93 protein-coding genes and 1 tRNA gene (2 of these 94 only partly in view) are annotated in these 115,343 nt (G+C 42.6%); 59 read left to right on the top strand and 35 right to left on the bottom strand.

Translation table 11 applies throughout. The features are described from left to right. Positions 1–40 carry the final stretch of a riboflavin synthase gene (locus V7S74_RS04170; RefSeq protein ID WP_406777504.1) on the top strand. It extends 545 nt beyond the left edge of the window, so the window shows 40 of its 585 coding nt (coding positions 546–585); its start codon lies beyond the left edge, outside the window; the stop codon is at positions 38–40. Here the strand turns inward: V7S74_RS04170 and argH are convergent. Genes argH through V7S74_RS04145 form a run of 5 tightly spaced genes read right to left on the bottom strand, consistent with a single transcriptional unit; the run spans position 18 to position 4,793 of the window. Further along, the gene (argH, locus tag V7S74_RS04165; RefSeq protein ID WP_406777503.1) at positions 18–1,358 is read right to left on the bottom strand and encodes an argininosuccinate lyase; all 1,341 of its coding nucleotides are present in this window, start codon (positions 1,356–1,358) and stop codon (positions 18–20) included. The genes V7S74_RS04170 and argH overlap by 23 nt on opposite strands. A gap of 4 nt (positions 1,359–1,362) precedes the next feature. Next, the gene (locus tag V7S74_RS04160; protein ID WP_406777502.1) at positions 1,363–2,433 is read right to left on the bottom strand and encodes a M20 family metallo-hydrolase; all 1,071 of its coding nucleotides are present in this window, start codon (positions 2,431–2,433) and stop codon (positions 1,363–1,365) included. A gap of 1 nt (position 2,434) precedes the next feature. Continuing rightward, positions 2,435–3,217, bottom strand: a complete 783-nt coding sequence (argB, locus tag V7S74_RS04155; RefSeq protein ID WP_406777501.1) for an acetylglutamate kinase — start codon at positions 3,215–3,217, stop codon at positions 2,435–2,437. 1 nt (position 3,218) lies between these two features. Then, the gene (locus tag V7S74_RS04150; protein WP_406777500.1) at positions 3,219–4,193 is read right to left on the bottom strand and encodes a Rossmann-fold NAD(P)-binding domain-containing protein; all 975 of its coding nucleotides are present in this window, start codon (positions 4,191–4,193) and stop codon (positions 3,219–3,221) included. A gap of 48 nt (positions 4,194–4,241) precedes the next feature. Beyond that, positions 4,242–4,793, bottom strand: a complete 552-nt coding sequence (locus V7S74_RS04145) for a GNAT family N-acetyltransferase (protein WP_406777499.1) — start codon at positions 4,791–4,793, stop codon at positions 4,242–4,244. 99 nt (positions 4,794–4,892) lie between these two features. Here V7S74_RS04145 and V7S74_RS04140 point away from each other — a divergent pair, with 99 nt between their 5' ends. After that, positions 4,893–7,493 carry a TonB-dependent receptor domain-containing protein gene (locus tag V7S74_RS04140; protein WP_406777498.1) on the top strand — a complete coding sequence of 867 codons (2,601 nt, stop codon included), beginning with the start codon at positions 4,893–4,895 and terminating at the stop codon, positions 7,491–7,493. Positions 7,494–7,541: 48 nt separating this feature from the next. Here the strand turns inward: V7S74_RS04140 and V7S74_RS04135 are convergent, their stop codons facing one another. Further along, positions 7,542–8,516, bottom strand: coding sequence for a polyprenyl synthetase family protein (locus tag V7S74_RS04135; RefSeq protein WP_406777497.1), 975 nt, complete (start codon positions 8,514–8,516; stop codon positions 7,542–7,544). A gap of 61 nt (positions 8,517–8,577) precedes the next feature. Here V7S74_RS04135 and V7S74_RS04130 point away from each other — a divergent pair, with 61 nt between their 5' ends. Continuing rightward, positions 8,578–9,438 carry a patatin-like phospholipase family protein gene (locus tag V7S74_RS04130; RefSeq protein ID WP_406777496.1) on the top strand — a complete coding sequence of 287 codons (861 nt, stop codon included), beginning with the start codon at positions 8,578–8,580 and terminating at the stop codon, positions 9,436–9,438. 30 nt (positions 9,439–9,468) lie between these two features. Here the strand turns inward: V7S74_RS04130 and frr are convergent, their stop codons facing one another. From frr to V7S74_RS04115, 3 genes are read right to left on the bottom strand one after another with little or no spacing between them, the layout of a single operon-like run. Further along, a complete protein-coding gene (gene frr, locus V7S74_RS04125) occupies positions 9,469–10,029 on the bottom strand; it encodes a ribosome recycling factor (protein WP_406777495.1) in 561 nt (186 codons plus the stop codon). A gap of 7 nt (positions 10,030–10,036) precedes the next feature. Beyond that, a complete protein-coding gene (pyrH, locus tag V7S74_RS04120) occupies positions 10,037–10,747 on the bottom strand; it encodes a UMP kinase (protein ID WP_223130215.1) in 711 nt (236 codons plus the stop codon). A gap of 54 nt (positions 10,748–10,801) precedes the next feature. Then, positions 10,802–11,497, bottom strand: a complete 696-nt coding sequence (locus V7S74_RS04115; protein WP_406777494.1) for a fatty acid desaturase — start codon at positions 11,495–11,497, stop codon at positions 10,802–10,804. A 42-nt stretch (positions 11,498–11,539) separates the two neighbouring features. Here V7S74_RS04115 and V7S74_RS04110 point away from each other — a divergent pair, with 42 nt between their 5' ends. Then, positions 11,540–13,294, top strand: a complete 1,755-nt coding sequence (locus tag V7S74_RS04110) for a family 43 glycosylhydrolase (RefSeq protein WP_406777493.1) — start codon at positions 11,540–11,542, stop codon at positions 13,292–13,294. On the opposite strand, the gene V7S74_RS04105 is transcribed toward V7S74_RS04110, so the two are convergent. Together V7S74_RS04105 and dusB are read right to left on the bottom strand one after the other, a co-directional pair. Continuing rightward, on the bottom strand, positions 13,283–14,158 hold the full coding sequence (locus V7S74_RS04105; RefSeq protein WP_406777492.1) for a DMT family transporter: 876 nt from the start codon (positions 14,156–14,158) through the stop codon (positions 13,283–13,285). The genes V7S74_RS04110 and V7S74_RS04105 overlap by 12 nt on opposite strands. Beyond that, a complete protein-coding gene (gene dusB, locus V7S74_RS04100; protein WP_406777491.1) occupies positions 14,158–15,153 on the bottom strand; it encodes a tRNA dihydrouridine synthase DusB in 996 nt (331 codons plus the stop codon). The genes V7S74_RS04105 and dusB overlap by 1 nt, the downstream gene beginning before the upstream one ends. 33 nt (positions 15,154–15,186) lie before the next feature. On the opposite strand from dusB, the gene V7S74_RS04095 reads away from it, so the two are divergent. The 3 genes from V7S74_RS04095 to V7S74_RS04085 are packed head-to-tail and all read left to right on the top strand — an operon-like array spanning position 15,187 to position 17,754. Continuing rightward, positions 15,187–16,137 carry a CPBP family intramembrane glutamic endopeptidase gene (locus V7S74_RS04095; RefSeq protein ID WP_406777490.1) on the top strand — a complete coding sequence of 317 codons (951 nt, stop codon included), beginning with the start codon at positions 15,187–15,189 and terminating at the stop codon, positions 16,135–16,137. 4 nt (positions 16,138–16,141) lie between these two features. Further along, positions 16,142–16,981, top strand: coding sequence for a phosphatidate cytidylyltransferase (locus tag V7S74_RS04090; RefSeq protein WP_406777489.1), 840 nt, complete (start codon positions 16,142–16,144; stop codon positions 16,979–16,981). 56 nt (positions 16,982–17,037) lie between these two features. Beyond that, on the top strand, positions 17,038–17,754 hold the full coding sequence (locus V7S74_RS04085) for a peptidase associated/transthyretin-like domain-containing protein (RefSeq protein WP_406777488.1): 717 nt from the start codon (positions 17,038–17,040) through the stop codon (positions 17,752–17,754). On the opposite strand, the gene pgeF is transcribed toward V7S74_RS04085, so the two are convergent. The 3 genes from pgeF to V7S74_RS04070 are packed head-to-tail and all read right to left on the bottom strand — an operon-like array spanning position 17,731 to position 20,846. Continuing rightward, a complete protein-coding gene (gene pgeF / locus V7S74_RS04080) occupies positions 17,731–18,474 on the bottom strand; it encodes a peptidoglycan editing factor PgeF (RefSeq protein WP_406777487.1) in 744 nt (247 codons plus the stop codon). The two genes, V7S74_RS04085 and pgeF, sit on opposite strands and share 24 nt — an antisense overlap. Continuing rightward, positions 18,464–19,087, bottom strand: a complete 624-nt coding sequence (locus tag V7S74_RS04075; protein ID WP_406777486.1) for a gluconate 2-dehydrogenase subunit 3 family protein — start codon at positions 19,085–19,087, stop codon at positions 18,464–18,466. The genes pgeF and V7S74_RS04075 overlap by 11 nt, the downstream gene beginning before the upstream one ends. A gap of 1 nt (position 19,088) precedes the next feature. Beyond that, the gene (locus V7S74_RS04070) at positions 19,089–20,846 is read right to left on the bottom strand and encodes a GMC family oxidoreductase (protein WP_406777485.1); all 1,758 of its coding nucleotides are present in this window, start codon (positions 20,844–20,846) and stop codon (positions 19,089–19,091) included. 58 nt (positions 20,847–20,904) lie between these two features. Between V7S74_RS04070 and mutS the strand changes: the two genes are divergently transcribed. Beyond that, positions 20,905–23,550: a DNA mismatch repair protein MutS gene (gene mutS / locus V7S74_RS04065; RefSeq protein WP_406777699.1), complete on the top strand. Its 2,646-nt coding sequence runs from the start codon at positions 20,905–20,907 to the stop codon at positions 23,548–23,550. Between the two features lie 129 nt (positions 23,551–23,679). Here mutS and V7S74_RS04060 read toward each other — a convergent pair whose 3' ends face one another. From V7S74_RS04060 to V7S74_RS04050, 3 genes are read right to left on the bottom strand one after another with little or no spacing between them, the layout of a single operon-like run. Further along, positions 23,680–24,561: an NAD kinase gene (locus V7S74_RS04060; protein ID WP_406777484.1), complete on the bottom strand. Its 882-nt coding sequence runs from the start codon at positions 24,559–24,561 to the stop codon at positions 23,680–23,682. Then, positions 24,561–25,205 (bottom strand): CBS domain-containing protein, encoded by a 645-nt coding sequence (locus V7S74_RS04055; RefSeq protein WP_406777483.1) that lies wholly within the window; start codon positions 25,203–25,205, stop codon positions 24,561–24,563. Before V7S74_RS04055 ends, V7S74_RS04060 begins: the two co-directional genes overlap by 1 nt. 1 nt (position 25,206) lies before the next feature. Next, the gene (locus tag V7S74_RS04050) at positions 25,207–25,968 is read right to left on the bottom strand and encodes an alpha/beta fold hydrolase (RefSeq protein ID WP_406777482.1); all 762 of its coding nucleotides are present in this window, start codon (positions 25,966–25,968) and stop codon (positions 25,207–25,209) included. Positions 25,969–26,058: 90 nt separating this feature from the next. On the opposite strand from V7S74_RS04050, the gene V7S74_RS04045 reads away from it, so the two are divergent. From V7S74_RS04045 to V7S74_RS03985, 13 genes are all read left to right on the top strand, one after another. Then, positions 26,059–27,222: an NAD(P)/FAD-dependent oxidoreductase gene (locus tag V7S74_RS04045; RefSeq protein WP_406777481.1), complete on the top strand. Its 1,164-nt coding sequence runs from the start codon at positions 26,059–26,061 to the stop codon at positions 27,220–27,222. A 61-nt stretch (positions 27,223–27,283) separates the two neighbouring features. Further along, positions 27,284–28,597: a vanadium-dependent haloperoxidase gene (locus tag V7S74_RS04040; protein ID WP_406777480.1), complete on the top strand. Its 1,314-nt coding sequence runs from the start codon at positions 27,284–27,286 to the stop codon at positions 28,595–28,597. Then, the gene (locus V7S74_RS04035) at positions 28,597–28,986 is read left to right on the top strand and encodes a group III truncated hemoglobin (protein WP_406777479.1); all 390 of its coding nucleotides are present in this window, start codon (positions 28,597–28,599) and stop codon (positions 28,984–28,986) included. The genes V7S74_RS04040 and V7S74_RS04035 overlap by 1 nt, the downstream gene beginning before the upstream one ends. A 1-nt stretch (position 28,987) precedes the next feature. Then, a complete protein-coding gene (locus V7S74_RS04030) occupies positions 28,988–30,043 on the top strand; it encodes a mevalonate kinase family protein (protein ID WP_406777478.1) in 1,056 nt (351 codons plus the stop codon). Next, the gene (locus tag V7S74_RS04025; RefSeq protein ID WP_406777477.1) at positions 30,040–30,909 is read left to right on the top strand and encodes a sugar phosphate nucleotidyltransferase; all 870 of its coding nucleotides are present in this window, start codon (positions 30,040–30,042) and stop codon (positions 30,907–30,909) included. Before V7S74_RS04030 ends, V7S74_RS04025 begins: the two co-directional genes overlap by 4 nt. 40 nt (positions 30,910–30,949) lie before the next feature. Next, positions 30,950–32,251, top strand: coding sequence for a gluconate:H+ symporter (locus V7S74_RS04020; protein WP_406777476.1), 1,302 nt, complete (start codon positions 30,950–30,952; stop codon positions 32,249–32,251). Positions 32,252–32,483: 232 nt separating this feature from the next. Then, complete coding sequence (locus tag V7S74_RS04015; protein ID WP_406777475.1) at positions 32,484–35,663, top strand: SusC/RagA family TonB-linked outer membrane protein; 3,180 nt, start codon at positions 32,484–32,486, stop codon at positions 35,661–35,663. 40 nt (positions 35,664–35,703) lie between these two features. Continuing rightward, a complete protein-coding gene (locus V7S74_RS04010; RefSeq protein WP_406777474.1) occupies positions 35,704–37,335 on the top strand; it encodes a RagB/SusD family nutrient uptake outer membrane protein in 1,632 nt (543 codons plus the stop codon). Positions 37,336–37,474: 139 nt separating this feature from the next. Continuing rightward, positions 37,475–40,681 (top strand): SusC/RagA family TonB-linked outer membrane protein, encoded by a 3,207-nt coding sequence (locus V7S74_RS04005; protein ID WP_406777473.1) that lies wholly within the window; start codon positions 37,475–37,477, stop codon positions 40,679–40,681. A 20-nt stretch (positions 40,682–40,701) separates the two neighbouring features. Beyond that, positions 40,702–42,132 carry a SusD/RagB family nutrient-binding outer membrane lipoprotein gene (locus V7S74_RS04000; RefSeq protein ID WP_406777472.1) on the top strand — a complete coding sequence of 477 codons (1,431 nt, stop codon included), beginning with the start codon at positions 40,702–40,704 and terminating at the stop codon, positions 42,130–42,132. A 191-nt stretch (positions 42,133–42,323) separates the two neighbouring features. Beyond that, positions 42,324–45,476 carry a SusC/RagA family TonB-linked outer membrane protein gene (locus V7S74_RS03995; protein WP_406777471.1) on the top strand — a complete coding sequence of 1,051 codons (3,153 nt, stop codon included), beginning with the start codon at positions 42,324–42,326 and terminating at the stop codon, positions 45,474–45,476. A 9-nt stretch (positions 45,477–45,485) separates the two neighbouring features. Beyond that, positions 45,486–46,967, top strand: coding sequence for a RagB/SusD family nutrient uptake outer membrane protein (locus V7S74_RS03990; protein WP_406777470.1), 1,482 nt, complete (start codon positions 45,486–45,488; stop codon positions 46,965–46,967). Between the two features lie 62 nt (positions 46,968–47,029). Then, positions 47,030–49,432 carry an alpha/beta hydrolase family protein gene (locus tag V7S74_RS03985; protein ID WP_406777469.1) on the top strand — a complete coding sequence of 801 codons (2,403 nt, stop codon included), beginning with the start codon at positions 47,030–47,032 and terminating at the stop codon, positions 49,430–49,432. Positions 49,433–49,588: 156 nt separating this feature from the next. On the opposite strand, the gene V7S74_RS03980 is transcribed toward V7S74_RS03985, so the two are convergent. Continuing rightward, a complete protein-coding gene (locus V7S74_RS03980) occupies positions 49,589–51,619 on the bottom strand; it encodes a M13 family metallopeptidase (protein WP_406777468.1) in 2,031 nt (676 codons plus the stop codon). Positions 51,620–51,676: 57 nt separating this feature from the next. On the opposite strand from V7S74_RS03980, the gene V7S74_RS03975 reads away from it, so the two are divergent. Then, a complete protein-coding gene (locus V7S74_RS03975; protein ID WP_406777467.1) occupies positions 51,677–53,710 on the top strand; it encodes a S9 family peptidase in 2,034 nt (677 codons plus the stop codon). 144 nt (positions 53,711–53,854) lie between these two features. Here the strand turns inward: V7S74_RS03975 and V7S74_RS03970 are convergent, their stop codons facing one another. Further along, positions 53,855–54,925, bottom strand: a complete 1,071-nt coding sequence (locus V7S74_RS03970; RefSeq protein ID WP_406777466.1) for a Gfo/Idh/MocA family protein — start codon at positions 54,923–54,925, stop codon at positions 53,855–53,857. Between the two features lie 68 nt (positions 54,926–54,993). Between V7S74_RS03970 and V7S74_RS03965 the strand changes: the two genes are divergently transcribed. Next, positions 54,994–56,868 carry an alpha/beta fold hydrolase gene (locus V7S74_RS03965; RefSeq protein ID WP_406777465.1) on the top strand — a complete coding sequence of 625 codons (1,875 nt, stop codon included), beginning with the start codon at positions 54,994–54,996 and terminating at the stop codon, positions 56,866–56,868. A 56-nt stretch (positions 56,869–56,924) separates the two neighbouring features. Continuing rightward, positions 56,925–57,815, top strand: a complete 891-nt coding sequence (locus V7S74_RS03960) for a sugar phosphate isomerase/epimerase family protein (protein ID WP_406777464.1) — start codon at positions 56,925–56,927, stop codon at positions 57,813–57,815. 76 nt (positions 57,816–57,891) lie between these two features. Here the strand turns inward: V7S74_RS03960 and V7S74_RS03955 are convergent, their stop codons facing one another. From V7S74_RS03955 to V7S74_RS03940, 4 genes are all read right to left on the bottom strand, one after another. Continuing rightward, positions 57,892–59,808, bottom strand: coding sequence for an alpha-amylase family glycosyl hydrolase (locus V7S74_RS03955; RefSeq protein ID WP_406777463.1), 1,917 nt, complete (start codon positions 59,806–59,808; stop codon positions 57,892–57,894). Between the two features lie 6 nt (positions 59,809–59,814). After that, a complete protein-coding gene (locus V7S74_RS03950) occupies positions 59,815–60,756 on the bottom strand; it encodes a carbohydrate kinase family protein (RefSeq protein ID WP_406777462.1) in 942 nt (313 codons plus the stop codon). After that, positions 60,753–62,063: an MFS transporter gene (locus V7S74_RS03945; RefSeq protein ID WP_406777461.1), complete on the bottom strand. Its 1,311-nt coding sequence runs from the start codon at positions 62,061–62,063 to the stop codon at positions 60,753–60,755. Before V7S74_RS03945 ends, V7S74_RS03950 begins: the two co-directional genes overlap by 4 nt. Before the next feature lie 74 nt (positions 62,064–62,137). Beyond that, positions 62,138–62,854 carry an SDR family oxidoreductase gene (locus V7S74_RS03940; RefSeq protein WP_406777460.1) on the bottom strand — a complete coding sequence of 239 codons (717 nt, stop codon included), beginning with the start codon at positions 62,852–62,854 and terminating at the stop codon, positions 62,138–62,140. 43 nt (positions 62,855–62,897) lie between these two features. Here V7S74_RS03940 and V7S74_RS03935 point away from each other — a divergent pair, with 43 nt between their 5' ends. The 5 genes from V7S74_RS03935 to V7S74_RS03915 all read left to right on the top strand — a co-directional run bounded on the left by V7S74_RS03935 (position 62,898) and on the right by V7S74_RS03915 (position 66,684). Then, positions 62,898–63,737 (top strand): diacylglycerol/lipid kinase family protein, encoded by an 840-nt coding sequence (locus V7S74_RS03935; RefSeq protein WP_406777459.1) that lies wholly within the window; start codon positions 62,898–62,900, stop codon positions 63,735–63,737. Next, a complete protein-coding gene (locus V7S74_RS03930; RefSeq protein WP_406777458.1) occupies positions 63,734–65,152 on the top strand; it encodes an amidohydrolase in 1,419 nt (472 codons plus the stop codon). Before V7S74_RS03935 ends, V7S74_RS03930 begins: the two co-directional genes overlap by 4 nt. Positions 65,153–65,221: 69 nt before the next feature. Further along, the gene (locus V7S74_RS03925; RefSeq protein WP_406777457.1) at positions 65,222–65,557 is read left to right on the top strand and encodes an ArsR/SmtB family transcription factor; all 336 of its coding nucleotides are present in this window, start codon (positions 65,222–65,224) and stop codon (positions 65,555–65,557) included. A 1-nt stretch (position 65,558) separates the two neighbouring features. Then, positions 65,559–66,077: an ArsI/CadI family heavy metal resistance metalloenzyme gene (locus V7S74_RS03920; protein WP_406777456.1), complete on the top strand. Its 519-nt coding sequence runs from the start codon at positions 65,559–65,561 to the stop codon at positions 66,075–66,077. Positions 66,078–66,102: 25 nt separating this feature from the next. Then, positions 66,103–66,684, top strand: coding sequence for a low molecular weight phosphatase family protein (locus V7S74_RS03915; protein ID WP_406777455.1), 582 nt, complete (start codon positions 66,103–66,105; stop codon positions 66,682–66,684). Positions 66,685–66,886: 202 nt separating this feature from the next. On the opposite strand, the gene V7S74_RS03910 is transcribed toward V7S74_RS03915, so the two are convergent. Then, positions 66,887–67,312 (bottom strand): YybH family protein, encoded by a 426-nt coding sequence (locus tag V7S74_RS03910; protein ID WP_406777454.1) that lies wholly within the window; start codon positions 67,310–67,312, stop codon positions 66,887–66,889. Between the two features lie 227 nt (positions 67,313–67,539). Between V7S74_RS03910 and V7S74_RS03905 the strand changes: the two genes are divergently transcribed. The 13 genes from V7S74_RS03905 to V7S74_RS03845 all read left to right on the top strand — a co-directional run bounded on the left by V7S74_RS03905 (position 67,540) and on the right by V7S74_RS03845 (position 85,311). Next, on the top strand, positions 67,540–70,377 hold the full coding sequence (locus tag V7S74_RS03905) for a PQQ-dependent sugar dehydrogenase (protein WP_406777453.1): 2,838 nt from the start codon (positions 67,540–67,542) through the stop codon (positions 70,375–70,377). Positions 70,378–70,436: 59 nt separating this feature from the next. Next, complete coding sequence (locus V7S74_RS03900; protein ID WP_406777452.1) at positions 70,437–71,732, top strand: glycoside hydrolase family 88/105 protein; 1,296 nt, start codon at positions 70,437–70,439, stop codon at positions 71,730–71,732. A 1-nt stretch (position 71,733) separates the two neighbouring features. Then, positions 71,734–72,498: an SDR family oxidoreductase gene (locus V7S74_RS03895; protein ID WP_406777451.1), complete on the top strand. Its 765-nt coding sequence runs from the start codon at positions 71,734–71,736 to the stop codon at positions 72,496–72,498. 152 nt (positions 72,499–72,650) lie between these two features. Continuing rightward, the gene (locus V7S74_RS03890) at positions 72,651–73,811 is read left to right on the top strand and encodes a glycoside hydrolase family 88 protein (protein WP_406777450.1); all 1,161 of its coding nucleotides are present in this window, start codon (positions 72,651–72,653) and stop codon (positions 73,809–73,811) included. Between the two features lie 55 nt (positions 73,812–73,866). Continuing rightward, the gene (purH, locus tag V7S74_RS03885; protein ID WP_406777449.1) at positions 73,867–75,390 is read left to right on the top strand and encodes a bifunctional phosphoribosylaminoimidazolecarboxamide formyltransferase/IMP cyclohydrolase; all 1,524 of its coding nucleotides are present in this window, start codon (positions 73,867–73,869) and stop codon (positions 75,388–75,390) included. 94 nt (positions 75,391–75,484) lie between these two features. Continuing rightward, positions 75,485–77,452 (top strand): DNA topoisomerase (ATP-hydrolyzing) subunit B, encoded by a 1,968-nt coding sequence (gene gyrB / locus V7S74_RS03880; RefSeq protein ID WP_406777448.1) that lies wholly within the window; start codon positions 75,485–75,487, stop codon positions 77,450–77,452. A 1-nt stretch (position 77,453) separates the two neighbouring features. Then, entirely contained in the window at positions 77,454–77,672 is a 219-nt protein-coding gene (locus V7S74_RS03875; protein ID WP_406777447.1) for a hypothetical protein, read from the top strand. Beyond that, the gene (ppk1, locus tag V7S74_RS03870; RefSeq protein WP_406777446.1) at positions 77,673–79,949 is read left to right on the top strand and encodes a polyphosphate kinase 1; all 2,277 of its coding nucleotides are present in this window, start codon (positions 77,673–77,675) and stop codon (positions 79,947–79,949) included. Between the two features lie 24 nt (positions 79,950–79,973). Then, complete coding sequence (locus tag V7S74_RS03865) at positions 79,974–81,212, top strand: NupC/NupG family nucleoside CNT transporter (protein WP_406777445.1); 1,239 nt, start codon at positions 79,974–79,976, stop codon at positions 81,210–81,212. Between the two features lies 1 nt (position 81,213). Continuing rightward, the gene (gene dnaG / locus V7S74_RS03860; RefSeq protein WP_406777444.1) at positions 81,214–83,166 is read left to right on the top strand and encodes a DNA primase; all 1,953 of its coding nucleotides are present in this window, start codon (positions 81,214–81,216) and stop codon (positions 83,164–83,166) included. A 17-nt stretch (positions 83,167–83,183) separates the two neighbouring features. Then, a complete protein-coding gene (locus V7S74_RS03855) occupies positions 83,184–83,702 on the top strand; it encodes a hypothetical protein (RefSeq protein ID WP_406777443.1) in 519 nt (172 codons plus the stop codon). 70 nt (positions 83,703–83,772) lie between these two features. Then, on the top strand, positions 83,773–84,873 hold the full coding sequence (locus V7S74_RS03850) for a porin family protein (RefSeq protein ID WP_406777442.1): 1,101 nt from the start codon (positions 83,773–83,775) through the stop codon (positions 84,871–84,873). 12 nt (positions 84,874–84,885) lie between these two features. After that, a complete protein-coding gene (locus V7S74_RS03845) occupies positions 84,886–85,311 on the top strand; it encodes a hypothetical protein (protein ID WP_406777441.1) in 426 nt (141 codons plus the stop codon). Between the two features lie 51 nt (positions 85,312–85,362). Here V7S74_RS03845 and V7S74_RS03840 read toward each other — a convergent pair whose 3' ends face one another. Genes V7S74_RS03840 through V7S74_RS03830 form a run of 3 tightly spaced genes read right to left on the bottom strand, consistent with a single transcriptional unit; the run spans position 85,363 to position 88,719 of the window. Then, positions 85,363–86,415, bottom strand: coding sequence for a sugar phosphate isomerase/epimerase family protein (locus V7S74_RS03840; RefSeq protein ID WP_223130266.1), 1,053 nt, complete (start codon positions 86,413–86,415; stop codon positions 85,363–85,365). A gap of 11 nt (positions 86,416–86,426) precedes the next feature. After that, positions 86,427–87,572, bottom strand: a complete 1,146-nt coding sequence (locus V7S74_RS03835; protein WP_406777440.1) for a Gfo/Idh/MocA family protein — start codon at positions 87,570–87,572, stop codon at positions 86,427–86,429. Positions 87,573–87,579: 7 nt separating this feature from the next. Beyond that, the gene (locus tag V7S74_RS03830) at positions 87,580–88,719 is read right to left on the bottom strand and encodes a Gfo/Idh/MocA family protein (protein ID WP_406777698.1); all 1,140 of its coding nucleotides are present in this window, start codon (positions 88,717–88,719) and stop codon (positions 87,580–87,582) included. Positions 88,720–88,990: 271 nt separating this feature from the next. On the opposite strand from V7S74_RS03830, the gene V7S74_RS03825 reads away from it, so the two are divergent. Then, positions 88,991–90,199 carry an MFS transporter gene (locus tag V7S74_RS03825; protein ID WP_406777439.1) on the top strand — a complete coding sequence of 403 codons (1,209 nt, stop codon included), beginning with the start codon at positions 88,991–88,993 and terminating at the stop codon, positions 90,197–90,199. A 47-nt stretch (positions 90,200–90,246) separates the two neighbouring features. Beyond that, a complete protein-coding gene (locus V7S74_RS03820) occupies positions 90,247–90,819 on the top strand; it encodes a peptidylprolyl isomerase (protein ID WP_406777438.1) in 573 nt (190 codons plus the stop codon). Here the strand turns inward: V7S74_RS03820 and V7S74_RS03815 are convergent. Then, positions 90,782–92,443, bottom strand: a complete 1,662-nt coding sequence (locus V7S74_RS03815; protein WP_406777437.1) for a sodium:solute symporter family protein — start codon at positions 92,441–92,443, stop codon at positions 90,782–90,784. The two genes, V7S74_RS03820 and V7S74_RS03815, sit on opposite strands and share 38 nt — an antisense overlap. A gap of 185 nt (positions 92,444–92,628) precedes the next feature. Between V7S74_RS03815 and V7S74_RS03810 the strand changes: the two genes are divergently transcribed. The 11 genes from V7S74_RS03810 to V7S74_RS03760 all read left to right on the top strand — a co-directional run bounded on the left by V7S74_RS03810 (position 92,629) and on the right by V7S74_RS03760 (position 104,877). Beyond that, positions 92,629–92,713, top strand: a tRNA-Leu gene (locus V7S74_RS03810). 69 nt (positions 92,714–92,782) lie between these two features. Then, complete coding sequence (locus V7S74_RS03805) at positions 92,783–94,123, top strand: trigger factor (protein ID WP_406777436.1); 1,341 nt, start codon at positions 92,783–92,785, stop codon at positions 94,121–94,123. Positions 94,124–94,245: 122 nt separating this feature from the next. Then, the gene (locus V7S74_RS03800; protein WP_130896144.1) at positions 94,246–94,953 is read left to right on the top strand and encodes a ClpP family protease; all 708 of its coding nucleotides are present in this window, start codon (positions 94,246–94,248) and stop codon (positions 94,951–94,953) included. After that, positions 94,953–96,197 carry an ATP-dependent Clp protease ATP-binding subunit ClpX gene (clpX, locus tag V7S74_RS03795; RefSeq protein ID WP_406777435.1) on the top strand — a complete coding sequence of 415 codons (1,245 nt, stop codon included), beginning with the start codon at positions 94,953–94,955 and terminating at the stop codon, positions 96,195–96,197. Before V7S74_RS03800 ends, clpX begins: the two co-directional genes overlap by 1 nt. A gap of 3 nt (positions 96,198–96,200) precedes the next feature. Then, positions 96,201–96,587, top strand: coding sequence for a hypothetical protein (locus V7S74_RS03790; RefSeq protein WP_406777434.1), 387 nt, complete (start codon positions 96,201–96,203; stop codon positions 96,585–96,587). A gap of 1 nt (position 96,588) precedes the next feature. Further along, entirely contained in the window at positions 96,589–97,281 is a 693-nt protein-coding gene (locus tag V7S74_RS03785; protein ID WP_406777433.1) for an alpha/beta fold hydrolase, read from the top strand. Next, positions 97,274–97,960, top strand: a complete 687-nt coding sequence (gene cmk, locus V7S74_RS03780; protein ID WP_406777432.1) for a (d)CMP kinase — start codon at positions 97,274–97,276, stop codon at positions 97,958–97,960. Before V7S74_RS03785 ends, cmk begins: the two co-directional genes overlap by 8 nt. Next, positions 97,947–98,921: an NAD(P)/FAD-dependent oxidoreductase gene (locus V7S74_RS03775; RefSeq protein WP_406777431.1), complete on the top strand. Its 975-nt coding sequence runs from the start codon at positions 97,947–97,949 to the stop codon at positions 98,919–98,921. Before cmk ends, V7S74_RS03775 begins: the two co-directional genes overlap by 14 nt. A gap of 33 nt (positions 98,922–98,954) precedes the next feature. Then, positions 98,955–101,972, top strand: a complete 3,018-nt coding sequence (locus V7S74_RS03770; RefSeq protein WP_406777430.1) for a BamA/TamA family outer membrane protein — start codon at positions 98,955–98,957, stop codon at positions 101,970–101,972. Beyond that, positions 101,973–103,628, top strand: a complete 1,656-nt coding sequence (locus V7S74_RS03765; RefSeq protein ID WP_406777429.1) for a CotH family protein — start codon at positions 101,973–101,975, stop codon at positions 103,626–103,628. A 1-nt stretch (position 103,629) separates the two neighbouring features. Continuing rightward, positions 103,630–104,877 carry a glutamate-5-semialdehyde dehydrogenase gene (locus tag V7S74_RS03760; RefSeq protein WP_406777428.1) on the top strand — a complete coding sequence of 416 codons (1,248 nt, stop codon included), beginning with the start codon at positions 103,630–103,632 and terminating at the stop codon, positions 104,875–104,877. Here the strand turns inward: V7S74_RS03760 and V7S74_RS03755 are convergent. From V7S74_RS03755 to nusB, 6 genes are read right to left on the bottom strand one after another with little or no spacing between them, the layout of a single operon-like run. Next, positions 104,874–106,652 (bottom strand): DNA polymerase III subunit gamma/tau, encoded by a 1,779-nt coding sequence (locus tag V7S74_RS03755; protein WP_406777427.1) that lies wholly within the window; start codon positions 106,650–106,652, stop codon positions 104,874–104,876. The two genes, V7S74_RS03760 and V7S74_RS03755, sit on opposite strands and share 4 nt — an antisense overlap. Positions 106,653–106,691: 39 nt before the next feature. After that, on the bottom strand, positions 106,692–108,107 hold the full coding sequence (coaE, locus tag V7S74_RS03750) for a dephospho-CoA kinase (RefSeq protein WP_406777426.1): 1,416 nt from the start codon (positions 108,105–108,107) through the stop codon (positions 106,692–106,694). A gap of 5 nt (positions 108,108–108,112) precedes the next feature. Beyond that, positions 108,113–108,412, bottom strand: a complete 300-nt coding sequence (yajC, locus tag V7S74_RS03745) for a preprotein translocase subunit YajC (RefSeq protein WP_406777425.1) — start codon at positions 108,410–108,412, stop codon at positions 108,113–108,115. A 4-nt stretch (positions 108,413–108,416) separates the two neighbouring features. Then, positions 108,417–108,857: a DUF1573 domain-containing protein gene (locus V7S74_RS03740; protein WP_406777424.1), complete on the bottom strand. Its 441-nt coding sequence runs from the start codon at positions 108,855–108,857 to the stop codon at positions 108,417–108,419. 1 nt (position 108,858) lies between these two features. Beyond that, complete coding sequence (locus V7S74_RS03735) at positions 108,859–109,155, bottom strand: YtxH domain-containing protein (protein ID WP_406777423.1); 297 nt, start codon at positions 109,153–109,155, stop codon at positions 108,859–108,861. A gap of 1 nt (position 109,156) precedes the next feature. Further along, positions 109,157–110,320, bottom strand: a complete 1,164-nt coding sequence (gene nusB, locus V7S74_RS03730; RefSeq protein ID WP_406777422.1) for a transcription antitermination factor NusB — start codon at positions 110,318–110,320, stop codon at positions 109,157–109,159. Between the two features lie 87 nt (positions 110,321–110,407). On the opposite strand from nusB, the gene V7S74_RS03725 reads away from it, so the two are divergent. Then, positions 110,408–112,210 (top strand): ABC transporter ATP-binding protein, encoded by a 1,803-nt coding sequence (locus tag V7S74_RS03725; RefSeq protein WP_406777421.1) that lies wholly within the window; start codon positions 110,408–110,410, stop codon positions 112,208–112,210. On the opposite strand, the gene V7S74_RS03720 is transcribed toward V7S74_RS03725, so the two are convergent. After that, positions 112,181–113,488, bottom strand: coding sequence for a TolC family protein (locus V7S74_RS03720; RefSeq protein ID WP_406777420.1), 1,308 nt, complete (start codon positions 113,486–113,488; stop codon positions 112,181–112,183). The two genes, V7S74_RS03725 and V7S74_RS03720, sit on opposite strands and share 30 nt — an antisense overlap. 117 nt (positions 113,489–113,605) lie before the next feature. Between V7S74_RS03720 and V7S74_RS03715 the strand changes: the two genes are divergently transcribed. From V7S74_RS03715 to V7S74_RS03705, 3 genes are all read left to right on the top strand, one after another. Next, positions 113,606–114,418 carry an MOSC domain-containing protein gene (locus V7S74_RS03715; protein ID WP_406777419.1) on the top strand — a complete coding sequence of 271 codons (813 nt, stop codon included), beginning with the start codon at positions 113,606–113,608 and terminating at the stop codon, positions 114,416–114,418. Between the two features lie 217 nt (positions 114,419–114,635). Beyond that, positions 114,636–115,148: a hypothetical protein gene (locus V7S74_RS03710; RefSeq protein ID WP_406777418.1), complete on the top strand. Its 513-nt coding sequence runs from the start codon at positions 114,636–114,638 to the stop codon at positions 115,146–115,148. Next, on the top strand, positions 115,129–115,343 hold the beginning of the coding sequence (locus tag V7S74_RS03705) for an MFS transporter (RefSeq protein WP_406777417.1). Its footprint extends 1,048 nt past the window's final position; only the first 215 of its 1,263 coding nucleotides appear in the window; it begins with the start codon at positions 115,129–115,131; its stop codon lies beyond the right edge, outside the window. Before V7S74_RS03710 ends, V7S74_RS03705 begins: the two co-directional genes overlap by 20 nt.

Raw genomic sequence — 115,343 nt, 5'->3', positions numbered from 1 at the left:
TATTCTAGGTAAGTATATTAAGAAATTAATGCAGCGATAGCCTTATTCACTTTTTCAAAGCCAAAACGCTTCCAAGCGATTTCTTTCTGATCTTGAATCTCTTTCAGTCCTAAATTACCGATGCTTCCTAAGTGCGAGTGATTGATCTCTCGTGTACTTCCGTCGAAAGCACCCTCTTCGATCTTTTTACCCACAATTTGGTAGGCCTCGCGGAATGGAATTCCTTGAACGACTAATTTATTTACTTCCTCTACCGAGAATAATAAATCGTATTTCGAGTCCACTAAGAGGTCTTTCTTCACCTTCATGTGGCTGACCATATAATGCGTGATCTCTAAACCGTCTAAAATTTCCTCGATGGCCGGCATCAGTAATTCCTTCGTTAATTGGAATTCGCGGTGATAACCAGATGGCAAATTGCTGGTTAATAATTGCAATTGGTTAGGCAAGGCCTTTAATTTATTGGCTTTTCCTCTGAGCAATTCGGCAACGTCTGGGTTCTTTTTGTGTGGCATGATCGAGCTGCCAGTCGTTAAGGAGCTTGGTAGTTCGATGAAACCGAAGTTTTGGGAATTGTACAAACACACGTCCATCGCTAATTTGCTCAGCGTGGTCGCGATCTGTGCGATGGCTGTTAAGACATATAATTCGGTCTTTCCACGCGATAATTGAGCATTAACTACGTTCACGTGTGGCGATTCGAAGCCTAATAATTCCGTCGTATATTTTCTGTCCAAAGGAAACGAAGAGCCATATCCTGCGCCAGAACCCAGTGGATTCTTGTTCGCCAAACGGAAGGCCGCCTCCAATAATTCAATGTCCTCTACCAGGCTTTCCGCATAAGCTCCGAACCAAAGTCCGAAAGAAGACGGCATCGCAATCTGCAAGTGCGTGTAACCAGGTAATAAATCGTTTTTGTGCGCTTCGCTTTTGGCGATTAATAAATCAAATAAGCGCTCCACGGAATCCGCAATTTGCTGGATTTCTGCCCGCATGAATAACTTTAAATCCACTAAAACTTGGTCGTTTCTGGAACGTCCCGCATGGATTTTCTTACCTTGATCGCCTAATTTTTGTGTTAATAAGTACTCGATTTGGGAGTGGACATCTTCCATTCCGTCTTCGATCGTGAAATTTCCGGCATCGATTTGGGCATAAATGGCCTTCAATTCAGCGCAAAGAGGTCCTAATTCTTCCGCACCTAAAAGCCCTACTTTTTCTAGCATCGTGATGTGAGCCAGGGAACCCAGCACATCATAGCGCGCTAATTGCAAGTCATACACGGGGTCATTCCCAATCGTGAATTTCTCGATTTTAGCGTCTGTCGTCTGATTTTCTTTTTGCCAAAGTTTTGCCACAATCTTAAATGCTTAGGGTTGTTAGTAGATTTTGATAGGTTTGGATGCCCTGTTTTAGTTCATCCAAGAAGATATATTCGTCTGCCGTATGTGATCTACCGGAGTGTCCGGGACCGATTTTGACAGAAGGTATCGTTAATAAAGCTTGATCAGAAAGGGTAGGGGAACCGAATAAAGAAATGCCTAATTCTTTAGCCGCTTGAACAAGTGGATGCGTTTCCTCCATTTTGCTGGAATGTAAGCGCATTGACCGCGGAGTTAATTCCGCTTGAACGATGGTTTTCAATTCAGCTAAGACCTCTTCTAAAGAATAACATTCGTTTACCCGGCAATCAATCACGAAATCACACACATCAGGAACCACATTATGTTGTTTACCTGCATTGATGACAGTAACCGTTGTTTTTACAGGTCCTAAAAGCTCGGAAACCTTTGCAAACGAATGGTTTTGGATGTTTTGGATATCTTCCAAAGCTAAATAAATCGCATTCACCCCCTCATTTCTCGCCGCATGTCCGGCAATTCCTTTCACTTGTGCATCCACTACCATTAATCCTTTTTCAGCAATGGCCATGGTACAATCCGTAGGTTCACCTACGATCGCGAAATCGATGTGCGGTAATTCACCTGAATTCAAAAGGGCCTCTATTCCACCCGTTCCGGAGATTTCCTCTTCGGCGGTGGCAGCTACCACTAAGTTGAATCCTAGATTCTCTTCGGAATAAAAAGATACAAAGGTGGCAATCAAGCAAACTAAACTAGCGCCTGCATCATTCGATCCTAATCCAATCAGTTTATCTTCTTGCTCCGTTGCTTTGAATGGATCAAAGGTCCAGGAAGCATTTGCTTTCACCGTATCGTGGTGAGAGTTCAATAGAATCGTTGGTTTCGATGCATCGAAATGCAAATTAGAAGCCCAGATATTATTCCCTATACGTTTCGTAGGAATGCTCTGCGTTGCAAAAAAATCTTCCAAAATCTGCGCCGTTCCCTGCTCCTCCTTACTCAACGAAGGGCAAGCTATTAGCTGAGCTAATAGGTCTTTTGCGGCTAGAAATTGAGATTCCTGGTACATATTAGGCACTTATTTTAGTTCCAATCTCTGCTTTTTGCAGATTATCCGCATGGCACAATCTCACTACGGAAACGCCGGCAGAGATGGCCTTTAAAGCATTTTCTAATTTGGGAATCATCCCCGCAGAGACAATGCCTTTTTCTTTTAGGTCTTGAAAAGAAGCTGGGTTGATCGACGAAACAACAGAATCATCATCTGCAGGATCTAATAATACGCCTTTCTTCTCAAAACAATAGGTTAGTGTCACATCGTAGGCTGAACTGAGGGCAATGGCTAAAGCCTGTGCCATCGTATCCGCATTCGTATTCAACAATTGACCGGATGCATCCGCCGTGATGGGAGCGAAGACCGGTGAAAAACCGGCTGCTAACAACCCCGAAAGCGATGACGCATTCACGTGAATGATATCACCCACAAAACCATAATCGATAGGCTGTGCGGCTCTTTTCTTAGAAACAACGAATCCACCGTCAGGTCCAGATAAACCTAGGCTATTGCAGGAAATGGCCTGCAAGTCTGCCACGATGGATTTATTAATCCAGCCGGCATATACCATGGTGACGATCCGAAGACTCTCTTCGTTTGTTACTCGTCTGCCTTCGATCAGTTGACTCTCTATTCCCATAGATGCTGCCATTTGAGTGGCAATCTTGCCACCGCCATGCACGAGAATTTTAGGACCTTCAAGAGAAGCAAAATCTGTCAAAAAGCTAGCCAAAGCGCTCTGATTGTCGATGACATTCCCGCCTATTTTGACTACTTGAAGATTTTGCTTTGAAGACATATTAGAATAAATAAGGGCTTTCTGTTCTCATTAAGGTTAAGATCATCTCCTTTAAAACGACCTGTGCCGCCCAAACCCGGTTCCCAGCTTGCTGGATCACAATCGAGTTAGGAGAATCAATGACTTCATCTGCCACGACTAAATTCCGTCTTACAGGAAGGCAGTGCATAAATTTGGCATTATTAGTTACGCTCATTTTAGCTGCATCGACCATCCAAGCTGGATCGGAAGAAAGGATCTTTCCGTAGTCCTGGTAGGATGACCAATTCTTCGCATAAATGAAGTCAGCGCCTTCGTATGCCTCCTTCGGGTCGTAACAAATCTTCGCGTTACCTACGAATTCAGGAGCTAATTCATAGCCTTTCGGATGGGCAATCGTGAAGTCCACGTCTGCGTGATTCATCCATTCAGAGAAGGAATTAGGCACACATTGGGGCAATGCTTTCACGTGAGGTGCCCAAGTCAAAACGACTTTAGGACGCGCCACCGTTTTATATTCGTTGATGGTAATTAAGTCTGTCAGGGATTGCAATGGATGGCGAGTCGCCGATTCCAAGCTAATTAACGGCTTACCCGTATATTTTAAAAATTGATTTAATACCTGTTCGCTGTAGTCTAATTCCCGATCTACTAGACCTGGGAAGCTGCGAACACCGACGATATCGCAATATGAGCCCACTACAGCGGCGGCTTCTGAAATATGTTCCGCCTTATCACCATTCATGATAACGCCTTCGTTCATTTCTAATTGCCAAGAATCTGCCCCTACATTCATAATCATCACCTCCATTCCGAGGTTTTGAGCGGCTTTTTGGGTAGATAAACGGGTACGTAAACTCGAGTTGAAGAATAATAAACCGAGGGTACGGTTTTTCCCAATATGCTTATCAGCATAGGGTGTCTTCTTCATCAACAAAGCTTCGTTGACTAAGTTTTGGATATTGTACGCGTCCTTTACGGAGGTGAAATTTTGCATGTGTTCAGCTGTCTAACATTGGCAATTCAGTAAAATTACTGAAAAAGATCAGTAACGACGGCGTTCCCAGGTGAAAACTTGTAGGGGTATTTCGAGCGGGAGTGTTTTCTCTCCCGTTTTTTGGAACTTATTTTTTTCCAAAACACGTTGCGATCCCGCATTATCCACCGGAGTCTCCGCGCGTAAAACTTGCAAGCCAGCATCTTGAAAGGCCCATTCGGTCAAAGCTTGTGCCGCTTCTGTGGCGATTCCTTGGCCTCTGAATTTCTGATCGAGTGCATATCCGATTTCGCTAGTGCCTTCGTCATCGGGTAAGCCAGCTAAGCCGATTCCCCCCACAGAGCAGGACGAGGATTTGAGGATTATTTCCCAATTTGTGTACCAATAGTAATCCAGTGGAAATTTTGCCGTTTGTGGGATCCAAAAATCCCGCAAGGCCAGCAAGGTTTCTTGTTCATAGAACAATTCCAATTCCCAGGGGTTATGCTGTAGATCTAGCATTTTTTCCAGATCTTTGCGCCCTGAATTTTGCCAAACCAGCAAGTGCTGCTGTTGAAGCGGGATCAAAGTTAGCCGAGGAGTCTGGAGTTTGAATGACATATTGGACTACAAATTACCCATTTTGGTCGCAAAAAAGAAGGCCTTTAACTAGAATGAACAAATTTTGCATCCGTTAATGGAAGCAATAAACAACAAACAATGAAAAAAATTATCAGCTTACTCGCACTGATTACCTTATCAGTATCAGCTATCGCACAAATTCCAGGTGGGATGGGTGGTTTCGGTGCAGCGCCTAAGAAAGAAACGATTATCCCAGGTACGGCTCAAGCAGCACCGAAAGGAAGTGCAAAAATCATCGGATTTCTATTAGATTCAACCGATTCAAAGCCAGTGGAATTCGCCACTTTGGCCTTAATTAATACAAAAACAAACAAGCCAGTCGATGGAACTGTTGCGGACGGCGTGGGTAAATTCACCTTGAATAAAGTCGCAGTAGGTTCCTATAAAATCGTTGTTTCCTTTATCGGATACGATAGCAAAACGGTTTTTGTTAACATCACGGAGAAAAATGACGACCGCGATTTAGGGGTAATCAAATTGCAACAAAGTTCTAAAATGCTTTCTGAAGTGACGGTGGAAGGTCAGCGTGCTTTAATTGAAGAGCGCGTGGATCGTACGGTGTATAACGCAGAAAAAGATGCTTCTAATAAAGGGGGAGATGCGACAGATGTGTTGAAAAAAGTGCCGATGCTTTCTGTGGATTTAGATGGTAATCCATCACTTCGCGGATCTACCAGTGTTCGAGTTTTAATTAACAACAAGCCATCCACCATTATGGCGTCTAGTATTGCAGATGCGTTGAGACAAATTCCGGCGGATATGATCAAAACCGTAGAGGTAATTACTTCACCTTCAGCAAAGTATGATGCAGAAGGTTCAGCGGGTATCATTAATATCGTGACGAAAAAGAATACTTTGCAAGGTTTGACTTTATCTTTTGATTCTTCAGCCGGTGTCAGAGGTTCTAATTTATCCCTAAACGGTAATTTTAGAAATAAGAACTGGGGATTGTCATTGGGTGGTTTTGGACGTTCTGAGTACAATGTGAATGGTAAATTCGAAAGCACGCAATTAACGCAGAACATGGGCGTGGAGACGCGTAACGTGCAGACAGCTGAATCGAGAAGAGAAGGTTTGTTTGGAAATTACCAATTGGGTTTTGATTGGGACATCAATAAATACAATTCGATTACAGCTAGTACACGTTTTGGTTTACGTAATGGAAATAACTGGCAAGACGGCTTGCAACAAATTAGAAATGGGGTGCTTACTTCTCTACGTAATACGAACTCGTTAGATGAGTCTGCAAACGTGGACATTAACGTGGATTATACCCATACATTTGAAAAACCACAAAAGGAATTTTCGATCTTATCGATGTACAGTCGCAATAACCGCTCAAATGATTTTTATAATTTGATCTTGAATCCCAAGTCGACGATGTCGGAGATTTTGAGTTCCATTAAGAATGAGAATGGTTCGTATAATGAGGAGGCTACCTTCCAATTAGATTACCAGACGCCGATAGCTAAAAATCAAATGTTGGAGTTTGGATCTAAAGGTATTGTGCGTAATGTGACCTCTGATTATACTTCCTATACGGCAGGTAGTAATGGGGTATACACCCAAGTCAATTCGGCTATTTTGCCTTCTAACGTATTTGATTATAATCAAAATATTCTTAGTTCTTACGGTTCTTACACGGTAACAACAAAAAATAAGTGGAGTATTAAGACGGGTGCTCGTTATGAATATACCGACATCTCGGCTAGCTTTTCGAAAAAAGAGGGTCAAAATACGGTAATTCCAGCTTACGGTGTACTTGTTCCTAGCTTTAACATGTCGAAGACATTCAAGTCAGGTACTTGGAGATTTAGCTATAACCGCCGTATTCAACGTCCTGGTATTCAGAACTTGAATCCGAACGTGAACGCGACCAACCCTTTAAATATCTCGACGGGTAATCCTAATTTAGCGCCAGAATACACGAATAATTACGAGGTGTCTTACAGTAAGTTCATCAAGCAGACATACATCTCGACTTCATTTTTCATGAGAAATACGACGGGTGCGATAAATGTAATCAGAGAGGTATTTGGTGATACGGTAAAGACAACATCTCGTAATATTGGAAATGAAGATGCCTTTGGGATGAACATTAACCTGAACGTGAATCTATCGAATAAATTGATGATCGGTGGTGGCGGTGACTTGTCTTACTTAGTATTAGCAAATAATGTAGCTGATCCACTTTTAAATGCAAGAAATGAAGGTCTTCAAACGAACTTCCGTGTGTTTGGTAATTACAACATTGGAAATGGTTGGGGAGCGCAAGTATTCTCTTTCTACCGGGTGAACCAAATTCAATTGCAAGGTTCTCAAGGCGGATTCGGAATCTATAGCTTGAGCTTTAAGAAGGACTTTAAGAATAAGAAGGGAAGCATTGGTTTTGGGGCAGAGAACTTCTTGACGCCTAATGGCTTTATTATTCGCAACGAGACGAAAACGGCGACGATCAACCAGGTAAGTGAGAATACCTTGAGAAATATGAACTTCAAGATCAACTTCTCTTACCGTATTGGTAAGATGTCATTCGGTCCTACGAAGAAGAAGAAATCAGTGAATAATGATGATACGAAAGGCGAAGGTGGTGATGCAGCTCCAGCACCTGTTCAACCAATGGGTATGCCAGGCATGCGTATGGGTGGTGGAGGCGGTGGCTTCGGTGGTCCACGTTAATCTACATTAGGATACAGGAAGGAAGGGAATCAGCAATGGTTCCCTTTTTTATTTGCTACGTTCGATCGTATAGCTAATCAAGTCGCCCAGCGAGTTGCGGTACTCGGATGCAGGGAAGCTGGCTAAGATGGCTCTGGCTTCTTCCGCAATCTCGTTCATCTTTTGGCTTGCGTAGGCTAGGCCTCCCGTTGATTTAACAAAGTCAATGACCTCGCGTACTTTATTTGAATCTTCGGACTCCTTTTTGATGATTTGTATGATGCGATTCTTCGTGGAGCTATCGGTGTTTTGAAGGGCATAGATCAGTGGAAGCGTCATCTTTTTCTCTTTGATGTCGATTCCCAAAGGTTTCCCAATTTCCGCATCTCCGTAATCAAACAAGTCATCCTTAATTTGAAAGGCGATACCCACTTTCTCCCCAAACAAACGCGCTTTCTCGACCATTTCCGCATCTGCTCCAGCTGATTGAAATCCGACTGCGCAGCAAGCAGCAATCAGAGTCGCTGTTTTCTTGGTAATGATATCGAAATAGACCTCTTCCGTGATGTCTAGTTTTCTCGCTTTCTCAATTTGCAATAATTCGCCCTCTGACATTTCGCGCACCGCGGTAGAAACGGATTTTAATAAATCAAAATCTTCGTGCTCGACAGATAGTAATAGGCCTTTGGATAATAAATAATCCCCCACTAAAACGGCGATTTTATTCTTCCAGATGGCGTTGATGGAAAAGAATCCTCTTCGGTAATTCGAATCGTCTACGACGTCATCGTGAACGAGCGTAGCGGTGTGTAATAATTCAATTAAGGCAGCGCCTCTGAAGGTTTTCTCTGATATTTCACCCATACATCCCGCCGTTAAAAAAACGAACATCGGACGCATCTGTTTTCCCTTCCTTTGGACAATATAATGCATGATGGTGTCTAGCAACATCACTTTTGTCTTCATGAACGATTTAAACTTCCCTTCGAATGCTTTCATCGAATCATCGATGGGAGCTTGAATAGAAGAGATGGAGTAAGGCATGGGGATTGTTTAGGCCAGTAAATTGCGTAAATTTAAACAGAATTGTGGATAAAAAGGTAATATGAGCAAGATTTTAGTCTTAGCAGGAGGATCTGTAAAAGGGGCCTTTCAGGCTGGGGTCATTAAAGCACTTTTTGAGAAAGGATATCAGCCAGATGCCATTTATGGTGTGTCAGCTGGGAGTTTGAATGCTGCGTATTTGGTGAATCAGTTTGGGCACCAAGTTCATGAGGGAATTCCGATTTCTTATCCGCAAGCAGCACAAGATTTATGGGATTTTTGGGAGACGCGCATTACGCATCCTAAAAGTCTATCTAAGCCCTTTAACATTTTCGAATTAGGCTGGACTGCTTTGACCAAGAAGTTCAAAGGCCTCGTGGACACAACTCCTCTCCGCCATCTCTTGACAGATGTCTTAAGCATTCGTAATCTTCAGCTAAGTCCTGTGGGATTAAAAGTGGGGGCTGTGAATGTGATTGAAGGAGCGATGCATTACGTGGATCCTAGTTTTGAGGATTTTACAGAATACTTACTAGCTTCATCTGCCGTACCAATTTTGATGCCGGTTGTCAAAATTCAGGGGCAGAAGCGTAAATCCTATTTAGATGGTGGTTTACGCGATGTGGCACCCTTGCAGAAAGCTATTCAAGATGGTGCGACTGAGGTAGTCGTGATTGCCTGCCACACGGAGATGATCGATGGAGGAGATTTTGATTCTGGTGATTTGTTAGCCCTAGTAGATCGGGTGATGGATATTGCGGTCAATGAGATTTTAAATGCGGATCTTCGCCTGCAGCGATCAGAAGTTAAATTAACGATTATTCGACCTTTACATCCCTTGAGCATCGATATTCAGCGTTTTACGAAAATGGATATTCGTCGGATGCTAGAGATGGGTTACGCACAAGGATTACAAGCATAAAAAAAGCCTCGAATTTCGAGGCTTTCCTTTTTAAACTGACATGATGTCTTTCTCTTTTTCGTTGAAGATCTGGTCGATCTTCGCGATATAGGCATCTGTTTTCTTTTGGATCTTATCTTCTGCTTCTTTGATCGAATCTTCCGAAACGCCGTCGCCCTTTAATTTCTTAATGCTATTGTTTCCGTCTTGACGCGCATTACGGATATTGATTTTAGCTACTTCAATCTCTTGTTTTACGCGCTTAACTAAATCTCGGCGACGCTCTTCCGTTAATGGAGGAATCGAAAGACGAATAATTTCACCGTCATTCATTGGATTTAAACCTAAGCTAGAATTACGAATAGACTTTTCGATTTCACCAAAAATACCTTTCTCAAAAGGTTTGATCGCGATCGTACGCGCATCCGGTGTTGTAATTGAGGCAGCACCTGAAATCGGTGTTTGCATGCCATAGTAATCGATGGTTAGGCCATCTAACATCGATGTGTGCGCCTTTCCTGCTCTAATTTTAGATAATTCAATGTTTAAGTGCTTGATCGCACCGTCCATGGTTTCGACAGTCGCGTCAATGTAGAATTCAATTTCTTCCATTTTTCAATTAGCTAATTAATGTACCTACGTCCTCACCTGAAACTAAGGCCGCTAAATTCCCCTCTTTGTTCATATCGAATACGATAATGGGAACATTATTTTCTTGGCATAAGGTAAATGCCGTTGTATCCATAATTTTTAACCCTTTCGAGATTGCCTCCGTAAAGCTTAAATTCGTGTAGCGAGTAGCTGATGCATCTTTTTCTGGGTCAGCCGTGTAAACACCGTCTACACGCGTGCCCTTTAAAACCACATCTGCTTCGATTTCAATCGCTCTTAGTGAGGCAGTTGAATCCGTCGTAAAATACGGGTTACCCGTTCCTGCTCCGAAGATCACGATACGTCCTTTTTCTAAGTGACGCATCGCACGGCGGCGGATAAATGGTTCGCAAACGGCTTCGACCTTGATTGCGGTCATCATGCGGGTATATAATCCTTGTTTTTCCAAAGAAGCCTGAACAGCCATCCCGTTAATTACGGTCGCTAACATGCCCATGTAATCACCTTGCACTCGGTCGATTCCGGCTTTGGCAGCACTCGCACCACGGAAGATGTTTCCTCCGCCGATCACGATCGCTACTTCCACGCCTAAATCATGCACTTTTTTAATTTCAGCGGCATATTGACCTAAAATGGTTGGGTCAATCACCTCTCCATCGGTCGAAAGAGATTCGCCTGAAAGTTTAAGTAAAATGCGTTTGTATTTAGGTTCTTTCATGAGGGGATCGTTTATGTCGATTTTGTGCGATGCAAATTTAGGAAAAATCTAGGTCTAGGCAAGGTTTTCGTCCTTCGCTTGTGGTAATTTATACCAAGGCAAATAGGGATGCGCATGGTGCTCAAAATGATAGCCAAAAAAGTAGCAGGAAATAAAGGCCCACACATGGTTTCTACTCTGACTTCTAGATTGCTGTTTGTTATCCGGCGCATGTTCCCCTCGGTGTGGTAAGTAAGTTCCAAAAATGAATAACTGGAGCGTACTTAAGATAGCCGGAAGCTCCCAAAACAAAATCAAATTCCACATGGGGAACCAAATTTTCAACACATTATAAGTAATCGCCATGGCCAGCACTTGCTTCCAGGTCACATATTGCCAAATAAATTTGAACCACCACAGCAAAAATGACCCCTGGTGCACGTCAGGATCTCCTTCCGTATTCACATGCGCGTGGTGCAGGTGGTGCTTCGCTCGCAAGGTGCTGTAATCATTAAAGGCAAAAAGAATCGTGCAGAAACGTCCAATCGCATGATTTAGACGTGGATTTTCTGCATAAACAACCCCATGAATGGCGTCGTGCGAAGTGATAAATAATCCCGTATATAAATGGGTTTGTATCAGAATCGAAAGGTAAACAAAAGGGTCTGACCAGCTGAAATCGACCTGTATCCAATAGGCTAAATTAGCGGACCACAAAGAGATCAACACCACTGCCCAAATAATTCCCTGAAATTTAGTTACTTTGTCCATACTTTGGCCAGCTAAGCCCGGCACCTATATGACCTCAAAACTATGAAAATTGTTCCAGCATTTTTGCTTTTTATTTTGTCTTTTAGCCTGACGGCACAATCAACGTCCACTTATTGCAATCCCATGAACTTGGATTATGGGTTTACTCCCATTCCCAATTTCTCTGAACAGGGGCGTCACAGAGCCACTGCGGACCCCGTTATCTCCTACTTTCAAGGGAAATATTATCTTTTTTCAACGAATCAGTGGGGCTATTGGTGGAGCAACGACATGCTAAAATGGAACTTTGTGTCGCGCCGATTCTTACAGCCTTACCATAAAGTCTATGATGAATTGTGTGCACCAGCTACACTCACCTTAGGGGATAGTTTATTAGTGATTGGATCGACCTATGCGAAGGATTTTACGTTATGGTATTCCCAAAAACCAGAAACCGACACCTGGAAAGAGGCCGTACACGCCTTCACGGCTGGAGCTTGGGATCCGGCTTTCTTTTTAGACGATGATAACCGCCTGTATTTATACCACGGATCGAGCAATTTCTACCCGATGTATGGTCAGGAATTAGATCGCAAAACGCTGCAACCGATCGGTGAACGTAAAGATTTGATTAAGCTGAATGATGAGGTGCATGGATGGGAGCGTTTTGGGGAATACCAAGACAATACGTTCTTAAAACCGTTTATGGAAGGGGCCTGGATGAATAAGTACAAAGGCAAATATTATTTGCAATATGGTGCGCCAGGAACTGAATTCTCTGCTTATGGAGATGGGGTGTATACTTCAGATCATCCGATGGGGCCATTTACCTACCAGTCACATAATCCATTCTCGTTTAAACCAGGCGGATTTACGCGCGGGGCTGGGCATGGGGCTACTTTTGAGGGAGAGTTTGGCAATTGGTGGCATGTGTCTACGATTACAATTGCGGTGAAGAATAGTTTTGAGCGTCGCTTGGGGCTTTGGCCTACCTATTTTGATAAAGACGGTATTCTTTATACGAATACAGCTTATGGGGATTATCCGCATCGAATGCCGACGAAAAAAGTCGATGTTCCTTCTGAATTATTTACGGGCTGGATGCTGTTGAATTACAATAAACCAGTGCGCGTTTCCTCTAGTTTGCCAGGTTATTCGGCGAATTTTGCGGTGGATGAGCAGATGAGGACCTATTGGTCTGCAGCTTCGAATAAAAAGGGCGAGTTTATTGAAACAGATCTAGGCGATGTTTCCACCTTGAAGGCTTTGCAGATAAACTATGCGGATCAAGATGTGGATTCAAGTTTTTTAGGAAAGATGAATGGGATTTACCACCAATACCAGGTGTTCGGAAGTAAGGATGGTAAAAACTGGCAGCTGATTATCGATAAGTCTAAAAACAAGACAGATATCCCGCATGATTATGTAGAGCTTCCACATTCGGTGGAGGTGCGGTACTTAAAATTGGTGAATCACCATATGGCGGCAGGTAAATTCGCGATTTCGGGGATTCGTGCTTTTGGTTTTGGCCATGGAGCAAAACCGGGTGTCATCAAGGATCTATTGGTCTTGCGTGGGGAACACGATTCTCGAAGTGCTTGGTTAAAGTGGGGCCATGATCCGAAAGCTACGGGATACGTTATCTACTCTGGAATTGCCCCCGATAAAATGTACACGTCGGTGCAGGTTTTTGGGACTAATGAGTATTATTTCAAATCCATGGACCGAGGAAAGACCTATTATTTCCAAATCGAAGCCTTCAATGAAAATGGCATAGGAACTCGTGGGCCTATGATTGAATCAAAATCAAGCCTTTGATCGATTGATTTCATATACCCCAATGAGCAGGACGATCATCGCAATAAATTGCGAAAGGTAGACTTGTTCGCCGTCAAAAACGCCCCAACCCACAGCCACAATCGGAATGATGTAGGTCACGGAACTAGCGACAATGGCATTGGTCCATTTAATCAACTGATTGAACAAGACCATGGCAATCGCGGAGCCGAAAACGCCCAAAGAACAAGCCGCTAAAAAGGGCCACCATTCAATGGGTTGAGCGAAAAATCCGGTGGAGCCTAATAATATCAGCGATAAAGGTCCGATCGCCATAAAAATACCTGACGTAGAAGTGAAGGGATTTAATCCGGATAATTTGGTCTTAATGATATGTAAATTAATCCCATACAAGAAAGTGGCTAACACCACCCAAAGCGCATGGTAATTAAAATCGATATGGAATCCTTCGCCACCCACGATTAAGCCAAAACAGCCAGCGATACCTAACACAATACCCAGTATTTGGCGCCATTGAAAGCCTTGTTTGAATAGTAAAATTCCTACGATTAGCGTAAACAAAGGTGTAAAGGCGTTTAACATGCCAGACAAGGCTGAAGTCAAATGCTTTCCCGCGATTGAAAAGAGGATAGCAGGCAATAAATTACCCGTCAAGCCAGCTAATAAAAAGCTCTTCCAATGTTCTTTCTTCACCTCGTGTCTTTGTTTTAAAAACACCGGAATAAAGAAGATAAAGGCGGCAAAAATGCGTAACGCACCTACTTGAGGAGAGCTATAATAAACTAAACTTTTCTTCACTAAAATGAAGGAACTTCCCCAAATCAATGAAAGGGCCACAAAGGCTAAAATGACAAGTACTACGGGGGATTTTTGTTTGTTTTCCATTAGGCTGGTAAGGGTTCTCCAGCGTAATGCGCTGAGATTTCATTCAGGATCTCTTTGATTTCCTCAAATTCGTAGCTAGTAACTAAGCGGGTTCTAAACGGTTTGAAGTGATCCATTCCGCGGAAATAATTCGCATAATGCCGTCTCATTTCGACGATACCCCCGTGATTTCCCTTCCAGCGGATGGAGAAATCGAGGTGATCTAAACAAACCTGCAAGCGTTGTTGCAAGGTAGGAGGCGCTAAGTGCTCTCCAGTGGCTAAATAATGTTTTATCTCGTTGAAAATCCAAGGATATCCGATCGAAGCGCGGCCTATCATAATGCCATCCACTTCGTAGCGATCGCGGTATTCTTTCGCTTTCTCCGGAGAATCGATATCGCCATTGCCCAAAATCGGAATCTTAATCCGTGGATTATTCTTCACTTTCGATATCAATTCCCAATCCGCAGCCCCCTTGTACATCTGTACGCGTGTTCTGCCATGAATAGTCAAAGCCTGTATACCAATATCCTGCAGGCGTTCCGCCACCTCCTCAATATTTTTCGTAGAATCATCCCAGCCTAAACGCGTTTTAACGGTTACTGGCAAGTGTGTGGCATCCACCACTGCTTTGGTCATGGAGACCATTTTAGGGATATCCTGCAGTAAAGCAGCACCAGCGCCTTTGCAGGCCACTTGTTTTACTGGGCAACCGTAATTGATATCGATTAAGTCCGGGCCAGCCTTGGTCGCAATTTCTGCACAAGCAGCCATGGTTTCGATGGAACTACCAAAAAGTTGAATCCCAATCGGTCTTTCGTATTCAAATATATCGAGCTTTTGTACGCTCTTCGCCGCATCTCGTATGAGGCCCTCAGAAGAAATAAACTCGGTGTACATCAAATCAGCCCCGTTCGCCTTACAGACCGCGCGGAAAGGCGGATCAGACACGTCCTCCATGGGGGCTAAAAGTAATGGGAATGAGCCTAGCTCGATGTTACCTATCTTTACCATTCTGATTAAAAATTCCGTAAATTTACGAGCATTATGGTAGATAACAATTTTCAGGGCCCCGAACGTTACGTGGGATTGCTGTCCAAAATTTTAATTTTATTCGGATTTTTCCTTTTGGGAGGCTTTATTGGCCAATTCATTGGTCTTTTATCCGTGGTATTAATTATTGGTTTTCCTACTCAGGATGTCAATCAATTCCAGAAATCAGTCTTGGATTTCATGGCCCACCCCCAAAGTTATGAGGGAGCTTTCAGAGCCATGATGGCCTTGCAATGGTTTTCTGCGCTATTTACCTTCGTAGCGAGTTCTTGGGCCTATTTGCGTTGGTCAGAAAAGCGGGATTTAAATTCTCTTTCGGAGGGTCCTACACCCGATTACCGTATTTTTCTTTGGTCTATTATTACGATTTTAGTGGGAATGCCGTTCTTGGAGTACCTTATTCAATGGAACGAATCCCTTGTGTTGCCGGCTGGTTTTGAGGAAACGGAGAAGTGGATGCGGGCATCGGAGACTCAATTAGCAGAATTAACGAAGTTTTTAGTGGACTTCCACAGTCCGATGGACTTTGCGATTGGACTTGCGGTGATTGCAGGTTTAGCTGCTTTAGGGGAGGAATTATTCTTCAGAGGTGTGTTGCAATCTTTATTTGAGCGCTATATTGGAAATCACCACGTGGCAATTTGGTTGTCTGCAGGGATTTTTAGTTTTATTCATTTTCAATTTTTTGGATTCTTTCCACGCCTATTTTTAGGCGCCTTTTTTGGTTATTTATATGTGTGGAATCGCAACATTTGGATTCCGATTGTGGCGCATTTATTTAATAATGGCTGGACGCTGACCATGCAATATATGTACCAGCAAAAGCAAATAGCTGTTGATCCGGAGAAATTAGGGGAAATAACTCCTTGGTGGTCCGTTGTCATTTCCGCTGCTTTGGTGGTGTTTTATATTCGCCGTTTACACGGCATGCGTTTAGAAAAATAACGATATGGGTTTAAGAGAGATGTCTAATTTGCAACAACGCGTGATCGCAGCCATCGTGGCGGTACCGTTTTTGCTATTTTGTGTGCTGTTTAGCGATTATACCTTTTTGGGTTTATTTCTCTTAATCGGAGTAGCGGCTCAGTTAGAGTTTTATAAATTAGTAGGTAGCATTAGCGATAATTTACCCCTTACTTTTTACGGAACATTTTGCGGAGTAGTCCTTCATTTATTGACCTTTTTTATCGAAAAAGGGGAGATCGCTTATTCGAATTATTATATCCTTTCGCCCTTATTGGCGCTCATTTTCTTCATCAAGTTGTACAAGGCAAATGATGAAAAACCCTTCAAAAACATCGCCTATACCTTCCTTGGTATTATTTATGTGGCCTTGCCTTTTGCCTTATTAACTGTTTTAGCCTTTATCCAAAACGAAACCTATGATCCCCAGATCGTCCTAGGTTGCCTTTTCTTGTTGTGGGCTAGTGATTCTGGGGCCTATTTTGCGGGGACGAAGTTTGGTAAAACGAAATTATTCGAACGTGTTTCCCCTAAGAAATCTTGGGAGGGAAGTATCGGTGGCCTAATTGCCGCGATGATTGTGGCCTATGTTTTGTCTATTTATTATACCAATTTTGAGTCATGGCAATGGTTTGGTATCGGTGTGATTATTGTGGTGGCAGGAACATACGGCGATTTAGTGGAGTCTTTATTCAAGCGCAGTATTAATATCAAAGATTCAGCAGATACGATTCCAGGTCATGGGGGCTTTTTGGATCGATTCGATGGCTTACTATTATCAATTCCTTTCATCATTACGTTCTTGAAATTATTCCCCAAACACTAAGCTTTAACAGGCTTTAACATGGGTGAAATTTATTTTTTTATAACTTCGGTTTCGAAATGAAACATGCGATGCGATTTCTGGGAATACTGTTGCTGAGTCTCCTGTCTTGGACAGCCTTCTCACAAGGGCAAGACAAAACGGTCTTATTCCAAGGACGTGTGGTGGCATCATCGAATGCGGAGTTCCTTCCTTTGGCCTATATTTTTAATCCACAAGCCGGTCGTGGTGCCCTGAGTGATAATTTCGGTCAAGTGGACATGTATGTTTTTCCGGGGGATAGCCTAGTGATTTCCTACATCGGCTATAAGAAAAAGTACTATATCGTTCCGCGTGATACCGAATTAGTGCACCAGGTGATCATTCCGATGGAAGAGATGACCACGATGTTGCGCGATGTGAAGGTGTTCCCTCATTCGAGCGAAGAGGAATTTAAGCAGGCCTTTTTAGCGATGGAATTACGCAATAAGAAAGAGCGAGATAATGCGCGAGATAACCTGGAGCAGTCTAAATTAAATGTGTTTGCGATGCAGGCGGGCATGGGAGCATCGTCTAATTTTAGGAATTTCTCTGATATGATGATTTCATCCCAAGCGAATAAGAATTTCTTCAGTAGTCCCATGCTGGCTTTGACAAATCCATTTGCGTGGATTAACTTTATTAAATCCGTGAAAAATGGGGATTTGAAGCGTAAGGATTACCAAAAAGCCTACGAATTACTTCCGAAGGAAAACATCAATCGCCAATTGTTTTTACGCAATTTGAAATCCAATTAGGGCTAACATTCTACCTGTGGTTCCTGCTTCTTTTCGGTGAGAAAAATAATCGGCATTGTTCTCTACGGTGCAGGCTGAATCAATTTCAATTTGCTGGATTCCCAATCTACTTAATTGAGCCGCATTAGAAGCTTTTAAGTCCACGTGCCATTTGCTAGCTTTTCGTGTTTTAAAATCCTCCGCAAAATGTGCCGCTACTTCATCGCCCACTTCAAAATGAGTTTGACTAATACAGGGGCCTATGTAGGCCAAAATATCCGCCGGATTCGATCCTCTATTCTCAATCATCCGTAACGCTGTTTTCTCCACGATTCCAGCTACCGTACCTTTCCAACCCGCATGAATTGCCGCGCAAACGCGGGTAACCGGATCAGCTAATAATATGGGTGTGCAATCCGCGATTCCCACACCGGCAAAAACGCCAGGCTGTACGGAAACCATCGCATCAAAGCCTGATTGATATCCTGGACGTCCTGTCACCCAAATTTTATCCCCATGGACCTGGTAGGATCGCGCTAAATCGCTAGGAGAAATGCCTAAGTCAGCGCAGAAAATAGAAAGATTTTGTTCGATGATTTCGGGTGAATCATCTGTGTGCACGCCTAAATTTAAGGAAGAATAGGGAGCCTCACTTACACCTCCGTGGCGGGTGCTAACACCCGCCACGAGGTTAGGAATTGATTGAAAAATACGGGGTCTGGCGACACGATTAGGCGTCATAACTCAAACCGTATTGTTTTAAAACTTCATCTGGAACACCATTCCATTGGTTCGGCGTATTTCCTTTGTACTCTAAGTCTGCTATACCGATTTTCGAAGTGTAGAAACCTGTGGCAGTCAAATTACGCATTAAAGTGAAAAACGACTCACCTTGCGTTAAATGCTTTGGCGTTTTGCCGGGATACGCGATATCGTCTACGATATTGATGCGTTGAGCAGGGGTGATTTCAGTGAAATTTTTCTGGAATCGTTTGTTTGATTCGACATCTAACCAACGTAATCCACCGCGCATCGGCGTCTTAAATTCAGGTTTGTCCTTCACGATAAACTCGATGAAGGCGGTTACGCCTGATTGAGAGGCACTGCCAGATTTTTTGTCCGCTGGGATTATGATATCAGATAGGATCGTAATGGTCGCTAATTCGTGCGCATTCAAGAATATTTCCGCTTTTAGTGCGGCTTCTTGTTCTGCTTCCTCTTGGGTACGGCCATTCGGTCTTTTAACCGGAACTTTTCCTAATTCTAAATTCTCAATCGCTTTTTCATCGGGATTGAAAACGGCTAAGCCCAGTGAACTTAAGCCCATATTTTTTAAATAGTCTCTTCTTTTCATCTTACAGGTTGCCTTTTTTGCGTTGATCGATAATGTATTCGGAGGTACGAAGGGATAACGCTAGAATCGTCCAAGTAGCGTTTTTATCTCCTTGAGAAACGAATGGTGCCGCATCTGCTACGAACAAGTTTTTCACGTCGTGAGCTTGGCAATTCGAGTTTAATACTGAAGTATTTTTATCGTTACCCATACGCGCCGTTCCTACTTCGTGAATGATGCGACCTGGATCTGCTAGACCATAATTGCTGTCAGCACCAGGTTTTTTGCCTAAAGCCTCTCCACCCATCGAGTGAATGATTTCTTCAAAAGTATCCTGCATGTGTTTGGCCTGCTTCACTTCATAATCGCTCCATTTATAGTGGAAACGTAAAACAGGAATACCAAATTTATCTACCACATTCGGGTCAATTTCGCAGTAATTATCTTCGCGAGGAACGGGTTCTCCTCGACCCGCAAAACCCACATAAGCACCATAGAAACGACGGTAATCCTCTTTCAAGGTCGCACCGTATCCACCTGCTGCTTTTTTAATGCCATCTCGGTTGAAGTTTTCGCGCCCGTTCAAGCCTTCGATTCCCCAGCCAAAACCATAGTTAGGCATACCCATACCTCCACCGTACTCGATGTGGTATCCACGTGGGAAATCTAATTTAGCGTTATCTAACCACCAAGGTGTATACACGTGCATGCCACCTACACCATCTTCATTGTAGCGCTTGCGATCGAATAGAGAGGGAATGATGGCTGAGCGTGATGCTCCCGTAGAGTCATTGATGTATTTACCCACAACACCGCTGGAATTCGCGATACCGTTCGGGAAACGAGCACTTTTTGAATTCAATAATAAACGCGCCGTTTCACCAGCAGAAGCTGCTAAAACAACGATTTTCCCTTTGACAGAATATTCCATCATCGTGCCAGTATGCACATAAGAAACACCCGTTGCTAAGCCTGTAATTGGATCTGTCATTACTTCACGCGCCATGGCGAATGGAAGTAAGGTAGTATTACCTGTTTGGACAGCTGGTTTTACTAAAACCGATGACGACGAAAAATCTGCGTAAGCTGAACAACCGCGGTTACACTGGCCGCAATAAAAACAAGATCCACGCTCGTTATTGATCGGCTTAGTTAGCATCGACATACGCGACGGGTAAGTCGGAATGCCTAAAGCTTTATTCGCCTTTTTAATCATTAATTCATGTAGACGAGGCTTTGGAGGAGGCAAGAAATAACCATCTGGATCATTTCTTAGGCCTTCATTTGTCCCAAAAACCCCAATCATTTTGTCCACCTTATCGTAATAAGGCTTCATATCATCATAACCGATAGGCCAGTCATCGCCAAGACCATCGATACTTTTCCGTTTAAAATCATCTGGACCAAAACGCAAGGAAATACGGCCCCAGTGGTTCGTACGACCACCTACCATCCGAGAACGAAACCAATCGAACTTCGTGCCGTTTTTGCGAGTATAAGGTTCACCTTCAATGTCCCAGCCGCCATAAGCCGCATCAAAATCCCCGAAATTACGTAGCGAACTACTCGCTCCTCGGCGGAGAGATTCGTAAGGCCATTTCATTTGGGTCATATCTTTCGGGTCTGCCGGGTCAAAAGGCTGTCCAGCCTCCAGGATGCAAACTTTAGCGCCAGCTTTAGCTAAGGTGTGAGCCGCCATACCGCCACCTGCACCGGAACCCACGATCACTACATCGAAAACCTCTTGTTGAGATTTAATGTAAATTGAGGAATTAATCATTTTGTTAATCTGGTTTAGAGAAATCAAAAATAGAAAATTTGGTTTATTTTTGTCTTTAATAGAAAAGAAATATTTGGCACGGAAAGCAGACAACGGAGAGGAGCCATTGAAAAAAGGGGAAACTCCACTTTCAAGGCAGTTTAATCAAATCAAGGCGAAATACCCTGGGGCTATTTTATTGTTCCGGGTGGGGGATTTTTATGAGACCTTTGGCCAAGATGCGGTGAAAGCTTCGAAAATTTTGGGCATTGTTCTGACGCGTCGTAATAACGGCAACGCGGATGCCGAATTAGCCGGTTTTCCACACCATTCCTTGGATACCTACTTACCTAAATTAGTTCGCGCGGGTGAACGTGTGGCGATTTGTGATCAATTAGAGGACCCTGCGACCGTGAAGGGGATTGTGAAGCGTGGGGTGACTGAATTAGTGACACCTGGTGTGTCGTTTAACGACCAAGTATTAGATAATAAGCGCAATAATTATGTGGCTGCGATTTCTTTAGATGAGAAGTCCTCTACCTATGGAATTGCCCTTTTAGATATATCTACAGGCGAGTTTATGTGCTCTCAAGGCCCATTAGCCTATATTCAGAAGTTAGTCCAAAGTTTCTTGCCGGCCGAGATTTTGTATCCCAAAAAGCATAGAAACGCCTTCATAGATGCCTTCGGTGAGCAATTTCACAGCTTCACCATGGAGGAGTGGATTTTTACTCACGAATTCACGTATCCACTTTTAACACAGCATTTTAAGACCAAAAACCTAAAAGGATTTGGTATCGAAAATAGTCCGCTAGGCATCATTTCTGCCGGTGTTATTTTACATTATTTAGCGGAAACCGAACACCGCGCCATCGGTCATATTTCCTTCATACAGCGAATTGAAGAGGATAAATATGTCTGGTTAGATCGTTTTACGATTCGAAATTTGGAATTAATTCATCCCACACAAGAGGGGGGAGTTCCTTTGATTTCGCTCATCGATCAGACTTTGACTGCGATGGGTGGTCGTTTGCTTCGTAAATGGTTAGTATTGCCTTTAAAAGAGTTGAAAACCATTGAGCAAAGACAAGAGGGTGTCGCAGGTTTATTAGTCTCTTCGAGTTTATTAGATCAGGTTTCGGACTTATTAAAACCGATTGGCGATGTGGAGCGAATGATTTCCAAAGTCGCCGCCGGTCGCATCAATCCCCGCGAATTGAATGCCTTGAAAAAGGCTTTGCAGCAGATTCCGGAGATTAAAACACTTTTATCAGCATCCACATCGCCAAGTCTCTCAGGTCTTGCGGCCAGTTTAGATTCTTGCACGGAATTAGTGGAAAAAATTGACACGATTTTGCGCGAAGACCCGCCGGTGCTCATGCACCAAGGCGGCATGATAAAGAGTGGGTATTTAGCGGAATTAGACGAATTGCACGGACTTTCGAGTTCGGGCAAGAACTTTTTAGCGGATATCCAAAAACGTGAAATTGAACGCACAGGAATTACCTCGCTGAAGGTCTCTTATAACAAGGTCTTTGGGTATTATTTGGAAGTAACAAACGCGCACAAAGATCGCGTGCCACCCGAATGGATTCGCAAGCAGACATTGGTGAATGCAGAGCGTTATATCACGGAAGAATTGAAGGTGTACGAAGAAAAGATTCTTAGTGCAGAAGATAAAATCTCAGTGATTGAATTCCGCTTATTCCAAGAATTAGTGGCTTCGGCTTTGAGCTATATCACTCAGATTCAGCAGAATGCGCTTGGCATTGCAACTTTGGACGTCTTAGCCTCCTTTGCTACGGTGGCGAAGAAAAACAATTATGTTCGTCCCGCTTTAAACGAAACGGAAATCATCGATATCAAAGGTGGTCGTCACCCGGTCATCGAAAAGCAATTGCCAGCGGGGGAGAATTATGTGCCTAATGACATCTATCTTGACGATAAAACGCAGCAAATTATGATGATTACAGGTCCCAATATGGCCGGTAAATCAGCCTTGTTGCGTCAAACGGCACTCATCGTTTTACTCGCCCAAATGGGTTCTTATGTGCCTGCTGAATCCGCTAACTTGGGTTTAGTGGACAAAGTGTTTACGCGTGTGGGTGCCTCTGACAACTTATCGAAAGGCGAGTCTACCTTCATGGTCGAGATGACCGAAACAGCGGCAATCCTGAATAATTTATCGTCTCGTTCGCTCGTTTTATTGGATGAAATCGGTCGTGGAACATCGACATATGACGGTGTTTCGATGGCCTGGGCGATTGCAGAACATTTGCATAATCATCCAGTTCATAAGGCCAAAACCTTATTTGCCACCCACTACCACGAATTAAACGAATTAACGCAGGACTTTCCGCGCATCCAAAACTTCCACGTTTCTGTCAAAGAAGTGGGCAATAAAATCATCTTTTTGCGCAAATTATTGCCGGGTGGAAGTGCACATAGTTTTGGTATTCATGTCGCTCAATTAGCCGGAATGCCTACTTCCTTAGTTTTACGTGCGCATGAAATCTTGCAGAATTTAGAAAAAGACCACGTCTTGGAAGACAACATCGATAAGCTAAAAGAGATGCCGAAGGCAAACTATCAGATGTCTCTTTTCGGTGCTGAAATTCCAGAGGGATTACAGAAAATCGAGGATCAACTAAAGGAGCTCGACGTGAATTCGTTGTCGCCGATCGAGGCGCTACTCAAGCTTAATGAGCTTAAAAGACTACTTTAAAGAATAGAGCACAAAGTATAAAGAATAAAGTTGGAATCCCCTGCGGGGATGATTTTGCGAAATATTTTCTTTATTCTTTTTGCTTTATTCTTTAGATGTCAGAAATTAAAAAAGAGCCTAAGCTCTTTTTTAATTTCTGACATCTAACCCCCAATTCAATTTACTCCGCAACGTCTGTAGGAAATCATCCCCGGGAATCTTGATTAGTTTCGCTGAAAAAGGGGCCTTTTTGACTTCGATTTTGAAGTGGCTGTCGATTACTTTGGAACGGGAGTCTAAAGAGATAAGGAAATTTTTGCTTCGAGAACTCACCTCAAATGTTAATACGGCAGAACTGGAAACAAGGAGTGGACGCACGTTTAAATTGTGCGGGCTCATGGGGGCAATGATGAATATATCGGAGCTAGGTATCACCAAAGGTCCACCTACGGCTAGGGAATAACCGGTAGAGCCCGTTGCGGTGGAAACGATAAGGCCATCAGCCCAATACGAATTCAAATAATTTCCGTCCACAAATGCTTTGATAGTAATCATGGAAGAGGTATCTGTTTTCATAATACCTACTTCATTTAAACCGAATCCTTTGCCATCGAAAAAGTCCATTTCAGATTCTACAGCCACAAGGCTTCTGTTTTCGATTCGGTAATTACCTTGTAAAACGGTGTCTAAGGCAGAGCTTATTTCGGGTGGCGAAAGCGTGGCTAAAAAGCCCAAGCGACCCGTATTGATACCCAAAATAGGAATTTCTCTTGGGCCTATTTGAGTTAAAGTTTCCAATAAGGTACCATCGCCACCGATACTCCAGGCCATGTCCGCAGATTCTAGTCCTTTTTCAGTAGAATAGCTGGGAACTTCAGCGACCGAAAAACCGTGCTCCAATAAATGATTTTTGAAAAAATCAGACAGGATGGGTTGGCAATTTTTGGCACAAATGTCCGCCCACATTTTTTCCATTAACGGCTTCGTTTCTGCCGAAAATGATTTCCCATGAATGGCTAATTGAACACCCATTATAAATCGATGAAACGCATTAAATGATCAAATCGATCTTGATCGACCTCTAATTGCTCCCCAAAAACAAACGCTTTTTCAATAAAAATACCGTGTCTTTCTAGGTTCGAAATGATTTTGCCAAAAGTCTCGGTTTGCACTTGTATCACCAGGATTGGTTCTTGGAAAAAACTACGCACCACAAATCCATTTTCCTCCTCTATAATTCGGATGATGGAACTTAGGCTGTCGCGGGAACTTTGGAACGGAATACGAATAATTCCTCCATTCTTCTGTTCTAAGCCTGATTTGAGTAATAAATTCCCGACTGTTGATTTAGTCAAATAGCCAGTAAACAAGCCCGAAGGATTCGTAATGGCGATCAGTTCAACAGTGGAATCGTCAAACCAGGGTAAGCTGGCTAACACATCTTCATCCTCTTCCATTTGGAAAGTAGAAAAGTGGGATTGAAGGTCAGCTATTGTTTGATCAGGAGAGATAGCCTGCGCCAGTGTTTCTTCGGTAACAAGACCAATGTATTGCTTTTTCTCTACCACCGCTAGGGCATTGATTCCGTTTGCACGAAGGGTCTTCTGGGTTTTGGACACAGAATCACTCATTCGTAACACCGGTAAATCGTAATTTAGGTGTGATAGAATTAGCATGTTAGATCGGGTTATTGTTTAACCACTCGGTAACTATTTCGTTGAATTCAGCTGGTCTTTCCATCATGGGAGCGTGGCAGCATTTGTCAATAAATTTCAAGGTCGAACCTGGAATTAATTGGTTGAATTCGTGACCCACTTCAGGAGGGGTAATGGTATCGTTTAAACCCCAAATCAATAGGGTAGGGGCCTTGATGTGAACAATATCTTTGGCCATATTGTTACGCTGTGCAGATTTCGCAATCGCGATAATACGCATCACTTTAGGGATACTATTCGTGATTTCAAAAACCTCATCGACTAATTCTTTGCTAGCCGTCTTAGGGTCATAAAACGTATATTCAACGCGTTCTTTAATGTATTCGTAATTGCCTCTTTTCGGATAAGAACCTCCCATGGAGTTTTCGAAAAGACCTGAGGAACCTGTTAAAATCAATCGCTGGATTTTTTCTGGATGGCGAAGCGTATAAATCAAGGCCACATGACCGCCCAAAGAATTTCCGATCACACTGAATTTATCTAAGCCTTTAAAGTCAACAAAGCCTTCAATAAACTCGGTCAAGCCTTCGCATCCAGCCTCTTTAATGGGCATCTCGTGGATGGGCATTAAGGGGATAATCACGCGGTAGTTAGACTTAAAGTGGTTAATCACTCCAGCCCAATTGCTCAATGCGCCAAATAATCCGTGAAGTAATAATAAGGTTTCGCCTTGTCCTTCGTCGATGTATTTGTACTCTCCTTCTGCCTTAACTAGGTACTCCATTCAGCAATTTTATATTTATAATGTGCAATTTAACAAAAAGAATGTTAAACAATTTTAATTTTGTAGAGTTTTAAAAAATATAATTTATCTATGAAACCCATCCTACTTGTTGGAGGCGGAATTGCCGGGTTGCAAGCAGCCAATATTTTACATGATAACCGCAGAGACTTCATTTTGTTTGAAAAGGAAGCACGGGTGGGTGGGCGTGTTTGCTCAATGCAAAAAGATGGATTTATTTTAGACCGTGGTTTTCAAGTATTACAAACCTCCTATCCTGAAGTTCAGCGTTCTCTAGATCTAAACGCACTTGATTTACAGTATTTTGAATCAGGTGCCATGGTACAGGATCAGGTTTTTTATAACCCTTTGCGTAAGCCGTTTGAGTTGTTTAGTTCAGATCTGCTTAGCATTCAGGATGTTTTTTCGCTGACTAGGATTTGGTTAAAGCTTCAAGGAAAGGTGGCTCCTTTAGATGGAAGCACTCAAACTACGCAGGAATTAATTGATTCTTTTTCGTTCTCAGACCGATTCAAAAATGCGTTTTTGATTCCTTTTTTTCAAGGCATTTTCCTGCAAGAAAACTTGACCCAGCCGGCCTCGCTTTTTTATTATTATTTAGATCAATTTTTGTCGGGTGATGCGGCGATTCCTGCAAAAGGAATACAGGCGATTCCAGATCAACTGGCGGTACGTTTGCCACAAGATTCGATCAGATTGAATCAAGAAATCTCTCAGGTGGATGCCACGAGCATCACACTAAGCACGGGAGAAAAGATCGAAGGCCATGCGGTCATATTGGCGGTGGATTTACCCGTTGCAGCGCGATTACTAGGACAAAAAAATCCATCCACTTTGGCCTCCAAAACCTATTATTTTTCAGCTAAAAAATCAACTCCTCAGCCGGCCTTATTAAGACTTGTGGGCGATGAACATTTATTGCATTATACCTGTTTAACGGATATTTACCCTGATTTTGCGCCCAAAGGCAAGGCATTGTATTCCGCGACGACACTACATCATAGTTCGGAAAAGGAAGTAAAAGAATCGTTAGAAAAGCAATTGCCAGGTCAGAAACTAAGTCTAGTCATGAGATTCGATATACCGCATTCCTTGCAATTAGTGGATGACTATGAAGCGGTAAAAAAAGCGGCGAATGGAATCGTTTTAGCGGGGGATTATTTGGAGTTTCCTTCCTTACAAGGTGCCTTAGCCTCAGGCAGAAAGGCGGCAGAAGAAGTTTTAGCCAAATCCTGATTTTCATCAGCGAAATGTATGTTTGATTTTTCTTACCTTTGTGTGGTTAATCAAGCCCTACATGAAAAAAATTATTCTTCTTTTCGCCGTTTTGTTCGCAGCATCATGTTCCACTTCGAACAAAGACTACCAAAAAGCGGCTGCTAATCCGGAATTTCTGATTCGTGCCGAAGTCATGTTGACGGAAAGTATCATTCATGACATTTTCGCACCTCCCGTTTCCTCTCGTATTTACATGTATGCTAGTATTGCAGGCTATGAAGCAGCGATTCATGGAGAAAAGGGCTATAAGTCTTTAGTAGGGCAAATTAATGGTTTTGAAAAAGTCGCTCAGCCGGAAAAAGGCAAGGAATATTGTTATCCATTAGCTTCTACACGTGCCTTCCTAACGGTGGGTAAGAAGTTGACTTTTGCACAAGAATTATATGAGGAGTTTGATAAAAAATTAGAAGAAGATTACAAAGCGACCGGTATTCCGGATGATGTTTATGAGCGTTCCATCGCTTTAGGGGATTCGATCGCGGAATCCGTTTTTAAATATTCAACAAAAGATAATTACAAGCAGACCCGTGGTTTCCGTTTTACGGTAACAAACGAACCAGGAACTTGGACGCCTACACCACCGGCCTACATGGATGCGGTGGAGCCTTTTTGGACAAAGATTCGCCCTGTAGGTCTAGATTCATCGGCTCAATTTCAGGCGCCTATTCCAGCTAAATTTGATTTAACACCAGGTACTCCTTATTACAAAGAGGTGATGGAATCGTATAATACCGTGAAGAATTTAACCAATGAACAGCGGGATATTGCGAATTTCTGGGATTGTAATCCCTTTAAAATGAATATCACAGGACATGCGATGTTTGCAACGAAGAAAATGTCGCCAGGAGGCCACTGGATGGGCATTGTTGGACAGGTTTCTCGTCAATTAAAGAAGTCGCACGTGCAAGTAGCTGAAGCATTTGTGCTGACATCGATGTCCATTTTCGATGGATTTATTTCGTGCTGGGATGAGAAATACCGTTCGGTAAGAATTCGTCCAGAGACGGTCATTAACAACAGTATTGATAAAAAATGGATACCGATTTTACAGACGCCTCCATTCCCGGAATACACCTCTGGACATAGTACTATTTCAAGTGCGGCGGCTACGGTATTGACGAAATTGTATGGGGATAATGTGGCCTTTAATGACTCGACGGAAATCCCCTACGGCTTACCTCCGCGTAAATTTACGTCCTTTAAGCAAGCCTCAGATGAGGCTTCTGTAAGTCGTTTGTATGGGGGAATTCACTTCCGTCCCGCGCTCGATCAAGGGGTGATTCAAGGCGATAAAGTGGCGCAATATTTGCTAAAAAAAGTGAAAACACACTAATGAAAAATGACATCACTTCTAAGGCTGATATTAAAACATTTGTAGATGCATTTTATGCTAAAATGCCCTCCGATGATATGGTTGGTAAGGTATTTATGGAAGTGATGCACGTAGATTTTTCGACACATCTCCCTAAAATGTATGATTTTTGGGAGATGTTGCTCTTTCAAGAGACGGCCTACAAAGGGGCGCCCATGAGACCTCACTTGCAGATTAACCAAATTCATCCAATAACCCCTGCGCACTTCGAAAGATGGCTTTCGATGTTTAGAGAAACGCTGCGGGATTTGTTTGAAGGACCGAAGACAGAAGAGGCGATAACGAAGGCGGAAAATATCGCTGCGACGTGGGCCTACAAATTAGATTATTTAACGAAAAACCCTGCCTAGAATGATCGTATCTACACCGGGTCGCATCTGTCTTTTTGGTGAACATCAAGATTATCTAGGTTTACCGGTGATTGCAGCGGCGATATCTAAGAGAATTCAGATAGAGGGGGATTTTAATGACACAAAAACCATTCACTTTGCATTACCTGATGTAGGAATGGAAGAGTCTTTTGAACTACACTATCCACTGGCCTACACGAAAGAACGCGATTATTTTAAGAGTGTACTGAATGTATTGCACCGGAAGGGTCATCGACTTGAAAGAGGGTTAGAACTAAGCGTTAGCGGAAATATTCCCATCAATTCTGGCACCTCCAGTTCCTCTGCCTTACTCGTTTCTTGGGTGAATTTTTTGAATGAAATCTACAATTTAGGCTATTCCCAAAAACAAGTCGGTGAGATCACGTACGAAGCGGAGGTTTTAGAATTTTCCGAGCCAGGCGGAATGATGGATCAATATTCAACGGCGGTGGGAAATGTGATTTACTTAGCCAGTGTACCTGAAATTCACATTGAAACCTATGCTAGAGAATTGGGAACCTTTGTGTTAGGGGATTCCATGGAGCCGAAAGATACCTTGGGGATCTTGAGTCATGTGAAGTTTGGGATGCTGGGAGGGATGAAAAAGATTCAAGCAAAATATCCAGAATTTAATTTAGCAACGGAAACTAGTTCAGAAAAGTATAGAGAACTATTAACCGAGGATGAGTGGGTGCTTTTGCAATCTAATATTGGTGATCGAGATTTGCTTTTAGAGGCAAAGGCCATGTTTGAGGGAAAAAACCCTTGGTCAGATGAAAAATTAGGTTCTTTATTAAACGAACATCAAGTAAATTTGCGGGAACACAAGCGAATCTCTACGCCAAAAATCGATCGAATGATAGAGAAGGCATTGGAGGCAGGAGCTTTGGGAGCTAAAATAAATGGATCAGGTGGCGGCGGATGTATGTTTGCCTATGCGCCTAAGGATCCAGAAAAAGTGGTTGCAGCCATCGAAAAAGAGGGTGGAAAGGCCTATATTATTACAGTAGATAAAGGAACAACTAAAATAAGATGAAGAAGAGATTATTGATTTTAGCGGGTGGTATGGCCTCTCGTATGAAGAAAGCTTTAGCCGAGGAGAACAGCGATCTAGACCCTAAATTAGTAGCCCAGGCGAATGCAGTGACGAAAGGGATGATCCAAGTGGGAAAGAATGGCAAGACCTTGATTGATTATCAATTATACAATGCTCACCTAGCGGGAATCGAAGAGGTGATGTTGCTTTTGCACCCTACAGACAATGTTTCTCAGGAGTATTGTGAGTCTTTAATGGCGAAAGATGCTACTTGGGGAATGACAATCGTGTTTGCTCGTCAGCAAATTGCTGCGGATCGCGAGAAACCAGCAGGAACGGCGGATGCGGTGTACCAAGCTTTATCTCAACATGCGGATTGGCAGAAAGGCCGCGTGATCGTGTGTAATTCAGATAACTTGTATTCGGTGAATGCATTGAAAACGCTTTGGGCATCCGAAGTTCCTCAGGCTTTGATTTCGTATCACCGCGACAGTTTGTTATATCCAGCTGAACGTATTTCGGCTTTTGCTTTGATTCGTACGGATGGAGAAGGCTATTTATTAGAGATTATTGAGAAGCCTACGAAGGAGCAGGCAGATGAATTGATGGCGAAGCAAGGTCGTTTAGGCGTGAGTATGAACGTTTTCGTTTTTGAGGCGAGTACATTCTTGCCTTATTTAGCGAAAACACCTTTCCATCCAGTTCGTAACGAAAAGGAATTGCCTACGTCGGTGGTGATGTTTGGCGAAGGGGAGGGTAAAGGATTCTTTGCAATTCCTTTAGCAGAGAATGTGCCTGATTTAACTTCTAAAGAGGATATTCTAGTCATGCAGAAATATTTAGAAGAAACCTATGGCGATTTTTAAAAGCTAACTAGTAAATTGGGAGTGATAACCTATTCACTCTATGACTTTATTCATTGTAATTGCAAGCCTTGGCCTTTTAGTACTGTTAATCACGTACTGGAAGGTCAATTCTTTTATAGCCTTTTTACTTGTTAGCCTTTTTGCGGGTTTTTGCCTTGGTCTGCCTTTGCCAGATATTGCTAAATCCATCCAAAAAGGATTAGGTGATACCCTCGGTTCCTTAGTCGTTATCCTTGTGCTAGGTGCGATGCTGGGTAAATTAGTGGCTAGTTCTGGTGCAGCTAAACAGATTTCGGGTACTCTAATTGATCTATTTGGTCTAAAAAACATCACCTGGGGCCTCATGTTGACAGGTTTCGTGATCGGAATTCCTTTGTTTTATAATGTGGGATTTGTCTTGATGATTCCCTTGATTTTTTCCCTCGTACATCAATACAAGATTCCACCTTTGATGGCTGGGGTTCCGATGATGGCTTCTTTATCTGTGGCGCACGGATTTTTGCCACCGCATCCTTCTCCAGCGGCATTAGTGGCGCAGTTTCACGCGAATATGGGGGAGACTTTGATGTTAGGCATTATCATAGCGATCCCGGCGATAATATTAGCGGGTCCTATTTTTGCCAAAACCTTGGCCCATCTTCCCATCAAACCACTCAAAGCCTTCGCCTCAGCCGAAATCGATGAAGCAAACCTGCCGAGCAAAACAGCTAGTTTCGTTGCCGCTTTATTCCCGGTATTCCTATTAGTAGGAACGACTATCGCGGAAGTTCAATTGCCTACCAACCCATTAGTGAAGTTAATTGCTGATCCAGCGATGGTGATGCTGATTGCCATCATAGTAGCCACCTATGTCTTAGGGATACGAATGGGGAAGAAAATCGAGGAGGTGATGAACGTCTATGGCGAAGCAGTGAAAGATGTGGCGATGATTCTCCTTATCATAGCGGGTGCAGGAACCTTGAAAGAGATTTTATTGGTTTCTGGGGTTAGCAAGGAGATTGCGAACTATTTAGGAGGACTTCCCATTCATCCTTTGGTATTGGGTTGGATGATGGCGGCGATTATTCGCGTTTGTTTGGGTTCAGCAACCATTGCGGGGCTTACTGCGGCAGGTATGATTTATCCATTAGTGGCTTCTGGATCAGTAAATGCCAACTTAATGGTATTAAGCATTGGTGCCGGTAGTTTAATGTTCTCTCATGTGAACGATACGGGCTTTTGGCTGTTCAAAGAATACTTTAATTTAACGGTGAAGGAAACTTTAAGATCGTGGTCTTTGATGGAGACTATCGTGTCGATAACGGGTCTAGCTGGCGTTATGATTTTGAATCAATTCTTGTAATTGTGCTATTGTATCAGAAAAATACAAAATTCTTATAATTCTGAGTTATAGGATTTATCAAAATATTATATGCTCAAACGGCTCATTTTCGGTATAAAATATTGATTATTCTCATTTTTCAGTCCTAATCCTCGTCTTTTATCTTGATTTTTTTGTTTGTTTATTAACATTTTGTTAATTTTCACACGATTGATTTTTTTATCAACAAATTTTTAACCCTAACTAAATGTTCATGAAAAAAAACTTACTCATGACTTTTCTGTTAACCATGCTATCGGTAGCGACTATTTTCGCTCAAGATAAAAAGGTGACAGGAAAGGTGACCTCAGCCGAGGACGGTTCTGGTCTTCCAGGTGTTACTGTTCAAATTAAAGGAACAGGTAAAGGAACTCAGTCAGATATGAATGGTAACTATTCATTATCTGTACCAAGTTCAGCTACATTAGTTTATTCTTTTGTAGGATTAAATTCAAAATCGATTGCAGTAGGTAACCAAACTGTTATTGATGTGAAATTGTCAACTGATTCTCGTCAACTATCAGAGGTAGTTGTAACAGGTACAGGTACGGCAATTGACAAGCGTTCCACAGCGATTGACGTTCAGGCGATCACTGCAAAGAACTTGCCATCAGTTCCATCCGCTTCTGTAGATCAGGCATTGATTGGTAAAATTGCAGGTGCGCAGATTTCCTCTGCAAACGGTATGCCAGGTCAGCCAGTGAACATCGTTTTACGTGGTATTAACACGATTAACCGCGGAACATCTCCGATGATCTTATTAGACGGAGTTGAATTAGGGGCTACTGATCTTAACTCGATCGATTTAAATATCATCGAGAAAGTAGAGGTTATTCAAGGTGCTGCTGCTGCAACAATCTATGGCGCGCAGGGAGCTAACGGAGTAATTCAATTATTCTCGAAAAAAGGTAAAGCAGGAAAAGTTACTATTGATATCAATTCATCGGTAATTAATTCAACTCCTTTAAACGTAGGTAACTTAAGTAAAGCGAACAAGCACGGATTTAAGACAAACGCGAATAATGAAGTAATTGGTGGTTCAGGGAATCCACTAGCATTAGATCCAGTCTACGGTGCTTATGGTGAGAATGTTATCTTAGCTTCAACAGATCCCACAACTAACATTAACAAGGCATATGATCGTAACTTGAAATACTATGATCATTTTGCTATGTTTTTTGTTCCAACGACAAACTACAATAATTCGGTAGCTATTTCTGGTGGTTCAGATAAGAGTGACTTTAGTTTATCTTTATCTAATTCAGATAATGCGGGTCCATTCAAAAATGTAGGTGGTTTAAATCGTACGAACTTAACAGCTAACTTAGGTTTCGAATTAGCGAAAGGTTTGAAATTGCGTTCAATCACGCAGTTAGTACACACAAAAAATACGATTAATGATGGAACGGGCCGTTCGATTATTTTCTCCGTATTTAACTCTCGTCCTTTTGTTGATTATGACTTTAAGGATGCGGATGGAAACTTCCCAGGTTATTTCGGTGATGCAGTGGGTGTGAATGGATACAATCCCAATGCCGTAAACTACTACACGACTACTGATGGTAAGCGTATTGATATTAGCCAAAGCATGAACTTAAACTATGAGATCAACAAGTTTGTCTCCTTAGATGCGAAGTATGGTTTGAATTACCAAACTGATCGTACAAAGTACACATACTTGAATCAAACAGGTAATAAAAACATTATGGATCAGCAATACTGGTACTATAATTACAATGGTAATGATGCAACGGGTGAGATCAACAATTATGAGTCGACTAGTTCATTCCAAAACTTAATTGGATCTGCCTTTATTAAGACAGATTTCATTCAAGACTTTGGCATTAACATTCCATTACGTACTTCTACGCAATTATCATTTGATTACCGTAATAGAGAGAATACATCATATGTCTCTTATGGTATTGGTTTGCCAAACTACACACCATACAATACGTCTCAGGCAGCGTCTACTTATGTAGCTCGTGATTACCGTGAGCCATTTATTACCTATGGTTATTTAGTGAATCAGCGTTTTGATTACGGTACTTTAGGAGGTTTCTCTGGTGGTTTCCGTACGGATTATTCGTCTGCCTTCGGTGCTGCGTCTACACCACAAACATTCCCTCGTGGAGATGCATACTTCCGCATTTCTGAGTTAGGAATTTTCAAAAACTCAGCGATTAGCACGACTTTAGAGGACTTCAAAATCCGTGCGGCCTATGGTGAGGCGGGTATTCAGCCAAGACCTTTTGATCGTTATATCACACTAAATACAGGTGTTATCGGTGCAGGAAATGCATTCTATTTCCCATTAACGCAATCTAACCCGAACTTGAACGTAGAAATTTCTAAAGAATTAGAAATTGGTACGGATATCGGTTTGAACTTAGGAAAAAATTCAGCTTGGTTAAACAATGTGAATTTCTCCGGTACGTATTGGAAGCGTTCGACAGACAACGCGATCTTTAATGTAGATGGTATCCCTTCATCAGGTATCGGTACAGTAAAAGATAATGCCTTTTCTTTAGCATCGAATGGTATTCAAGCTAGCTTAAATGCGCAGGTATATAAGGATGCGGATTGGACTTGGAACTTTACGATGAACTTTGGTAAGCAATCTTCTGAAATCACAGCCGTTCGTGGTGGTGCTGAGGTAGTTCTTACTTCTGCAGCAGGATCTACAGGTTATATCTTAAAGGCCGGAGAGAAAATCGGTCAATTGTACGGTTACTATGGTATTCATAGCTTAGATGCTAAATTACCAGATGGTACAGTAGCTATTCCAGAAGCTGACAGAGGTCTTTATACAGTAGCAAGTAACGGATGGGTTGTAAACAAAACGACTAAAGCTCCTTTCTTTTCACCAAAGCGTTATGCTTTAGGAGATCCGAATCCTGACTTTACAGCTTCATTTATCACCGATTTAGCTTACAAAGGAATTATTACCTTAAATTTGCAAGTTGATTTAGTGCAAGGCGCAGGTATTTATAACCAAACAAAAGGTTGGATGTACCGTGACGGTATCCACTCAGATTATGCGCAGCCCATCACGATCGATGGACAAACTGGAGCTTGGTCAGCATTCTACCGCGGTGTTTATGCCGCTCGCTCATTTAATGGAACGAAGAATTATTTCTATGAAGATGGTTCTTTCGCCCGTTTGAGAAATATCTCAGTTGGAGTGGATTTAGTTAGAGCATTTGGTATCAAAGGGTTCCGCAAGTTACAATTAGTGGCTTCAGGACGTAACTTGTATACCTTAACTAACTATTCAGGTATGGATCCAGAAATTGCTTCTGGTGGAAATAACTCTGCTTGGGATCGTGGTATCGATCACAATACAATGCCTAACCTGCGTTCATACCAAGTACAGTTGAACATTGGTTTCTAATTCAGAATTGAGAAAAAGGTATCATTTAAATTTGAAAAAAATGAAAAATATAAAAATAACCGCGCTTTCCTTTCTGCTTTTAGCTGGATCGGTCATGTCGTGCAAGGATCAATTGGATATCCAAAATCCAAACCAGCCTACGCCTTCAACGGCTTCGTCTGAGGCTGGAATTATTGCCTTAGCGCAAGGTTCTGTTTACAAAAACGGATTTACTTCTGCAGGTAATAAATATTACGATGGTGTTGTAGGTGCTTTCTACAATGGTATTTTAGGTATTCATGATTTAATGGGTGACGTAGTAGGCGCTGAAGCGGCTAACACCTACATGAATAATTTATCAGCTCCTGATATGGTGACGTTAGATAATGGAACTCAGGTTCCTAATCCGAACAGTCCATCAACTCAAAAAGCCTTATTGCGTGCTGTTAACACGAACTCACAGCAAGGTGGTAATCCAGGTTTCCACGAGTGGGCGATGATGTATCAATTGAACAATGCGTGTAACACCATCTTAGATGCAGTAGATAAAACTACCTTCTCTGGTGATGCTACAGCAAAGAAAAATGCGATTAAAGCATGGGCATACACGTGGAAAGGTTTAGCTTATTCTCGTATTGGTTCTTTATACTATGCCGGTTTAATTGTGAATACACCTTCTGCTACTAATAATGTGTATGTGACGAAGGAAGCAATTATTGCAGAAGCTTCAGCAAATTTTGATAAAGCTGCTACCGCTATTAATGCTTCAGGTTCTTCGGCTGATTTCGAGTCTATCGTAACGGCTTTAATTCCGGATTTTTTCCAAAACGATAAAGGTGCAGTCCCTACAGCGGCTCAGTGGATCAAGAACTTGAACACGATGAAGGCGCGTAACATCTTGGTGAATACGCCAACTGCTACCATGACTGCGGCTCAATGGGATGCTATTCTAGCATTAGCAAATGCAGGTGTAGGTTCTTCTGATCCAGTATTTGCAGGTAACACAAACGCAAATGGTGATATTTTCTCTGCGTCTAACTATAATGTAGCAGCACGCGCAGTGGGATCTAACGCCTCTGGTAATACGTATAAAATCTCTGAGCGTTTAATTCAAGACTTTAACGTAGGAGATCAGCGTTTAGCTCAGAATTTTAAATTATTCTCTGTTTGGGTAGGAAACTCAGACCGTGGTAATGCGTTTAATACGCGTTACGCCATCAAAGACGGAGGGAATGGTTTAGCAGGTGTTTACACGTATGTGAATCGTACGGCTGGTAGCGCTGAAATTTTCTTGTTAGGTTCTTACGAAGAAAACGAGTTAATGAAAGCAGAAGCGAAGTTATGGAAAGGGGATGTAGCGGGTGCTGCTGCAAGCATTAATGCAGTTCGTGCTTACCAAGGTGCAGGTCTTGCAGCTATCACATCTACAAACGCAGCAGTAGTAAAAGAAGAATTACGTAAAGAACGTCGTGTGGCTTTAGCTTTCCGTGGTTTATCTTTCTATGATGCACGTCGTTGGGGAGTTTTGGATAACGGTCGCACAGGTGCGGTAGTTATCTCGAAGGATGGTTCATCTATCTCGACTAACGCAACGATTAAGTATGGTTATTTAGATTATTGGGATGTTCCAGATAATGAGTTAGCTAATAATCCAGCTGGCGCAGGTTCTGCACCTACTAAAAATCCAAAATAAGAATTATTTAATTCTGTTTGAAAGAGGCACTATCCTGAGATGGTGCCTCTTTTTTTGTTAAATAGTTTGTATTTATATCGGAAAACTCCTAATTTGCCAAACATATTCTATTATTTTTTCATTAATTAAACTCAACAACATGAAAAAACTATTACTCCTTGGGGTATTGGTGTTAGCTGTATTTAGCACATCAATGGCTCAAACAAGGCAAGTGACCGGTAAGGTTACGGCTTCAGAGGATGGTGCGGCTCTTCCGGGAGTTAGTGTCAGCCTAAAAGGTTCATCTCGTGGTACAACCACGGCAGCAGATGGTACTTACAAAATCACAGTAGGTGATGGCGCTGCAATCACTTTTAGCTTTGTGGGTTACAAGCCACAAACGGTTTCTGTAGGAAATCAAAACGCTATCAACGTTGTTTTAGCTTCAGATGCGTCTGAGTTAAATGAAGTAGTTGTGACGGCTTTGGGTCTTACACGTACAAAGAACTCCTTACCTTATGCTGCTCAGCAAGTTAAAGGAGAAGAGTTAACACGTGTTCGTTCAGGTAACGCATTCTCACAACTTTCAGGTAAAGTATCAGGTGTGCAAATCACACAAGGTAACGCGATCGGTGGTTCTACTAACGTAGTGATCCGTGGTTCTAAGTCCTTGACTGGTAATAACCAAGCTTTATTCGTTGTAGATGGTGTTCCTGTGGATAACTCGGTAACGAACACGTCTAACCAACGTACAGGTCGTGGTGGTTATGACTATGGTAATGCAGCTGCGGATATTAACCCAGATGATATCGAGTCAATGACGGTATTGAAAGGTGCTGCGGCAACCGCTCTTTACGGTTCACGTGCTTCGAATGGTGTGATCATGATCACGTCTAAGAAAGCTAAGAAAGGTTTAGGTTTAACGATCAACTCTGGTTTATCCGTAGGTACAATCGACCGTTCAACTTTCCCTAAATACCAAAACCAATACGGTGCTGGTTATTCAGATCCATACCAAAAAGATGGTTTCTTCTATTTTGATGCTAACGGCGACGGAGCTGATGATTTAGTAGTTCCTACTTCTGAAGATGCTTCTTATGGAACAAAATTTGACCCTAGCTTAAAGGTATACCACTGGGATGCTTTTGATCCTGCTGGTCCTAACTACCAAAAAGCAAAGCCGTGGGTTGCGGCGGCAAATACGCCTGATAAATTCTACGAGACAGCTATTTCTAACAACACAAACATCTCTTTAGATGGAGCGACAGATAAAGGTACGTTCAAATTAGGATTTACTCGTAACGAAGATCGTGGAACTTTACCTAACTCGAAGGTTTCTAAGAACATCATGAACCTTTCAGGTACGTATGCAATTTCTTCTAAATTAACAGCATCAGCAGCGGCTAACTTCTCAGTTGTAGAAGGTTTAGGTCGTTATGGTACAGGTTATGATGGATTGAACGTTAACCAAAACTTCCGTCAATGGTATCAAACTAACGTAGATATCGTTGAGCAAAAAGAAGCGTACTTCCGTAACAACAAGAACGTAACTTGGAACTGGTCTGATCCATCTACAGCCGCTGGATTGAAGCCTATCTATACAGATAACTACTATTGGACTCGTTACCAAAATAAGGAGAACGATACACGTACGCGTATGTTCGGTAATGCGATGTTAAACTACAAGGCAACTGATTACTTAAATGTAATGGGTCGTATCACAATGGATACTTATGATGAATTCCAAGAGGAGCGCATCGCTGTAGGTTCTACTGATGTGGCTGAGTATTCTCGTTATGATCGTCACTTTGAGGAAATCAACTATGATTTAATCGCGAACTTTGATAAGAACTTAACAAAAGATTTAAACTTAAAGGCATTAGCTGGTTTGAACTTACGTAAGTCATTAAACCGTTCGATTTTTGCTGCTACTAATGGTGGTTTGATCGTTCCGGGTTTATATTCAATTGCAAACTCTAAGGGTACGGTGGCTGCTCCGTCTGAATCGTATAACCCACGTGAGGTATTCGGTTTATTTGGTGGAGCTACTTTGACTTACAAAGATTTCTTAACGTTAGATGGAACGATTCGTCAAGATAAGTCTTCTACGTTACCTGTAGCTAATAATGCGTACTTGTACTATGCAGGTTCAGCTTCTTGGTTGTTCTCACACCACATTGAAGATTTACCTTGGTTAACTTCAGGTAAATTACGTGCTAACTATGCGACGGTAGGTAATGATGCACCTTGGGGGTCGATCTCTAACGTATATGATCAACCATCTCCATTTGGTTCTACGATTTTATTCTCAGTTCCTGGAACTCAAAATAATCCGAACTTGAAGCCAGAGCAAACAATCTCTAAAGAGGTTGGTTTAGAAATGGCCTTCTTACAAAACCGTTTAGGGTTTGACGTTACTTATTATCACACAAATACATTAGATCAAATTATGCCTGCATCGGTAACAACATCTACAGGTTATAACTCGACTTATGTAAATGCTGGTAATATTGAAAATAATGGTGTTGAATTAAGTCTTTATGGTACACCAATCAAGACTCCAGATTTCTCATGGAATGTAAATATCAACTTTACACGTAACCGTAACAAGGTATTAAGCCTTTACAATGAAAGCCAAAACTTACAATTAGCTTCATTCCAAGGTGGTGTTACATTGAACGCAACTGTTGGCGAACCATATGGTATCTTAAAGGGTAAAACTTGGAAATTATTAAATGGAGAGAAATTGGTTAAAGCGAATGGTCGTTATGATGTGACGACGACAACTACCAATAACATCGGAAACGTAAATCCTAACTGGATTGGTGGTATCAATAACTCATTCCGTTACAAGAATGTCACGATGAGCTTCTTGATCGATGTAAAGTCTGGTGGTTCTGTATTCTCTTTAGATCAGTACTATGGTGCTGCTACGGGTGTATTAGAAGAATCAGCTTTATTGAATGACAAGGGTAACCCATCTCGTGCGGATATCGCTGATGGTGGTGGTGTGATTATGCCAGGTGTGAAAGCAGATGGAACTCCTAACGATATTCGTGTGGATAACTATTATGGTACTTATGGTTATGCATTTAACCCACAACACGCTTTCGTTTACGATGCGAGCTATGTGAAATTACGTGAAGCAAACATTACTTATTCTTTACCTCGTGCGCTTGTAGCGAAGTTAGGTGGAATTAAAGGAGTGGATTTATCATTGTACGGACGTAATTTGTGGATCATTCACAAAAACCTTCCTCACTCTGATCCTGAAGAGAATCTTTCTGCTGGTAACGTGCAGGGATATCAATCAGGTGCGTATCCTACGACACGTTCGATTGGATTTAACGTGAAATTATTGTTTTAATCATCCTTAATTTTAAACAGATGAAAAGAATATTTTTAGTTTTTGTACCGCTTTTGTTTCTTGCATCAGCTTGTACAGAGGACTTAGCGTCCTTAAATGTTGAAACGAAGAAGCCTGCTGCAATTCCAGCACCTACTTTGTTTTCAAATGCAGTTAAGTCTCTTTCAGGAAACTTAGCGACTGCGAGTGTGAACACGAACGTGTTCCGTTTTACGACTAGCCAATGGGCTATGGCGGTTTACCAAGATGAGGCTCAATATGATTTCGCTACACGTGCGATCCCAAATACATGGTGGAGTGCAATGTACCGTGACGTATTAGCTGATTTACGTGAATCATCTCGTTTAATCAATGCGGATGCGACTTTGCTTCCGAAGGAGAAAGCGAATAAATTAGCGATCTTAGATATCATGGAAGTATACACTTTCGGTATCTTGGTAAATACTTTTGGTAATATTCCTTACACGGAGGCATTAAATGCTGAAAAATTATTCCCTAAGTACGATGATGCTAAAACCGTATCAGCTGATTTAATCACGCGTTTAAATGCGGATATTGCTAAATTAGATGCATCTGCAGCTGGATTTACTTCAGGAGAAGATGTAGTTTACAAAGGTTCGGTAGCGAAGTGGGTGAAATTTGCGAATACCTTACGTATGAAGTTAGGTATGATTGTAGCGGACGAAAATGCAACTGCTGCAAAAGCGGCTGTTGAAGCGTCTGATGCAGGTGCTATTTCATCATCTTCAGATAACGGTTTATTCACCTATTTAACTGCATCTCCTAATCAAAACCCATTACACGTTGATATCGTGTTAGGTGGTCGTCAAGATTACATTGCAGCGAAAGACTTAATGGATAAATTAGCAGGTTGGAATGATCCACGTAAAACGGCTTACTTCTCTACAAATAACGCGGGTAATTATGCGGGTGGTATTGTAGGAAAAGTAAATACTTATGTTGATTTTTCTCGCGCTGGTGCGAAAGTAATTGCTGCTGATGCTCCTTATGTTTTAGCTGATTACGTTGAAACTGAATTCTTACGCGCTGAAGCAAAAGAAAGAGGATTCAATGTAGCAGGTACTGCTGAGCAACACTACAACAACGCAATCACTGCATCTATCCTTTATTGGGGTGGAACTGCTGCTGAAGCGGCTGCTTATTTAGCTCAGCCAGAAGTAGCTTATACGACTGCTGCAGGTAACTGGAAGCAAAAAATTGGTACTCAGAAGTGGATTGCATTATACAATCGTTCATATGAGACATGGACTGAGTTACGTCGTTTAGATTATCCAGTGATTACTGCGCCAGTAAACGCGAAGTCTGGATTCCCTACTCGTTTAACTTATCCTAATACAGAGCAAACTTTAAATGGTACTTCGTATACAGCGGCTGCTGCGGCAATCGGTGGAGACGTAGTAACTACGAAGTTATTCTGGGATAAAAACTAATTCTTTTTTTAGATTGGATTTAAGAAGGGCGACCCGCGAGGGTCGCCCTTCTTTTGTTATGCCTGAATCGAAGAGGGGCTTTTTATAAGGTTTCGTTATGGAATAGATATTATTTTTTTATTATCATATGTTAAACAAATTGGATAAGTTTGGGGTTCATATCATTATCCTTCATTCTAAATAATTCTATTATGAAAAAAACAGTACTAGTAAGTATCTTCTTGTGGTTAGTGGCGATGATTCCACTACAAGCACAAGATAGATCCATCTCAGGAAAAGTCACGGGTGACGATGGTGCATCATTGCCAGGTGTGAACATTTCCATCAAAGGGACCAGCAAAGGAACGAATACCGATGCTGAAGGTTCATTTAAATTAACGGTTTCTCCTAATGCCGTACTTATTGTAAGTTCGGTAGGCTATACTCCTCAGGAGGTTCGTGTAGGTAACCGTACCCAAATCAACGTGGTGCTAGCTTCTGCAACTTCAACTTTAGATGAAGTGGTTATCACGACCTTTGGAACCGCAAAGAAATCTTCTTTTACCGGTTCATCAGCGAAAGTTACTGCAGAAAAATTAGGTGTTAGACCGATCACGAACATTGGACAGGCCTTAGAAGGTATTGCTCCGGGTGTGACAACGACATCTACGTCTGGTCAACCAGGTTCAGCTCCAGCTATTCGTGTACGTGGTTTTGGTTCGATCTCTTCTTCGAATGATCCTTTATACGTTGTTGATGGTGTGCCTTACTCTGCGAGTATTGCGAACTTAAATAATGATGATATTGAGTCTATTACCGTATTGAAAGATGCTGCTTCTACGGCACTTTATGGTGCTCGTGCAGCAAATGGTGTGGTAATGGTGACAACGAAGAAAGGTGCAAAAGGTAAAAATTCGATTAATGTTAAATACACAAAAGGATTTAACACACGTGCACTTCCTGAATATGATCGCGTAGGTCCTGCGGATTATTACCCATTAATGTGGGAGTCGAATCGTAATAATTTAGCTTATCGTGCGACTAACCCGGTAGCTATTGCTACTGCAAATACAACAGCATCGGCTGGATTAGGTGCCATCGTAGGAACTGGATATAACGTATATAACGTACCTTTCGCTCAATTAGTAGGAACAGATGGTAAATTAAATTCGGCTGCTCAATTGATTTACAATGCAGATGATTTAAACTGGGAGAAAGCGGTGATGCGTCAGGGTATCCGTGACGAAGTAGCTGCGAACTTCTCTGGTTCGAATGGTAAGTCAGATTATTTCTTATCAGTATCCTATCTAAATGATAAGGGTTACCAAATCAAATCAGATTACGATCGTTTTACGGCTCGTTTAAATGTGAACAGCCAGATGAACAATTGGTTCAAAGTAGGTGCAAACATGAATACGACTGTAACGACTTCGAATCAGTCAACCGCTGATGGGGGTACTTCTTTCGTAAATCCTTTTTTCTTTACACGTGGAATGGCACCTATCTATCCGGTATATGCCTATAATCCAGCAAGCCCTGGTTCATTTCTGACATTGGAAAATGGAAAACGTCGCTATGACTATGGTAATTTAAGCGCTTTAGGACTATCTAACCGTCCTCAATACGGTGGTCGTCACGTGATTGCTGAAACCGAATTAAACGAAAACTTCTTCCGCAGAAATCTATTGGGTGGTCGTGCGTATGGCGAGATTTCTTTCTTGAAGGATTTTAAATTCACGAATAACGTGGGTGTGGATATTACGAATGCGAATTCGATTGTATTTGGTAACCCAGAAATCGGTGACGGTGCGCCAGCAGGTCGTGCGTCTAATTCATTTGAAAATATTACAAACTACAACTTATCGCAGTTGTTAACGTATAACCATTCTTTTGGAAAGCATACGGTGGATGCCCTTTTAGGTCATGAAAATTATAACCTAGTGAGCAATAGCTTAGATGGTTCACGTTCACAGCAAATCTTAGATGGTAACTACGAGTTAATCAACTTTACGACTACTACGAACTTGACATCTCAGTATGACATTCGTCGTGTGGAAGGTTTCTTCTCTCGTTTGAACTACGATTATGATTCGAAGTATTTCGTATCGTTCTCTGCACGTCGTGATGGTTCTTCTAAGTTCTACCAAGACAAGCGTTGGGGTACATTCTACTCAGCATCGGCTGCTTGGCGTTTAGATCAAGAAGATTTCATTAAGGAGTTAACGTTCATCGATAACTTAAAATTGAGAAGTTCATGGGGCCAAACAGGTAACGATGGTGGTATCAGCAACTATGCTTGGCAGCCATTGTATGCTTTAGGTTGGAATAATGCGACAGAGCCAGGTATTCTGCAATCATCTTTAGGTTCAAAAAGCTTAGAGTGGGAGACGAACACCTCATTTGATGTGGCTTTAGAATTCGGTTTATTCAAAAACAGAATCTCTGGTACGGTGGAATATTTCGATCGTCAGTCGACTAACTTGATTTTTGCGGTGCCTCTTCCATTATCAGTAGGTATTGGTTCAGAGACACGTAACATCGGTTCTATGTACAACAGAGGTATCGAACTTCAGTTAAGTGCTGACCTGGTAAGAACGAAAGACTTTACTTGGAATGTAGACTTAAACGCGACTCGTTTAGAGAATAAGATCACGAAGATGCCTGCAGAAAGCAAGGAGATCATCGATGGTACGAAGAAATTAAAAGAGGGAAGCTCACTTTACGATTATTGGTTACGTGAGTACAAAGGTGTGAACCCAGAAACGGGTGTAGCTGAATACCGTGCTATTTCTTATGTGGCTTCTAACTCAAGAATTACGGCTAATGGAGATACCTTGACGAATAATATTGCGAATGCAAGATATTGGTACAATGGTACTTCTATTCCTGATTTAACAGGATCGGTAAATACTTCATTACGTTATAAAGGATTCTCATTAACGGCATTAATGGTGTATCAATTAGGGGGTAAAATCTATGATGCAGCGTATGCTGGTTTAATGGGTGCAGGATACCACAATGCGAAACACGTAGATATCTTGAAGCGTTGGGTGAATCCAGGCGATATTACAAATGTTCCTCGTATGGATGCTGGAAGAACAGCTGATTTCGATGCGGCTTCTGATCGTTGGTTAATTGATGGAAGTTTTATGAATATTAGAACTGTCACTTTATCGTATCGTTTACCTAGAACGGTATTGAACAGACTAAAAATTGATAATGCACAGGTATATGTCAGTGGTGAAAACTTCTTGATGTTATCACGTAGAAGCGGAATGAATGTTCAGCAGAACTTTGGTGGTACAACTAGTAACGTCTACAGCCCTGCTAAGTCATTGGTATTAGGTCTATCATTCTCTTTATAATATAGAATCATGAAAAAGAAATATTTAGTTTACTTTTCGCTTGTATTCGCATTACTATTCACTTCTTGCGAAGAAGCTTATTTAGATACTACGCCTACCGCTAGTATTGATGCGGGCTCAGCCTATTCTACTACAAAGAATGCAGCTGCTGCCATTAACGGAATTTACCGTTCATTTATCGTTCGTTATTTAAGTTCTCAAGGTCACTCTGGTCATCCTGCGATGATGATCATCTTAGATCACATGGGAGAGGATATGGTCTTAGGAACTACAGCTGCTTCATGGCACGTGGGAGAAACGCGTTGGACAGCTCACCGTTCTGACGTTAATACGATGGTTCAGTTTCCGTATGAAATGTACTACCGTATTATCGGTAATGCAAACATTGGAATTGCTAATATTGATAAGGCAGTAGGTCCTGCAGCTGATCGTAATGCATTGAAAGGGGAAGCTTTAGCACTTCGTGCTTTTGGTTACTTCAACTTAGTGCAATTATACGGAAAGCGTTACGATGCGACGGCTAAGCCAAACACGCAATTAGGTGTGCCTTTGGTATTAGAACCTACTACAGAAGGTAAGCCACGTAATACGGTAGAGGAAGTTTATACGCAGATTAACAAGGATTTAGCTGAAGCGGCTACTTTATTGACGACATCTCGTTTAAATAAATCCCACATTAACTTGAGCGTTGTGAAAGGTTTGCAAGCACGTGTTGCTTTAGTTCAACAAGATTGGACAAATGCGGCGAAGTTTGCGGCTGAGGCGCGTGCAGGTTATGCACCTATGACTCAGACACAATACCAAGATGGATTCCAAGATTTGACGAATTCAGAGTGGATGTGGGGCTTTGATCACTTAGAAGATCAAACGGAATATTTTGGTGCCTACCACTCGTATATCTCTTGTAACTATAACTCCACGGTTATTAGAACGTATCCTAAAGTGATTAACAACTTGCTATATGCTCAGATTCCAACAACGGATATCAGATCTAAAATGTGGGTAGAAAACCCGACAACGGCTAACTCAATCGTTCCTCCAGGGGGTGTTCGTCCGAAGTTCTTAAATCAGAAGTTCAGATTGCCAGGTACGCCATCTACTTCTGCACAAGGAGACGTTCCTTACATGCGTGCAGCTGAGATGTACTTAATTGAGGCTGAGGCAAAAGCGCGTTTAAATGATGCGGCTGGTGCTTCTCAGGTATTATTTGATTTAGTAAAGACCAGAGATGCTAGTTATGTAAAATCAACTAAGACAGGTGTAGCCTTGATTAATGAAATTTTATTACAGCGTCGTATTGAGCTTTGGGGAGAAGGACATCGTTTCTTAGACTTGAAGCGTACGAATGCAGCCTTAAATAGAAATGGTACGAATGCGATTGCATCTGTTGCCTTGTTATTTGATGTAGCACCAGGTGATGTACGTTGGGAGTTCTTAATCCCACGTCGTGAGATTAATGCAAATCCAGCGATTGTACAGAATCCGTTATAATTATTTTTGTAAATTAAAGGTGGCTTAGCGATAGGCCACCTTTTTTTGTTTAAATCTCAACTATGAAAAAATCAATCTTAATTGCGGCGCTTAGCGTCTTGTCTTTTTCTCCCTCCTTTGGCCAGGACGATACCTATCAATTGCCTCCTAAGGCCATTGCGGATTTACTTTTAGCGAAACCAACGCCCCTAGTTCGAATCGATTCGAAGGCGGAGATTCTTTTATTGTTAGGCCGTAATTCCTATCCAACTGTAGAGGAATTAGGTCAGCCAGAGATGAAGATTGCGGGTCTTCGTTTGAACCCCTTGAACTTTTCACCCTCTCGCCAAAGTCCCATCAGCAGCATTACTTTGCAATCGATTCGCACGGGCGCAAAAATGGAAATTGCGGGATTGCCTAAAAACTTAGCGGCTGGAGCTATTGCTTGGAACCCTTCCGAAACGAAAATTGCCTTTGCACAAACGGAGGTGAATGGTGTCGATTTATATGTAATCGATATCGCTACTAAAAAAGCGTCCCGCGTGAATTCAGCCCCACTGAATCAGGTGGTGGGAAATGCCTTCACTTGGGTGGACGACCAAACCATTTTATACAAGGTGACGACGCACGATGCGGCAGGTGCTCCTAAGCGCCCTATTACGCCTAAAGGACCCACGATTCAGCAGAATGTGGGGAAAGCAGCACCTCGTCCAACCTACCAGGATTTAATTAAATCCCCCTATGACGAGAGCTTGTTTGCCTATTATGCGGAGTCCCAATTAGTGCTGTATAAAAACGGAGTAAACAAGAAAATAGGGGAGCCTGCCTTGTACAGTGCTTTCCAATTATCTCCGGACCGCCGCTATATTATGACACGCACGATTGCGAAACCTTTCTCGTATGCGGTGCCTGCCTATGGATTTCCAACGACTGTTAGCCTACTCGATTTAACAGGTAAACTGCTGAAAGAGGTGGCAAAATTACCTTCTGCTGAGAGCGCTCCATCGGGTAATGATAACGTACAAAATGTGCCTAGAGGTTTCGAGTGGCGTGATGATGAGCCAGCTTCATTGGTATACGCGATGCCTTTAGACAGTGGATTTATCAAAAAGCAAGTCGAATTCCACGATGCGGTGTATTCATTATCCGCTCCTTTTACGCAAGAAGCGAAGCAATTATTTAAGACCAAAACCCGTTTTGCCGGAGTTACCTGGGGAAATGCAAAATTGGCTTTAGTGACGGAGGTTTTACGTGGTAAGCAGACATCGAAAGTGAGTGCTTATTCGTCAGTGGATGGATCTCTCGAATTATTATATGAGCGTAATTTAACAGATGCCTACAAAAATCCAGGCAGTCCCGTTATGACGAAAAATGCCTTCGGTCGCGAGGTAATTCAATTAACGGATGGAGGAACAAAAATTTTGATGAATAATCCGGTGGGTTCTTCTGATCAGGGTGATCTTCCTTTTATCTCGAAATTTGATTTAGCGACGAAGAAGAATGAGATTATTTGGCGCGCGAAACCGGGTTATTTTGAGCAAGTCGAAGAGGTAATCGATGCCGATAAACTGTTGGTTTTAAGCAGAAAGGAATCTCAGACGGAGGTGCCTAATTATTTCATCAAGAACTTGTTAAATCCGGCTCAGGATAAAGCATTGACTCAATTTGAGAATCCATATCCTAATTTAGTGGGGATCACAAAAGAGAAAATCAAATACAAGCGTGCGGATGGCGTAGACTTAACAGGTGATTTATATTTACCTAAAGGATATAATAAAGAAAAAGATGGTCCGCTTCCAGTCTTGATTTGGGCTTATCCACGTGAATTTAATTCCGCTGCCGATGCTGCTCAGATTCGTGGAAGTAAAGATCGCTTTACTACTTTAAGCTGGGCTTCGCCTATCTATTATGCGACGCAAGGCTATGCGATTTTAGATAATGCGGAGATGCCAATCGTTTCTACGGATGCCTCGAAAAAGCCGAATGACAACTTTGTCGATCAATTGCGTTTAAATGCTTCGGCTGCGATTGACTATTTGGTTTCTCTGGGTGTGGGCGATCGCAAGCGTATGGCCGTGGGTGGCCACAGTTATGGTGCCTTTATGACGGCGAATTTATTAGCACACACGGATTTGTTTAAAGCTGGAATCGCACGTAGTGGGGCTTATAATCGTACCTTGACTCCTTTTGGTTTCCAAAACGAGGACCGTACCTACTGGCAAGCTCCTCAATTATACTACGAGATGAGTCCATTCAGCTATGCGGATAAAATCAAAGAACCGATTTTATTAGTACACGGCGAGCAGGACGACAACACAGGTACTTTCCCTATCAACTCAGAGCGTTTATATGCTGCTTTGAAAGGAAACGGAGGAACCACGCGTTTTGTCTACTTGCCTTATGAAGCACACAGCTATAGAGGAAAAGAAAACGTGTTGCACTTGCTTTGGGAGCAATTCCAATGGTTAGAAAAATACGTGAAATAATGGAAGTGTAGAACAAAAAAGAGGCGACCCGCAGGGTCGCCTCTTTTTTTCTACATACGCTGCATTTTTATGCTTTGTACTTTATTCTTTATTCTTTATTCTTTATTCTTTATTCTTTATTCTTTACTCTCTACTCTATTATCTCTACTCTAGAGATTACCAAATCTTAATCCGATCTTCCGGCTTCTTGTACAACTTATCTCCCGGTTTCACATCAAATGCCTTGTACCACGCATCCATGTTCACTGGAGCACCGATTGTACGGTATTGACCAGGTGAGTGAGGATCTGTTAATACTTGTTGTGCCTCTGTTTCTGGAAGAGATGAACCTCTCCAAACTTGTGCCCAAGCTAAGAAGAAACGTTGATCTGGAGTGAATCCGTCGATTTTCTTAGAGGACTTACCTTGCTTCGTCATTTTGAATGCCTCGTAAGCCATGTTCAAACCACCTAAGTCACCGATGTTTTCGCCCATCGTTAACTTACCATTCACGTGGATCGTATCTTGAACCGTGTAGGCATCAAATTGCTTGCCCAAAAGTTCTGTTCTAGCCTTGAATTTCGCTAAGTCGTCTTTTGTCCACCAGTTGCGTAAAGTTCCATCTTTGTCGTATTGGCTACCTGAATCGTCGAATCCGTGTGACATTTCGTGACCGATAACGGCTCCGATTCCACCGTAGTTGATCGCATCGTCTGCATCAGCTGCGAAGAAAGGGAATTGCAAGATGCCCGCAGGGAATACGATTTCGTTCATTACTGGGCTATAATACGCGTTCACGGTTGGTGGAGTCATTCCCCATTTGCTTCTGTCTACAGGCTTGCCTAATTGAGCTAAGTTTTCTTGGAAGCCCCAGGCACCAGCGCGGCGGATGTTGCCATAGTATTCTGTAGCTGAGATTTCTAAGCCATCGTAGTTTTTCCACTTATCAGGATACCCGATTTTAGGCGTGAAGGCATTTAATTTTGCCAAAGCCTTTTCTTTCGTCTCCGCGCTCATCCAATCTAATTTGTTGATGCGTACGGCAAACGCTTTGCGAAGGTTAGCTACTAATTCTACCATTCTCGCTTTCGCTTCTGGCTTGAAATATTTAGCTACATACAATTGACCTAATAATTCGCCTAAAGTTCCGTCTGTCATAGAAGACATGCGTTGCCATCTTGGTGCTTGTACTTTTTGACCTGATAATACTTGTGAATAAGCGAAACTTGCTTTTACGAAAGGCGAGCTCAAATACCCTGCACTGCTACGTAATACATTCCAAGCTAAATAGGTCTTCCAAGTCTCTACTGGCGTCTCGATTAACATTTTATTAGCTGCCTCGAAGAATTTAGGAGCACCTACTAAAATAGAATCAGGAGCCGTTGTTCCAAAATCTTGGAAAGTCAAAGCCCAGTTAAACGCTGGAGTCTTTTGGTTGAACTCTGCAAACGCAAACTTATTATAGGTTTTATAAGGATCACGCATCTCAACACGCGCCATTTGAGCCTCAGCTAATTTCTTCTCTAATTGGAAAACCGTCTCCGCATTTGCCTTTGCTTGTGCCTCTGGAGTTCCCGTTAAAGTGAATAACGTCGCTACGTATTTCTTGAATGCCTCTTGGATTTTCAAACTACGCGCATCATTTTTTAAATAATAGTCACGATCAGGAAGGGATGTTCCGCCTTGTCCTAATTGAGGTACCATTTTCTCCACATTCTTGCGGTCTTGTCCGATATAGAATCCGAATAAAGGCGAAGCAATACCTGAAGAGCGCAAGCGAGCGATTTCAGTCACGATTTGTGACTTGAATTGCAATCCTGCGATGTGTTGTAAATCGGCTTGAATAGGAGTGTAGCCTAATTTTTCGATGGCCAAACTGTCCATAGCCGCTGCATAGAAATCAGCCACTCTTCTTTCTGGAGAACCTGCTGGAGCTTTCGTTCCTTTAGTCTCATCTAAGATTGTTTTAATCGCATTGATATTGAAATCACGCAATTGGTTGAAAGCTCCCCAGCGTGTTTCTTTGGCAGGGATTGGATTCCTTCTAACCCAGGGACCATTCGAGTATTCCACGAAATCGTCTCCCGCTTTCACGCTCAAATTCATGTTGTCGCGATCAATAAATTTACCCGGTTTTTCCTGGGCATACAGGCTGCCACCGAAGAGTAGCGAACCTGCCATAAGTAATTGGTAGTATTTATTTTTCATTTGAAAAAGGTTGATGTGACATTAAATTAATTAATTTAATGTATCTAAACTACCTATATGAAAAAATTGTTAAAATTCTTGACCTGCTTTCTGGTTTTAGGCTTCTCAGTTAATGCCCAAAAGCCCATGACCCATGAGATCATGATCAAATTAAAGAAAGTGGGTGCCCCTAAAATTTCACCTGATGGCCGCTTCGTCATCTATTCTCGAGTGGAGACTTCCTATAATCTTGACGAGCAAACTTCCGATCTTTGGATTGCCGCAGCGGATGGCTCTTCTGAACCCCGCAAGCTAACGAATTCAAAAGGAGGCGAGGACAATTACCAGTGGTCTGTTGCTTCAGATAAGATCTATTTTATTGCCAAAAGAGACGGCGACGATGCCCCTCAATTATATGTACTTCCCTTAGCTGGGGGAGAAGCTCAACGACTAACCACTTTATCAACCGGCGTGAACGATGTTAAATTCTCCCCAGACGGATCTAAAATCATCTTCTCTAGCCGCGTTTTCCCTACCGCTTTCAGCGATTCTGCTAGCAAGAAATTAGCAGATGAAAAGAAGAAAATCAAGACCAAAGCCAGAGTCTACCATTCCTTCCCTGTTCGCTATTGGGATGCTTGGTTAGATGAAAAACAAGGTCACATTTTTGCGATGGATTTAAAATCTGGCGCTCAACCGGTGAATTTAATGAAGGATATTTCGCTGGTTCAATCCCCTGGATTCCGTTTAGGTTCTTATAATTTTAGCCCAGATGGAAAATCAGTGGTATTTACTGCAACCGCCGAATACAACACCACAGCCTATCAATCGGCAAAATCCAATATCTATTCTGTAAGCCTTTCTGGAGGAAAAGAGTCCGTTTTAGTCAATGATGAAACCGATTATTCGTCTGCAGAATACACGGAAGACGGAAAGTATTTAATCGCATCCGGTTCCGCCATTGGCACTAAAATCTACTATTTGAATCGCTTGTATCGATTTGATGCCTCGACTCATAGCGCTAAAAAAGAATTAGCCACCTCCCTCGACCGTCCCATCAATGATATGGAAATGGCCGGTTCCTCTATTTTTGCCAGTATTGAAGATCAGGGTGTTGATCGCATCGTTGAAATTTGGGTGGCTGATGGTTCGGTTAAGCCTGTTCTTGGGGGCGAAACAGGATCCTTTACTGGATTAAGTCTTTCTGCAAAGTCATCCGTTTTTGCCTATTATTACCAATCCATTGCTTCTCCACCCGAAGTATGGGTTTCTTCTAATACTACATTGAAGGCCATTTCTAAAGCCAATGACGCCGTTTTAGCTGGATTGGATTTGCAGAAGCCGGAAGTGATTTGGACTAAATCATCTCGCGGAAAAAACATCCGTTCGGTGGTATTGAAGCCGACTGGATTTGATCCTTCGAAGAAATATCCTTTGTTTGTTTTAATGCACGGAGGTCCAGCTAGTTCGTTCAAAGATGTATTTGGCTACCGTTGGAACCCTTATATTTTAGGTTCAGCAGGCTATGTGATCGTGATGACAGATTATACCGGATCTGTGGGCTATGGCGAGAAATTCGCACAAGATATTCAATTTGATCCCTTCAAAGGTCCAGGTCAAGAAATTCAAGAAGCCGCTGCTGATGCTATCAAACGCTTCTCTTACATCGATGGGAGCAAACAAGCGGCTGGTGGAGCGTCCTACGGTGGTCACTTAGCGAACTGGATGCAAGCAACTACGTCTCACTACAAATGTCTGATTTCCCATGCCGGTTTAGTGAACTCTGAGGCACAGTGGGGAACGTCGGATGTGATTTGGGGCAGAGAATTAATGAATGGAGGAGCTCCTTGGGTACCTACTAAGACTTGGAAGGAACAAAATCCAATGCGCTTCGCGGCAAATTTCAAAACACCTATGCTCTTAACGGTAGGTGAAAATGATTACCGCGTGCCGATTAACAATACCTTGGAAAACTGGAGCATTCACCAGCGCTTGCAGATTCCATCCAAGCTGATCGTCTTCCCGGGTGAGAATCACTGGATTCTAAATCCAGATAATTCGAAGTTCCATTATGCGGAGATACAAGGCTGGTTAGCCAAGTATTTAAACTAACAAAAAAGGTCTCGGTAAGAGACCTTTTTTGTTAGTTTAAATAGTCGCTAGTCACTAGTCGCTAGTCAAAAGTGAATAAGTCTAAAATTAGTGACTCTCATACTTCAGATTCCCGACTCTCGACTCCCGACTAGCGACTAGCGACTATAGCCTCACCATCTCCCCCGTCCTTACCGACTCATCACACGCAAAGGCGATGCGAAGGCTGTTTACTGCATCCTCTACGTGATCGGTTAGATCCACGTTGTCTTGAATGGCACGCAGAAAATAGGCCTGCTCGCGATCGCAAAGGCCTTGGTGGTCAGGTTCATCGGTAAGATTGACCCATTCGTCGTCTTTTGTAAATTCGTTACTGGAATCAATGTCTGCGTGATGGACACGAAGGGATTCGGTCTTGGTGTGGGATTCCACATCATCGGATTTACCTTCACCACCGGCGTTTTTGGCGACGATGGAAACGGAACCTTTAGGCCCAAAAACATCTTTGACAAAATAGGCGTTCTGTGAGATCATTGGACCCCAGCCCGCTTCGTACCAGCCTACGGATCCATCTTCAAAATGGATTTGAAGCTGACCGTAATTATAATTTCCGGTCGGAATATCTTCCGTCATTCTAGCACCGATCGCTGAAACGCGAAGGGGTTTAGAGCGAGTCATTTGGCACATCACATCAATATAATGAACGCCGCAATCCACGATAGGACTTAGGGATTTCATCAAATTACGGTGTACATCCCACATGTAACCGTGGGATTGCTGGTTGAGATTCATACGCATCACGAGGGGTTTTCCCATCGTCTTCGCGATTTCAATGAATTTAATCCAAGAGGGATGGTGGCGTAAAATATAGCCCACGACTAGCTTCTTGCCACTTTTCTGCACCGCCTCTGCGACGCGAATCGCGCCGGCTAAGGAGTCAGCGATGGGTTTCTCTAAAAATACATGGCACCCAGCTTCTAAGGCTGCAATGGAATAAGCTTCGTGTGTATCTGGGTAAGTGGAGATGCAAACGGCATCGGGTTTAGAGTCGGCAAGGGCGGTATAATAGTCGCTGTAGAGCTTTTGGCCCCCACCTAATGCTTCATTCAATACTTCTTTGCTATTTCCTGGGGAAACGAGTCCACAAATTTCAAATCCAGCTACATTCTGGTAGGCTTTCGCATGAGAGGCTCCCATGTTTCCGCAACCCACCACGAGCACGCGTATATTTTTCATGTTAATCGATTTAGAGTCGTAAATTAGGAAGAATGATTAGAAATATCGAATCTTCCCCTTTACAAATTATGCGCAAACTCCTTCTTTTATTTCTGCTAAGTTGCTGGTCACTTCAAGCCCAAGACAAATCGGGTATTACGGGGAAACCAGATACCTCCTTCACGAATTACTCCGCCTTGAGAATGGTATCGAAGCAAGATCCTACAATTCGCCTTGCTGAGTATCAAAGTTCAAAGTGCAAAGTTCAAAGTTCAGTGTACAAAGTGATAGGAGCGAGAAAATTGATGGTGGATGAATATTCCATTTCCTCCCGCAAGCTACCTACGCTGGTTTTTTTCCATGGGGGAGGTTGGCGTACCGGCCATCGTTCTCAACATATTCCATTAGCAAAAGCACTCGCAGATCGCGGTTATCGCGTATTTCTAGTGGAATACCGTTTATCCACGGAGGCTTTATATCCAGCGGCCATGCTCGATGCGCAGGCAGCCCTGCAATGGGTAGCTAAGCGAAAAAATGTCGGAGAAATCTATGTTGGTGGCTATTCAGCAGGGGGCCAAATGGCTGCGCTTTTAGGCTCGGTTCAAGACGAAAACACCTACGGTAAAGGAGTTAAGCTAGCCGGTGTTATCGATGTGGACGGTATTTTAGCTTTTATTCATCCAGAGTCAGGGGAAGGGGATGATAGCAAACGTACTTCGGCGGCCACGCTTTATTTTGGATACAACAAAGTAGCGGGAGAAGCGATTTGGAAAGAGGCCTCAGCGTTAGGCCATGTCACAAAAGGCGATCCACCGGTTTTGTTTTTAAATTCAGGAGATGATCGAATGCACGCAGGTCGCGATGATTTTATGCGAAAAATGGCGACGTTTGGCATACATACAGAATACTATACCTTCGAGAAATCACACCATACCTTCGTGCTAATGAATCGTTACATTGACCAGGTGGTGAATCGGATGGACCGTTTTATGAAGAAGCGTTTAGTGGTCGGTACTGAATTTAAAACGATACAATCTGCCGTGGATGTAGCGCGTCCGGGACAAGAGATTTATATCAAGAATGGCGTTTATCGGGAGAAGATTTTCGTCGATTCCTTGAAGCATCATTTACGTTTTGTGGGGGAAAGTAGGGCAGGCGTGGTGATTCAGGAGACGATTGCGCGGGATATTTGGCGTTGTTCAAATCCAGATGATTACGGTGCAGGCGTGTTGAATGTAAAGGGGCATGATTTATCGTTTTCAAATTTGACGATTATGAATGACTACGGTTTTAATGCCAAAAGCGATGTGACCATCCCTTGCCTAAATGAGGCCGGGAAGGAGACGACAACTACGGTTCAGAAATATGCTTTACCACGAGAAAAAGGGGAGAAAGAGGGTGAAAAGATCGTGCGTGTGGATGGTCATCAATTCGCGGTTCGGACGATGCCGGGCGCGACCCGCTTGTCTTTTGAACATTGCACACTTCGTTCCGGAGGTGGGGATACGATGAGTCCTTGGGATGTGAATACGGGTATGTATTATTTGAATGACTGTTTAATTGAGGGAGGAGTGGATTTGTATTGTCCTCGGGGCTATGCCTTGGCAGAAAATTGTACATTCGTTTGTCATAATCTTAGTGCGGCGATTTGGCATGATGGATCGGGTGATGAGCAGGCGAAAACGGTTTTGAAGAATTGCCGTTTCATTGGTGATCCGGGATATAAATTAGGTCGCTACCACCGGGAAGCACAATTTTATTTGTTCAACTGTTCCTTTGATAAAAATATGGCCGATGCGCCTATCTACCAATCTGGCGATCGAGTGCTTAATTGGGGACACCGCGTGTATTATTCGGAAAGTCACCGGGATGGAGGGGACTTCGCTTGGCATAAAAACAATACGAAGATAAAGGCCACAGAGATGACTTTTCAGACGATTTTTGGAGAAAAATGGAAAAAATAATTTATTGTATCAATAAAATACATTAACTTTGAAGCATTACCTCTAAACTTATTTTTATGAACTCGAGAAGGAAATTTTTACAACAGTCCAGCGCATTCTTAGCCGCTAGCGTTTTTGCTCCTCGTTTTTTATCTGCCCAAACTTACACAAGCCGTCCGGTAGGTATTCAACTGTTTACCTTCTTTGGCAAATTCGACCAAGACGTGAAAGGTAATCTGCAGAAAATTGCAGATCTCGGATATACCGAAATCGAATCTGCCTTCAGTATGTTGCCTGGTTTTTATGGAATGAAAGGCAAGGAATTTAAGGCTTTAAATGCAGATTTGGGTCTTAATTGGGTGGCACATCACGTGGTGGGGGCTCCGCTAAAACCGCGTCCAGGTGTGGATATGTCACGTTTCCCGAAGATGATGAATCTACGTGATGACGCGCAGCAAGCAGTAGATAACGCTGCGGAGGCAGGTGTGAAGTATTTAGTTTGTGCGAATATCCCGATTGAGACGAAGGACGAGGTTTCTGAAGCTGTTGTCTCTCTAAATAAAGTGGGTGAATTAGCGAAGAAAGCGGGTTTAACTTTCTGCTACCATAACCACGATGCAGAATTTAAAGTAGTAGATGGCCAAAAAGCGTTTGACGTTTTCGCCTCTCAGGTTCCAGCAGACTTATTGAAATTTGAATTAGACTTAGGCTGGGCTTCCAAAGCGGGCGTGGATGTGCCTGCCTTATTTAAGCAGCATCCTGGACGTTTCCCACTCTGCCATATCAAAGATTTTGACTCAGAATTTAAAAATATTCTCCCAGTGGGAGAGGGTGTCATTAACTACAAGCGCATTTTTGATGCAGCTAAATCAGGAGGATTAGAACACTTCTTTGTAGAACATGACTTCCCGAAAGACGCTTTCGAAAGTCTTCGCATCAGTAAGAAGGCTTTGGACGCAATTTTATAATCCGCCTAACGGTTTTTTAGTGTTTAATGATTGAATTTAGAATCTGGAAAAACATCCCCTTGTGGGGGATGTTTTTTTATTTTAGGATGTAAAACTGGTAAGGAGCAAACGCTAAATGGTCGTGATCCATTCCGATCTGGATTGTTTTGCCTGACCAAAGGTCTTTCAGCGAAGTAGGACGTTCTCCATAAGCACCGAGTACATAATAGGTCACTTCTTGTGGTGCTGCGCTAAAGTTGAATAAAAAATATACTTTCTCACCATCAACAAAGCGCTCGAAAGCGATGATGGAGTTATTATGAATCTCTAACCAATGAATATTTTTCAAATCAGCCACCGCTTTCAACGATTTACGCAGCTTGATCAGCTTTTGTAAATTCGAGAATACCTGGTTTTCCACCGTATTTTTAGCGTCCACCGCGGCATTTTTCTTCCAATCAATGATAGGTCTGTGCATCCAACGGTTATCATAGGATTTTCCTGGATCTTGTAAATAGCTGTAATCATTCGTGTAGGCTGCCTCGTCACCATAGAATAACATAGGAACGCCTCCCACAAACATACTTTGGGCCTGCATCAAGGTAATCTTGTCGATTGATGTCTGAATGGCCTTTGCCTCTTTTGCAGCTAAGGCTTTTTCCAAACCGCATAAAGAGGCCAGTGAACCAGATAAGCGTGCATCCTGTGTCTTTGGATTCACCGCAAAAAGGGCCCCTGTGGCTGGCGAGTCGATTCCGCCGCTATAATAATTCTTGATATACGAGCGGTGATCGTAGGGATTATATCCAGCTTGTTCGATCATCCAATCATCATATCCTAAACCGATGTCGTCATGGCAACGCGTATACGTTAGCCAAGTCGCACCTTTTGGTTTACGGCTTAATTCGTTTTGTGCGGTGCGCATCACGCGAATATCGCCTGTAGCAAGTGCATCCCATTGCACTGCCATTTGGGTGGCATTATAAGCGAAATCACATTCGTGTGTCGCGAAACGCCCCGTCCCAAAATATTCCATAATCTGTGCCGGTGCCACAATCGCCTCGCCCAAAATGGCCATTCCTGGCGTTGCCACCTCCACACACATTTTAATTAATTGCAATAATTGATGGGCTTCGGGTAGGTTTTGGCAAGAAGTGCCCATCTGTTTCCAAATGAAGGCTGGAGCATCAATACGCACCACATCCACGCCTAGATTCGCATAGTAGAATACGTTAGTGAGCATTTCCACAAAGACTTTGGGATTCGTATAATTCAAATCCCATTGGTAATGATGGAAAACCGTCATCACCCATTTGTCTAATTTCTCGTCATAAGTAAAACTGCCGGGTGAACTTTCAGGGAAAATTTCTGGCATCGTCTCTTCCATCGCATCCGGAATGCGGCGGTCGTCGTACATGTAGAAATAATCTTGATATTCTTTAATTCCCGCTTTCGCCAGTTTCGCCCATTCATGGTGATGCGACGTGTGATTTAACACGATGTCGATCATCAAGTACATGTCCTTTTGCTGTAATTCTTGCTGGAAAGCGCGCAGATCTTCGATGGTTCCTAGCTTTTCCTCTACCACCCGGAAGTCTTCCACCGCATAACCGCCATCACTCTCGCCTTCAGGGCTCTTAAATAAGGGCATCAGATGGAGGAAATTCACGCCTAATTTCTCCAAATAAGGCAATTTAGCTGGCAGGTCCTTAATCTTTCCTGCGAAACGATCCACGTAAAGACTCATTCCCACGAGGTCTTGACTTAAAAACCAGTTTTCGGTTTTCTTCGCTTTCGCCTCATCCCGCTTTTTCAAATCCGCAGGGCGATCTAGGTGGGCTTGAAAAATAGCGTTGATTAAATCGGTGAATAAAGGGCTGTCGCCATAAATCGTTCTGAAATGGGTATGGATATCGTCCAAATTCGCAGTTAAACGCTCTTGAAAGCCTGCATCTTTGATCTTATGGTTCTTTATAAGCGCATGCGCCTGTTTTTGTAAAGCGGAATTGTACACGTTCTATTAATTAAAAATACTGTTGTTCAAATTTTTAAAGGCCTCCATCGCCCCTAGGTATTCGCACGTTCTTGCACCTGCTTTGTTGGCATTTTCCACAATCTTTTTCCAAGCCGCAAAATCAAGATCTTGGATTTTTAAACCATCTAATTGATAAAGTACAGCGCCTACAAAGGCATCCCCTGCACCTGTGGTGTCGACCGGTTGAATGGCAATACTAGGAATAACATAGGTTTTGCCAGCTAGGCCTAATAAAGTACCCTCTTTCCCTAGGGTAATGGCAAAAACACCCTTGCAGATCTCCAATAAGGCTTCAGTTGCGTCCTCTAAGGTCTCCGTCTCCGTGATTAGCATCGCTTCTTCATCTGATAACTTTGTGAAATCGGCCTCTTTCAGAAAGAGTAGACTTTGCTTAATGAAGGTCGGTATTTTATCGCCAAACAATAAATGGCGGTAATTCGGGTCAAAAGAAATGATTTTTCCGTCCTTTTTTGCTCGGTCTTTTAAGGAATAATAGGCCGCATTTAGTGGCCCTTCAAGAAATGCCGTAGCTGATCCGAAGTGAACAATATTCGCGCTAGCTAGATCAATCGCCGCCACTTCTGCTTCTGTTAAAGCCGCATCTGCGCCTCGATTAAATACGAAATCGCGCTCTCCGTCTAGCATCAAGGAAACGAAGGCAAAAGTCGTGAAAGACTTTGGGTCTAAATGAACATGTTTCGTGTCCACGTTAAAATCCTGCATCACCGAGATGAGCTGGCGACCGAAAGGGTCATTTCCTACTTTGGCACTTAATAAAACCTCACCACCTAAAGCTCCTATCGCGGCTGCTACATTCGTGGGAGCACCTCCCGGTTTCTTTAAAAAATGCTGACCGTCTGACAGGCTAGAACCTTTATCAGTACAAATCATATCAATCAAGGCTTCGCCTATACAAATGACACTCATGCGGATTGTTTAGTAGGGGATGGTTTAATAAAGGCAGTCGCTAGGGCTGCAATGGCTAATAAAGCTCCTGCAAAGGTAATCGCATTTCTGGGATCATTGTCTAAAAAATGCTTTAAAATATAGCCAAACGATAGATTTTGCAAGATCATCGGAATCACAATCATCATATTGATGATACCCATATAAACCCCATAACGCTCTTTAGGGATATCGCCCACGACGAGTAAATACGGGATGCCCATCATACTAGCCCAGCCGATTCCGAAACCAGAAATGGCGAAGAATAACAAGTTTTTATTCTCAATGTGTGGGAAAGCAAGAAAGCCTGCCGCCGCTAATATCAAACAAACCATATGCACGGTTTTAGCTCCATATTTATTGGCATAACGAGCTAGTGCTAAGGCAGATAAGAAGGTGACGATGTTGTACCATCCATTGACTAAGCCTGTCCAGGAAACCGCTTGTTCGTAAAGTTCTGGGTTATCTTTCGGTGTTGCGTTCCAAACAGACAGCGCAATACTCTTCGATGAATTTTGCCAGTAGCAGAATAGGGCATACCATTGGAATAGATACACGAGAGCTAATTGCCACATCACTTTGGGCATTTCTCCAATCGCATGGAAAATCTCGAAAATGGATTCAAGCACGCTGGTTTTGCGAGCTCGAATTTCCTTTAATTCTTCTTCAGTCGGTTCAATTTCTGAGGTCGTGTGCATGCTCCACCAAATCGACCCGATCGAACAAACGGCCCCTAAAAAGAAGGAGGCATATACCCAGGTGGGCAAGGAACCGGTTTTTCCAATAAATATCATTGGGAAGATGAAGAGGGAAAGATTGGCTAAGGTTTGGCCAAAACCTGTAAAGAAACTCTGCATCTGAAAGCCTGTCGGCTGCTGCTCGTCGTTTAATTTATCTGCCACAAACGCACGGTAAGGCTCCATGGCCGTATTATTCCCTGCATCTAGGATCCACAATAAACTCGCTGCCATCCATAAGGAAGAACTGAACGGATATAACAGGAGGCAAATGCTGCATAATAAGGCTCCTATGAAGAAATAGGGCTTGCGGCGACCCCACTTCGGGTGCCAGGTGCTGTCACTTAAGGCACCGATGAAAGGCTGAATTAATAAACCTGTAACCGGTCCAGCTAAGTTTAATAAGGGAATTTCGTCTGGACTCGCTCCTAGAAAATCATAAATGGGATTCACAGCGCTCTGCTGTAATCCGAAACTATATTGAATACCAAAAAATCCAACGTTCATGTTGACGATTTGGCTGAAACTCAAGGAGGGTTTACGTAATGACATGTTTGATAGGTTTATTCGTAGATGAAATTTAACTATTCTACCCAAGACCAGCAAACTGTCCTACACTGTTGAACCTAATATTCTTGATTTAAAGGGTGGATCATCAATTCATCGATAACCACGTGGGCCGGTTGATTCATTACATAATAGATGCTGTTCGCCATATCTTCTGGGCTTAGCCAGCCTTGGTGAGAGGGATCTCCCGCAGGGTCCGCATGAAAATGGGAATCGACTAATCCAGAGTAAATAGTGCTTACCTTAATTCCATCTTTTCTAACTTCTTTTCTTAGTGCCTCAGTAAAGGCATGCTGTGCATATTTAGAAGCACAATACAGTGAGCCTCCATCAAAAACCCGTTTCGCCACATCTGAGGCAATCGTAATAAAATGGCCCTTATTAGCGGCTTTCAGATGAGGAAGCGCCTTCTGTGAGAATAAAAAGGTGCCTTTTACATTCGTGTCAAATACCTGATCCCATTGTGCTGCAGAATAGGATTCCGTAGGCCCAAAAGCCCCGATCCCCGCATTATTGATCACAAAATCAATATGTCCAAAAGTATGTATCGTTTTCTCCACTGCCATCTCGACAAAAGCCTCGTCAGACACATCCCCATCAAAATACAGCGGGCGATGCCCCATGTCGGTTATTTCTGCCGCCAAGTCTTTTAATTCACCTTTGTTACGAGCCACTAAACTGAGTTGGAAGTTGTTCTGCGCCAATAAGATAGCTAATGCACGGCCGATTCCACGAGAGGCTCCGGTAATGATGGCGGTAGGTAGGGAATTTGACATATAAGATTATTTTTTGTTAAATTTAGACAATTCCAATATAGGTATGAATCAACAAATTGCGTTTCTCATCAATCCCTTAAAAAAGACTGTCGCTATTGCGGATTATTTTTCTTGGGTCATTGAAACGGTAAAGGTAAAAAAATCAGACTGGGAAATTCAGCTTTTTGCAAAAGAATGGCCAACAGATTTAAGTGATTTTGATCAAGTTTGGGTCATGGGCGGCGATGGCACGTTTAATTATTTTGTGAACAAATATCCTTCGCTTGATAAGCCCATTGCCCTATTTAAAGGAGGCACAGGAAATGATTTTTATTGGAAGCTATTTGGGGAGCGATCTCGGCAGGCGCATCTGGATGCCGTTTTGGCAGGACATACAGAGTTATTCGATGCTGGGTCCTGTAATGGGCAATTATTTTTAAATGGTGTGGGCATCGGAATCGAGGGAGAGGTCTTGAAATCGATGGAATCTATTCGCTACTTTAAAGGAGGTCTAGGCTATTATTTGGCAGCAATTCCTAATTTACTACAATTCAAATCGTATCATATTCAGGGCCAAAGAAAAGTCTTTCTTTGTATGGTCTTTAATTCCTCTCGAGCCGGAGGAGGATTTCATTTCTTCCCCCACGCAGAGATTCAGGATGGATTATTAGACGTGATGTATTGCCGGCATATTCCGGTTTGGCAGCGATTATTCTACATGCCCATCATTCAGTCGGGCAAACATGTGAAACTACCCATCGTGGAATTTTCGAAGGAGAAAGACATCAAGATTAAAACGGATCGTGTCCTCAGTGCCCAGGTAGACGGAGAAGTCCAAACGTCAGATCAATTTGATTTCCAAGTTCTTCCTGCTAAATTTAAGTTTATTGTACCTTCCCTATGAAAAAAATAGTCTTACTCCTTATTTTAAGTCTTCCTGTTTTAGCCCAAGACGCTGACAAAAAGAAAGTCCTTGCTCGAATTCAACAGCAGGAGTCCCATTACAGCGATATCGCACAAAAAATCTGGAATTACGCCGAAGTCGGTTACAAGGAAAAGCAATCCTCTGCTCTTCTTCAAGAAACTTTAAAACAAGCGGGTTTTACCATCGAATCTGGCGTAGCCGGTATTCCTACCGCTTTCGTTGCGACCTATGGTCAAGGTAAACCGGTGATTGGAATTATGGCTGAATACGATGCCTTGCCTGGATTATCGCAGGATTCTATTCCGACTAAGCGTTCCTTGGGTGGTGCCTCTGGACACGCTTGTGGCCACCATTTATTTGGGACAGGTTCTTCTGCTGCCGCTATCGCGGTGAAAGAATGGTTGAAAGAAACGGGCGGGAAAGGGACAATAAAATTATATGGTTGTCCTGCCGAAGAAGGTGGTTCTGGTAAAGTATACATGGTTCGCGAAGGCTTATTTAATGACGCAGATGTCATGTTGCACTGGCATCCAAGTGATGCGAACTCCGTTTCGACAGGTTCATCTTTAGCCAATAAAACTGGTAAATTCCGTTTCTACGGCCTTTCCTCGCACGCGGCTGCTTCCCCAGAAAGAGGTCGTTCAGCACTAGATGCGGTGGAGGCGATGGATTTCATGGCGAATATGATGCGCGAACACGTGCCTTCTTCTACGCGTATTCACTATGTCATCACGAATGGAGGGAAAGCACCTAATATTGTCCCAGATTACGCGGAGGTCTATTATTATGTGCGTTCTCCACAACGCGATATCGTGATGGACGTTTGGAATCGCTTGGAAAAAGCAGCCGAAGGTGCAGCCTTAGGAACAGGAACACGATACGAATTAGAAGTTATCGGTGGAGTTTATGAAATTTTGCCAAATGAAAAGCTAGCCTCTATCATGAGTTCAAATCTGCAAACCGTGGGTGGTTATACCTTAAATCCAACTGAATTAGCCTTTGCGAAACAAATACAGCAAACTCCGGGTATGTTACAAACCGATTTAGCGTCCACTTCATCTGTGGTTCCAGGTCGTCCAGATCCGAGCGGCGGAGGCTCGACGGATGTGGGTGATGTAAGCTGGGTAGTTCCTACCATTGGTCTAGGTACAGCGACTTGGGTCCCAGGTACGACAGCACACAGCTGGCAGGCGGTAGCTGCCGGTGGGACTAGCATCGGTAAAAAAGGAATGATGGTAGCTGCGAAAACGATCGCAGGAACCGCCCTCGATCTATTTAAAAACCCAGCGTTAATCGAAGCGGCAAAAGCAGAGTGGAATAAGCGAAAAGGGGCTGAATTTAAGTACAAGGCTCTTTTAGGCGATCGCAAACCGGCTTTGAATTATAGAGATTAAAAATAAAATAGGCTTCGGCCTTTTTTATTTATTTCATTCATCGTAATATTGCAATGTAATAATTAAGTTATGGGAATTACTAAAACCGATCTGTTTACCGACGAGCAAAATGCGATTGCACAGATGGCCAAAGTACTAGGGCATCCAGCGCGTGTCGCGATTTTGCAATTTTTGGTCAAATCCAATACCTGCATAAACGGCGATCTAGTTCAAGAATTAGGTTTAGCACAAGCTACCGTTTCTCAACATTTAAGAGAGTTGAAAGAGGTCGGATTTATCCAAGGGACCATCGAAGGAGTTTCCGTATGTTATTGCATAAATCCAGCGAAGTGGGCGGAATTTAGCCAGCTTTTTGGAACATTTTTTGAAAACTATTTTATCGCACAAAAATCTAACTGTTGTTAATATGTCAACTTTTCCACGAATGCACGTCTCCCTGTATGTCAGCAATTTAGCGGCATCGGTGAATTTTTATTCAACTTTTTTCGGCCAACCAGCCACCAAAGTGAAGCCGGGTTATGCAAAATATGTATTAGATAGCCCGTCATTAATTATCTCGTTCATTGAAAATCCGGAGCGTGTTCAGTCAAACTTTGGCCACTTAGGTTTCCAGGTAGAGACAGCTGAAGAAATGAACGCCCGTTTAGAAGTAGCTAGAAAACAAGGTCTTGTTTCCAAAGAGGAAATAGGCACCTCTTGCTGCTATGCCGTTCAAGATAAATTCTGGGCTACGGATCCAGATGGTGTTCAATGGGAAGTATATTATTTCCACGAGGATGCAGAATTCAATGACCCGCACTATGAAATGCAAGATGCCTCCGCTTGTTGCATGCCCCCAGCAGCGGCTGTGATAGAAAAACCAAAACTTAAAATCGCCGAAGTTCAAGCTGCTAACACTTGTGCTCCAGGCTCTGGATGTTGCTAAGATGAAAGATTTATTAAACCAAAATTTGGAACAAATCCTCTCCCTCGAAATTCCAGAGGAACGCAGAGAAATTTTACAGGTCTTGATTGATTACATCAAAGACAAACGCAAGAAAGAGCAGCCAATTCGACTGAATTTCATTTGCACGCACAACTCACGCCGCTCGCAATTCTCGCAAGTCTGGGCACAAACCGCTGCCGATTATTTCCAAATCCCAGCTCAGTGCTATTCTGGCGGGGTAGAAGTAACGGCTTGCAATGAACGCACAGTGGCCTCTTTAGAAAGAATGGGTTTCATCATCTCCAAACACGGACACTCGAACCCCATCTACTTTGCCTTGCACACCCAAGATGCACGGCCCATCATCTTATTTTCGAAATTATATAATGACGTCATCAACCCGCATGGCATTTTTGCCTCGGTCATGACTTGTTCGCATGCGGATGAAAATTGTCCTTTTATTCCAGGAGCAGAAGCTAGAATCCCTGTACGCTACGAGGACCCAAAAGCATTTGATGATACGCCGGAAGAAGCCGCGCAATATGATGCGAGGTCTAGACAAATTGCGGGGGAGATGTTTTATGTGTTTTCGAGAGTTAGTATCTAGATTTCTATTGCGAGCTAACTTGGAGGTATTTCCGAAAATGTCCTGCGAAATATTTTCTTGAAATACCTCCAAGTTAGCTCGCAAGCAGTAAATCTTTCTACATCGCTCTTGATCTTTTGATAAGAATTAGATCATCGTTAGATTTTAGATATCTGTTACGAAAAATATGACGTAGGCCATTTTTGTAACAGATATCTAAAATCTACGATGTATGATCCCTCACAACCAGCCACTTCCCCTTCACCTTCTTCATCAGCAACGTAAAATATCCTCCAGCATCACCAACCGTTGGTCTAGTTAAATGCCATTTACCTAATACCCAGGCCGTTTTCCCCGCTGTTACATCGATTTCTTGAATGTCAAAATCCAGTGTTCCCATCGTCTCTCTGTTTGGATAGGATTTTAAATAACGCGCTAATGTGGCTTCCCATCCTGATACGACACCTGACTTTCCGATGAATTTTAGGTTAGGGGATTTTTCATAGTATTCCATGAAACCTTTCACGTCACCCGCATTCCACAAGGTAATCTGAGTATTCAGGACAGATTTGATGTCGGATTCGTCTTTATTTGTTTGAGCGAATAGGAGAGCGGGGAGGAAGAGAAGGCAGTAGAGGAGTGTTTTCATATTGTAAATATATTAATAAAGAATAAAGCACAATGCATAAAGAATAATGTAGGAATCCCCTGCGGGGATGAATTCTGAACTGTTTCCTGTGCACTAATTCCCTATGGACTTTATTCTTTGTGCTTTATTCTTTATGCTCTAAAACTGGGATTTCGTCTCAATTATTACTTCACTTTTTTGAATATCCGATTATTGTATCATTTTTGTAGAATAATAAATTAAACCTAATGATTAAGAAAATTACCCTCGCCATTTTGATGGCATTTCCTGTGCTTCAATCGCTTGCGCAGGCCCCAGATGAAAATCGTTTTGTAAAATCGGTCTTAGTGGACAAATTGGATGAGCCCATGGAGTTCACCTTTTTGCCGGATGGACGTATCCTTTTTGTCGAAAGAAAAGGGGATGTGAAGTCTTATGATACGAAGACTAAAGAAACGAAGACAATCGCTCACCTAAATGTGAACACGAAATACAAGAACCGTCTGGGTCAAGAGCGTGTGGCAGAGGAGGGATTGATGGGAATTGTTTTGGACCCTAACTTCAGCAAAAATCACTGGTTATATCTCTATTATGCACATCCGACGGAAACGAAGCACATTTTAGCACGTATGGAATTGCGTGGGGATGAGTTGCTAGTTGAGCAGCAAAAAGTCCTTTTAGAGGTTCCTACACAACGTGAGGAGTGTTGCCATACGGGTGGTGGAATGGTTTTTGACAAATCAGGTAACCTTTTCTTAACGGTAGGAAATAACACAAGTAACAGTAATTCAGATGGTTATGCGCCTATCGATGAGCGTCCAGGTCAAGCCTATTGGGATGATCAGCGTGGTGCGTCGAATACAAATGATTTACGTGGAAAGATTTTGCGCATTCACCCAGAGCCGAATGGTACGTATACCATTCCTAAAGGAAATTTATTTGCACCTGGCACACCTAAGACGAAGCCTGAAATTTATACGATGGGTCACCGCAATCCGTGGAGACCGAGTATTGACTCGAAAACAGGTTTCTTGTATTGGGGTGAGGTAGGTCCAGATGCGTCGGTGGATTCGGAAAAAGGTCCTCGTGGTTATGATGAATTTAATCAGGCCAAAGGTCCAGGCTATTACGGCTGGCCTTATTTCATCGGAAATAATCAGGCCTATGCGGATGTGAACTTTGAGACAATGGCGATTGGTCCTAAGTTCAATCCTGCAGCTCCAGTGAATGAATCCCCTAACAATACCGGTTTACGTGAATTGCCCCCAGCAACGAAGGCGATGATTTGGTATCCTTATGGAACTTCAGAAGAGTTTCCTTTAGTAGGGTCGTCGGGACGTTCTGCAACGGGTGGACCGGTATTTAGAAAAGCCGATTTCCCTGGCGCTAAACGAGCTTTCCCATCGTATTATGAAGGAAAATGGTTAATCGTGGAGTTCATGCGTGGCTGGATTATGGCCGTGACGATGGACGAAAAAGGAGATTACAAATCAATGGAGCGCTTTATGCCGTCTACGACGTTTGGTTCTGCGATTGATATGGATTTCAGCCCAGAGGGTGATTTATATGTATTGGAATATGGTTCGGCTTGGTTCCGTGGTAATGAAAATGCGCGTTTAGTGAAGATTGAATACCAAGGTGGAAACCGCAAGCCGTATGTGGAGGCTTCGGCAGTTAAGAAAGCGGGAGCAGCGCCATTCACAACTACTTTATCGGCTGATGGAACGAAAGATTTCGATGGCGATAAATTAACGTATACGTGGACGGTGAAGAAGGCAGGGAAATTCGTGAAGAATTTATCGGGCGCATCGGCTACTTTAAACTTAAAAGACGTAGGTAAATACGAGGTGACGTTGAAGGCGGCTGATCCAAAAGGATTGTCGAACACGGCTTCTTTGGAAATATTAGTAGGAAACGAGGCTCCAGTAGTGGATATCGCCGTGGAAGGTAATAAGTCATTCTACTTCGAGGGACAGCCTTTGAAATATGCGGTAAAAGTGGAAGATAAGGAAGATGGTTCTCTAGGAAAAGGAATCGCTCCAGAGGCCGTGGCTGCTACGGTTGATTATGTAGCTTCAGGTTATGATCCGATAGAAATGGCGCAATCACACAGAAAGGCTGATAGCGATTTATTTGCGTCAGCAGGTCTTCGCTTAATTAATGCAAGTGATTGTAAGTCATGTCACCAAATGTACGTGCGCTCGGTAGGACCATCTTACAAAGAGGTTGCGGAGAAATATAAGGGACAAGATGTGTTAGAGAAATTGTCTGATAAGGTGATTTCAGGTGGTATGGGCGTTTGGGGAGAACATGCGATGTCTGCTCACCCGAGTATTTCGAAGGCGGATGCCAAAGCTATGGTCAATTATATCCTTAGTTTAGGGGATAAAAAAGCCAGCAATGCAATCGGTATCGCTGGAGAATTAGGCCTGAAAAAACCAGCAGATCAATCTTCATCAAAAGGCGTATTCGTCGTACGTGCGACTTACTTTGATAAAGGAAATAAGAAAATGGCGCCGGTGCAATCAGAGAAGTGGTTGTTCCTACGTCACCCTGCCTTGAATGTGGAGAAAGCGGATGTGTCTAAAGGCATTATGCAATTAATCACACCAGGTCGTTCGACGAACATGGTGGGCCAAAATCCGTACCTAGGTTACAAGGATTTAGATTTAACGGGTATCAATACCATCGAAATTTCAGCCTCTGCGCAAGCTAGAACAAACGCGGCAGGTGGGGTGATTGAAATACGTTTGGATTCACCTACAGGAACGGTTATTGGTAAAACAGCGCCTATTGAGGTTTCTCAAGGTGGTTTTGGTGGACCTCCTCCAGCAGCTGCTACGCCAGGAAAGGGAGCACCACTAGGAACGGGAGTAGCTGCACCGGCAGCAGCACCTGCAGCGGCGCCAGCAGCACCGGCTGCCGCGGCACCGGCTGCACCTCGTCGTATGTCAGGACCATCTGCCCAAAAAGTAGCCATCCAAGCCACTTCCGGATCTCACGACCTGTATTTTGTGGCGGTAAATCCGAAAGCCACAGAGCAACAAATTGTGGTGCAGATTTCGGGTATTGAAATGAAAAAATAATCCCTCGATTATAGTAAGTAAAAGGTTCTCTCTGCTTTAAATAGAGAGAACCTTTTTTTATGCGTTACACCTTACTTTTGCTCTTCATTTCTGGGTCCCTTTTCGCCCAAAAAAACATCACCACCGCCTCTGATGCCACAGCGCCCTTACATGCACTGCAGCCAGATTATCCCACGCCTTACGGGGCACCAGCGGTAGCAGATATTCAGAAAACGATAGACCGCGTATTTACCTATTTAGATGCCGCTACCCCCAATCGTTTTGTCGATAAATCCAGTGGTGCTGAGGTGAAAACTTATAACTCTAACGCCATTTTCAGCAAAGGCGATTTTCGCCCGATCTCGTATGAGTGGGGAGTGACCTATTCTGGGATGCTAGCCTTGACCGAAGTGACAGGCGATTTGAAATACAAGAACTATGTATTTAATCGCTTGAACTTGATTAATTCAGCTGTTCCAGAGGCCATCAAGATTCCTTCAGAGCAATCCCATGTATTAAAAGGATTAGTTCACCCAAGAGCACTTGATGACATCGGTGCCATGGGAATGGCGGTGATTAAAGCAAAGAAAGCGGGTTTCACTACCGATATGTCCTTTATCACGAAGCGCGCGTCTGATTTCATCTTAAAAGAAGAGCATCGTTTGCCGGATCGCACCTTGGTGAGAATTCGTCCTTTGCACCACACGATGTGGCTGGATGATGTCTATATGGCTATTCCGGCCTTATTGCAATTAGGAGAATACGAAGAGGCTGTGTTTCAGTTCAACGCGTATCAAAAACGCATGTTCAATCCAAGCCTAAATATCTATATGCACGGTTATTTAGTGGATGCGACGGAGCACCCGGAGTTTCATTGGGGTCGCGCGAACGGCTGGGCCTTATTGACGAATTGTGAATTATTGGAATATTTGCCGGCGAATCATCCAGCTCGTCCGGCGATTTTGGCACAATTGAAAAATCACTTGAAAGGACTGATGGCCTTGCAGGATGGAACTGGTTTTTGGCATCAATTATTGGATAAAAACGATTCCTATTTAGAGACCTCTTGTACGGCGATTTATACTTATGTGATGGCCAAAGGTATTAATAAAGGCTGGTTAGATCCGAAAATTTACGGCCCTGTAGCCATTTTGGGCTGGAATGCAGTGAACACGAAAGTAAATGAAAAAGGCCAAGTTGAAGGTACCTGCGTGGGCACCGGTTTAGCTTGGGATCCGGCCTTTTACTACCACAGACCTATTTCTCCCTTCGCAGCGCACGGTTATGGCCCTGTGCTTTTAGCGGGAGCAGCAATGATGGATTTACTGAAACACAACAACTACCAAATCAACGATTCCGCCGTACATTTGAAATAATATGAAAAACGCATTTGATTTAACAGGAAAAGTAGCGCTCGTAACGGGTTGCAAAAGAGGCATCGGGATGGCGATGGCTTTAGGCTTAGCGGAGGCTGGTGCCGATATCATCGGAGTTTCGGCTAATCTTGAATTAGCAGGATCTCAGGTTTCAAAATCCGTGGAGGCATTGGGTCGAAAATTCAATGCCTATCAAGCTGACTTTTCTAACCGCGATTCGTTGTATTCCTTTATCAAACAGGTAAAAGTAGATTTTCCTCGCATCGATATTTTAGTCAATAACGCAGGTACCATTTTGCGTAATCCAGCGGCAGAGCATTCGGATGAGTTTTGGGATGAGGTATTAGAGGTGAATCTTTCGTCTCAATTTATCTTAAGTAGAGAGATTGGTTCTACTATGCTAGCCCTGGGTTCTGGTAAAATCATTTTTACTGCTTCTCTATTGAGTTTCCAAGGCGGTATCAATGTGCCGGGTTATGCAGCTAGCAAGGGCGGAATTGCCCGTTTAACGATGGCCTTAGCGAATGAGTGGGCTGGTAAGGGACTTAATGTCAATGCAATTGCTCCAGGTTATATTTCAACAGATAATACAGCTGCCTTGCGGGAAGACAAAGACCGAAGCAGCTCCATTTTAGGACGAATACCGGCAGGACGTTGGGGAGAACCAGAGGACTTCAAGGGTCCAGTGGTTTTCTTAGCATCGGATGCCTCTAACTATGTACACGGCACCATTTTGACCGTTGATGGCGGCTGGATGGGCCGATAATGAAAGAATAGAGCACAAAGAATAAAGAATAAAGATTGAATCCGCTTCGCGGATGGATTCGAGAAAAATCTTTCATAAATTCATCTCCGAAGGAGATTCCAACTTTATTCTTTATGCTTTATTCTTTGTGCTCTAATTAAAAAATTAAACCTATGAAAAAAATCTTATCCCTCATTTTCCTCTCCACCTCGCTTTTCGCGCAGAAAATAGACGTGGATAAACAAATCGCATTAGCTGGCCAACAATACCAGTTGATGTTGGCGGCGCAACCTGATACCAGTACGACGGTGCACTCTGCGAAACAAGATGGGACGTATCGAAACATGCCTTCGAAGTGGTGGTGTTCAGGTTTCTTCCCGGGAGGACTTTGGTACTTATTCGAAAAAACAAAAGATCCGAAATGGGAATCAGCTGCGCGTTTATGGACGGCTGCGGTGAAGAAAGAGCAGTTCAATACGGGTACGCACGATTTAGGATTTATGATGTACGATTCTTTCGGGAATGGCTTGCGTCTAACGAAAGATCCAGAATACAAGAAGGTGTTGATTCAATCAGCGAAGTCATTAGCGACGCGTTTTGATCCTAAAATAGGTTTAATCAAATCTTGGAATGGCTTCAAAGGCGGTTACCAATATCCAGTAATCATTGACAATATGATGAACTTGGAATTGCTATTCTGGGCTTCTAGGGAGACGGGTGATCCTAGTTTCAAACAAATCGCAATCACGCATGCGGATAATACGATGAAGAATCATTTCAGACCGGATTATTCGAGTTATCATGTGATTTGCTATGATGTGGATGGTAAGGTTTTGGCAAAAAAACAACACCAAGGCTACCAAGACGAGTCTACCTGGACGCGTGGTCATGCCTGGGCGATGTACGGTTACGTGGAAATGTACCGCAATACGAAGGATAAGAAATACCTAGACTTCGCTCAAAAAATCTCTGATTTCTACTTGAACCACCCGAATATGCCAGCTGACAAAATTCCGTACTGGGATTTTTATGCGCCTAATATCCCGACAGAGGAACGAGATGCTTCGGCAGGTGCGATTGCGGCGTCTGCTTTGCTAGAATTGAGTACGTATTCAGGGGAGAAAGGAAAGCGCTACTATGCGGATGCGGTGAAGATGTTAGAGTCACTTTCGTCGCCAGCTTACCGCGCGGCTTTAGGTGAAAATAATCACTTCTTGATCAAGCACTGCGTAGGAGCGAAATCGTTGAATTCAGAGATTGATGTGCCCTTAATCTACGCAGATTACTATTATTTAGAGGGCTTGTTGCGCTACCAAAAAATGGCTAAAAAATAGACGGCTTTTTGGGCTGAATTTCGTACCTTTGAAGCTTCATTTTTTATCAAGCCCCATGTCAGTTAAGAAAATTCAATCAGCCTTAATTTCAGTTTATTACAAGGACGGTTTAGCGCCTATCATTCAAGAACTTCATAAAAATGGAGTGACACTTTATTCTACGGGAGGGACGCAGTCTTTCATCGAAGAATTAGGTATTCCAGTGATTGCAGTAGAAGATTTAACGGGATATCCGTCGATCTTTGGCGGTCGCGTGAAGACTTTGCACCCGAAGGTTTTTGGTGGAATTTTACACCGTCGCGACTTAGCGGAGGATGTGGCTGTAGCTAAACAATACGATATTCCAGCGCTAGATTTAGTGATGGTGGATTTATATCCATTCGAGGAGACGGTTGCGTCTGGAGCATCTGATGAGGATATTATTGAAAAAATTGACATCGGAGGTATCTCTTTAATCCGTGGTGGAGCGAAGAATTTTAACGATGTATTAATCGTTTCATCTCGTGATCAATACGCAGAAGTTTCTGCGATTTTTGCCGCGCACGGTTCTACTTCAACGACTTTAGAAGAGCGTAGACGTTTTGCTGGTAAGGCATTTGCTGTTTCATCACACTACGATGGAGCGATTCAGCGTTATTTTGCAGGTCAATCTGCTGATTTGGCCAATTACACGACCTTGCCAGCGCACGGTTTACGTTACGGCGAAAATCCGCACCAACAAGGTAAGTTCTACGGAGATTTAGCGGCATTATTTGATAAGCTACACGGTAAGGAATTATCTTACAATAACTTAGTGGACGTGGATGCTTGTCTTTCGTTATTAGACGAGTTTCAAGAAACAGCATTCGTTATCATTAAGCACATGAATGCGTGTGGAGTCGCGACTGGTTCTACGGTGAAAGAGGCGTATGATAAAGCGCTTTCTTGTGATCCAATTTCGGCTTTCGGAGGAGTTTTAGCAACCAATAATACCGTTGATAAAGCTGCTGCAGAATCGATTAATCCGTTGTTCTGTGAGATTTTAATTGCACCCGACTTTACCGAGGAGGCTTTGGAAATCTTAAAGACAAAGAAAAACCGTATTCTTTTAAAGCGTAACCAAGTTGAATTCCCGAAAGTAATGTTCAAGACCTTGTTAAATGGGGTACTAGAACAAGATAAAGATTTAGTGATGGAAGGCGTGGAAGATTTCAAAACGGTGACCAAACGCATTCCGACAGATGAGCAGAAGCGCGCTTTGGCCTTCGCCTTAAAGATTTGTAAGCATACGAAATCAAATACCATCATTTTAGCGAATGATGGTCAGTTATTAGCTTCCGGTGTAGGCCAAACTTCTCGTGTGGACGCCTTAAAGCAAGCGATTGATAAAGCGAAAGAATTTGGCTTTGATTTAAATGGAGCGGTGATGGCATCTGATGCTTTCTTCCCTTTCCCAGATTGCGTTGAAATCGCTGGAAACGCTGGTATTGTAGCAGTTACACAGCCTGGTGGATCGATTAAAGACCAAGATTCAATCGACTATTGTGATGCAAACAATTTAGCCATGGTAATGACAGGAATTCGTCACTTTAAACATTAGGATTATTTAGATAAAAATTTTATTTTTAAGGTTAAGAATCAACAAGAGTTTCGGGCGATTAATAAGCTCGTTTTAACACACATTAAATTACATTATGTCAGAAGCACAAGATACATCAGCTCAGGATCGGGCAAATTATGGTGCAGATAATATTCAAGTATTAGAGGGTTTAGAGGCGGTTCGCAAACGTCCTTCCATGTACATCGGTGATACAGGCTTTAAAGGCCTTCATCACTTGATCTGGGAGGTAGTTGATAACTCGATTGATGAGGCGTTAGCAGGTCACTGTGATAAAATCAAAGTGACAATCAATACAGACAATTCCATTTTAGTAGAAGATAACGGTCGTGGTATCCCTACGGGAATGCACACGAAGGAGAAGCGTTCTGCCCTAGAGGTAGTTATGACGGTTCTTCACGCCGGTGGTAAATTTGATAAAGATACCTACAAGGTATCTGGAGGTTTGCACGGTGTGGGGGTTTCTTGTGTGAACGCCTTATCGACGGACTTAAAAGTAACGGTACACAGAGAGGGGAAAATTTTCCAACAAGAATACAAGATTGGTGTTCCTCAGTACCCAGTAAAAGAGATTGGTACGACGGATCGTACAGGTACATCGGTTTTATTTAAGCCGGATGAAACGATCTTCACAGTAACTGAATACAAATACGAAACAGTAGCGGGTCGTTTACGTGAGTTGTCATTCTTGAACGCGGGTATCCGTGTTGAATTGACTGATTTGCGTGAATTGGATGAGAATGGTGTTGCGAAATCAGAAGAATTCTTCTCTGAAGGAGGTCTTCGTGAATTCGTTACTTTCTTGGATTCAACTCGTGAGCCATTATTGTCTGAGCCTATCTACATGGAAGGCGATAAGAATGGGGTGCCGGTTCAAGTGGCGATGGTGTATAACACCTCTTACACAGAGAACGTAGTGTCTTATGTGAACAACATTAATACGATTGAAGGAGGAACTCACGTAGCAGGTTTCCGTGGTGCCTTGACTCGTACGTTGAAAAACTACGCAGATAAGTCAGGTGCTTTAGATAAATTAAAAATCGATATCGCGGGTGATGACTTCCGTGAAGGTTTGACAGCGGTTATTTCTGTGAAAGTGGCGGAGCCTCAGTTTGAGGGCCAAACAAAAACCAAACTAGGTAATGGGGAGGTTTCTGGTGCCGTTTCTGCAGCGATGTCAGATATGTTAGAGTCTTGGTTAGAGGAGCACCCGAAAGAGGCTCGTCAAATTGTAGCCAAAGTAATCTTAGCCGCACAAGCGCGTCACGCAGCTCGTAAGGCACGTGAAATGGTTCAGCGTAAAACGGTTTTAGGTTCGAACTCTTTGCCAGGTAAGCTTGCTGACTGCTCTGATTCAGATCCTGAAACATGTGAGATCTACCTTGTCGAAGGGGACTCAGCAGGTGGTACCGCGAAACAAGGCCGTAACCGTGCATTCCAAGCGATTTTGCCTTTGCGTGGTAAGATTTTGAACGTAGAGAAAGCGCAAGAGTACCGTATCTACGAAAACGAAGAGATTAAGAATATGATTACGGCGCTAGGCGTTTCTTTCGGAAAAGATGGAGACGAGCGTGCGTTGAATATGGACAAGTTACGTTACCACAAGGTAATCATCATGACCGATGCGGACGTTGACGGTAGTCACATTCGCACCTTGATTTTAACTTTCTTCTTCCGTTACATGCGCGAATTAGTAGATCGCGGTTGTATTTACATCGCTCAGCCACCATTGTACCAAGTGAAGAAAGGACAGCAAATTCGTTACGTTTGGACGGAAGATCAACGTGCGCAGGCTATTCAGGAATTAGCAGGTGGTGGAAAAGAAGATAATGTAGGTGTTCAGCGTTATAAGGGTCTTGGAGAGATGAACGCGGAGCAGTTGTGGGAAACTACGATGAATCCGGAGTCTCGTACCTTGAAGCAAGTAACGGTGGAATCTGCGATTGAAGCTGATTTGTTATTCTCTATGTTGATGGGTGACGAGGTCGCGCCACGTCGTGACTTCATTGAGAAGAATGCTAAATACGCTAAAGTAGACGTTTAGAATGAATTTTGATTTTAAATCCTACCATTTGCGGGGTATTCACGCGGAGACGTTAGAAGAAAAGCAAAAGATCAATCAAGAATTGAAAGACTTTTACAATTCCTTAACAGAACAAGAAAAGCGCTTGTTTAACTTAGAACTTCAGAAATTCTTGGCCACAGAAATGGGGCGTTTGCGTTCTGATTACCAAGCGATAAAAAATCAAATACCCACTGAATAAATGAGTGAATTAGATAAAATACTGAAACACGAAGACTCAAAAGATTCCCTTACCGGGAATCTTTTGTCTTTACTTACGCCTACGAATTGGAAGATTAATCTGATGGCTCCTCGGGAGCCAAATCGCAAGGTGGACAAAACGACACAAAAGTCCAATGAAACCATCGCCAAGGCTAAGTTCATCTCACGAGATTTATCTTGGTTGAAATTTGATGAACGTGTTTTAGACCAGGCGAGGGATTCATCAAAATCCTTATTTGATCGCTTGAAGTTCTTAGCCATTACAGCCTCTAATTTGGATGAGTTTTTTACTATCCGGATGGGTTCCTTGTATAATTACATCGATTTAGGAAAAGAGCGGACGGATTATTGTGGCCTTCGGGAGGTTCCATTTAAACAAGCCATTATTGATCAAGCGCAGGAATTTACACAAGAAAAGCACCGTCTTTTCATGGAAGAGATTTTGCCCTTGTTTCCGGAGAATGGTCTTTTATTAGCTTGTTTGGATGATTTAGAGGAGGATGAAAAGGAAGAGGTAGCAACCTATTTTCAACGGACAATTTATCCGATGTTGACCCCGATGGTCTTTGATCATACGCATACATTTCCGAGTTTACTGGCGAAGACCTTGATTTTTGGGGTAGTGACGCTGGGGGTTTCGGACAAGAAGAAAACAAGAAATGAGAAAGAGCAGAAGATCTCTTTCGTTCAAATTCCATTGAATCTGAATCGTTTCTACGTGATCGAACGAGAGGAAAAGGTGCTCTTTGTGCCGATCGAAGAAATTATTCGCCATCACTTACAGATTTTGTACCGCAATGTGGAGATTGAATCAACGACTTTATTCCGAATTACGCGGAATGGAGATTTTGATTTAGTGGAACACGAAGATTCGGATACGGATTTCGTGGATGAGGTGAAGAAGAAGATTAAAGACCGTCGTTTGGGTCGAGTGACACGGGTAGAGGTGGAGAAATTCCATTCGGAATTCTTGTTAACAGAGATGTTAAAGCGTTGGAATTTAGAACGTTCAGATATTTTTGTCAAGAATTCGATTCTTGATTTTACGTCTTTTTGGCAAATATTAAAACACTCCGAATTTAAAACGCAATTAGCGGTTAGCCCAGCAGTGGTGCCTGCTTTAGGGCTTAAGTCGGTCGTGATTGATGATATTTTTGATACTATTAAACGGGGTGATATTTTACTACACCATCCATATAATAATTTCGAGCCGGTTATTCAATTGTTAGAACAGGCGGCAGAGGATCCGAAGGTATTAGCTATAAAGATTACCTTATACCGTATTTCGAAAAATTCACGAATTGCGAGTGCCTTATTGCGAGCTGCGGAACAAGGGAAACACGTTTCTGTCTTGTTTGAAGTGAAGGCGCGTTTCGATGAAGAAAACAATATTAAAGAAGCGACTCGTTTACAGAAAGCAGGTTGTTTTGTGATTTACGGTATTCCAGGTTTGAAAACGCACACAAAATTACTTCAGGTGATCAGAAATGAAGGGAATCATGTGGTGAGTTATGCCCATCTTTCTTCTGGAAATTACAATGAGGATACAGCAAAACTCTATACCGATATTGGTCTTTTAACGACAGATACGCGTATTACACAAGATATTTCAGAGTTCTTCAATGTAATTACAGGGCACTCGATGCCGACTCATTACGAGCATTTGATTACGGCTCCGCGTGATATGCGAAACCGTTTAATTGAAATGATTCAAAATGAGGTGAAGAATCACCAAGAAGGGAAACCTGCTGGTATTTGCTGGAAGATCAATTCCTTACAAGATTTAAAGACGATGGATGCGCTATATAAGGCTTCTCAAGCGGGCTTGCCAGTTTTATTGATCGTGCGCGGCATTTGCTGCTTACGTCCGCAGCGCAAGGGTTTATCAGAGAATATCTTCATTAAATCGATTGTAGGGGAGTATTTAGAGCATACCCGTTTGTATTATTTCCACAATGAGGGCGATGCGAAAATTTATGGAGGAAGTGCAGACGTAATGGTGCGAAGCTTTGATAGACGTATTGAGTCACTCTTTGAAATGGTGAACACGCGCGCTAAAAATTTGGCCATTACCATCTTGGATTGGAATTTACGGGATACCAAAAACTCCTATGAAATGCAGGAGGATGGTACATATTGGAAAATTGAAAGCGATGAGCCGTTTGATATCCACACGAAATTTTATGAAATCAAAGAAGAGGATTTGGTTGAGGGCTTAGCATTTGATAAATTTACAATTAGCCTTGAAAAAAAATAGGCGAATTACACCAACAACAGAATAATGGAAAGATTTACAGGGTTACTCGGTATTGTATTGATTTTAGGGGTAGCATTTTTAATGTCAAATAACCGTAAAGCAATTAATTACCGGACAGTAGGCGTAGGTCTTTTGTTACAAGTGTTGTTGGCCGTCTTTATCTTGAAGACTGAAGTAGGCCAAAACCTCTTCCAGTGGTTAGGTGATTCCATCAATACCTTGTTAGGTCAAGCGGACAAAGGGGCACAATTTGTGTTCGGTTCGTTAGTGAATCGTGATTTGATGATCAAGGCTTTTGGTCCAGGAAACGATTATATTTTCTTCTTTAAAGTAGTTCCTACGATCATTTTTGTGGCTGTTTTAGTGAATATGTTCTATCATTTAGGCATTCTTCAGCGTGTCGTTTCTTTCATGGGTAAAGGTGTACACTGGTTAATGGGCGTGAGTGGGGCAGAGGCTCTTTCGAATGTGGCATCTACTTTTGTAGGCCAAGTAGAGGCGCAAATCATGATCAAGCCTTATCTGAAAAATATGACGAATTCGGAGCTGATGGCTTCGATGACAGGTTCTTTCGCCTGCATCGCAGGTGGTGTTATGGCTGTTTATATCTCGCTAGGTGTTCCAGCGGCCTATTTATTAGCGGCTAGTTTAATGGCGGCGCCAGGTGCTTTAGTTATCTCTAAAATCATGTTCCCTGAAACGGAGAAGTCAGAAACCGAAGGCGAAGTGAAATTAGAATTGTCTAAAACGCATACGAATTTAGTAGATGCGATCGCGGCAGGTGCGAGTGAGGGATTGAAAGTAGGTTTAAATGTCATCGCGATGTTAATCGGTTTTATTGCCTTAATTGCTTTAGTTGACTTAGGTTTAGGCCATATCGGTGCTTGGGTGAATTATCCAGAACTATCGATGAATACGATTTTAGGCAAGTTATTCTCTGTATTTGCTTTCGCTATGGGTGTGCCTGCCCAAGATATTGAAGTGGCTGGTGCCTTAATGGGTAAGAAAATGGTCGTAAATGAATTTGTGGCATATCTTGATATGGTTCACTTGAAGGCGACTTTAGACCCTAAAACAATTGCCATTACAAGTTTTGCGCTTTGTGGTTTTGCTAATTTTTCTTCGGTAGCTATCCAAATCGGTGGTATCGGCGAATTAGCTCCTTCCCGTCGTTCAGACTTAGCTAAATTAGGATTTAAAGCCTTAATCGCGGGTACATTAGCTTCTTACTTATCTGCAACCCTAGCTGGTTTATTATTGTAATATGCGCATTGATCCCGAAACCGTCGAGCGAATAAAGCAAACGGCTGCGGTGGCAGACGTCATCGGGGATTATGTCACTATTAAGAAAAAGGGAGCGAACTATTGGGCTTGTTGTCCTTTTCACGGCGAGAAAACGCCTTCCTTCTCTATTTCACCTGCGAAGGGAATCTACAAATGTTTTGGTTGTGGTAAGGCCGGAGATTCTGTCCGCTTTGTTATGGATATGGAGGGGCTGGGATATGGCGAGGCTTTACGTCATTTGGCCAAAAAATACGGCATCGACATCCAAGAAGAGGAAATGACCGACGACCAGCTCGTTCGTCAAAACGAGCGCGAAAGTCTACTCATCATCCTCGAATACGCCAAAGAATTTTTCAAAAAGCAATTATACGATACAGACGAAGGCAAGTCTATCGCACTTCCTTATTTCAAGGAACGCGGTTTCTCCGATGCAACCTTACAATCCTTCGATTTAGGCTATAGCCCAGAAGCTTGGGATGCCTTCTTGAAATCGGCTTTAAAACAAGGGTTCTCGCAAGAAATCATTGAAAAGGCGGGTCTAGTCACACAGAAAAATGACGACGGAAAAGTCTATGACCGATTCCGTAATCGAGTAATTTTTCCGATTCACAATGTGTCGGGTAAGATCATCGCTTTTGGTGCGCGTATCCTGCGTAATGATGCAAAGAACCAAGCGAAATACCTCAACTCTCCTGAAACAGAAGTCTACCATAAGTCGGCCACTTTATATGGTATCTCCCAAGCGAAAAATGAGATTCGTTCGAAAGACGTTTGTTATTTAGTAGAAGGCTATACCGATGTAATTTCCCTGCACCAAGCAGGGATAAAAAATGTGGTAGCGTCATCAGGTACCTCATTGACTATCGAGCAAATCAAGTTGATCGGTCGATTCACTCAGCATGTTACTGTGTTGTATGATGGTGATTCTGCAGGTATCAAGGCCGCATTACGTGGAATGGATTTGATTCTTGAAGAAGGCTTACAAGTGAATTTAGTGGTGTTCCCTGAAGGGAATGACCCGGATTCCTTCGTTCGGAAAATCGGTTCTGAGGCCTTTGTTGATTATATTAAGAAAGAGGCGAAGGATGTCATCTCATTTCAAGCGAATCTTTTCAAGGAGGAAGCCGGAGACGATCCCTTCAAGAAAGCAGAGATGATTAAAGAAATGGTGCAATCCATTTCCAAAATACCTGATGCGATTCAGCGTAGCTTATTCATTCAAAAGACCGCCTCCATGATGCGGATGGATGAAGATGTCTTGCTGGCTGAATTAAATAAGATTCAGTTAAAGAAAATGAAAGGGGCTTCCAATGAGCCTCAACAAATCTCCGCGCAGCAATATGCGGAGGTAAGAGACCTGATCGAACCTGTTCAGGGTGATCAGACGGTTGAAGTACAAAATCTAGCCTATTACCAAGAATTAGAATGTGTGCGTTTGATGATCAATTATGGTCATTTGGAAATTAATCCAACACAAGCGCCAGGCTTAACGGTGGTTCATTATTTAATAGATGAATTGGAGGGAACCGTTTTTCAAACGCCGCTTTTTATTCGCATTTTGGACCTTTGCAAGCAAGAATTTGCGGCTCAGCGTGCACCTAAGCCTGATTTCTTTCTACATCATGCAGATGAGGAAATCCAATCTTTCTCGATTAATATCTCGTCTGATAAGCATTCTGTGTCTTCCGAATGGAAGGATAAGCATGAAATTCGCGTGAACACGGATGAGGAGATGCTGGAGGATTTGGCCTATAAAAATGTGTTACGTCTCCGTAAAGTATATAATGATCAGCATTTACAGGAAGTACTTTCTAAATTGGATTCCTTGCAAGCGGACTCTCCGGAGATGGATGGCGTCTTGCTAGAATTCCTCCGTTTGAAAGAAATTCAAAAAAATATTTCCCAAGAATTAGGCACAGTTATTGAAAAATAGCCTATTTTTACTCTATAATGAAGAAAATACTTGCCATAATGCTATTCTCTGTGCTGCTTTACCAAGCAGGCGGTTTCGCGTTGCAGTATCTTTCGGATGGGAATACGGTAGCCATCGATCCGGAAACGGAAGAAACGGTTGTCGTTAAAATCCCGATCAATTTGCCTTATCAAACAGATTGGGTATCTGCTGAAGAAGTAGATGGATCTGTTCGCCAAGGAGATGAATTCTATGAGATGAAGTCGCGTAAGGTGGAAAATGACACCTTAGTAACGGTCATGGTGAAAGACCGGAACGCGCGCGAAAATTTCTTTGATTTAGCCGAGCAGGTAAACGAGCATCTAACAGATGAGCCTGGTTCTACTCCAGCTAAAACTAAATTAATTAACACCTTAGTGAAAGAATATTGTGCTCAGTCAACTGGCTGGGTATTCTATATTTTAGATTGGCCTGCTGCTAAAGAGGCAATCAGTCATCCAATTTTACCCACTCAAGACTTCTCGTCTGCATTTTTCTCGCCGCCACGGCAAGCTTAATTTTTCTACTCTTTATTTTCTAGGACAGGAATGTCTCAGAACATCGTGTATTATTTAAAAAATTAAGCAAATGAAAAATATTTTATTAGCACTCCTATGTGTAGGAGTAGGTATGTCTAGTTCTTTCGGTCAAGGTTGTGTAGCGGTTCGACATATGAGCTGCTCTGTGGGTACAGGTTCAAGCACGAACTCGATGATGCACCCAGGTCAATGGCAAGTTTCTGTGGGTTTTAGAAACCTTCACTCGTATAAGCACTTTGTGGGTGCAGATTACCAACCTGCACGTGAGGCTGCGGGTACCAATGTAATTAATGATCAGCAAGCCTTCGATCTTGGGGTTACTTATTCTGTAACGGATCGTTTATCTGTGGCCTTTAATTTACCTTTTAGTTTCAATTACCGTACTTCTTTGTATGAGCATTATGGAAATGCATTAGCAGGGAACCCAGCTCAAAAGCGTTTTGGGACGATGGCAAATGGAATTGGAGATGCGCGTTTGACGGCTTCTTATTGGTTATTAGATCCTTTGAAGCATATGAAAGGAAATTTATCAGTGGGCTTGGGTGTGAAATTACCTACGGGTGATTATAAGGCTATGGATAAATTTCACCGAAGAGCATCTGATGGTTCTGATTACACCATTGAAAAACCGGTAGATCAATCGATTCAATTAGGTGATGGTGGAGTAGGAATTAACGTGGAGATTCAAGGTTATCAGCAATTGTTTAGTCGTACATCTTTATACTACAATGGATTCTATATGTCCAATCCGAAAAATGTCAATAGCGCTGCCAACGTAGCGCCTGATAAAGTGGTTACGGACGAAATGGTGCGCTTTATGTCAGTAGCGGATCAATATGCGGGGCGTGTCGGCTTGAATTATGCTCTAGCGCCCAAAGCAGGAATCGGTGCTACACTGGGGGCTCGAATTGAGGGAATTCCAGCCTATGATTTGATAGGAGGTTCTGATGGATTCCGTCGTCCAGGTTATGTTTTCTCTATTGAACCAGGTATAAGTTATTCTACAGCAAAGAATACCTTATTCGTTTCTTTACCCATTGCAACGCAGCGGAACCGCATCAAAAGTGCAAGTGATTGGGCGAATAATAAACATGGAGATGCGGCTTTTGCTGACTACATTATTACAGCCACAGTTACCCATCGTTTTTAATTTACTAGTAAGGTGGTAACTATCAGCAAAACACGCTTGCATGCCTTAGAGACGGCTGCTTGGATGAATCGAGCGATGATCGCATTGGTTTATATTTGGTTTGGGCTTTTGAAAGTGCTAGGTACTTCTCCTGCAGAGGGATTGGTGACTAAGCTTTTCAATCTAACGTTAGAGCCTTATATGGGAATTCAAACGTTTCTAGTGATGTTAGGAATAGGGGAGTGTGTTGTTGGTTTTTTATGGTTGTTCCCGCGCTTGACAAAAGTGGCTTTTTGGGTGATGATTGCGCATATGTTTACAACATTTTTGCCAGTCATTTTCTTGCCAAACGAAACGTGGCAATCCTTTTTAACCCTGACTTTGACAGGACAATACATTATTAAGAATGTGGTCTTGTTATCTGCCTCTTGGTTTATCTATGTGTTAACGAAGGAATAAAAAAAGCCCCTGTAAATTCAGGGGCTTTTTTATTGAATAATGAGGTAAGTCTTAAAGACCTAAAATCTTCTTATTGAACTCTTCATCCGCTCCGGTTCCAGCAAAATCATCGAATACCTTCTCGGTTGCTTTGATGATGTGGCTCGCGATGAACGGCGCACCCTCTGTTGCTCCCTGAACTGGATCTTTGATACAGCATTCCCATTCTAAAACAGCCCATCCGTCGTATCCGTATTGGGTTAATTTAGAGAAGATGCTTTTGAAATCCACTTGTCCGTCGCCTAATGAGCGGAAACGGCCGGCGCGGTTGATCCAAGATTGGTAGCCACCATAAACGCCTTGCTTTCCTGTTGGATTGAATTCGGCGTCTTTTACGTGGAACATTTTGATGCGCTCGTGGTAGAAGTCAATGTATTGTTTGTAGTCCAAAGCCTGTAACACAAAGTGCGATGGATCATACAATAGATTCGCGCGCTTGTGACCTTTTACCTCGTCTAAGAACATCTCAAACGTCACGCCATCGTGTAAATCTTCACCAGGGTGAATCTCGTAGCATAAATCTACGCCACATTCATCGAAGGTATTTAAAATCGGTAACCAACGGCGTCCTAATTCTTTGAATCCTTGCTCGACTAATCCAGCTGGACGTTGTGGCCAAGGATAAACCGTGTGCCACATTAAAGCGCCGGAGAAAGTGGCGTGCGCGTTTAGGCCTAAGTTTTGAGAGGCTTTAGCTGCGTATTTTAATTGTTGGATCGCCCATTCAGTACGTGCCTTTGGATTTCCTTTTACGGAATCTGGGGCAAAAGCATCGAATCCTAGGTCATAAGCCGGGTTAACCGCGACTAATTGACCCTGAAGGTGCGTAGATAATTCGGTGATTTGTAAGCCTTTGGCAGCTAACATCCCTACGATCTCATCGCAATACGTCTTTGATTCTGCGGCTTTCTGTAGGTCGATGCAACGTGAATCCCAAGAAGGAATCTGCACACCTTTGTAACCTAAAGAAGCTACCCACGTGGTGATGCTGTCTAAGGAATTAAATGGGGCTTCGTCGCCCATAAATTGTGCCAAAAATATCGCTGGCCCTTGTATCGTTTTCATATAATAGAGGTTTAGATTTTAACCCATTGTTGAGAACGTGTTGAATCTAAAATGCGCTCGCAAATTAGTAATTCACGGTATCCGTCTGCAAAAGTGGGGTATTTCGGGTTTTCAGGTTGCTTGCCAGCTTCAACGGCTGCGTACACTTCCTTGAATAATTGCTTCGATGTATCAGAGAAACCTTCGTTGTGACCTCCTGGGAAAGTCATTAACGCCGTTGCTTCTGGGTAAGCCAAAGATGGATCGCGCATCAACACTTGGTTCGCTTGATCACGGTTACCAATCCACATCTCGTTAGGGGACTCAGAGTTAAAGGCAAAAGTCTTGTTCGAACCAGAGATCTCTAATTTCAATTGGTTCTTGCGACCTGCTGAAACTTGTGATACAGTCACACAACCACGGTTTCCATTGTCAAAACGCAATAAAACGTTCGCGTGGTCTTCCGTGTTAATGTGTACATCCGCATAATCTTCAGGTTGCAACATTTTGCCTGAATACGTTTCTACTGGCTTCAAAGGCTTCTTACGCACCTTGTGAACCGTGTTGAAATCAGCCATCACTTCGACTGTTTTCAAACCTGTGATGTATTCGATAACGTCTAATAAGTGAGATCCGATATCGGCGATAGCGCGGGAATCACCTGATTTGTCCGGCTCTAAACGCCAGTTATAATCCGTATTGTAGAATAACCAATCTTGTAAGTAGCTACCGATGATGGAATAGATTTCTCCTAAATCACCTTTCTCGCGCATCGTCTTCATTTGACGTACTAAAGGGTAGTAGCGTAAGTTAAAGTGAACCGCATTCACTAAACCTGTTTTAGCCGCTAATTCGACTAATTCTTCTGCTTCGTGTAGGTCTTTTGCCAAAGGCTTTTCACACACCACGTGCTTCCCAGCTAGCAAAGCAGCTTTCGACTGCGAGTAGTGTAAGAAGTTAGGCGTACAGATGTGTACACACTGAATATCGTCTTGCTTTAATAATTCTTCAAAGGTATACCAGCGGCCAATGCCTAATTGCTTCGCTTTCGCTTCAGCTAGTTCGATGGTCACTTCGCAAAGCGCAGCTACATCAATATTAGGTAAACGGCGTAATGCCTCGATATGAGCGGGTCCGATAAAACCGGTTCCTACGATTCCAACTTTGATTTTAGTCATGGTTATATTATAGTTCAAATTTTGTCCACTTGTTTGTATTGTCTTGGGCAGATCTCACCACATTTTCGATGAAGGCCATACCCATGATTCCTTCGTCAATGCCTGGGAAATCATAAATCGGATCTTGCGCTTTGCCTTCCCATCTTGCCCTTAGGGCAAAAGCAAAGTTGCGGTAGATATTCGCAAAAGTCTCCACATAACCTTCTGGGTGACCTGCTGGCTGACGCGTATGCGCATTTGCTGCCGGAGATAGCTTGCCTACGGCCGTACGAATAATCCGCGCTCCTTCGTCGCGCGTCCTAAACACCATCGTATTCGGCTCCATCTGATGCCAAGTAATACCTGCCTTGCTTCCATAGATACGGAAGTTGAAGTCATTTTCCTCACCGTTGCAGATTTGGGAACAATGTAAAATACCTTTGGCCCCATTATCATAATGGATTAAGATATTGCCATCATCATCTAGCATACGACCTTCCACGAAGATGGTTAAATCTGCGCAAAGCTCTTTAATATGTAATCCAGTGATGTATTCGATTAAATTCTCGCAGTGCGTACCGATATCTCCGATCGCACCAGCCGCTCCGCAACGCGCTGGATCCGTTCTCCAAGCTGCTTGTTTTTGGCCCGTTGCTTCCACTAAGTCAATTAACCAACCTTGTGGATATTCTACGATGATCTTGCGAATCTCTCCTAATTTACCTGAGTCTATTAGGTGTTTCGCCTCTTTTACCATCGGATAGGCCGTGTAATTATGAGTTAAAGCAAAAATCAGCCCCGATTTCTCGATGATTTTCTTTAATTCTTTTGCTTCCGCTAAATTCAAAGTCGCTGGCTTATCGCAAACGACATGGAATCCATTCTCCAGTGCCATTTTTGCGGCAGGGAAGTGCACGTGATTAGGGGTAACGATGGAAACGAAATCCATGCGTTCTCCTTCAGGCAATTCTTTTTCCTTTAAAATCATCTCCTCGTACGAACCGTAAACGCGGTTTTCTGGGAGATATAAGGCATTACCTGTAGCTTTTGATTTTTCAGCGCTAGAACTAAATGCGCCGCAAACTAATTCGATTTCTCCGTCTAATTGGGAACCGCGACGGTGTACTGCACCGATGAAGGCCTCTTGGCTTCCACCGATCATTCCCATTCTGATTTTCCTACTTTGGCGTGATTTTGCCTGTGTAGCAGAACCTCCTTGAATCATAATTTTTATAGATTTAGATATGTTACAAAAATAGAGCAAAATTTGGTTTTCTAGCCTCTAAATCCCTCTTTTTTTGACATAATTGTAAAAATAAATGCCCATTGATAGCATTATCCCAAAAACTTTTTGTTTTTTTGTTACGATTTTTCCAATGAAGAATTTAATTTTTTAAAGAATAACCAATCTAAACTTAGTAACTAAACCTCAAACAATTATGAATCAAACGGTTAATGCCAATCGATTATTTTTGGCGTCATGTTTTGCCCTCATCACCACTTCAATGGCCTTCGGTATCCGGGCCGGTGTTTTAACTCAATTAGGTGTTAGTTTCCAATTGGATAACGAGCAATTAGGTTACGTTAACCAAATGGCCTTCTTAGGTTTCCCTATCGCCATGATCATCGGTGGACCTTTGTACAATGTATTAGGACCTAAAAAAATTATCTGGGTAGCTTTCTTTACGCACGTAATTGGTCTTGTGATGACGATTTTCTCAGGTGGTTTTTGGACTTTATTATTATCTACTTTCTTCGTTGGATTCGGTAATGGTACGGTAGAAGCGGCTTGTAACCCGATGATTTCGGATATGTTCGAAGGTAAGGACAAGACTAAAATGTTAAACCGTTTCCACATGTGGTTCCCTGGTGGTATCGTAATCGCTACGTTATTATCTCAATTTATGACAGATAACAACATGGGATGGCAATTGCAAATCGCTGCGATTTTAGTTCCTGCAGTTATTTATGCGTATTTATTCTATGGTCAAGTATTCCCAGAAGCGAAAGTGGAAGGTGGTGCTTCGACAGGGGAGAACTTCAAAGCGATGTTATCTCCATTATACTTATTTATGCTTGCTTGTATGGCTTTAACTGCCATTTCTGAGTTCGGCCCTGAGCAATGGATTGGACCAATTATGGGTCAAGCGGGTGCTAGTCCAATGATTATCTTAGCGATCGTAACTGGTTTAATGGCGGTAGGTCGTTATTTCGCTGGTCCGATTGTACACAAATTAGATGCAGGTGGCGTGTTATTAGTTTCGGCTATCTTAACAACGGTAGGTGTTTACTTGATGGCTGGTGCGACTGGAAATATGGTCTACATTTCTGCGATTATCTTCGCATTAGGTGTATGCTATTTCTGGCCAACAATGATCGGATATGTAGCTGAAAACATTCCTTTAACAGGTGCTTTTGGTCTTTCTATCATGGGTGGTATGGGTATGTTTGCTACTTCAATCTTCCAACCTATCATCGGTTCTTGGTTAGATGCTAACACGGCGGAAGCGGCTAAAACCTTAACAGGAGATGCAGTAGCTTTAGCGGCTGGTCAAGCGACGATGGCACAAATGGTGTTATTCCCAGCGATCTTAATCGTGGCATTTGCGGGTCTTTATTTCTTCGGAAAGAAAGCGAAGCTCGCTTAGTATAGAATTTTAATTAATTTAGGGGGCTCGAAAGGCCCCCTTTTTTTATGCGTTACCTTTTATTTCTACCCTTTTTGTTTCTTTCCTGTAAGCCAAATTGGCGACTCGATCCTACGCGTGTAAAGGAGGAATTGCAGGCGAAGGCAGCAGAAAATACCGAGCGCCACATCAAAGTGGAAACTCGTTTGGGGGATTTTGAACTTGAATTAGACGATCGCACCCCTTTGCATTCGGTGAACTTTATTCGCCTGGTAAAGATGGGTTATTTTAAAGATCGCTACTTCTATCGAAATGTCTATGAGATTGGGATTCAAGGCGGAGGAGAGTATTTTGATCGTTTGAATTATTTAGTGCCGGCGGAGTACCGTGAAGAGTTAAGGCCAGTTCGTGGAAGCATCGCTATGGCCCGTTATGACGAAGGTAATCCCTTGCAATCTTCTTCACCTACCGAGTTTTTCATCGTGACCGATACGGAACAAGCAGCCCGGTTTTATCGTAAATACGTGGTTTTTGGCAAAGTGACGAAAGGGATGGCGGTCGTCGATTCCATCAAAAAAGAACGTTCATTTGATGAGAAACCTGTTATTCCGGTGAAGTTTTCGATGTCTGTTTTGGACTAGAAATAAGGCTTAATAAAAAGGCGATCGCCATCACAAGCAAACAGCCTAAGACGTTAAGCCAAAGAAAGGCCATCCATTCCACCTTCCAAGCATAAATCACAAAGGCTTCTGCAATCAATGCCGCCACGAAAACTTGTGTCCCTGTGGTTTTAGGCAAATAAAATGCACATAAGAAAATACCTAGGATAGTCCCGTAGAACCAAGACCCCAAAATATTCACTACCTCAATTAAGCTGCCCATATTTACAGCAAACTGAGCCACCACTAAACATATGATTCCCCATCCCAGCGTAATCAGCTTCGAGATCCACCAATAATGCTGATTGCTTCTTTCTGGGGCAATGAAGCGTTCATAAATATCGACCATCGAAGTGGAAGTCAAAGACCCAAAAGCCGAGGCCATCGAGCCCATCGACGATAACAAGATCATCGCGATCAAGAAGCCAATAAATCCAATGGGTAGATTATCGATAATGTAGCGGAGGAAGATGTAATTCGTATCCTGCGCGTCGTTGTTTGGCTGTGCCGTTTTCAATAATTCGACGGCCTTTTCTTGGTTTTCGCCCGCCTTCGCATTCAGTTCATGTAGACGATCATAATTCTTTTGTAAGATGGCCTCTTTTTTAGCCGTAAAAATATCCGCTTTCTCTTTTTCAATGGCCTCGTGTCCAGGCACAGAGCGATACACCACTTCGGTGTTCTTATTGAAGAAGGTGGGAGGGGCGTTGAATTGGTAATAGGTAAAGACTAGGATGCCGACTAGAAGAATGAAGAATTGCATCGGAATCTTTAGAAATCCATTCATTAATAGGCCTTTCTTAATTTCAGAGGCAGAAACTCCAGAAAGGTAGCGGCCCACTTGACTTTGGTCTGTTCCGAAATAAGACAGCTGCAAAAAGAATCCACCGATGATTCCAGACCAGATATTATAGCGATTATTCAAATCAAATTTCCAGTCGATGAGATTCACTTTGCCCATTTTACCTGCGATTTGAAGGGATTCTTTCACGCCTATTTCTGCTGGTAATTGTGACACGACGTAAAAACCGACGAAAACCATCCCGGTTAAAACGACGGCCATCTGTAACATTTGGGTATAAGAAATGGCCTTAGATCCACCTAGCATACAATACGTAGTGACAATGGCAGCGGTCAGCGCATTCGTTCCGGCTAAATCCCAGCCTAGCAAGGTGGATAAAATGATTGAAGGTGCCGCAATGGTCACTCCAGTAGACAAGGCACGTGGTATTAAAAATAAGAGGGAGGTGAGTACGCGGGTTTTGGCATCAAAACGATTCTCTAAAAACTCGTAGGCGGTATATACTTTTAAAGAGAAATAATGCGGAATGAAGGTCATCGAAAGAACAATCATCGCGATAGGTAGACCCAGGTAAAACTGCACAAAACGCATTCCATCGTGGTAGGCTTGGCCTGGAACCGATAAAAAAGTGATCGCAGAGGCCTGGGTGGCCATCACAGATAATAATATGTGGTACCAAGGTAATTCGCGGTCGGCTAACAGAAATCCCTGCAACGAGTGCTTAGTTTGATTTCCTTTCCAGCTTCCATAGGCCACAATTCCACCAATAGTCACCAATAAAACGATCCAATCGAGTGCTTGCATGACTACTTAAAGGTTTCTGTTAAAAAAATGAATGTGGCAATTACTCCGATGAGGAATGCCATTAATGCGACGTACCAGCGACTGAATTTCATAGGAGGTTTATTTTTGCCAAAGTTAATCCAATATTTATATTTAAAAGCTTTTGAATTTTTAAAATTGCTGACTACCTTTGCACTCCAATTTACGCGGGTGTGGTGGAATTGGTAGACATACCAGACTTAGGATCTGGCGCCGCGAGGCATGGGGGTTCGAGTCCCTTCACCCGTACCAATGGCAAGCCCTCAACACCAAAAAGGTTTTGAGGGTTTTATTTTAAAAGCTAATTATAAATAATCACAAATGAACATTTCACTTAACAAGGCAGGAGATTTAGAAGGTCGTTTGACCGTGGCAGTTTCACCAGCAGACTATGCGGACAAAGTAGAGGCTAAATTGAAAGATTATCGCAAAAAAGCTTCCATCAAAGGATTCCGTCCAGGAATGCTCCCAGCTGCGCTTGTGAAGAAATTATATGGTCAATCTGCTTTAGTAGACGAGATCAACCACTTGTTAGGACATGCGGTTTCTGATTATATCAAAGAAAACAAATTGAACTTAGTAGGAGAGCCTTTGCCAGCTGTTGAAGAGGCAGATGCGATCGACTGGGAAAAAGATACGGAATTTACCTTCCACTATGATGTAGGTTTCCACGGAGATTTTACGGTGGATTTGGCCAAAATCAAAACAATCAACTCTTACGAAATCAAAGCTGACAAGAAGGAAATCGAAGAAACGATTGAGAACTTGAAGAAGCAATTTGGCGATCAAACTCACCCAGATTCAGTAGAAGACCGTGATTTAGTATTCGGTACTTTCACGCAAGGGGAGTGGGTAGAGAAATCAGCTATCCCCATGCACGCGATCAACGATAAGTCGAAGAAAGTGTTCATCGGAGCGAAGAAAGACGATACCTTGAAATTTGCGATCGATAAAGTATTCGTAGATGCAAAGGCTTTAGCTTTAGCAACTGGAAAGAAAGAAGACGAAATAGCTGATTTGAAAGGAGAGGTTTCATTCGTAGTGGAAGATATTACACGTCAAGTTCCATCGGAATTAAACGTAGCGTTTTTTGACAAAGTGTTAGGTGCTGGCAAAGCGACAGATGAGAAATCATTCCGTGAGCAGGTTGAAACGATTGTAACAGAAAACTACAAGCGTGAGGCGGAATACTTATTACGTATTGATGCGGAAAAAGCAATTTTAGAGCAAGTGAAAATTGATTTACCAGAGGCATTCTTACGCACTTGGTTAATCCGTATCAACGAAGGTAAATTTACACCAGAGCAAATTGATCAAGACTTTGATAATGTGAAGAAAGACATTCGTTGGAACTTGATCAAGAACGAAATCGCTGAGAAATTCGACGTGAAAGTAGAATATCCAGAGGTAGTGGAGAAGGCGAAAGATATGGTACGTGCACAGTTTGGTGGTTATTTATCATCTAATGAGCCAGGTATTGAAGAAATGATCGAGAAAATCGCGATGGGTTACTTGAGCGATAAATCGAAGTCAGATAACTTCATGAACTTATACAATCAAGCCTTTGCTGATAAAGTTTCAGCGGCGATTGTGGCAAACGTTCCTCACAAAGTGACGAAAATCGACGTAGACAAGTTTAAAGAAATCGCTGCGGCACTTTAATTTTAAATTGTCCTGATATTTTTGAAAGCCCCGCAAATTGCGGGGTTTTCTGTGAACAAAGGTTTGTATATTTGTGTTCTACCTATTAAAAGCAGAAATTTGATTCTTAAACATTGAAATCTATGTATCCAAAGGAGTTATCATCAGAAGAATTTCGCAAGTATGCGGTTCACCACAGAGGTTTGAACGGTCTTGCAGTTGATCAATATATGAATAACATCGGTAGTCGCCCGATGCACCAAATCGAAGATATGACGCAATACATCATTGAAGAACGCCCCATGCGTTTCGCTCAAATCGATGTTTTCTCTCGTTTAATCATGGATCGCATCATCTTTATGGGTGTTCCGGTAGATGATTATATGGCAAATATCATTGTGGCTCAATTATTATTCATGGAGTCTACGGATGCAAAGAAAGACATCGTGATGTATATCAATAGCCCAGGTGGATCTGTTTACGCTGGTTTAGGTATCTACGATACGATGAATTATATCCGTCCAGAAGTGGCTACGGTTTGTACTTCGCTTGCTGCTTCGATGGGAGCGGTTTTATTAGCTGGTGGTGCAGCTGGTAAGCGTTCTGCCTTAGAGCACGCGCGTGTGATGATTCACCAACCTTCTGGTGGTGCGCAAGGTCAGTCACGTGACATCGAAATCACCGCACGTGAAATCGTGAAGATTCGCCAAGAATTATATGAAATCCTAGCGAAGCACTCGGGGAAATCGTTCGAAGATATCGAGCGCGATTCAGATCGTGACTATTGGATGAAAGCGGCTGAGGCGAAAGAATATGGTTTAATTGACGAGATTTTAACAAGAACTGTCTAGTGGCTAGTAAAAAAACAAGTTGTTCCTTCTGCGGTCGTCCTAAAAACGAGGTAGGTTTATTGCTTTCTGGCATCGATGGCCACATTTGCAATAACTGCTTGCAACAAGGATATGAGGTGGTGAAAGAGGAGATGGGTGTAGCGGCTCAAGCGAAAGCGGGCACGAAACACTCGTTTGAATTAGTGAAGCCAAAGGATTTGAAAGAATATTTAGATGGCTATATCATCGGACAGGAAGAAGCTAAAAAGCATCTTTCTGTGGCGGTTTATAACCACTACAAGCGTTTAATGCAAGCTCCTTCGAATGACGATGTCAAGATCGAGAAGTCGAATATCCTGATGGTAGGTGAGACGGGGACGGGTAAAACCTATTTAGCTCGTACGCTTGCCCAAAAATTACAAGTCCCTTTCTGTATCGCCGATGCCACTGTTATTACGGAGGCAGGTTATGTGGGTGAGGACGTGGAAACGATTCTAACTCGTTTACTTCAAGCGGCGAATTATGACGTGGAGAAGGCCGAATGTGGTATCGTTTTCATTGATGAAATTGATAAAATTGCCCGCAAATCAGATAACCCATCCATCACACGTGATGTGTCTGGAGAAGGAGTACAACAGGCTTTATTGAAATTACTAGAAGGTTCGATTGTGAACGTACCACCGCAGGGAGGTCGCAAGCACCCGGATCAAAAGATGATTGCCGTGAACACGGAGAACATCTTGTTCATCTGTGGTGGTGCCTTTGATGGCATCGATCGCCACATTGCAAAGCGCTTGAATTCGCGTCCGATTGGATTCTCAGGCGATGATACCTTCCACGAGTCATTCGAGAAGGACCAAATCATGAAGTATGTGACGGCGCAGGACTTGAAGTCTTTTGGCTTGATTCCTGAACTATTAGGTCGTCTTCCTGTCGTGACTTATTTGAATCCATTAGATACGACGGCTTTGTTGTCTATCTTAACGGAGCCAAAGAACGCGTTAGTGAAGCAATACGAGAAGCTTTTCGAGATGGAAGGTGTTTCATTGACTTTCCAACACGATGCTTTAGTCTACATGGTGGAACAAGCCATGCAATATAAATTAGGTGCGCGTGGGTTACGCTCTATTATGGAAGCGGTGATGACTGACGCGATGTACGAAATTCCATCCCAAACTGAGTTAAAGAAATTCGAGGTGGATTTGAATTATGCAAAATCAAAGTTCGAAAGAACGGTATTTCATCAAATGAAAGTAGTCGCTTAACCTATGAAAAAATTCATTTTATTTTTATTGATGGGCTTACCAGCCTTTGCTGGAGAAGAAAACAATAAACCAACTGCCTTGCAGATGGCGCCGGTTGAACAGGTCGCGCCTTCTACTGCACCGGTTGTTGCTCCAGCGGTGGAAACGCATGTTGCCCCTAAGGTTGCTCCCGAAATGAAAGCTCGGAAAGAGCAGGTTTCTCCTAGCACTGAGGTGAAAGCAGTTAAAAAAGCGGTGGAGCCAAGAGGATGGCATCCGAAAGTAAAAATAGGTTTTACCCTGCTTGCTTTGGGTGTGATTTTGGTGGTGTTAGGCTTAGGTTTTGTCGGCGGTTTATCTGCCTTTATTGGCCTATTATTTACGATTGCAGGCTTATTGCACACCTATTAAGATGCTTGAAACCCAGCTTGTTTTATTGCATGGTTTTGGGGAAGATGAACGTATTTGGGCGGATTTCTCTCCTTATTTAGGGGAGAATTTCATCCTTCACGCGCCATCTTATGCCGCTTGGACGGATTGTGCTACGCTCTCAGATTACGCAAAGAAAATACAATCTTCCTTGCCTACTGATCTTACCTTTTGTGTGGTAGGTCACTCGATGGGAGGGTACATCGCCTTGGAATTAGCGTCTTTATTCCCTGAGCAGGTAAAAAAAGTGGTGATGTTGCATTCTACTTTTTTACCAGATACCGAAGAAAAGAAAGTCAATCGGGATAGAACGGCAGAACTATTGGCTAAAAAAGGAACTGCCTTTTTTATAGGTCCCTTTCTCCCTAATTTGTTTGCTTCTTCCTCTAGTGAGCAGATTGCTATCTTGGCAGATCGGTATAGAACCTTGCCTGTGGAAGGGTTAATTGCGGCGACAAAAGCGATGCGAGACCGAAAAGATTTCACGGACTTTGTTCAAGCTACTTCGATACCCTTTTTATTTATTTTGGGAGCTGAGGATGCCCTAATCTCTCCTGAATCCATTACTCGTTTTATTCAAAAATCCGTCGTAATTTTGCCCAATGTAGGCCATCAAGGTACCTACGAAGCGCCTGAAGCAGTTGCTGAGGCGATTAATCAATTTGTGAATGTCTGATATTATCATTGCCCTTGATGGCTTTTCTTCTTGTGGAAAAAGTACGACAGCCCGCCACGTAGCGGCTTCTTTGCACTATGCCTTTTTGGATACGGGTGCCATGTACCGAGCAGTAGCCCTGTATTTTCACCGCCAAAACGTCGATGTATCAAATCTTCAAGCCGTAAAAGACGCACTTTCGCATGTAGAGATTACCTTTCAGTTTAATCCTTCAAAACAAGCATCAGATACCTTGTTGAATGGGGAGAATGTAGAGGCGGAGATTCGTAAAATGTATATTTCAGATTTAGTGAGCCAGATAGCGGCTATCCCTGAAGTAAGACATGCGATGGTGGCTCAACAACAGCGAATGGGCGAAAAGAAGGGGATTGTGATGGATGGCCGTGACATTGGAACGGTTGTTTTCCCAAACGCCGAATTAAAGATATTCATGACAGCCGAGCCGCATATTCGGGCCCAGCGACGCAAATTAGAACTACTGCAAAAAGGAGAAGATTTACCTTTGGAAGAAATCGTTGAAAACCTGCGCAAAAGGGATGAGATTGATTCAAACCGAAGTGAAGGGCCTTTGAAGCGGGCTGCCGATGCGATCGATTTAGATACCTCTTATCGTACGATGGACGAGCAAGTTGAGTTTGTTTTAGATCACGTTCGACGCGTGCAAGGTGAAAAACGCTAGTCCATTTATCATCGTAGGCCAGGGTTTAGCTGGCACCATTTTAGCCCATCATTTCTTGGAGGCCGGGATTCCCTTTGTGATTTACGATTCCCCGGAGACTCATTTTACCTCATCAAAGGCCGCTGGTGGCATTTTTAATCCGGTAACAGGTAGAAAATTAGAAAAGACCTGGCTTGCAGAAGACTTATTTCCCTATTTAGTTGATTTTTATTCTCGCTTAGAGGCAACTCTAGGGGCTTCCTTTTTTTACCCCATGCCTCTTTTTCGTCCCTTTGCGAATGTGGAGATGAAGACCTGGTTAATGGATCGAAAGGAGACGATTGACCATGCTTTTTTGCGTTGGGAAGCGGAGGGAGTTTGGGTGGAACAGGCCGGTTGGGTGGACGTAGTGAAGCTATTGCAGGTCTCTCGTCTTTATTTCATCGAAAAGGGTCTATTGAAAACAGAAACCTATACAGGCCATGAAGCGATTTTTTGTGAGGGATTTCATAGTCAAAAAAATCCCTTGTGGGCAAGTTTGCCTTTCTTGCCGGCTAAAGGGGAGTTGATGGAAATTCAATCAGACGAACCCTCGGAGGACTATATTTTAAACAAAAATGGCTTTATCCTGCCTTTGGGTGGAAAGCAATTCAAGGTTGGAGCTACCTATAGTTGGAAGGAATTCACGAATGAAATTACCTCAGAATCCCGAGAAGCCCTAGAGGATAAATTGAAAGGAATGGGTGTGGAGGCTTATGCATTTATTTCCCAAAAAACTGGTGTTCGTCCCGCGACCCAGGATCGACGTCCGTTTGTCGGTTTTCGACCAGATGGGAAAGCGGGTATTTTTAACGGATTTGGCTCAAAAGGAGTGTCATTGAGTCCTTTTTTTGCTAAACAATGGACGCAAGAAATTCTCGGAAAAGCAGAGGTAAATTCTGAAGCATCAATTCGTCGATTTTATCATTTATTTTCCGTTTAAATCAGTAAATTTGGTTTTAAAGTCTTTGGCCAAATGCGTAGTGTAAAATTCTTTTTCGCCGTTCTACTGCTTCTGTCTTTCAGCTATAATCAGCTTAAAGCGCAGAATTCGCAATGGATAGAAGAGAATCACCGCATTCAATACCAGAAATTTGCCTGGAAATATGTGGCAAGTTCGAATTACGAGGTCTATTACTTGGATAAGGACGAGCCATTAGCTAAGTCCACGCTCACCTATTTAGAAGCGGATTTTGTTCGAATTACGGAACTGATTTCTTATTCTCCGGTACAAAAAGTCAAAATTTTTATCTACCCTAACCACGAATCGTGGTTACAAAGTAACAGTGGAATATCGCTGAGTGATGCGAAAGAAGTGGACAGTGAAAACCTCTCTAAATTCCGTCTAGAAATCCCCTTTAAGGATAATTTATACTCGTTTAAGCAGGAATTGACGAAACAAGTGGTGCGTGTCTACTTGCATGACCTGCTCTATGGCGGAAGTGTAAAGGATGTATTACAAAATTCGTTATTGTTAAACTTATCTGATTGGTACGTTTTAGGGATGGCCGCCTATATTGCTACAGGGGATTCACCAGAAATGCGCCGTTTTACCTACCAAATCATCAGTGAAAATAAGATACGAAAACTGCCATTAGCGAAAGGTAAGGAAGCGGAGCTACTAGGGCAATCGATTTGGTCCTATATCGCAAGCACGTATGGGAAACAAGCCATTGGTAATATTTTGAATTTGACTCGGATTATACGGAGTGAGCAGTCAAGTGTAGCTAGTACGATTAGGAAGCCCTTCACTAAGTTTTTAAAGGAATGGTTTGACTATTATTTAAACGATGCGAAGCAGCTGGAAGTAAATTCACAAAAAGTATTCTCTACGGATGATTTCGCGGGTACGCCTGCCGGAATTCAATCACATCGGATGAGCCCAGATGGATTGCACGAGGTGTGGGTAAGTGATGAATCCGGACGTTTCAGTGTTCATTTACATACGCTTGCTTCGAAAAAGTCACAGGTAATTTTGCAGTCTGGCTTGAAAGAGGTCAATCGTTTGTCTTCAGGCAAAGGACCATTATTGTCTTGGAGCGGTAAAAATCAGTTACATGTTTTGTTTTCAGATCAAGGATTCACGTGGTTAAAAACGTTCCAAGTTGACAAAAATGGCCGCAGCACGGGTGATCAAAAAAAGAAGATCGCGAATCTGTCGTATTTATCCATGGAGATGAATGCGAATGGAACGAAGATGTTGGTGCGTGTTTTGGAAAAAGGTCAAGTGGATGTGGGGATGTATGATGTAAAGCGCAACCGCCTAAATCTGATAACGAAAGATGCTTTTGATGAAACGGAAGCTCGTTTATTGCCAGATAACCGCATTTTGTATGTAAGCGATCGGTACATTGATTCCTTGCCTGCGCCTGCTGCACCGTTCTCTTCTATTTTTGTCTATAATCCAGAAGAGCCTGAGAATCCGATACGCCTATTTTCTACCTCGGGAAAAGTGTCTAATTTTCAGTTTCGCTCGGATTCAATTGCCTATTTTTTACATTCCCAAAGTCAAGGAAACCGACTCATCCGATTTAATCTAGCGGATACCTCCTTCCAGCAAATGGCTTTACGTTCTGTAGCTTGGGATCAATTTGAAATTTCCCCTACGGGAATCTCGAGTAAGGAGAATACCATATTGACAGACAAAATCGCGCGTTATTCTTGGTCGAGTATTGACGAACTAACGAATTCAGCCTGGATACCTACCATCCTAGATCCAGTGGTGCAAGCGAGTCTGGAAACGCCTGCTATTGAAACTACAGATGTGGCTAAAAAACAAAGACGTGCTCGACTCGAGAGACAGCAAAGTATTCGATTGAAAAGAGAGCCAGGGAAGTTGATAGGGCCCTATGATTATGAAAGTTCTTTTGTGATGAATAGTTCAGAGGGGCTATTCAAATCAGATCCCATTCGAGGATTAGGCTATGCTTATGAGTTGAAGGCAAACGATTTACTCGAAAACCACCTATTCAAGGCAGGGGTATTTTTAGCGGCGAATCTGCGTAATACAGATCTTTGGGGTGAATACAATTACCTAGCGAATAAGCTAGATTGGACATTCCGCTATGATCGGAAAGTGCTGGGTCAAGACACGGAATCAGAAATTCAAAAAATACGTTATAATCGATTTGCGCTGAGTGCCAGTTATCCCTTCAGCTTACTCAGTAGATTGACTATGACGGGAATGTACCGAACAAATCGGTTGTTTAGTCAATACACTTTGTCCAGTCCTGAGGATTATATCGGTTACGCCGGTGCGCAAGTAAATTATGTCTACGATCATACGATACCGGCAGGAGAGAATCTAAGGACTGGTTTACGATTCAGTGTCAGTGCTGAGGCAAATACGGCAGTTGAGAAGTCGGGGGAATTTATTCGCTTGGTTTTGGACACCCGCTACTACAAAAAAATATCCAATTCATTTTATGTGGCGACGCGGTTTTCTGCCTCGCACCAAGTGGGCTCTTCCGCTCCAGCTTCTATGTTAGGCGGGGTGGATAATTGGTTGTTTAATAAAGCAGAAACTAGAACGCAGGAAACTCCTTTGGGGACTCAGGGATTAGCGAATCGGGATATTTTCATGAGTGAATTTATCGCCCCATTGCGTGGATTCTCCTATAATAAATTGAGTGGCAACAGTCATTTATTGTTAAACGTCGAATTGAGAATGCCTGTTAAGTCCTTAATGTCTGTTGAGTCTTCTTCTTTTTTGAATTCCCTACAATTGGTCGGATTTACGGATGTAGGAACCGCCTGGACGGGCTCCAGTCCTTTTGAAAAATCAAATGGATTCAATACCAATGTGTATGGCGGGAATACGAACCCCTTCCAAGCGACCGTGACAGATTTTCGTAATCCTTTTTTAATGGGCTACGGAATGGGGGCACGTGCGAATGTGTTTGGGTACTTTGTGAAGTTTGATTATGCGTTTGGTCTAGAAAATAAGGAAGTGAAATCTCCAGTGACCTATTTAACTCTGGGATACGACTTTTAAATGAAAAAATGCCTATTCTTTTTTTGGCTGCTGTTGCCTGCTCTTTTAGTAGGCCAAAGTCTCAGCGTCTCTAACCTGCCCATTCTTCGCATCAACACAAATTCAAGGGTTATTCAGGATGAACCTAAGATTCCAGTGGTGATGGAAATTTTTGATAAAGGGGTTGGGCAATTAAATCAAGTTTCTTCGACGCCTACCCTTACTACGATTGCCGGAATTGAGTTTAGGGGTTCGACTTCTCAAGCTGATTTTATTTTCCTACCTGGTTATGTTAAAAAGCCATATGGATTTGAAATTTGGACAGATACATCGGGTGTGAATGCTAAAAAAATGTCCCTAGTTCAGATGCCGGAGGAGACGGATTGGGTGTTAAATGCTTCCTATAATGACCGCTCTTTTATGCGTGATTTCTTAGCGCAAATGATCGCAGGGCGTCTTGGTGTATTAAATAGCAAAACGAAATTCGTTGAATTAATTATTAATGACGAATACCGGGGGGTGTACATCCTAATGGAGAAAATTAAGCAGGGTAAAAACCGGGTGCCCATCTCTGATCTTTATCCGACAGAAAATTCGGGAGATGATGTGACAGGAGGGTATTTATTGAAGATTGATAAAACGAGTGGTTCGCCATCTACCTCTTGGAAAAGTAATTACACTTCTGGTATTACCGCTACTCAGAAGTGTGAGTTTCAGATTGAATACCCTAAATACGGGATTATCACCCAGCAGCAATTGATTTACATTCGGGATTACATCAATACCTGGGAACGTAAACTCATGACTGAGGACATGAATGACCCCAAAGCAAGTTTTAGAGATATGATGGACATGCCCTCCTTCGTGAATTTTTTCATCTTGAATGAAGTTACACGTAACGTGGATGGCTTTCGCTTAAGTACGTATTTGTATAAAGACAAAGAATCTTTAGGGGGTAAAATCAAAATGGGGCCTGCTTGGGATTTTAATATTGCTTTTGGAAACGCTGATTACTTAAATGGTTGGATGACGAATGGCTTTGTGTACAAGGCGATGGAGAATGATGGGGGTAAAAATGATTATTGGCAAGTACCTTTTTGGTGGAATAAATTGATTCAAGATGCTAGTTTTAGAAAAGCGCTGGCGACGCGTTGGAAAGAAGTGAGATCCTCTTTTCTAAACACAAATACCTTAAATTCGACGATCGATTCAGCTCAGGTGGTTCTAAAAGAACCCTTAACTCGAAATTTCCAAAAATACCAATTGATGGGCCGTAAAATCTGGCCTAATTATTATGTAGGATCAAGTTTGACGGATGAGGTGAATTGGTTGAAAAACTGGATTCAAGGACGATTGACTTGGTTAGATGCCCAAATGGCTCTTTTTGATAGTCCCATCCTGGGCAATGAACAGGTTGAATTGCCTTCTCTGGTGTATCCTAATCCGTCCAAAGGACTTTTTACTTGGCGATTTACTCTTTCCAAATCAGCCGAAGTCAATTACCAGGTACTTGATCTGCAAGGACGTGTGTTAATTAGCTCAAAAAGCCTTAATTTTGGGGCAGGGGAGCAGATTTATACCTTAGATTTCTCCAACCTACCTGCCGGATCTTATCTGTTTCAATGGAATGCAACAGAAGGATCAAGTCAAAAATTAAGGTTAACCATTTCGAATTAATATGTCTACGATTATTGCTCAATTTCAACGTACCCGTTCAGCTGCGGCCTCTTTAGCGATGGCAAGTGGGGAGACTAGAAATGCGATTCTTCGTCATATGGCCCTATTAATTCAGGAAAAGTCGGTTAACATTTTGCAGGAAAATCAAAAGGACTTAGATCAAATGTCCGTAGATCATCCCATGCGTGATCGTCTAAAATTAACACCAGAAAGATTAGTCGATTTAGCGGAAAGTGTGATTTCAGTGACCCAATTGGCAGATCCTGCAGGCCATGTTTTATCACAAAAAACGCTTCCTAATGGATTGGAATTAACAAAAATAACGGTGCCCTTAGGAGTGGTGGGCGTTATTTTTGAATCTAGACCCAATGTGACCATTGACGTAGCTGCGCTATGTATTCGTTCTGGGAATGCCGCGGTTTTACGAGGTGGTTCAGATGCCTTTCATACGAATACCATCTTAGTGGATATCGTTCATCAAGCCTTAACGCAGCAAGGGATCTCAACCGATGTAGTCTACTTGATGCCGACAGACCGTGAGTTAGTCTCTACTTTATTAACGGCGGTTAAATACATTGATGTACTTATTCCTCGCGGCTCAGAAGCCTTGATTCAGCGCGTGAGAAAGGAATCCTTAGTTCCCACCATAGAAACGGGGGCAGGGGTTTGTCATACCTATGTGGCCGAATCTGCAGATTTGAAGATGGCGGTGGAGGTAGTGGTGAATGCCAAAGTCTCTCGTCCATCTGTCTGTAATTCCTTGGATACCATTGTATTACACCGTTCCATTGCATCGGAATTCTTAGCTCAAGTGAGGGAGCCGTTTACAGCACACGCGGTTAAAGTATATGCGGACGAATCCTCCTATACGATTTTGGAATCACTAGGATACCCTTTACTCGAGAAGGCAATAGAAGCTGATTTTGGTCGCGAATTCTTAGATTTTGCCTGCTCCATAAAGGTTGTAGATGATTTCTCTGAAGCGCTCGCCCATATTGCTACTTATTCTTCGCGACATTCCGAAGCAATTATCACATCGGATGAATCGGAAGCTAACTATTTCCTTTCGGCTGTAGATGCTGCGGCAGTGTATTGGAACGCGTCTACCCGATTTACGGATGGTGGACAATTTGGTCTTGGAGCTGAAATCGGTATTTCTACCCAAAAATTGCACGCCCGCGGGCCTTTTGCATTGGAGAAATTAGTGACAGAAAAATGGATAGGAAAAGGTCAGGGACAAATCCGTTAAAATTCGTGATCTAAGCCCATTCTCTGCTTCATTTCCACTAAAATAGGGTGCTTTTGGGATAAGAATTCGTATTTATCCGATTGTGTGTAAATCAGCTTTTTATCAGACACGTCACCTTCAATGAGATCTAAGCTCAAATCAATCGAGTCATTTTTCAATTTCTCTCTTAATTGAGTCAATAATTCCAGTTTCAAGGAGTCATTAAATTGTTGAATCTGTACTTCGCCTTCCACCTTCATGTGAATCACTGAATCGACTAGACTAATCTCTCGATTCATCATCACATACTTGTTGATGAAATTGCCCTGCTTAAATCCTTGAGCGATTTGAGTCCAAACAAAATTTAGCTCCTCAAAAGTAAAAGGCTCATTCTGTGCCTTTCCTTGAACACTAGCCTCATCCGTACTTTCTGATTGATTCGCACTGACCACTTTCTTCGCACTACGTAATCCATGGCTGGTAGGTCTAGGAGCTGGGATTTCGGGAGTCACCGCAATAGGTGCAGGTGCAATAGGAGCTGCCGGTGTAGGAGCAACCACTGCCTCTATTGGTGCTGGAGCTTCGAAGGTCGGAGCAGTGGTTGTAGTTGCCACGGAAACCGCAGCCGGAGCTATCGGTTTACTCTCAGACTTTTTTCCGGCGCCACCCTCCACCGCAGGTTGTGCTGCAGGCTGGTAGACCGACGGCAAATAATTAATCTTAAGTAAGGTAAGCTCTACGTGAAGACGGGCATTTTTCGCTGCTTTGTAATGAATCTCGCATTGAGAACAAAGATTCATGGCTGAAAGTAGGAAGGAAGCAGACGTCTTAGCGCATTGAGCCTGGAATTTTGCCCGATTTTCCTCGCTTAACTCCATGAGGGCAAGCGTCTTCGGATCTTTGGCAAATAATAAATTACGAAAATGCTCAGAAAGTCCCGCGATGAATTGCTGTCCATCGAAACCTTTGCGCATAATCTCGTCTAATAAAACAAGAGCGTCCGTATGTTGCTGGTTAACAAAGAAATCTGTTAACTTAAAATAATAGTCACTATCTAAAATGTGCAGGTTCTCCAATACATCCGCATGTTTTAGCGAATTGTCTGTCGAGAAGGTAACATTTAAGTCAAACATAGACAAGGCGTCACGAAGACCCCCATCTGCCTTAATGGAAATCAATTCCAAGGCAGCAGGCTCTGCATTAATACCCTCTTTGCTGGCGATAGACGCCAGGTGAGAAGCCATGTCTTTCCACTGGATGCGGTTGAAATCAAAGATTTGGCAACGAGATAAAATCGTAGGCAAAATCTTATGCTTTTCCGTCGTCGCTAAAATAAAAATAGCATAAGAAGGGGGTTCTTCTAAGGTTTTTAAAAAGGCGTTAAAGGCAGCAGCCGATAACATGTGAACCTCATCGATGATGTAGATCTTGTATTTTCCGTTTTGAGGAGGATAGCGAACTTGATCAATCAGGTTACGAATATCTTCAACAGAGTTATTCGAAGCGGCATCTAGCTCGTGAATCGTTAATGAGGTATTTTCTTGAAATGAATGACAAGACGAACATTTTCCGCAGGCTTCACCGTCCGCTCCTAGATCTTGGCAATTAATCGTCTTCGCAAGAATACGCGCACAAGTCGTTTTTCCCACACCTCTCGGACCACAAAACAAAAAAGCTTGTGCTAGATGATTCGATTTAATCGCATTCTTGAGGGTGGTGGTAATATGACTTTGGCCTACCACAGAATCAAATAGGGTAGGGCGGTATTTACGCGCTGAAACGATGAAATTTTCCATAATCAAATTTACCTTTTTAAGCCTTAATTCCCAAATGCCTTACGGTATTCTAATCACCGCGCTCACCGGGAAATGATCTGTCGGATATTTGTTTTCCCAAGTCTCGCTGTGTGTCGTATGTTGCAATACAACAGGCCCATTTTTTACAAATAGATAGTCAATGTGTTTGCCTTCCTGTTCCTTCGTGAAGCCATTAAATGAGCTGTATGGTCCATAGTGACCATTTTGGCTAATCTTTTCTGTATCAATCACTCGGGCTGGATTTTTGGGGTCTACTAGAATTTGAATCGGTTCGTCGTCAGGTGTGGCATTGAAGTCCCCTGTTAAGATGACTGGAGATTTACCTGCGATTTCGGTTATCTTTCTCAAAACAAGCTTTGCACTTTCTCTACGTGCCACTTTGCCTAAATGATCGAAATGGGTATTAAATACGAAGAATTTCTTCCCCGTTTTTATTTCTTGAAATTGGCCCCAGGTCACAACACGGCGACAAGCCGCATCCCAGCCAAAGCCTACTTTGTCGCAGGAATCGGAAAGCCAAAATGTACTTTCTTTGATCAACTTAAACTTGGATTTGCGGTACATCAAAGCAGAGAATTCTCCTTCTGCTTTGCCATCATCGCGACCTTTGCCGAACCAGCCAAAACCAGGTAATTCTTTTTCTAAATCCGTTATTTGATGTAAAAATGCCTCTTGTAATCCAATGATGTCTGCCTGGTGGTAACGGATAAGTTCGCCACAGTGTTTGCTCCGGTATTTCCATTGGTTTAGGCCATCAGATTTCGTATCAAGGCGGACATTGAAGGTCATCGCTTTAATTTGTGCGGATGCAGATTGGCCCACTAATAGCAATAGAAAGCAAGTAAAGGCTTTTAAAATCTGTATCACCTGTGGGAAAACTTGATTATTTTTCCCGTTTTGAATGACGAAATCAGCGCCCCATAAATAGTTTTTGGGCTTCGGTTGCAGGTCAATTATTTGCATCGTTTCCATATAACTCATGTTACTTCTTTTTTGAATGTTTTGAATACGTTCACTCAAAGGAGCATCCACCGTGATGATTTGTGAAATAGGCTCGGGTTTCTTTTGCGGTGTGATGAGGGCCGATTCGTACAAGCAGAAGGGGGCATCTGGTGTAGCCGCGAACCATTCCGTTGCTTTTTGTCGAACCGCTGGATGAATGATGGCATTTAGGTGGGCCACATCGCCTGGGTATTTTTGGAGTAAGCCCTTCATCCAAGCACGATTATAGCTTCCATCCGGAAGGTAGGCTTTAGGCCCAAACTCCGCAATAATCGCTTCTTTTACAGCCGTATCTTGTTCACAAATTTCACGAGCTGCTTTGTCAGCCTCGAAAACAGGGATGCCTAAACACGAAAAAATCCGGCAAATAGTTGATTTGCCGGATCCGATTCCGCCTGTAATTCCGATGAATGGTTTCAGGCCTGTAGTCATATCGATTACTCTTCTAAACGAGACGATGCATCTTTCGAGATCGCTGTTTTTTCAAATACCATGCGAACACCTTTGCTCGAATCTACTTCTACAACGATGGTTTTTTCGCGAATCGTTACCACTGTGCCGTGTGCACCACCGATAGTAACAACTTTATCCCCTGTCTTTAATTCTTCAATGAATTTTTTCGCTTCTTTCGCTTTTTGTTGCTGTGGACGAATCATGAAGAAATAAAATACCACGAAAATTCCTCCAAAAAGGATGATTTGCATGTAGGCAGGACTCTGAGCTTGTAATAATAACATGTTTTTATTTTTTAGGTAAGACTTCTACTTTAAATGCCATTCTGTTCTCCGCTGGAAGCGTATTACAGTAGGCGGTAATGGACTTTTGCAATTTTCCTTCTTTCCCTTTTGAATCAAATTTCACGCGAATGAAACCTTTTTTCCCAGGTTGAATAATCTCTGTCGTCCATTTTGGTGTTGTGCACCCGCAGGAGGCATTTACAGAGATAATTTTCAAAGGCAAATTGCCGGTATTCTTAAAATTGAAGGTGTGAAAAACACTATCTCCTTCGGTGATTCTGCCTAGTGAAACGTAGGGTTTATCTACTTTCAGAATGGGCTGTTTTTCTGCACTTGGTTTTAATGCGGCTGGAATGGCATTTTCCGTCGCATTATTCGCCTCTTTTTGCTGATTCGTGCAGGAGAGCATCCCACCTAAACAGAATAAAAGGAGAGTCTTGCGCATTTTATTTAGCCTTGATTTGGGTCATCATTTTTTCCACGTCCTCAAGCAATTTTTCTGCCTTGATTTTCGCGTCTTGCACCACTTTTTTACCTTCTGATTTTGCGGTAGTTTCGATCACCTCTTTACCATCCACGATATCATTAATCAATTGCTTCAATTGATCACGGTATTTATTTAATTGATAATACAATTTGTTACGTGTATTTTCCCCTTTATCTGGAGCGTATAAAATACCGACAACCGCACCTGCAGCAGCACCTACTACGAAGGCCCAAAAAGATCTAGATGATTTGCTCATTTTATTTGTTAGCTATGTCGATTAATCCTCGACCTGATTTATTAATCACTTTTTCGTGAACTAGGCGGTTCGAAACCACGTCTAATATACCGTTGATAAACTGGCCAGACTTCGGTGTCGAATAGTTTTTAGCTAGTTCGATGTACTCGTTGATACTTACTTTCACTGGGATGCTCGAGAATTTTACCATCTCTGCAAGCGCCATTTTTAGGATAATAAAATCCGCAACCGCTAAGCGATCTGACTCCCAGTTTTTCGTTTGGTCACCGATCCAAGCACTTAATTGCTTGTCTTCTGTAACGCTGTAATCGAATAATTCTTCAAAGAATAATTTATCGTCCTCCCATTGGATCGCGAGTGGTTGTAAACTTAAGTCTTCCAAAGCCTCTATTTTAAAGGTTTTAGTCGCTAAACTTTTCACCACATCCTTATTCAAAGACCAATTTAAATCTTTTTCCTCAAAATACTCCGTCATCGACTCGTGTTTTAAAAGGAAATTTTTCAGCACATATTTGACGAATTCTAAATCATCTTCGAACTTTTTACCTGCTGCAGGAAGGTAAGTTAAAAAGGTTTCATCGGTCAAGATGTTCTCGATAAATAATTTCTTGATTAAATTTTCTTCATCCTCCGACCAGCCGATGTGATTTTTCTCGAAGGCACGTTGTAGATCTCCCCATTTGGACAAAATATACAAGACCTTGTTCTTCGCAAGTAAGGATGTCTTCGTGTTATTCTCCAAAAGTCGTCTATTTTCATCCCAAAGGGCAATTATAGGCAACTGCTGTAAGTAATAAAGGATTTTTAAATACTGCTTATTAATCGCTTCAACCTCTACCACCATGTCTTGCTTCAGGCGTTTCGCGATTTGTTTCACGTTCGCTTGGTACAATTTATAGACAGATTGAGCCGCTTCTTGCGCTTCTGCGGGAATGCTTTCTTCGGAAGTGATTTCTTGGAAATACTCTTTTAATTGAATCTCGGCTAGTTGTCTCAGGCCCTCTAAACGAGGCATTTGGTCCTCTTTTGAGACCATAAGGGATAAATCAGGCTGAAAAATGGTCGCTAAACCATCAAAAGCTAATTGATATTGGGCACGTTCTTGGGTGTAAAAAGCATACAATTGTTGAAATGCTTTGACCCGTAGTAATCTCCTGTTAACCATCCGAAAAAAAAGAGCGTCTTGTTTGAATTCCAAAATTAAGAATTTTAATTGAGAAAGGTCCTATCTTTGTGGGCAATTAATCAATATATGGGCGCGCTAAGTCATATCAATCAGTATTTCTGGAAATATAAGTCGCTACTCATTTTGGGGATTTTGTTTACCCTACTATCGAATTTCTTCGGTGTTTTTCCTGCTCAATTAGTGCGATATGCACTCGATTTAGTGACTGAAACCATCGCCATTTATTTTCTTTTCAGTCAGTTTACTTTACAAAAGGCCTTCTACGAAATTTTTGGTTTTACCCTGTTTTTTTATGGTGGCTTGATCATTTTGATGGCCATTTTGAAAGGTGTTTTCCTGTTTTTAGTTCGTCAAACACTGATTGTGATGTCCCGTCACATCGAATTCGAATTAAAAAATGAGATTTATACGCAGTACCAAAAACTGCCTTTGTCCTTCTACAGACAACAAAATACGGGAGATTTAATGGCTCGTATCTCCGAAGACGTGGGAAAAGTGCGGATGTATGTAGGTCCCAGCATCATGTATGGCCTTAATTTGATCACGGTATTTATCTTGGTGATTTATTCCATGTGGCAGGTGAATCAAAAATTGATGTGGTACGTTTTGATGCCTTTGCCCATTTTGTCATTGAGTATCTATTATGTGAATTCGGTCATCATCCGAAAGTCTGAGGAAATTCAAGGTGCTCTATCTCAAATTTCCACCTTTGCACAAGAAGCGTTTTCAGGAATTCGGGTGTTGAAGTCCTTTGTCAGAGAGCGAAAATCAGTGAATTCATTTGCCGAAGCCTCGAATGCCTACCGCTCTAAATCGCTTGGTTTAGTGAAAGTGGATTCGTTGTTTACCCCTTTGATTGCTTTGCTTGTAGGATTTTCCACCATTCTTGTCGTTTATATTGGTTCTCAAGAGGTGATTGCCGGTCGGATGACGGTGGGCAATATCACCGAGTTCATCATGTATGTGTTCATGTTGACTTGGCCGGTGACGGCTTTGGGCTGGACTAGTTCTCAGATACAAAGAGCTGCCGCTTCTCAGAAGCGGATTAATGAGTTTCTAGAAGCAAAATCAGAGTTAACGCCTGGGAAGCAGATACGCCAAGATATTGTGGGGAATTGGGAATTTAAGGACGTAAGCTTTGTTTATCCAGGTTCTGATCGCCCGGTTTTAGAGAAGATTAATTTGACCATTAAAGCTGGAGAATCCGTGACTCTTTTAGGCCAAACCGGTTCCGGTAAATCTACTGTGGCCCTTTTAATGGCTCGTTTTTATGACCCAAGTTCCGGGGAGATTTTACTCGATGGGATCCCGTTAAAAGATTGGGATATCGCCTGGGTGAGGTCTTTTGTAGGTTTTGTTCCGCAGGATGTCTTTTTGTTTTCAACAAGTATCTCGGATAATATTCGTTTTGGAAATGATCAGCTAGATCAAGAAGCCATTGAAACGGCAGCGAAGCAGGCAGATGTGTATGCTAATATTATGGAGTTTCCAGATGGTTTCGAGACTATCTTAGGAGAACGCGGAATTACGCTTTCTGGTGGCCAAAAACAACGGGTGTCCATTGCTCGTGCTTTGGCAAAAAATCCGAAGATGCTCATCTTGGATGATTGTCTTTCTGCGGTAGACACGCACACGGAACATACTATTCTGGAGAATTTAAAGCAAGTGACGAAAGGGAAATCTTCTCTGATTATTTCTCACCGTGTTTCCTCCGCTCGATTAGCGAATCGAATCTTTGTTTTAGCGGAAGGTAGAATCGTCGAAAGCGGAACGCATGACGAATTAATGAAAGACCAAACGCTTTATTTTGAGCTTTACCAGCAACAGTTGAACGAGGAGTTACAACAAGTTTCCACTCAATCGAATTAATTCAATTTCAGCCGATTTAGCTGCAAATTTTGCCTCAATCAATCGCGTCTCTGCTGCTACCGCATTTCGTTGTACCTCACGTAATTCATAGGAAGTGGCAATACCCACTTTAAAGCGATCGAAAGCGATGTCAATGTTTTGTTTCGCAATCGCATAGTTTTCCGTCTCTAACTGAATCAAATTCAAAGAGTTCTCGTAGGTCACATAGGTTCTTTCTAAGGCTGATAACAAGGCATTCTTTAAATCCTCAATTTGCATAGAAGCAATCTCTGCATTGATTTTCGCGTTTTGAATTCTACGTTTCTGATTATATCCATCAAAAATATTGATAGTTGCACGTAAGCCATAGTTGAAAACATCACTACTACCTTTCTCCACGCCAAAACCTGCCCCATTCGCCACACTATTTAAGTTGTAACCAGCTACTAGATCGATTTGTGGTTTCTGCTGACTCTGAATATTTTTCGTCTCTAAATCGCTAATTTTTTTCGATAAAATAGCCCCGATTAGCGCTGGATTTTGAGATAAGGCACTCATTTTTAATTCGCTAAGCGTCAACTTAGGTAACAAGTCAATGGTATTGTTGATGCTAAAGTCAGCTTTGTACTCTTTTATGAGTAAAGTGTTGAAACCAATCTTTGTATTGGTGAAAGCTTGCTCTTGGGCGATTAATAAGGCTTTATCTTCATTGTAATCTACTTGTGCGGAGTAATAATCCACCTTCGATCCTTGTCCCACCTCGTAGCGATCTTTGGCTAATTTTAAGCGGTCGTTGGAAATTTCTAGCCCTTTTTTGAAGTTGTTTACGCGAAGACTTTGGCGTATAATATCATAATAAGTGCTTGAAATTAAGGCGATTAGGTTCTCAATGTTACTCTCAGTTTGCTTCGCACCTAAGTTTTGTAATTCCTTAAATCGATCACGCAGGATAAACATCCCTTTTCCATCATACAGCGTCCAAGCCATCGCCACACCCGCATTCCCCGAGTTTGAATTAACACCAGACTGTACTAATGGGGGACGTAAGCCTCCAAAAAATGACTGATTCAATCCTGAAACCGTATAGTTTTTATTAGCTGATCCAGTAATTGTAGGTAAAAAACCCGCATTACCTAGACTATTCTCATTTGCTGCAATTCGCTCTCTTTGTCTCGAAATTTGAATCGAATATTGCTTCGTGATACCTTGTTGGATCGCTTCTTCTAAGGTCAATGTTTGTTGCGCTTGCGCTAGGGCAGGGCACAATAAAGCGATAAAATAAAGGCGGATATGTTTCATAGATGTAGGTTGCGTATTTACAAGGTAACAAACTTAGGAAAATCTGTGCACATTAGGAAGACGAAAGCCTATAAGTACCCATAAGGCATTTTTCACAGAAAAGAGTACTTTTGTCTCATGATTTCGCATCTCTACATTTATCCCATTAAATCATTAGGAGCCATCTCTTTGCAAAAAGTAGTAATGGAAAAAGAAGGCCTACGGGGTGATCGTCGATTTATGTTGGTAGATGCGCAGGGCAAATTTATCACCCAACGAACCAGACCAGAATTAACGCGTTTTGTGCTATCTGAAACAGTGGGGGGCTTTTTAGTAAAGGACGTCGTTTCAGGATTAGCGAAGGAATTACCTTGGTTTCCTGTGTTAGGGTCTCACCTGCAGGTGGAGATTTGGGAGGATCATTTACCTGCGCGGGAAGTGCTGGACGGTTGGTCTGATTGGTTTTCCAAAGCGCTTGCTGAATCGGTGAGCTTAGTTCAACTTACTGAGGATAGTCCCCGGGAGATGAAGGCGAAATACCAAACTGATTTAGCTAAAAATACCTCCTTTGCTGATTCCTTGCCACTTTTAGTAGTAGGTTCAGCTTCGTATCAAGCCTTAGAAGATCGGATGGAGCAAGAAGTAGATCGTTTGCGTTTCCGACCTAACATCATTGTCTCCTCTGAAACGCCATTTATCGAAGATTCTTGGGCCGAAATTCAGGTAGGGGAGCTTCGTCTATCGGGTGCCAAGCCTTGTGCTAGATGCCCCTTAGTGAATGTGGATCCCTATTCTGGAGAATCAGATAAAAAGACATTAAAGACGCTGGCTTCGTTTCGAACCTTGAATAACAAGGTCTATTTTGGTCAACAATTTGTTCCGATTTCGCTAGGAGAAATCCAGGTGGGTGACGAGGTTCAGGTAATCCGGACGCAAGATGCGGTTTATTAAGTTTTCTTCTCTTGAAGTCGTCATTGGGGCATGTTTATACCAAATTTTTCTTTCAGCATTCTATTTACATGTCTTTCCATCCCTTCAAGAGGGGGTAATTTTAGCCTTAGTGGTTTGGTTTTTTTATCTATTAGACCGGCAAGTGGATAATCATTATCTCCCTTCAAAGGATCGAAGACATCAATTTCACCTAGAGCACAAGCGAGTAATACGATTTTTGTTGGTCGGGATTTTAGTAGCGATTTTAGGTTTATTGCCCTTTGTTAGCTCTGCGGTTTTACGGGCAGGAGTGATGCTTGCCATGGCTGTCGTTTTGTATGGGTATTTCACACACAAAGGCTGGCTTCAGCACGAAAAAGAATTGTGTACAGCTGTTTTATATGCTGCAGGTGTGGGTTTAGTGGTATGGGTTCGAGAGCCCCGCGCTTTATTCGGGGTGCTTGCTTTAGCTGCATTGGCGTATCAAAATCTCTGTTATTTCGCGCTTTTAGAGGGTCATAGTGCATTTTATACGTCGCGTTTACGAAAGTCTGAGTGGGTGATTATGGGCCTCCTAAGTGGAATGTATGCGAGTGGGCAGGATCTTTTCCTGGTATTACCTTTTTTGGTTACATTTGGGATAACGTTCCTTTTGTCTCGAATGTCGCTGTCTGAAGATCGGCGAATTTGGGCTGAGCTGGCGTTTTGGAGTCCACTTATTTATCTACTACATGGGATTTTTTCAACATAAAGACGCGTACAAAGCTTTGCAATTTCCGGAATTTAGGGCATATGTCACTGGAAATACCCTTTTTACGATAGCCTTGTTGATTCAAGAAGTCGTACTTGCCTATGAGATTTATAAGATTACGCACAATCCGCTTGCTTTAGGCTTGATTGGATTGGCTGAGGCTGTTCCTTTTATTTCTTTGGTGTTGTTTGGAGG

The organism is Aquirufa novilacunae (genome assembly GCF_045310505.1).
Taxonomy (GTDB): domain Bacteria; phylum Bacteroidota; class Bacteroidia; order Cytophagales; family Spirosomataceae; genus Aquirufa; species Aquirufa novilacunae.
This window is presented reverse-complemented; position numbering and strand designations above follow the sequence as displayed.

Coding starts and splice junctions, on each gene's coding strand:
- V7S74_RS04160 (WP_406777502.1), bottom strand. CDS start 2,433: ATGTACCAGGAATCTCAATTTCTAGCCGCAAAAGACCTATTAGCTCAG.
- argB (WP_406777501.1), bottom strand. CDS start 3,217: ATGTCTTCAAAGCAAAATCTTCAAGTAGTCAAAATAGGCGGGAATGTC.
- V7S74_RS04150 (WP_406777500.1), bottom strand. CDS start 4,193: ATGCAAAATTTCACCTCCGTAAAGGACGCGTACAATATCCAAAACTTA.
- V7S74_RS04145 (WP_406777499.1), bottom strand. CDS start 4,793: ATGTCATTCAAACTCCAGACTCCTCGGCTAACTTTGATCCCGCTTCAA.
- V7S74_RS04140 (WP_406777498.1), top strand. CDS start 4,893: ATGAAAAAAATTATCAGCTTACTCGCACTGATTACCTTATCAGTATCA.
- V7S74_RS04135 (WP_406777497.1), bottom strand. CDS start 8,516: ATGCCTTACTCCATCTCTTCTATTCAAGCTCCCATCGATGATTCGATG.
- V7S74_RS04130 (WP_406777496.1), top strand. CDS start 8,578: ATGAGCAAGATTTTAGTCTTAGCAGGAGGATCTGTAAAAGGGGCCTTT.
- frr (WP_406777495.1), bottom strand. CDS start 10,029: ATGGAAGAAATTGAATTCTACATTGACGCGACTGTCGAAACCATGGAC.
- pyrH (WP_223130215.1), bottom strand. CDS start 10,747: ATGAAAGAACCTAAATACAAACGCATTTTACTTAAACTTTCAGGCGAA.
- V7S74_RS04115 (WP_406777494.1), bottom strand. CDS start 11,497: ATGGACAAAGTAACTAAATTTCAGGGAATTATTTGGGCAGTGGTGTTG.
- V7S74_RS04110 (WP_406777493.1), top strand. CDS start 11,540: ATGAAAATTGTTCCAGCATTTTTGCTTTTTATTTTGTCTTTTAGCCTG.
- V7S74_RS04105 (WP_406777492.1), bottom strand. CDS start 14,158: ATGGAAAACAAACAAAAATCCCCCGTAGTACTTGTCATTTTAGCCTTT.
- dusB (WP_406777491.1), bottom strand. CDS start 15,153: ATGGTAAAGATAGGTAACATCGAGCTAGGCTCATTCCCATTACTTTTA.
- V7S74_RS04095 (WP_406777490.1), top strand. CDS start 15,187: ATGGTAGATAACAATTTTCAGGGCCCCGAACGTTACGTGGGATTGCTG.
- V7S74_RS04090 (WP_406777489.1), top strand. CDS start 16,142: ATGGGTTTAAGAGAGATGTCTAATTTGCAACAACGCGTGATCGCAGCC.
- V7S74_RS04085 (WP_406777488.1), top strand. CDS start 17,038: ATGAAACATGCGATGCGATTTCTGGGAATACTGTTGCTGAGTCTCCTG.
- pgeF (WP_406777487.1), bottom strand. CDS start 18,474: ATGACGCCTAATCGTGTCGCCAGACCCCGTATTTTTCAATCAATTCCT.
- V7S74_RS04075 (WP_406777486.1), bottom strand. CDS start 19,087: ATGAAAAGAAGAGACTATTTAAAAAATATGGGCTTAAGTTCACTGGGC.
- V7S74_RS04070 (WP_406777485.1), bottom strand. CDS start 20,846: ATGATTAATTCCTCAATTTACATTAAATCTCAACAAGAGGTTTTCGAT.
- V7S74_RS04060 (WP_406777484.1), bottom strand. CDS start 24,561: ATGGGTGTTCAATTAGCCATTCATGGGAAATCATTTTCGGCAGAAACG.
- V7S74_RS04055 (WP_406777483.1), bottom strand. CDS start 25,205: ATGCTAATTCTATCACACCTAAATTACGATTTACCGGTGTTACGAATG.
- V7S74_RS04050 (WP_406777482.1), bottom strand. CDS start 25,968: ATGGAGTACCTAGTTAAGGCAGAAGGAGAGTACAAATACATCGACGAA.
- V7S74_RS04045 (WP_406777481.1), top strand. CDS start 26,059: ATGAAACCCATCCTACTTGTTGGAGGCGGAATTGCCGGGTTGCAAGCA.
- V7S74_RS04040 (WP_406777480.1), top strand. CDS start 27,284: ATGAAAAAAATTATTCTTCTTTTCGCCGTTTTGTTCGCAGCATCATGT.
- V7S74_RS04035 (WP_406777479.1), top strand. CDS start 28,597: ATGAAAAATGACATCACTTCTAAGGCTGATATTAAAACATTTGTAGAT.
- V7S74_RS04030 (WP_406777478.1), top strand. CDS start 28,988: ATGATCGTATCTACACCGGGTCGCATCTGTCTTTTTGGTGAACATCAA.
- V7S74_RS04025 (WP_406777477.1), top strand. CDS start 30,040: ATGAAGAAGAGATTATTGATTTTAGCGGGTGGTATGGCCTCTCGTATG.
- V7S74_RS04020 (WP_406777476.1), top strand. CDS start 30,950: ATGACTTTATTCATTGTAATTGCAAGCCTTGGCCTTTTAGTACTGTTA.
- V7S74_RS04015 (WP_406777475.1), top strand. CDS start 32,484: ATGAAAAAAAACTTACTCATGACTTTTCTGTTAACCATGCTATCGGTA.
- V7S74_RS04010 (WP_406777474.1), top strand. CDS start 35,704: ATGAAAAATATAAAAATAACCGCGCTTTCCTTTCTGCTTTTAGCTGGA.
- V7S74_RS04005 (WP_406777473.1), top strand. CDS start 37,475: ATGAAAAAACTATTACTCCTTGGGGTATTGGTGTTAGCTGTATTTAGC.
- V7S74_RS04000 (WP_406777472.1), top strand. CDS start 40,702: ATGAAAAGAATATTTTTAGTTTTTGTACCGCTTTTGTTTCTTGCATCA.
- V7S74_RS03995 (WP_406777471.1), top strand. CDS start 42,324: ATGAAAAAAACAGTACTAGTAAGTATCTTCTTGTGGTTAGTGGCGATG.
- V7S74_RS03990 (WP_406777470.1), top strand. CDS start 45,486: ATGAAAAAGAAATATTTAGTTTACTTTTCGCTTGTATTCGCATTACTA.
- V7S74_RS03985 (WP_406777469.1), top strand. CDS start 47,030: ATGAAAAAATCAATCTTAATTGCGGCGCTTAGCGTCTTGTCTTTTTCT.
- V7S74_RS03980 (WP_406777468.1), bottom strand. CDS start 51,619: ATGAAAAATAAATACTACCAATTACTTATGGCAGGTTCGCTACTCTTC.
- V7S74_RS03975 (WP_406777467.1), top strand. CDS start 51,677: ATGAAAAAATTGTTAAAATTCTTGACCTGCTTTCTGGTTTTAGGCTTC.
- V7S74_RS03970 (WP_406777466.1), bottom strand. CDS start 54,925: ATGAAAAATATACGCGTGCTCGTGGTGGGTTGCGGAAACATGGGAGCC.
- V7S74_RS03965 (WP_406777465.1), top strand. CDS start 54,994: ATGCGCAAACTCCTTCTTTTATTTCTGCTAAGTTGCTGGTCACTTCAA.
- V7S74_RS03960 (WP_406777464.1), top strand. CDS start 56,925: ATGAACTCGAGAAGGAAATTTTTACAACAGTCCAGCGCATTCTTAGCC.
- V7S74_RS03950 (WP_406777462.1), bottom strand. CDS start 60,756: ATGAGTGTCATTTGTATAGGCGAAGCCTTGATTGATATGATTTGTACT.
- V7S74_RS03945 (WP_406777461.1), bottom strand. CDS start 62,063: ATGTCATTACGTAAACCCTCCTTGAGTTTCAGCCAAATCGTCAACATG.
- V7S74_RS03940 (WP_406777460.1), bottom strand. CDS start 62,854: ATGTCAAATTCCCTACCTACCGCCATCATTACCGGAGCCTCTCGTGGA.
- V7S74_RS03935 (WP_406777459.1), top strand. CDS start 62,898: ATGAATCAACAAATTGCGTTTCTCATCAATCCCTTAAAAAAGACTGTC.
- V7S74_RS03930 (WP_406777458.1), top strand. CDS start 63,734: ATGAAAAAAATAGTCTTACTCCTTATTTTAAGTCTTCCTGTTTTAGCC.
- V7S74_RS03925 (WP_406777457.1), top strand. CDS start 65,222: ATGGGAATTACTAAAACCGATCTGTTTACCGACGAGCAAAATGCGATT.
- V7S74_RS03920 (WP_406777456.1), top strand. CDS start 65,559: ATGTCAACTTTTCCACGAATGCACGTCTCCCTGTATGTCAGCAATTTA.
- V7S74_RS03910 (WP_406777454.1), bottom strand. CDS start 67,312: ATGAAAACACTCCTCTACTGCCTTCTCTTCCTCCCCGCTCTCCTATTC.
- V7S74_RS03905 (WP_406777453.1), top strand. CDS start 67,540: ATGATTAAGAAAATTACCCTCGCCATTTTGATGGCATTTCCTGTGCTT.
- V7S74_RS03900 (WP_406777452.1), top strand. CDS start 70,437: ATGCGTTACACCTTACTTTTGCTCTTCATTTCTGGGTCCCTTTTCGCC.
- V7S74_RS03895 (WP_406777451.1), top strand. CDS start 71,734: ATGAAAAACGCATTTGATTTAACAGGAAAAGTAGCGCTCGTAACGGGT.
- V7S74_RS03890 (WP_406777450.1), top strand. CDS start 72,651: ATGAAAAAAATCTTATCCCTCATTTTCCTCTCCACCTCGCTTTTCGCG.
- purH (WP_406777449.1), top strand. CDS start 73,867: ATGTCAGTTAAGAAAATTCAATCAGCCTTAATTTCAGTTTATTACAAG.
- gyrB (WP_406777448.1), top strand. CDS start 75,485: ATGTCAGAAGCACAAGATACATCAGCTCAGGATCGGGCAAATTATGGT.
- V7S74_RS03875 (WP_406777447.1), top strand. CDS start 77,454: ATGAATTTTGATTTTAAATCCTACCATTTGCGGGGTATTCACGCGGAG.
- ppk1 (WP_406777446.1), top strand. CDS start 77,673: ATGAGTGAATTAGATAAAATACTGAAACACGAAGACTCAAAAGATTCC.
- V7S74_RS03865 (WP_406777445.1), top strand. CDS start 79,974: ATGGAAAGATTTACAGGGTTACTCGGTATTGTATTGATTTTAGGGGTA.
- dnaG (WP_406777444.1), top strand. CDS start 81,214: ATGCGCATTGATCCCGAAACCGTCGAGCGAATAAAGCAAACGGCTGCG.
- V7S74_RS03855 (WP_406777443.1), top strand. CDS start 83,184: ATGAAGAAAATACTTGCCATAATGCTATTCTCTGTGCTGCTTTACCAA.
- V7S74_RS03850 (WP_406777442.1), top strand. CDS start 83,773: ATGAAAAATATTTTATTAGCACTCCTATGTGTAGGAGTAGGTATGTCT.
- V7S74_RS03840 (WP_223130266.1), bottom strand. CDS start 86,415: ATGAAAACGATACAAGGGCCAGCGATATTTTTGGCACAATTTATGGGC.
- V7S74_RS03835 (WP_406777440.1), bottom strand. CDS start 87,572: ATGACTAAAATCAAAGTTGGAATCGTAGGAACCGGTTTTATCGGACCC.
- V7S74_RS03830 (WP_406777698.1), bottom strand. CDS start 88,719: ATGGGAATGATCGGTGGAAGCCAAGAGGCCTTCATCGGTGCAGTACAC.
- V7S74_RS03825 (WP_406777439.1), top strand. CDS start 88,991: ATGAATCAAACGGTTAATGCCAATCGATTATTTTTGGCGTCATGTTTT.
- V7S74_RS03820 (WP_406777438.1), top strand. CDS start 90,247: ATGCGTTACCTTTTATTTCTACCCTTTTTGTTTCTTTCCTGTAAGCCA.
- V7S74_RS03815 (WP_406777437.1), bottom strand. CDS start 92,443: ATGCAAGCACTCGATTGGATCGTTTTATTGGTGACTATTGGTGGAATT.
- V7S74_RS03805 (WP_406777436.1), top strand. CDS start 92,783: ATGAACATTTCACTTAACAAGGCAGGAGATTTAGAAGGTCGTTTGACC.
- V7S74_RS03800 (WP_130896144.1), top strand. CDS start 94,246: ATGTATCCAAAGGAGTTATCATCAGAAGAATTTCGCAAGTATGCGGTT.
- V7S74_RS03790 (WP_406777434.1), top strand. CDS start 96,201: ATGAAAAAATTCATTTTATTTTTATTGATGGGCTTACCAGCCTTTGCT.
- V7S74_RS03785 (WP_406777433.1), top strand. CDS start 96,589: ATGCTTGAAACCCAGCTTGTTTTATTGCATGGTTTTGGGGAAGATGAA.
- cmk (WP_406777432.1), top strand. CDS start 97,274: ATGTCTGATATTATCATTGCCCTTGATGGCTTTTCTTCTTGTGGAAAA.
- V7S74_RS03770 (WP_406777430.1), top strand. CDS start 98,955: ATGCGTAGTGTAAAATTCTTTTTCGCCGTTCTACTGCTTCTGTCTTTC.
- V7S74_RS03765 (WP_406777429.1), top strand. CDS start 101,973: ATGAAAAAATGCCTATTCTTTTTTTGGCTGCTGTTGCCTGCTCTTTTA.
- V7S74_RS03760 (WP_406777428.1), top strand. CDS start 103,630: ATGTCTACGATTATTGCTCAATTTCAACGTACCCGTTCAGCTGCGGCC.
- V7S74_RS03755 (WP_406777427.1), bottom strand. CDS start 106,652: ATGGAAAATTTCATCGTTTCAGCGCGTAAATACCGCCCTACCCTATTT.
- coaE (WP_406777426.1), bottom strand. CDS start 108,107: ATGACTACAGGCCTGAAACCATTCATCGGAATTACAGGCGGAATCGGA.
- yajC (WP_406777425.1), bottom strand. CDS start 108,412: ATGTTATTATTACAAGCTCAGAGTCCTGCCTACATGCAAATCATCCTT.
- V7S74_RS03740 (WP_406777424.1), bottom strand. CDS start 108,857: ATGCGCAAGACTCTCCTTTTATTCTGTTTAGGTGGGATGCTCTCCTGC.
- V7S74_RS03735 (WP_406777423.1), bottom strand. CDS start 109,155: ATGAGCAAATCATCTAGATCTTTTTGGGCCTTCGTAGTAGGTGCTGCT.
- nusB (WP_406777422.1), bottom strand. CDS start 110,320: ATGGTTAACAGGAGATTACTACGGGTCAAAGCATTTCAACAATTGTAT.
- V7S74_RS03725 (WP_406777421.1), top strand. CDS start 110,408: ATGGGCGCGCTAAGTCATATCAATCAGTATTTCTGGAAATATAAGTCG.
- V7S74_RS03720 (WP_406777420.1), bottom strand. CDS start 113,488: ATGAAACATATCCGCCTTTATTTTATCGCTTTATTGTGCCCTGCCCTA.
- V7S74_RS03715 (WP_406777419.1), top strand. CDS start 113,606: ATGATTTCGCATCTCTACATTTATCCCATTAAATCATTAGGAGCCATC.